At 71.2% G+C, this 115,343-nt stretch carries 96 protein-coding genes and 5 tRNA genes (1 of these 101 running past the window's edge); 24 read left to right on the top strand and 77 right to left on the bottom strand.

What is annotated here, in order from left to right:
- The 4 genes from ACFVWY_RS08290 to ACFVWY_RS08275 form a co-directional block, all read right to left on the bottom strand.
- On the bottom strand, positions 1-957 hold the 5' portion of the coding sequence (locus tag ACFVWY_RS08290; RefSeq protein ID WP_389868513.1) for a MerR family transcriptional regulator. Its footprint begins 114 nt before the window's first position; the window shows 957 of its 1,071 coding nt (coding positions 1-957); the start codon lies at positions 955-957; the stop codon falls past the left edge of the window.
- An 886-nt stretch (positions 958-1,843) separates the two neighbouring features.
- Positions 1,844-1,920: transfer RNA gene (locus tag ACFVWY_RS08285), tRNA-Ile, on the bottom strand.
- 233 nt (positions 1,921-2,153) lie between these two features.
- Positions 2,154-2,226: transfer RNA gene (locus ACFVWY_RS08280), tRNA-Asn, on the bottom strand.
- 5 nt (positions 2,227-2,231) lie between these two features.
- Positions 2,232-2,304 (bottom strand) — tRNA-Asn (locus tag ACFVWY_RS08275).
- 174 nt (positions 2,305-2,478) lie between these two features.
- Between ACFVWY_RS08275 and ACFVWY_RS08270 the strand changes: the two genes are divergently transcribed.
- From ACFVWY_RS08270 to ACFVWY_RS08255, 4 genes are all read left to right on the top strand, one after another.
- A complete protein-coding gene (locus ACFVWY_RS08270) occupies positions 2,479-2,790 on the top strand; it encodes a YtxH domain-containing protein (RefSeq protein ID WP_389868511.1) in 312 nt (103 codons plus the stop codon).
- Between the two features lie 78 nt (positions 2,791-2,868).
- A complete protein-coding gene (locus tag ACFVWY_RS08265) occupies positions 2,869-4,314 on the top strand; it encodes an FGGY family carbohydrate kinase (RefSeq protein WP_389868509.1) in 1,446 nt (481 codons plus the stop codon).
- 345 nt (positions 4,315-4,659) lie between these two features.
- Positions 4,660-6,393: an ABC transporter ATP-binding protein gene (locus tag ACFVWY_RS08260; protein ID WP_389868507.1), complete on the top strand. Its 1,734-nt coding sequence runs from the start codon at positions 4,660-4,662 to the stop codon at positions 6,391-6,393.
- A complete protein-coding gene (locus ACFVWY_RS08255; RefSeq protein WP_389868506.1) occupies positions 6,393-8,324 on the top strand; it encodes an ABC transporter ATP-binding protein in 1,932 nt (643 codons plus the stop codon). The genes ACFVWY_RS08260 and ACFVWY_RS08255 overlap by 1 nt, the downstream gene beginning before the upstream one ends.
- 73 nt (positions 8,325-8,397) lie before the next feature.
- Here the strand turns inward: ACFVWY_RS08255 and ACFVWY_RS08250 are convergent, their stop codons facing one another.
- The 4 genes from ACFVWY_RS08250 to ACFVWY_RS08235 form a co-directional block, all read right to left on the bottom strand.
- Positions 8,398-9,486, bottom strand: a complete 1,089-nt coding sequence (locus tag ACFVWY_RS08250) for an RNA polymerase sigma factor (protein ID WP_389868504.1) — start codon at positions 9,484-9,486, stop codon at positions 8,398-8,400.
- 253 nt (positions 9,487-9,739) lie between these two features.
- The gene (gene dnaG, locus ACFVWY_RS08245) at positions 9,740-11,644 is read right to left on the bottom strand and encodes a DNA primase (protein ID WP_389868502.1); all 1,905 of its coding nucleotides are present in this window, start codon (positions 11,642-11,644) and stop codon (positions 9,740-9,742) included.
- Positions 11,645-11,723: 79 nt separating this feature from the next.
- Positions 11,724-12,983, bottom strand: coding sequence for an NAD(P)/FAD-dependent oxidoreductase (locus ACFVWY_RS08240; RefSeq protein WP_389868501.1), 1,260 nt, complete (start codon positions 12,981-12,983; stop codon positions 11,724-11,726).
- Between the two features lie 208 nt (positions 12,984-13,191).
- Positions 13,192-14,484, bottom strand: coding sequence for a deoxyguanosinetriphosphate triphosphohydrolase (locus ACFVWY_RS08235; RefSeq protein ID WP_389868499.1), 1,293 nt, complete (start codon positions 14,482-14,484; stop codon positions 13,192-13,194).
- A gap of 155 nt (positions 14,485-14,639) precedes the next feature.
- Between ACFVWY_RS08235 and ACFVWY_RS08230 the strand changes: the two genes are divergently transcribed.
- Positions 14,640-15,347, top strand: a complete 708-nt coding sequence (locus ACFVWY_RS08230; RefSeq protein ID WP_389868497.1) for a vancomycin high temperature exclusion protein — start codon at positions 14,640-14,642, stop codon at positions 15,345-15,347.
- Between the two features lie 46 nt (positions 15,348-15,393).
- Here ACFVWY_RS08230 and ACFVWY_RS08225 read toward each other — a convergent pair whose 3' ends face one another.
- From ACFVWY_RS08225 to ACFVWY_RS08205, 5 genes are all read right to left on the bottom strand, one after another.
- Complete coding sequence (locus tag ACFVWY_RS08225; RefSeq protein WP_389868495.1) at positions 15,394-16,005, bottom strand: NADPH-dependent FMN reductase; 612 nt, start codon at positions 16,003-16,005, stop codon at positions 15,394-15,396.
- Positions 16,006-16,180: 175 nt separating this feature from the next.
- Positions 16,181-17,860 carry an ABC transporter family substrate-binding protein gene (locus ACFVWY_RS08220; RefSeq protein ID WP_389868493.1) on the bottom strand — a complete coding sequence of 560 codons (1,680 nt, stop codon included), beginning with the start codon at positions 17,858-17,860 and terminating at the stop codon, positions 16,181-16,183.
- Positions 17,861-17,936: 76 nt separating this feature from the next.
- The gene (locus ACFVWY_RS08215) at positions 17,937-20,018 is read right to left on the bottom strand and encodes a dipeptide ABC transporter ATP-binding protein (RefSeq protein WP_389868491.1); all 2,082 of its coding nucleotides are present in this window, start codon (positions 20,016-20,018) and stop codon (positions 17,937-17,939) included.
- Positions 20,015-20,962 (bottom strand): ABC transporter permease, encoded by a 948-nt coding sequence (locus ACFVWY_RS08210; RefSeq protein WP_389868489.1) that lies wholly within the window; start codon positions 20,960-20,962, stop codon positions 20,015-20,017. Before ACFVWY_RS08210 ends, ACFVWY_RS08215 begins: the two co-directional genes overlap by 4 nt.
- Position 20,963: 1 nt before the next feature.
- Positions 20,964-21,947 (bottom strand): ABC transporter permease, encoded by a 984-nt coding sequence (locus tag ACFVWY_RS08205; protein WP_389868487.1) that lies wholly within the window; start codon positions 21,945-21,947, stop codon positions 20,964-20,966.
- 599 nt (positions 21,948-22,546) lie between these two features.
- On the opposite strand from ACFVWY_RS08205, the gene ACFVWY_RS08200 reads away from it, so the two are divergent.
- Both ACFVWY_RS08200 and ACFVWY_RS08195 read left to right on the top strand, forming a co-directional pair.
- On the top strand, positions 22,547-23,287 hold the full coding sequence (locus tag ACFVWY_RS08200; RefSeq protein ID WP_389868485.1) for a hypothetical protein: 741 nt from the start codon (positions 22,547-22,549) through the stop codon (positions 23,285-23,287).
- A gap of 98 nt (positions 23,288-23,385) precedes the next feature.
- Positions 23,386-24,009 (top strand): class F sortase, encoded by a 624-nt coding sequence (locus ACFVWY_RS08195; protein ID WP_389868483.1) that lies wholly within the window; start codon positions 23,386-23,388, stop codon positions 24,007-24,009.
- A 33-nt stretch (positions 24,010-24,042) separates the two neighbouring features.
- On the opposite strand, the gene ACFVWY_RS08190 is transcribed toward ACFVWY_RS08195, so the two are convergent.
- A complete protein-coding gene (locus ACFVWY_RS08190) occupies positions 24,043-24,831 on the bottom strand; it encodes a sulfite exporter TauE/SafE family protein (RefSeq protein WP_389868481.1) in 789 nt (262 codons plus the stop codon).
- Between the two features lie 120 nt (positions 24,832-24,951).
- Here ACFVWY_RS08190 and ACFVWY_RS08185 point away from each other — a divergent pair, with 120 nt between their 5' ends.
- Positions 24,952-25,884, top strand: coding sequence for an oxidoreductase (locus tag ACFVWY_RS08185; RefSeq protein WP_389868479.1), 933 nt, complete (start codon positions 24,952-24,954; stop codon positions 25,882-25,884).
- 10 nt (positions 25,885-25,894) lie between these two features.
- Here the strand turns inward: ACFVWY_RS08185 and ACFVWY_RS08180 are convergent, their stop codons facing one another.
- The 4 genes from ACFVWY_RS08180 to dusB form a co-directional block, all read right to left on the bottom strand.
- Positions 25,895-26,314 (bottom strand): VOC family protein, encoded by a 420-nt coding sequence (locus ACFVWY_RS08180; RefSeq protein WP_389868477.1) that lies wholly within the window; start codon positions 26,312-26,314, stop codon positions 25,895-25,897.
- 119 nt (positions 26,315-26,433) lie between these two features.
- Complete coding sequence (locus ACFVWY_RS08175) at positions 26,434-27,408, bottom strand: transcriptional regulator (protein WP_389868476.1); 975 nt, start codon at positions 27,406-27,408, stop codon at positions 26,434-26,436.
- Between the two features lie 486 nt (positions 27,409-27,894).
- Positions 27,895-30,642 (bottom strand): pyruvate, phosphate dikinase, encoded by a 2,748-nt coding sequence (gene ppdK, locus ACFVWY_RS08170; RefSeq protein ID WP_389868475.1) that lies wholly within the window; start codon positions 30,640-30,642, stop codon positions 27,895-27,897.
- Between the two features lie 714 nt (positions 30,643-31,356).
- Positions 31,357-32,505 carry a tRNA dihydrouridine synthase DusB gene (gene dusB, locus ACFVWY_RS08165; RefSeq protein WP_389868474.1) on the bottom strand — a complete coding sequence of 383 codons (1,149 nt, stop codon included), beginning with the start codon at positions 32,503-32,505 and terminating at the stop codon, positions 31,357-31,359.
- A gap of 70 nt (positions 32,506-32,575) precedes the next feature.
- Between dusB and ACFVWY_RS08160 the strand changes: the two genes are divergently transcribed.
- On the top strand, positions 32,576-34,063 hold the full coding sequence (locus ACFVWY_RS08160) for an MFS transporter (RefSeq protein ID WP_389868472.1): 1,488 nt from the start codon (positions 32,576-32,578) through the stop codon (positions 34,061-34,063).
- A gap of 523 nt (positions 34,064-34,586) precedes the next feature.
- On the opposite strand, the gene ACFVWY_RS08155 is transcribed toward ACFVWY_RS08160, so the two are convergent.
- Together ACFVWY_RS08155 and ACFVWY_RS08150 are read right to left on the bottom strand one after the other, a co-directional pair.
- Complete coding sequence (locus tag ACFVWY_RS08155) at positions 34,587-34,829, bottom strand: DUF6243 family protein (RefSeq protein ID WP_389868470.1); 243 nt, start codon at positions 34,827-34,829, stop codon at positions 34,587-34,589.
- A 253-nt stretch (positions 34,830-35,082) separates the two neighbouring features.
- A complete protein-coding gene (locus ACFVWY_RS08150; protein WP_389868469.1) occupies positions 35,083-36,465 on the bottom strand; it encodes a glycine--tRNA ligase in 1,383 nt (460 codons plus the stop codon).
- A 161-nt stretch (positions 36,466-36,626) separates the two neighbouring features.
- On the opposite strand from ACFVWY_RS08150, the gene ACFVWY_RS08145 reads away from it, so the two are divergent.
- The 4 genes from ACFVWY_RS08145 to ACFVWY_RS08130 all read left to right on the top strand — a co-directional run bounded on the left by ACFVWY_RS08145 (position 36,627) and on the right by ACFVWY_RS08130 (position 39,846).
- Positions 36,627-37,580: a metal ABC transporter substrate-binding protein gene (locus tag ACFVWY_RS08145; RefSeq protein ID WP_389868467.1), complete on the top strand. Its 954-nt coding sequence runs from the start codon at positions 36,627-36,629 to the stop codon at positions 37,578-37,580.
- 62 nt (positions 37,581-37,642) lie between these two features.
- Positions 37,643-38,425: a metal ABC transporter ATP-binding protein gene (locus tag ACFVWY_RS08140; protein WP_389868465.1), complete on the top strand. Its 783-nt coding sequence runs from the start codon at positions 37,643-37,645 to the stop codon at positions 38,423-38,425.
- A gap of 2 nt (positions 38,426-38,427) precedes the next feature.
- Positions 38,428-39,327: a metal ABC transporter permease gene (locus tag ACFVWY_RS08135; RefSeq protein WP_389868464.1), complete on the top strand. Its 900-nt coding sequence runs from the start codon at positions 38,428-38,430 to the stop codon at positions 39,325-39,327.
- 57 nt (positions 39,328-39,384) lie between these two features.
- Positions 39,385-39,846, top strand: coding sequence for a Fur family transcriptional regulator (locus tag ACFVWY_RS08130; RefSeq protein WP_389868462.1), 462 nt, complete (start codon positions 39,385-39,387; stop codon positions 39,844-39,846).
- 39 nt (positions 39,847-39,885) lie between these two features.
- Here the strand turns inward: ACFVWY_RS08130 and ACFVWY_RS08125 are convergent, their stop codons facing one another.
- From ACFVWY_RS08125 to leuA, 4 genes are all read right to left on the bottom strand, one after another.
- Positions 39,886-40,707 carry an isoprenyl transferase gene (locus ACFVWY_RS08125; RefSeq protein WP_389868461.1) on the bottom strand — a complete coding sequence of 274 codons (822 nt, stop codon included), beginning with the start codon at positions 40,705-40,707 and terminating at the stop codon, positions 39,886-39,888.
- A 36-nt stretch (positions 40,708-40,743) separates the two neighbouring features.
- Complete coding sequence (gene recO / locus ACFVWY_RS08120) at positions 40,744-41,490, bottom strand: DNA repair protein RecO (protein WP_376687187.1); 747 nt, start codon at positions 41,488-41,490, stop codon at positions 40,744-40,746.
- A gap of 47 nt (positions 41,491-41,537) precedes the next feature.
- The gene (locus ACFVWY_RS08115) at positions 41,538-42,236 is read right to left on the bottom strand and encodes a TerB family tellurite resistance protein (protein ID WP_389868459.1); all 699 of its coding nucleotides are present in this window, start codon (positions 42,234-42,236) and stop codon (positions 41,538-41,540) included.
- 204 nt (positions 42,237-42,440) lie between these two features.
- Entirely contained in the window at positions 42,441-44,216 is a 1,776-nt protein-coding gene (gene leuA, locus ACFVWY_RS08110; protein WP_389868458.1) for a 2-isopropylmalate synthase, read from the bottom strand.
- A 294-nt stretch (positions 44,217-44,510) separates the two neighbouring features.
- On the opposite strand from leuA, the gene ACFVWY_RS08105 reads away from it, so the two are divergent.
- Entirely contained in the window at positions 44,511-45,587 is a 1,077-nt protein-coding gene (locus ACFVWY_RS08105; protein WP_389868457.1) for a M4 family metallopeptidase, read from the top strand.
- Between the two features lie 39 nt (positions 45,588-45,626).
- Positions 45,627-45,893 carry a protealysin inhibitor emfourin gene (locus ACFVWY_RS08100; protein ID WP_389868455.1) on the top strand — a complete coding sequence of 89 codons (267 nt, stop codon included), beginning with the start codon at positions 45,627-45,629 and terminating at the stop codon, positions 45,891-45,893.
- 35 nt (positions 45,894-45,928) lie between these two features.
- On the opposite strand, the gene era is transcribed toward ACFVWY_RS08100, so the two are convergent.
- The 9 genes from era to ACFVWY_RS08055 form a co-directional block, all read right to left on the bottom strand.
- Positions 45,929-46,903, bottom strand: coding sequence for a GTPase Era (gene era / locus ACFVWY_RS08095; RefSeq protein ID WP_389868453.1), 975 nt, complete (start codon positions 46,901-46,903; stop codon positions 45,929-45,931).
- A 60-nt stretch (positions 46,904-46,963) separates the two neighbouring features.
- Positions 46,964-47,929, bottom strand: a complete 966-nt coding sequence (locus ACFVWY_RS08090; RefSeq protein WP_389868451.1) for a WxL protein peptidoglycan domain-containing protein — start codon at positions 47,927-47,929, stop codon at positions 46,964-46,966.
- Positions 47,930-48,021: 92 nt separating this feature from the next.
- Positions 48,022-49,398 carry a beta-xylosidase gene (locus tag ACFVWY_RS08085; RefSeq protein ID WP_389868449.1) on the bottom strand — a complete coding sequence of 459 codons (1,377 nt, stop codon included), beginning with the start codon at positions 49,396-49,398 and terminating at the stop codon, positions 48,022-48,024.
- Positions 49,399-49,557: 159 nt separating this feature from the next.
- Positions 49,558-49,911 carry a cytidine deaminase gene (locus tag ACFVWY_RS08080; protein WP_389868448.1) on the bottom strand — a complete coding sequence of 118 codons (354 nt, stop codon included), beginning with the start codon at positions 49,909-49,911 and terminating at the stop codon, positions 49,558-49,560.
- Between the two features lie 57 nt (positions 49,912-49,968).
- Positions 49,969-50,322: an MmcQ/YjbR family DNA-binding protein gene (locus ACFVWY_RS08075; RefSeq protein ID WP_389868446.1), complete on the bottom strand. Its 354-nt coding sequence runs from the start codon at positions 50,320-50,322 to the stop codon at positions 49,969-49,971.
- On the bottom strand, positions 50,319-51,602 hold the full coding sequence (locus ACFVWY_RS08070) for a hemolysin family protein (RefSeq protein WP_389868444.1): 1,284 nt from the start codon (positions 51,600-51,602) through the stop codon (positions 50,319-50,321). Before ACFVWY_RS08070 ends, ACFVWY_RS08075 begins: the two co-directional genes overlap by 4 nt.
- Complete coding sequence (gene ybeY / locus ACFVWY_RS08065; RefSeq protein ID WP_389868442.1) at positions 51,599-52,096, bottom strand: rRNA maturation RNase YbeY; 498 nt, start codon at positions 52,094-52,096, stop codon at positions 51,599-51,601. Before ybeY ends, ACFVWY_RS08070 begins: the two co-directional genes overlap by 4 nt.
- 9 nt (positions 52,097-52,105) lie before the next feature.
- Positions 52,106-53,137, bottom strand: a complete 1,032-nt coding sequence (locus tag ACFVWY_RS08060) for a PhoH family protein (RefSeq protein ID WP_389868441.1) — start codon at positions 53,135-53,137, stop codon at positions 52,106-52,108.
- Between the two features lie 146 nt (positions 53,138-53,283).
- Positions 53,284-54,390 (bottom strand): carbohydrate kinase family protein, encoded by a 1,107-nt coding sequence (locus tag ACFVWY_RS08055; protein WP_389868439.1) that lies wholly within the window; start codon positions 54,388-54,390, stop codon positions 53,284-53,286.
- A 373-nt stretch (positions 54,391-54,763) separates the two neighbouring features.
- Between ACFVWY_RS08055 and ACFVWY_RS08050 the strand changes: the two genes are divergently transcribed.
- The gene (locus tag ACFVWY_RS08050) at positions 54,764-56,119 is read left to right on the top strand and encodes an MFS transporter (RefSeq protein ID WP_389868438.1); all 1,356 of its coding nucleotides are present in this window, start codon (positions 54,764-54,766) and stop codon (positions 56,117-56,119) included.
- Here the strand turns inward: ACFVWY_RS08050 and ACFVWY_RS08045 are convergent.
- The 9 genes from ACFVWY_RS08045 to hrcA all read right to left on the bottom strand — a co-directional run bounded on the left by ACFVWY_RS08045 (position 56,083) and on the right by hrcA (position 66,559).
- Positions 56,083-57,075, bottom strand: a complete 993-nt coding sequence (locus ACFVWY_RS08045; RefSeq protein ID WP_389868436.1) for an adenosine deaminase — start codon at positions 57,073-57,075, stop codon at positions 56,083-56,085. The two genes, ACFVWY_RS08050 and ACFVWY_RS08045, sit on opposite strands and share 37 nt — an antisense overlap.
- A gap of 56 nt (positions 57,076-57,131) precedes the next feature.
- Positions 57,132-58,040: a ribonuclease Z gene (locus ACFVWY_RS08040; RefSeq protein WP_389868434.1), complete on the bottom strand. Its 909-nt coding sequence runs from the start codon at positions 58,038-58,040 to the stop codon at positions 57,132-57,134.
- Between the two features lie 15 nt (positions 58,041-58,055).
- A complete protein-coding gene (locus tag ACFVWY_RS08035; protein ID WP_389868432.1) occupies positions 58,056-58,415 on the bottom strand; it encodes a histidine triad nucleotide-binding protein in 360 nt (119 codons plus the stop codon).
- A gap of 73 nt (positions 58,416-58,488) precedes the next feature.
- Positions 58,489-61,722, bottom strand: a complete 3,234-nt coding sequence (locus ACFVWY_RS08030; protein WP_389868430.1) for a S41 family peptidase — start codon at positions 61,720-61,722, stop codon at positions 58,489-58,491.
- Between the two features lie 81 nt (positions 61,723-61,803).
- Positions 61,804-62,340, bottom strand: a complete 537-nt coding sequence (locus ACFVWY_RS08025; protein WP_389868428.1) for a hypothetical protein — start codon at positions 62,338-62,340, stop codon at positions 61,804-61,806.
- A 98-nt stretch (positions 62,341-62,438) separates the two neighbouring features.
- On the bottom strand, positions 62,439-63,185 hold the full coding sequence (locus tag ACFVWY_RS08020) for a 16S rRNA (uracil(1498)-N(3))-methyltransferase (RefSeq protein ID WP_389868426.1): 747 nt from the start codon (positions 63,183-63,185) through the stop codon (positions 62,439-62,441).
- Positions 63,182-64,255: a nitronate monooxygenase gene (locus tag ACFVWY_RS08015; RefSeq protein ID WP_389868424.1), complete on the bottom strand. Its 1,074-nt coding sequence runs from the start codon at positions 64,253-64,255 to the stop codon at positions 63,182-63,184. Before ACFVWY_RS08015 ends, ACFVWY_RS08020 begins: the two co-directional genes overlap by 4 nt.
- A 150-nt stretch (positions 64,256-64,405) precedes the next feature.
- On the bottom strand, positions 64,406-65,542 hold the full coding sequence (gene dnaJ / locus ACFVWY_RS08010) for a molecular chaperone DnaJ (RefSeq protein ID WP_356481736.1): 1,137 nt from the start codon (positions 65,540-65,542) through the stop codon (positions 64,406-64,408).
- Positions 65,543-66,559: a heat-inducible transcriptional repressor HrcA gene (hrcA, locus tag ACFVWY_RS08005; protein ID WP_351079082.1), complete on the bottom strand. Its 1,017-nt coding sequence runs from the start codon at positions 66,557-66,559 to the stop codon at positions 65,543-65,545.
- Between the two features lie 198 nt (positions 66,560-66,757).
- Here hrcA and ACFVWY_RS08000 point away from each other — a divergent pair, with 198 nt between their 5' ends.
- On the top strand, positions 66,758-67,492 hold the full coding sequence (locus ACFVWY_RS08000; protein ID WP_389868421.1) for an MBL fold metallo-hydrolase: 735 nt from the start codon (positions 66,758-66,760) through the stop codon (positions 67,490-67,492).
- A 32-nt stretch (positions 67,493-67,524) separates the two neighbouring features.
- Positions 67,525-68,343, top strand: coding sequence for a DUF3097 domain-containing protein (locus tag ACFVWY_RS07995; protein ID WP_389868419.1), 819 nt, complete (start codon positions 67,525-67,527; stop codon positions 68,341-68,343).
- Positions 68,344-68,358: 15 nt separating this feature from the next.
- Here the strand turns inward: ACFVWY_RS07995 and hemW are convergent, their stop codons facing one another.
- The 4 genes from hemW to lepA form a co-directional block, all read right to left on the bottom strand.
- Positions 68,359-69,591 (bottom strand): radical SAM family heme chaperone HemW, encoded by a 1,233-nt coding sequence (gene hemW / locus ACFVWY_RS07990; protein ID WP_389868417.1) that lies wholly within the window; start codon positions 69,589-69,591, stop codon positions 68,359-68,361.
- Between the two features lie 82 nt (positions 69,592-69,673).
- Positions 69,674-71,611 (bottom strand): SpoIIE family protein phosphatase, encoded by a 1,938-nt coding sequence (locus ACFVWY_RS07985; RefSeq protein WP_389869016.1) that lies wholly within the window; start codon positions 71,609-71,611, stop codon positions 69,674-69,676.
- Positions 71,612-71,833: 222 nt separating this feature from the next.
- Positions 71,834-73,723 carry an AMP-dependent synthetase/ligase gene (locus ACFVWY_RS07980; RefSeq protein ID WP_389868415.1) on the bottom strand — a complete coding sequence of 630 codons (1,890 nt, stop codon included), beginning with the start codon at positions 73,721-73,723 and terminating at the stop codon, positions 71,834-71,836.
- A gap of 307 nt (positions 73,724-74,030) precedes the next feature.
- A complete protein-coding gene (gene lepA, locus ACFVWY_RS07975; RefSeq protein WP_389868413.1) occupies positions 74,031-75,905 on the bottom strand; it encodes a translation elongation factor 4 in 1,875 nt (624 codons plus the stop codon).
- A gap of 216 nt (positions 75,906-76,121) precedes the next feature.
- Here lepA and rpsT point away from each other — a divergent pair, with 216 nt between their 5' ends.
- Positions 76,122-76,388, top strand: a complete 267-nt coding sequence (gene rpsT / locus ACFVWY_RS07970; RefSeq protein ID WP_335936930.1) for a 30S ribosomal protein S20 — start codon at positions 76,122-76,124, stop codon at positions 76,386-76,388.
- A 574-nt stretch (positions 76,389-76,962) separates the two neighbouring features.
- Here rpsT and holA read toward each other — a convergent pair.
- Positions 76,963-77,949 carry a DNA polymerase III subunit delta gene (holA, locus tag ACFVWY_RS07965; protein WP_389868411.1) on the bottom strand — a complete coding sequence of 329 codons (987 nt, stop codon included), beginning with the start codon at positions 77,947-77,949 and terminating at the stop codon, positions 76,963-76,965.
- An 82-nt stretch (positions 77,950-78,031) separates the two neighbouring features.
- Here holA and ACFVWY_RS07960 point away from each other — a divergent pair, with 82 nt between their 5' ends.
- Positions 78,032-78,277: a hypothetical protein gene (locus ACFVWY_RS07960; RefSeq protein WP_389868409.1), complete on the top strand. Its 246-nt coding sequence runs from the start codon at positions 78,032-78,034 to the stop codon at positions 78,275-78,277.
- Positions 78,278-78,308: 31 nt separating this feature from the next.
- Here ACFVWY_RS07960 and ACFVWY_RS07955 read toward each other — a convergent pair whose 3' ends face one another.
- The 15 genes from ACFVWY_RS07955 to ACFVWY_RS07885 form a co-directional block, all read right to left on the bottom strand.
- Entirely contained in the window at positions 78,309-79,190 is an 882-nt protein-coding gene (locus ACFVWY_RS07955) for a YceI family protein (RefSeq protein ID WP_389868407.1), read from the bottom strand.
- A 146-nt stretch (positions 79,191-79,336) separates the two neighbouring features.
- Complete coding sequence (locus ACFVWY_RS07950; RefSeq protein ID WP_389868405.1) at positions 79,337-81,886, bottom strand: ComEC/Rec2 family competence protein; 2,550 nt, start codon at positions 81,884-81,886, stop codon at positions 79,337-79,339.
- A complete protein-coding gene (locus ACFVWY_RS07945; protein WP_389868403.1) occupies positions 81,883-82,578 on the bottom strand; it encodes a ComEA family DNA-binding protein in 696 nt (231 codons plus the stop codon). The genes ACFVWY_RS07950 and ACFVWY_RS07945 overlap by 4 nt, the downstream gene beginning before the upstream one ends.
- 568 nt (positions 82,579-83,146) lie before the next feature.
- Positions 83,147-83,992: a DegV family protein gene (locus ACFVWY_RS07940; RefSeq protein WP_389868401.1), complete on the bottom strand. Its 846-nt coding sequence runs from the start codon at positions 83,990-83,992 to the stop codon at positions 83,147-83,149.
- Positions 83,993-84,121: 129 nt separating this feature from the next.
- Positions 84,122-84,853 carry a hypothetical protein gene (locus tag ACFVWY_RS07935; protein ID WP_389868399.1) on the bottom strand — a complete coding sequence of 244 codons (732 nt, stop codon included), beginning with the start codon at positions 84,851-84,853 and terminating at the stop codon, positions 84,122-84,124.
- A 165-nt stretch (positions 84,854-85,018) separates the two neighbouring features.
- Positions 85,019-87,892 (bottom strand): leucine--tRNA ligase, encoded by a 2,874-nt coding sequence (gene leuS, locus ACFVWY_RS07930; RefSeq protein WP_389868397.1) that lies wholly within the window; start codon positions 87,890-87,892, stop codon positions 85,019-85,021.
- 279 nt (positions 87,893-88,171) lie between these two features.
- Positions 88,172-88,244: transfer RNA gene (locus tag ACFVWY_RS07925), tRNA-Ala, on the bottom strand.
- Between the two features lie 141 nt (positions 88,245-88,385).
- Entirely contained in the window at positions 88,386-88,619 is a 234-nt protein-coding gene (locus tag ACFVWY_RS07920) for a hypothetical protein (protein WP_093897076.1), read from the bottom strand.
- 336 nt (positions 88,620-88,955) lie between these two features.
- Positions 88,956-89,028 (bottom strand) — tRNA-Ala (locus tag ACFVWY_RS07915).
- 159 nt (positions 89,029-89,187) lie between these two features.
- Positions 89,188-89,841 carry a histidine phosphatase family protein gene (locus tag ACFVWY_RS07910; protein ID WP_389869014.1) on the bottom strand — a complete coding sequence of 218 codons (654 nt, stop codon included), beginning with the start codon at positions 89,839-89,841 and terminating at the stop codon, positions 89,188-89,190.
- A complete protein-coding gene (gene rsfS / locus ACFVWY_RS07905; protein ID WP_389868394.1) occupies positions 89,838-90,269 on the bottom strand; it encodes a ribosome silencing factor in 432 nt (143 codons plus the stop codon). Before rsfS ends, ACFVWY_RS07910 begins: the two co-directional genes overlap by 4 nt.
- A gap of 114 nt (positions 90,270-90,383) precedes the next feature.
- Positions 90,384-92,105 carry an LCP family protein gene (locus ACFVWY_RS07900; RefSeq protein WP_389868392.1) on the bottom strand — a complete coding sequence of 574 codons (1,722 nt, stop codon included), beginning with the start codon at positions 92,103-92,105 and terminating at the stop codon, positions 90,384-90,386.
- A 19-nt stretch (positions 92,106-92,124) separates the two neighbouring features.
- Positions 92,125-92,742: a nicotinate-nucleotide adenylyltransferase gene (nadD, locus tag ACFVWY_RS07895; RefSeq protein ID WP_329821052.1), complete on the bottom strand. Its 618-nt coding sequence runs from the start codon at positions 92,740-92,742 to the stop codon at positions 92,125-92,127.
- 39 nt (positions 92,743-92,781) lie between these two features.
- On the bottom strand, positions 92,782-92,946 hold the full coding sequence (locus tag ACFVWY_RS07890) for a hypothetical protein (RefSeq protein ID WP_352275268.1): 165 nt from the start codon (positions 92,944-92,946) through the stop codon (positions 92,782-92,784).
- A gap of 84 nt (positions 92,947-93,030) precedes the next feature.
- Positions 93,031-93,183, bottom strand: a complete 153-nt coding sequence (locus ACFVWY_RS07885; protein WP_389868390.1) for a hypothetical protein — start codon at positions 93,181-93,183, stop codon at positions 93,031-93,033.
- 111 nt (positions 93,184-93,294) lie between these two features.
- On the opposite strand from ACFVWY_RS07885, the gene ACFVWY_RS07880 reads away from it, so the two are divergent.
- A complete protein-coding gene (locus ACFVWY_RS07880; protein ID WP_389868388.1) occupies positions 93,295-94,434 on the top strand; it encodes a M48 family metallopeptidase in 1,140 nt (379 codons plus the stop codon).
- Here the strand turns inward: ACFVWY_RS07880 and ACFVWY_RS07875 are convergent.
- The 5 genes from ACFVWY_RS07875 to proB form a co-directional block, all read right to left on the bottom strand.
- A complete protein-coding gene (locus tag ACFVWY_RS07875; RefSeq protein ID WP_389868386.1) occupies positions 94,421-95,485 on the bottom strand; it encodes a hypothetical protein in 1,065 nt (354 codons plus the stop codon). The two genes, ACFVWY_RS07880 and ACFVWY_RS07875, sit on opposite strands and share 14 nt — an antisense overlap.
- Positions 95,486-95,768: 283 nt before the next feature.
- Positions 95,769-96,368, bottom strand: a complete 600-nt coding sequence (locus ACFVWY_RS07870; RefSeq protein WP_389868384.1) for a hypothetical protein — start codon at positions 96,366-96,368, stop codon at positions 95,769-95,771.
- Between the two features lie 67 nt (positions 96,369-96,435).
- Positions 96,436-97,719: a glutamate-5-semialdehyde dehydrogenase gene (locus tag ACFVWY_RS07865; protein ID WP_389868382.1), complete on the bottom strand. Its 1,284-nt coding sequence runs from the start codon at positions 97,717-97,719 to the stop codon at positions 96,436-96,438.
- Positions 97,720-97,802: 83 nt separating this feature from the next.
- The gene (locus ACFVWY_RS07860; protein ID WP_389868380.1) at positions 97,803-98,303 is read right to left on the bottom strand and encodes a hypothetical protein; all 501 of its coding nucleotides are present in this window, start codon (positions 98,301-98,303) and stop codon (positions 97,803-97,805) included.
- A 143-nt stretch (positions 98,304-98,446) separates the two neighbouring features.
- Positions 98,447-99,532 carry a glutamate 5-kinase gene (gene proB, locus ACFVWY_RS07855; RefSeq protein WP_389869012.1) on the bottom strand — a complete coding sequence of 362 codons (1,086 nt, stop codon included), beginning with the start codon at positions 99,530-99,532 and terminating at the stop codon, positions 98,447-98,449.
- A gap of 511 nt (positions 99,533-100,043) precedes the next feature.
- Here proB and ACFVWY_RS07850 point away from each other — a divergent pair.
- Together ACFVWY_RS07850 and ACFVWY_RS07845 are read left to right on the top strand one after the other, a co-directional pair.
- Entirely contained in the window at positions 100,044-102,080 is a 2,037-nt protein-coding gene (locus tag ACFVWY_RS07850) for a glycosyltransferase family 2 protein (RefSeq protein ID WP_389868379.1), read from the top strand.
- Positions 102,081-102,142: 62 nt separating this feature from the next.
- Positions 102,143-102,742, top strand: a complete 600-nt coding sequence (locus ACFVWY_RS07845) for a dTDP-4-dehydrorhamnose 3,5-epimerase family protein (RefSeq protein WP_389868377.1) — start codon at positions 102,143-102,145, stop codon at positions 102,740-102,742.
- Positions 102,743-102,812: 70 nt separating this feature from the next.
- Here the strand turns inward: ACFVWY_RS07845 and ACFVWY_RS07840 are convergent, their stop codons facing one another.
- From ACFVWY_RS07840 to rplU, 10 genes are all read right to left on the bottom strand, one after another.
- Complete coding sequence (locus tag ACFVWY_RS07840; protein ID WP_389868375.1) at positions 102,813-103,607, bottom strand: class I SAM-dependent methyltransferase; 795 nt, start codon at positions 103,605-103,607, stop codon at positions 102,813-102,815.
- Between the two features lie 135 nt (positions 103,608-103,742).
- Positions 103,743-104,591 carry a dTDP-4-dehydrorhamnose reductase gene (rfbD, locus tag ACFVWY_RS07835; RefSeq protein WP_389869009.1) on the bottom strand — a complete coding sequence of 283 codons (849 nt, stop codon included), beginning with the start codon at positions 104,589-104,591 and terminating at the stop codon, positions 103,743-103,745.
- Between the two features lie 32 nt (positions 104,592-104,623).
- The gene (gene rfbB / locus ACFVWY_RS07830; protein WP_389868374.1) at positions 104,624-105,610 is read right to left on the bottom strand and encodes a dTDP-glucose 4,6-dehydratase; all 987 of its coding nucleotides are present in this window, start codon (positions 105,608-105,610) and stop codon (positions 104,624-104,626) included.
- Positions 105,607-106,677, bottom strand: coding sequence for a glucose-1-phosphate thymidylyltransferase (locus ACFVWY_RS07825; RefSeq protein ID WP_389868372.1), 1,071 nt, complete (start codon positions 106,675-106,677; stop codon positions 105,607-105,609). Before ACFVWY_RS07825 ends, rfbB begins: the two co-directional genes overlap by 4 nt.
- Before the next feature lie 135 nt (positions 106,678-106,812).
- Entirely contained in the window at positions 106,813-108,027 is a 1,215-nt protein-coding gene (locus tag ACFVWY_RS07820) for a glycosyltransferase family 2 protein (protein ID WP_389869006.1), read from the bottom strand.
- Positions 108,028-108,184: 157 nt separating this feature from the next.
- Positions 108,185-110,233 carry a hypothetical protein gene (locus ACFVWY_RS07815; protein WP_389868370.1) on the bottom strand — a complete coding sequence of 683 codons (2,049 nt, stop codon included), beginning with the start codon at positions 110,231-110,233 and terminating at the stop codon, positions 108,185-108,187.
- A 134-nt stretch (positions 110,234-110,367) separates the two neighbouring features.
- Positions 110,368-111,867, bottom strand: a complete 1,500-nt coding sequence (locus ACFVWY_RS07810; RefSeq protein WP_389868368.1) for a D-ribitol-5-phosphate cytidylyltransferase — start codon at positions 111,865-111,867, stop codon at positions 110,368-110,370.
- Between the two features lie 293 nt (positions 111,868-112,160).
- Complete coding sequence (gene obgE / locus ACFVWY_RS07805) at positions 112,161-113,597, bottom strand: GTPase ObgE (RefSeq protein ID WP_389868366.1); 1,437 nt, start codon at positions 113,595-113,597, stop codon at positions 112,161-112,163.
- Positions 113,598-113,777: 180 nt separating this feature from the next.
- Positions 113,778-114,035: a 50S ribosomal protein L27 gene (rpmA, locus tag ACFVWY_RS07800; RefSeq protein WP_018103204.1), complete on the bottom strand. Its 258-nt coding sequence runs from the start codon at positions 114,033-114,035 to the stop codon at positions 113,778-113,780.
- Between the two features lie 14 nt (positions 114,036-114,049).
- Positions 114,050-114,370, bottom strand: coding sequence for a 50S ribosomal protein L21 (rplU, locus tag ACFVWY_RS07795; RefSeq protein ID WP_042812502.1), 321 nt, complete (start codon positions 114,368-114,370; stop codon positions 114,050-114,052).
- A 283-nt stretch (positions 114,371-114,653) separates the two neighbouring features.
- Between rplU and ACFVWY_RS07790 the strand changes: the two genes are divergently transcribed.
- Positions 114,654-115,268, top strand: coding sequence for an acyltransferase (locus ACFVWY_RS07790; protein WP_389868364.1), 615 nt, complete (start codon positions 114,654-114,656; stop codon positions 115,266-115,268).
- Positions 115,269-115,343: the final 75 nt, after the last annotated feature.

The raw sequence follows: 115,343 nt of genomic DNA, 5'->3' as shown, positions 1-115,343 counted from the left end.
ACCGATCGCCGTGCTCACGGCGGGGTAGAGCGTGGTCAGCTCGAACCAGATCTGGAGGGCCCGGCCCGCCGCGGTAGCCGGGAGCGGGGTGTCGGGGTGTCCGTCGTCCGCTGACATGACACTCACTCCGTGGTCAGCGACATGCAGCCCGATGTGCTCGCCGGGGTGCTCTTCCAGGGCTCGCAGGAGCAGATCCTTCGAGACGGTCGCGCGAGTCGTGACCTCGCCCAGTGACGCGAGCATCAGCCGGTAGTCGGGAAACTCCTCGGGCAGCAACCGGCAGTGCCGGTCCTCCCGGTCAGCCACGCGGAACCAGATCCCGTGCGAGACCGCTTCCAGTCGCACCAGCGGGCTGCTGCGGCTCGCCGCGACCGCAGCCCGCAGCTCGTCGCCATTGACCGTGCCGGCCCACGTCTGGCTCGGCGGCTCAGTCGGCACCAGGGTTCGGGTGGAGAGCCGGTACCGGTCCGTCGCGGTCAGGGAAACCGCCTCATGACCTGCCTCGATGCGCAGACCGGCGAGTGCTGGCATCCCGGGCTCATACGCGGCCGCGGTCAGGACCTGCTCGACCGCATCCGCCAGCACGGGCCCCTTCACCACCGCGATGGGGAGACCTGGCGCATTGCCGAACGCGGACTTGATGACAGCAGCCTTCTGCTGCACGGCCGCCGCGTTCCCCACGACCTTGGCCACATGCTCATCGAGTAGCCGGGAAGCCTCGTCGGCCCCGGAACCGAGTACCGCCTCGACAGCGGCCAGGGGCATAGCGAGCTCGCGAAGCTGACGCAGCGCGGTCGCCCGGTCCAACTGGTCGGTGCCGTAGTAGCGGTAGCCCGAGACCGGGTCGACCTCGGCAGGGGGCAGCAGCCCGGAGTCGGCATAGAACCGCAACGCGCTGGAGGTCAGACCACTGCGTTGGGCGAAGGCCCCGATCGGCATCAGCTCATCATCTGGCACCGCGCCATCATCAAGCTTCAACCAGCTCGAAGGTCAACACCGACGAGCAGCGTCACCAGCCTCATGGCCCGCGTCAGCCAGCCACCAAAATATCACCATGCGTAACACCATGGTCACAGTCTTTGACCGCCTATGACAACCGCGCTTCTTCGCATCGCTCGGCGGCTTCCTCCGTGCACTCCGGTGCCGACACCGGACCGCTACCGCCGTCGCCGCCGCCACCACATCGATCACCGTCGCGAGCACCGCGGCTGCCCACTACGCGCACACGAGCAATGCCGTGACAGCGCGCCCGGCCAGGCGCGCTGTGGCGGCAACCGCTCCTGACTCCAGCGGCGACAGCACCCTGAACCATCCGAACTACGGAAGAGAACCCGGCCGGCAAAGGAAGCGCCGCGGAAGAATCCGGCGCACATCCGAGCCTGACGTGCTGGCCCCTCTCGCGCAGAGGACGGGCGACCCCATCTCCGCGAACTCCGAAGACGAGCGCTCTGCCAGCATCTCCATGCCGGGCGAACCTGCTGATGCTCCCGCACCCACCGCGCCCAACTCGCCGCCTCCGCCTGGCCAGTCGCCGTCCACGACGCCCAGGCCGCCCACCCCAACCACGAAGCCCGCGTCACCGGCAAGCTCACCCACACTCACGGCCCCGCTGAAGCCTGACACCTGTGACGGCCTGGGAATCAGCCTCTCGCCACTCCTGGAACCCTGCTCCCCCAAGGCGCACAACCCGCTGTTCGACAGCCGATCCACCCCCGCTCCGACGCCTCAGACGCTTCGGGCGAGCAACGGGCGAGCCAGCGATCACGGGAGACGCAGAAAGGCCCCCGCCGACACGGAGGCCTTTGCCTTCTCCCAGGTCAGAACGATTCTGCCTGGGTACTTCTGGTGGGGCGGGTGGGACTCGAACCCACGGCCGACGGATTATGAGTCCGCTGCTCTAACCGGCTGAGCTACCGCCCCTTTTCGGCGTGGCGCGTACATGTGTGCGCGCCGTCTGCCGCAGCATAGCCGGTCATACGATCTCCCGCTCCGGGTGGTCGGCTTCGCATGACCATGAAGACCTCGCCGTGCTCCGCGTGGTTCCGGACGGAGCGAAGTACATGCGAAAGAGTCACACGCATCCCCTCCGTACCACCGTGGCGGCCGTGTGCGGGCATAGGAAAAAGGACCCCGTAGGGTCCTCTTCCGATCTGCTCCCCCGACTGGACTCGAACCAGTAACCCTCCGGTTAACAGCCGAATGCTCTGCCAATTGAGCTACAGGGGATCGCGCTCCCCCGACTGGACTCGAACCAGTAACCTGCCGGTTAACAGCCGGCTGCTCTGCCAATTGAGCTACAGGGGATTGCTGCGTGTGCACCGAACCCGCCCCTCCTGGCTGCTGCCGGGCGGCGCGTGCTCGCTGCGACACATACATTAGCGCAAGCAGGGGGGTGCTTTGCCAATCGGTATCCCCCGGGGTGATCTCCGGTGCCCGCAGACGCGCGGGCAGCACACGTCACAAGGAAGGGTGGCACCCATGCGGTACCGGCTCACGTTCATCGCCGGACTGGCCCTCGGATACGTGATCGGGACACGGGCCGGGCGGGAGCGCTACGAGCAGCTGAAGGACTCCGCGCGCCGGATCGCCCGGAACCCGGCCGTCCGCAACACCGCCGAATCCGCCGCCCAGAGCGGCCGCGACCTGGCCGGAAAGGCGTACCAGGCGGTGAGTGAGAAGGTCGGCGAGAAGGTCGGCGACAAGGTGCCCGCCTCGGTGGCCTCCCGGCTGCGCCCGCGCCGGGACCGCAACGGGAACGGGGAGGACGACTGGGGCACCAGCAATACGTAGACGCGCCCCCGGAGGGTGTCTCGCCCCTGCCGCGCCACGGGTACGGAAAAGCTCCCGCGGTGCGGCAGAATCTTGCGCATGGGCATAGTCGCCGGTCTGGACAGTTCTTCCGCCTTCACACACATCGTCGTCTGCGACGCGGACACGGGCGCCGTGCTGCGCCAGGGGTTCGCCGCGCATCCCGTCGAGGCGAAGGCCACCGAGGTGGACCCGCAGGCCTGGCTGCTCTCGCTCGGCGAGGCCGCCAGCGGCGGGCTGCTCGAAGGGGTGGAGGCCATCGGCGTCTCCGCCCAGCAGCACGGCCTGGTGCCCCTGGACCATCAGGGCAGCCCCGTCCATCCGGCGCTGCTCGGCAACGACAAGCGGGCACAGGCCGCGGCGGCCGACCTGATCGACGGGCTCGGCGGGCGACAGGCCTGGGCCGAGGCGGTCGGCTCGGTGCCGCAGGCCGCACAGCCGGTGGCGAAGCTGCGCTGGATGGCGCGGAGCGAGCCGGAGGCGGCCCGGCGGGTGGCCACGGTGCTCCAGCCGCACGACTGGCTGGTGTGGCAGCTGCTCGGGCGCCCCTCCCGGCGGACCACCGACCGGGGCGCCGCGTCCGGTACCGGCTACTGGTCGGCGCACACCGGGACCTACCGCCCCGATCTGGTGGAGCTCGCGCTCGGGCACCAGGCCGCGCTGCCCGAGGTGCTCGGCCCCTCTGACGCGGCCGGTACGACACCCGAGGGGCTGCTGATCTCCGCGGGGACGGGCGAGACGATGGCTGCGGCGCTCGGGCTCGGGGTCGGGCCTGGTGACGCGGTGGTGTCGCTGGGGGCCTCGGGCTCGGTCATGGCGGTGCACCGGGAGGCACTCTCCGACCCGACCGGGATGATCACCTCGTTCGCCGACGCGACCGGGCAGCACCTGCCGGTGGTGCACACCTCCAACGCGGTGCGGGCGCTGCGCGGCAGTGCCGAGATGCTCGGTGTCGAGGACCTCGACGAGCTCTCCGCGCTGGCGCTGAAATCCACGCCGGGCGCGTCCGGGCTGGTGCTGCTGCCGTACCTGGAGGGCGAGCGGACGCCGCGGCTGCCGCACGCCGCCGGGACGCTGTGCGGGCTGCGGCGCGAGTCGATGAAGCCGGAGCACCTGGCGCGGGCCGCCTTCGAGGGGATGCTCTGCTCGCTGGCCGACGCGCTCGACGTGCTGCGCGGCCGGGGCGTGGAGGTCCGGCGGGTGTTCCTGCTGGGGGCGGCGGCGGCGCTGCACGCCGTGCAGACGATCGCCCCGGCGCTCCTGGGGACGCAGGTGGTCGTTCCGCAGCCCGCGGAGTACGCGGCGCTGGGCGCGGCCCGGCAGGCGGCCTGGGCGCTGGGGGTCTCGCGGGGCACCGCCGATCCGCTCGTCCCCCCGGCCTGGCAGGGGGCCGCCGCGCAGGTGCTGGAGCCGGGTGAGGAACTGGCGGTCGGGAAGGCGGTGCGCCAGCAGTACGCGGCGACGCGGGACCAGATCCATCCGGGGGCGTTCGACCCCGCGAACTAGGGTCTTTCGTTTGGATCAGGCTGGATCAGGGAGCGGGGGCTGGTGCGTGCAGCTGCAAGGCGGAGGAAGGAGCCGACGCGGAGCGTCGGTGACTGACGACAACGCGGCAGATGTGCGCACCAGCCCCCGCGAGCCCGGCATGATCCAAACGAGAGGCCCTAGGGCGGAGACGGCCTGAGCAGCGGGTCCGTGCGGCAGGGCCGGGTACACCGGCGGGGCGACTCCCTCCACTTGTGTACTCGGTCTGTTTTTTGACCTGGTCTTGAGTAAAATCGGTCGCGGCCTCCGTCACCGGTGCCGGAAAATGGATGAACTCCCGACCTCTGCCGACTCCGAGAGACACGCGTGCTCATAAAACTCCTGCGGGCCCATCTCGGTCCGTACAGAAAGCCGATCGCGCTGCTGGTCATCCTGCAGCTGCTCCAGACCTGCGCCAGCCTCTATCTGCCCACCCTGAACGCCGACATCATCGACAACGGTGTCGTGAAGGGTGACACGAACTACATCCTCGAGTTCGGCGGCATCATGATCGCCGTCAGCATCGGCCAGGTGGTCTGCAACATGGGGGCCGTCTTCTACGGCGCCCGTACCGCTTCCGCGCTCGGCCGCGACGTCCGGGCGGCGGTCTTCGACCGGGTGCAGTCGTTCTCGGCGCGTGAGGTCGGGCGCTTCGGAGCGCCTTCGCTGATCACCCGTACCACCAACGACGTCCAGCAGGTACAGATGCTGGTGCTGATGACGTTCACGCTGATGGTGTCGGCGCCGATCATGTGTGTCGGCGGCATCATCATGGCGCTCGGCCAGGACGTGCCGCTGTCGGCGGTGCTGCTGGCGGTGGTGCCGGTGCTCGGCATCGCGGTGAGCCTGATCGTGAAGCGGATGCGTCCGCTGTTCCGCACGATGCAGGAGCGGCTCGACACGGTGAACCGGGTGCTGCGCGAGCAGATCACCGGAAACCGCGTCATCCGCGCCTTCGTCCGGGACTCCTACGAGGAGGAGCGCTTCCGCGGCTCCAACACCGAGCTGACCGATGTGGCGCTGTCCACGGGCCGGCTGATGGCGCTGATGTTCCCGACCGTGATGACGGTGGTCAACGTCTCGTCGATCGCCGTGCTCTGGCTCGGTGCCCACCGCATCGACAACGGCGGCATGGAGATCGGCGCGCTGACCGCCTTCCTCGCCTATCTGATGCAGATCGTCATGTCGGTGATGATGGCCACCTTCATGTTCATGATGGTGCCGCGTGCCGAGGTGTGCGCCGAGCGCATCCAGGAGGTCCTGGAGACCGAGTCCAGCGTGGTTCCGCCGGTCAAGCCGGTCCACGAGCTGAGCGCCCGCGGTCATCTGGAGGTGCGCGGCGCGGACTTCCGGTACCCCGGCGCCGAGGAGCCGGTGCTGCGGGCCGTGGATCTGGTGGCCCGCCCCGGCGAGACCACCGCGATCATCGGTTCGACCGGCAGCGGGAAGTCGACGCTGCTCGGCCTCGTACCCCGCCTGTTCGACGTGACGGACGGCCAGGTGCTGGTCGACGGGACGGACGTGCGGACGGTGGACCCGGCGCTGCTGGCGCGGACCGTGAGCCTCGTACCGCAGAAGCCGTACCTGTTCTCCGGGACGGTGGCGACGAACCTGCGCTACGGGAACCCGGACGCGACCGACGAGGAGCTGTGGCACGCGCTGGAGGTCGCGCAGGCCAAGGAGTTCGTCGCGGCGCTGGAGCACGGCCTGGACGCGCCGATCGCCCAGGGCGGCACCAATGTCTCGGGCGGGCAGCGGCAGCGGCTGGCGATCGCCCGGACGCTGGTGCAGCGGCCGGAGATCTACCTCTTCGACGACTCGTTCTCCGCGCTCGACTACGCCACCGACGCCGCGCTGCGCGGCGCGCTGACGCGGGAGACGTCCGAGGCGACCGTGGTGATCGTGGCCCAGCGGGTCTCCACCATCCGGGACGCGGACCGCATCCTGGTGCTCGACGAGGGCCGGGTCGTGGGCTCCGGCACCCACCACGAGCTGATGGACGGCAACGAAACATACCGGGAGATCGTGCTCTCCCAGCTGACGGAAGCGGAGGCCGCGTAATGGCCGGGCCTGGCGGACGCATGATGGCGGGCGGGGCGCCGACCGACCGGTCCATGGACTTCAAGGGGTCCTCGAAGCGGCTGCTGAAGCGCTTCGCGACGGAGAAGACCTCGCTGTACGTGATGCTGGTGACCTGCGCGCTGAGCGTCGCCCTGTCGGTGGTCGGGCCGAAGATCCTCGGCCGGGCGACCGACCTGATCTTCGCCGGGGTCATCGGCCGCGAGATGCCCGCGGGGGCGACCAAGGAGCAGGCCGTCACGGGTCTGCGCGAGGGCAACAGCAAGCTGGCCGACATGCTCGCCGGGGTGGACTTCGTCCCTGGTCACGGCATCGACTTCGCGGCGGTGGGCGATGTCCTGCTGGTGGCGCTGGCGGTGTACGTCGGCGCCGGTCTGCTGATGCTGGTGGCGACGCGGCTGTCGATCCGGATCATCAACGAGGTCATCTTCCAGCTGCGCGAGGACATCCAGACGAAGCTGTCGCGGCTGCCGCTGTCGTACTTCGACCAGGCCAAGCGCGGCGAGGTGCTCAGCCGGGCGACGAACGACATCGACAACATCTCGCAGACGATGCAGCAGACGATGGGCCAGCTCATCAACTCCCTGCTGACCATCGTCGGCGTGCTGATCATGATGTTCTGGGTCTCGCCGCTGCTGGCGGTCGTCGCGCTGGTGACGGTGCCGCTGTCGGCGGTCGTGGCGGCGAAGGTCGGCAAGCGCTCGCAGCCGCAGTTCGTGCAGCAGTGGCAGGTGACGGGCAAGCTCAACGCCCACATCGAGGAGATGTACACCGGGCACGCCCTGGTCAAGGTCTTCGGCCGTCAGGCGGAGTCCGCGAAGGACTTCGCCGAGCAGAACGAGGCGCTGTACGAGGCCGGGTTCAGGGCGCAGTTCAACAGCGGGATCATGCAGCCGCTGATGATGTTCGTCTCCAACCTGAACTACGTGCTGATCGCCGTCGTGGGTGGTCTGCGGGTCGCCTCGGGTGCGCTGTCGATCGGTGACGTACAGGCGTTCATCCAGTACTCGCGGCAGTTCTCGATGCCGCTGACCCAGGTCGCCTCGATGGCGAACCTGGTGCAGTCGGGGGTCGCCTCGGCCGAGCGGATCTTCGATCTGCTGGACGCCGAGGAGCAGGGTGCCGACCCGTCGCCCGAGGAGCGCGAGCGGCCCGGGGAACTGCGGGGCAGCGTCTCGCTGGAGAAGGTGTCGTTCCGCTACGAGCCGGAGAAGCCGCTCATCGAGAGCCTGTCGCTGAACGTCGAGCCCGGCCACACGGTCGCGATCGTCGGCCCGACCGGCGCGGGGAAGACCACGCTGGTCAATCTGCTGATGCGGTTCTACGAGGTGACGGGCGGCCGGATCACGCTGGACGGCGTCGACGTGGCGAGGATGTCGCGCGACGAGCTGCGGCAGGGCATCGGCATGGTCCTCCAGGACACCTGGCTGTTCGGCGGCTCGATCGCGGACAACATCGCGTACGGGGCCTCCCGCGAGGTCACCCGCGAGGAGATCGAGGAGGCGGCGCGGGCGGCCCACGCCGACCGGTTCATCCGGACGCTGCCGGACGGCTACGACACCGTGATCGACGACGAGGGCTCCGGGGTCAGCGCGGGCGAGAAGCAACTGATCACCATCGCGCGGGCGTTCCTGTCCGACCCGGTGATCCTGGTCCTCGACGAGGCGACCAGCTCCGTCGACACCCGTACGGAGGTGCTGATCCAGAAGGCGATGGCGCGGCTGGCCCACGGCCGCACCAGCTTCGTGATCGCGCACCGGCTCTCCACCATCCGGGACGCCGACGTCATCCTGGTGATGGAGAACGGCTCGATCGTCGAGCAGGGTACGCACGACGAGCTGCTGGCGGCCGAGGGCGCGTACGCCCGGCTGTACTCGGCGCAGTTCGCCCAGGCGGTCGCCGAGGTCGACTAGCCACACCGCCCGCCGGAGTCCGGGGCCCGTTCCGCCGTGGTGGCGGGGCGGGCCCCGGGCGTGTCCGGAGTCGTCAGTCGAGGTAGCCGCGGAGCTGGTCGGCGAAGGCGTGGTCGCGGAGTTTGCCGAGGGTCTTGGACTCGATCTGGCGGATGCGTTCGCGGGTCACGCCGAAGATCCGGCCGATCTCCTCCAGAGTGCGGGGCCGCCCGTCGTCCAGTCCGTAGCGCAGCTGGACCACCTTGCGTTCGCGTTCACCCAGGGTGGAGAGCACCGCCTCCAGGTGTTCGCGCAGCAGCAGGAACGCGGCGGACTCGGCCGGGGACGCGGCGTCGCCGTCCTCGATGAGGTCGCCGAGGGCGACGTCGTCCTCCTCTCCGACCGGGGCGTGCAGCGAGATCGGCTCCCGGGAGAGGACGAGGATCTCGCCGACCCGTTCCGGCGTGAGGTCGAGCTGGTCGGCGACCTCCTCGGGGGTCGGCTCGTAGCCGCGTTCCTGGAGCATCCGGCGCTGTACGCGTACGACGCGGTTGATCAGCTCGACCACGTGGACCGGAACCCGGATGGTCCGCGCCTGGTCGGCGAGGGCGCGGGACATGGCCTGCCGGATCCACCAGGTCGCGTACGTCGAGAACTTGTAGCCCCGGGCGTAGTCGAACTTCTCCACGGCCCTGATCAGCCCGAGATTGCCCTCCTGGACCAGGTCGAGCATGGTCAGCCCGCGGCCCACGTAGCGTTTGGCGACGGAGACGACGAGCCGGAGGTTGGCCTCGATGAGGCGGCGCTTGGCCGTGCGCCCCATGACCACCAGCCGGTCCAGGTCGACGGCGAGCCGGGTGTCCGGGTCGGGGGCGCTCGCGAGCCGTTCCTCGGCGAAGAGCCCGGCCTCGACCCGGCGGGCCAGCTCCACCTCGTCCTCGGCGCTGAGCAGGGGAATCCGGCCGATCTCCCGCAGGTACTGGCGGAAGAGGTCGGAGGACGGACCGGCGGTTTCCGGCCTGCTCCCGCGCCGGGGCCGCCCGGCGGCCCCGGACTCCTCACGCGGCTCCGGCGGCTCGGGTGCCTCCGGCGGCTCCACCGCCGTCTCCGGATGGCGCACGGCCCGGTTCTGCGCGGGAACGGCCGAGACGTGCTCGGTCTTGGTCAGGGTCCGGGTCTGCACGGGGGCGACCTCCAGGTGATCGCTGCCGGACCGCGGGAAGCAAGGCGCACCGCTTGGTGGGCCGTCCGCGCTCCGATGTCTCAGGCACCGCCACCAGTGTGGGGGAAGACGCATCGCCGCCACGAGGGGCGTGCGGCGACTTTCTGAGTCCGTACCGTGACCGGCCGGTTACGCGGGGGCGCCCGAAAGCGCGGGGCCCGCGGCCATCGCGCCTGCGTGAAAGGCTTCCGCTCTCTGGCGCCTGCGACGGCGGTCAGAGCGCGGCGGCCCCGTGGCTGCGCAGGGACTGGGCGTACTGCTGGAGGACCCAGACCTCGTTCTGCGCGGCGGCCAGGTGGTCGGGGGCGACGTTGCTGCCGAGGCGGGCGAGGCTGCCCTGGACGTCGCCGATGCGGCGGTCGACGGCGCGCAGCCGGACCTGGACGAGCTGGATGCCCGCGTAGGTCTCGTCGATGGACTTGCCGCGGAACACCTCGACGGCGAGCTCGGTGACCAGGCTGCGCACGGAGTCGTCGGGGGCCACGTCCAGCACGGCGGCCAGGTATTCGCGGGCCTCGGCCAGGCCGCGCTCCGCGCCGCCCGCCTCCTCGATGCACCGGCGCACCGCCGCGTAGGGCGGGGCGGTGAACTCGTCCTCGCCGTAGGCGTCGAAGGCCGGGGAGACCAGCTCGGGGCGCTGGAGGGCGAGCTTCAGCAGCTCCCGCTCGGTGTGGAAGACGGGGCTGCGGAGGTGGAGCGCGGGCCCGGCGGGGCCCCGGGGTGCCGGTGGGGCGGATTGCTGCTCGCGACGGTCCGGGGCGCGGCCTCGGTCGCCCCGCTCCCCGCGGTCGCGGGCCCAGCGGGCGAACTGGGCGACGCGGTGGACGACGAACTCCTGGTCGAGGATGCCGACGAGACCGGCGAGCTGGACGGCGACCTCCCGCTGGACGCTCTGCGTCTTGATCTTGGCGACGACGGGTGCCGCCTCGTCGAGCGCGGCGGCCCGGCCGGCCGGGGTCTCCAGGTCGTACCGGGCGACGATCTGGCGCAGCGCGAACTCGAAGAGCGGGGTCCGGGGCTCGACCAGCTCGCGGACCGCCTCCTCGCCCTTGACCAGGCGCAGGTCGCAGGGGTCCATGCCGTCCGGGGCGATCGCGATGTACGTCTCCGCGGCGAACTTCTGGTCGTCCTCGAAGGCGCGGAGGGCGGCCTTCTGGCCAGCCGCGTCGCCGTCGAAGGTGAAGATCACCCGGGCGCTGCCGTTGTCCATCAGGAGGCGGCGCAGGATCTTGATGTGGTCGCCGCCGAAGGCGGTGCCGCAGGTGGCGATGGCGGTGGTGATCCCGGCGAGGTGGCAGGCCATGACGTCGGTGTAGCCCTCGACGACCACGGCCCGGCTGGCCTTCGCGATGTCCTTCTTCGCGAGGTCGATGCCGTACAGCACCTGGGACTTCTTGTAGATCACGGTCTCGGGGGTGTTCAGGTACTTGGGACCGTTGTCGTCCTCGCGGAGCTTGCGGGCGCCGAAGCCGACGATGTCGCCGGAGGTGTCGCTGATGGGCCACATCAGCCGGCCGCGGAAGCGGTCGATGGGACCGCGGCGGCCGTCCTGGGAGAGGCCGGAGGTGATCAGCTCCTTGTCACTGAAGCCCTTGCCGCGCAGATAGCGGGTGAGGTGGTCCCAGCCCGCCGGGCTGTAGCCGACACCGAAGTGGGCGGCGGCGGCCTGGTCGAAGCCGCGCTCGGCGAGGAACTTCCGGCCGATCTCGGCCTCGGGCCCGTCCAGCTGCTGGCTGTAGAACTGGGCGGCGGCCTTGTGCGCCTCGACCAGCCGGATGCGCTCGCCGCGCTGGTGGGAGGGGTTGTAGCCGCCCTCCTCGTACCGCAGGGTGATGCCCGCCTTGGCGGCGAGGCGCTCGACCGTCTCGGAGAAGGAGAGATGGTCGATCTTCATCACGAAGGCGATCGTGTCGCCGCCCTCCTGGCAGCCGAAGCAGTGGAAGAGCCCCTTGCTCGGACTGACCTGGAAGGACGGTGATTTCTCGTCGTGGAAGGGGCAGAGGCCCTTGAGGTTGCCACCGCCCGCGTTGCGCAGCTGGAGGTACTCGGAAACGACGGCGTCGATCGGGACCGCGTCCCGTACCGCCTTCACGTCGTCGTCATTGATCCTGCCTGCCACGTGTGAATTCTACGGGTGGGGTACGACAAGCAGGACCGCCCGCCGTGCCCCGCGCGCGTACGGGCCCGCCGGGTGCGGCTCAGCCCAGGGATTCCAGCGGTACGGACGGGTCTCCCAGGGCCTCCGGGTCCAGGGGGCGGCCGGACCGGATCAGCCCCTGCACGGTCTCGGTGACGTCCCACACATTGACGTTCATCCCGGCCAGCACCTTCTGGTCCTTCAGCCAGAAGGCGATGAACTCCCGCTTGCCCGCGTCGCCCCGGATCACCACCTGGTCGTAGCTGCCGGGCGGCGCCCAGCCGGAGTACTCAAGGCCGAGGTCGTACTGGTCGGAGAAGAAGTACGGCACCCGGTCGTAGGAGACCTCCTGGCCGAGCATGGCGCGGGCCGCGGCCGGGCCGCTGTTCAGCGCGTTGGCCCAGTGCTCCACCCGCAGCCGGGTGCCGATCAGCGGATGGGCCACGTTGGCGACGTCCCCGGCGGCGAAGATGTGCGGGTCGCTGGTGCGCAGCGAGGCGTCCACGGCGATGCCGCCGCCGTCCGCGCGCGGGGCCATGGCCAGCCCGGCGGTCTCGGCCAGCGCGGTACGGGGGGCGGCGCCGATCGCGGCGAGCACGTCGTGGGCGGGGTGCTCCTCGCCGTCGTCGGTGCGGACGGCGAGGACCAGGCCGTCCTGGCCGATGATCTCGGTGAGGCGGACGCCGAAGTGGAAGCGGACCCCGTGATCGCTGTGGAGGTCGGTGAAGAGCTGGCCGAGTTCGGGGCCGAGGACCCGGTGCAGCGGGGTCGGTTCGGGCTCCATGACCGTGACCTCGGCGCCGTATCCGCGTGCCGCCGCCGCGACCTCCAGGCCGATCCACCCGGCCCCGGCGATCACCAGGTGTCCGTTGTCGCGGCCCAGTGATGCCAGTACGTTGCGCAGCCGGTCGGCGTGGGCGAGGCGGCGCAGGTGGTGGACGCCCGCCAGGTCCGTGCCGGGGATCGGCAGGCGGCGCGGCTCGGCCCCGGTGGCGAGCAGCAGCTTGTCGTAGTGGACGACGGTGCCGTCGCCCAGCCCGACGGCGTGGGCCTTGCGGTCGAGGGAGGTGACCGGCTGGCCCAGGTGCAGTTCGATCTCGGCGCCCGCGTACCAGGCGGGCTCGTGGACGAAGACACCGCCGCGGTCCTCCTTGCCCGCCAGGTAGCCCTTGGAGAGCGGGGGCCGTTCGTAGGGATGGTCGCGTTCGTCGCCGAGCAGGATCACCCGGCCGCTGAATCCCTCCGTCCGGAGTGTCTCGGCCGCCTTGGCCCCGGCCAGTCCTCCTCCGACGATGACGAACGTCTGGTGTGCGTCGACCACGTGATGCCTCCTCGGTGCTTGCTGCGCTCCGCCGCCACCTGCGAGCGTCCCGCACGCGGCGTGATGGCGGAAGAGGTGTACCCGGCCACCAGTCTGCTGGGCGCGGCCCGCCGGACGGGGCACGGCACGCGAGCCCGGCCCGATCCGGCCTGATCCGGCCTGATCCGGCCCGATCCAGCCCGATCCGGCCCGATCCGGACAGAAGACCCTAGGCGAGGGCGGCGTGCAGGGAGAGGGCGGAGGCGTCGGTCAGGGAGGCGATCTGGTCGACCAGGACGCGTTTGCGGGCCGTGTCGTCGCGGGCGGCGTCGAACAGGGCGCGGAACTGCGGCTCCAGCCCTTCGGGGGCGCGGGCGGTCAGGGCGGCGGCGAGTTCGGCGATGACGATCCGCTGCTCGGCGCGGATCGCCTCCTGCTCGGCGCGGCGCATCACGTACCGGTCGGCGACCGCCTTGAGCACCGCGCACTCCAGCCGGGCCTCGCGGGGGACGACCAGACCGGCGGAGTAGCGGCCGAGGCGGCCGGTCCCGTACGCCTGGCGGGTGCCGCGCTCGGCGGCGAGACAGAACCGGCCGATCAGCTGGCTGGTGGCGTCCTTCAGCCGGGCCTGGGCGACGGCCGTCCCGTCGTAGCCGCGCGGCCACCACTCCTGGGCGGTGAGCCGGTCCAGTGCCGCGGCGAGCTCGGCGGGGTCGGTGTCGGCCGGTACGTAGCGGCCGACGGCGACCGTCCAGATCCCGTCGCGCTCGGGTACGGCGCAGAGCCGGTCGGGGTCGATGTGCCCGGCGTGCAGCCCGTCCTCGAAGTCGTGCACGGAGTAGGCGACATCGTCGGACCAGTCCATGACCTGGGCCTCGAAGCAGGTGCGGTGCCCGGGGGTGCCCGTGCGGGCCCAGGTGAAGACCGGGAGGTCGTCCTCGTACACCCCGAATTTCGGGGAGCCGGGGTCGGTGGGGTGTCCGCCGCGCGGCCAGGGGTACTTGGTGGCGGCGTCCAGGGCGGCACGGGTCAGGTTGAGGCCGACGCTGACCGGCTGGCCGGTGCGGGTGTCGGGGACGAAGCGTTTCGGCTCGATCCGGGTCAGCAGGCGCAGCGACTGGGCGTTGCCCTCGAAGCCCCCGCAGTCGGAGGCGAAGTCGTTGAGGGCCTGCTCCCCGTTGTGCCCGAAGGGCGGGTGGCCCAGGTCGTGCGCGAGGCAGGCCGTCTCGACCAGGTCGGGGTCGCAGCCGAGCGCCGCGCCGAGTTCACGGCCGACCTGGGCGCATTCGAGGGAGTGGGTGAGCCGGGTGCGCGGGCTGGCGTCCCAGGACCGGCCGCGGGTGCCCGGGGCGAGCACCTGGGTCTTTCCGGCGAGCCGTCGCAGCGCGGCGGAGTGCAGCACCCGGGCGCGGTCACGCTGGAACGCGGTGCGGCCCGGCCGCTTGTCCGGCTCGGTGTCCCAGCGCTCGGTGTCCGCCGTGCCGTAGGGGGACGTGCTGTGGGTGCCGTGCGTACCGTCCATGGTCCCGACAGTAGACGGCCGTGCCGACAGCCACGCTCCGGGCGCTCCGCCGCCGTGCGGCGGCGTACTCGTCCGCCGGTCCGCGAACCCTTTCCACCTGTTGATCGTCTGATCAATGGGAACGGCACGGTACGGCAGGCGATGAGGGGGTTCGTATGCGGGTGACATGGCCGAGGCGGGGGTGGCTCGGACGGCTGCGGCCGAGGTGGCCGCGGACGCGGCGCGGGCAGCGGCGGGCCGTGCAGGGGGTGATGGCCGCGTGTGTGCTCGGGCTGGCGCCCGTGACCTGGACGTACGCGGCCGCCGACGCCCGGGTCGGGACGGCGGCGGACGCGCCCGCGCGCCAGGTGGCGGTGGTGTTCGGGGCCGGTCTGTGGGAGGGCAGGCCGACCCCGTACCTCGCCAACCGGCTGAACACCGCCGCCCGGCTGTACCGGGACGGGAAGGTGCGGGTCGTGCTGGTGACCGGGGACAACAGCCGCGAGGAGTACGACGAGCCGGACGCCATGCGCACCTACCTCAGGGAGCACGGGGTGCCGGACCGGCGCATCGTGAGTGACTTCGCCGGTTTCGACACCTGGGACTCCTGTGTGCGGGCCAAGAAGATCTTCGGGGTCGACCGCGCGGTGCTGGTGAGCCAGGGCTTCCACATACGCCGGGCGGTCGCCCTGTGCCGGAGCGCCGGGATCGACTCCTACGGGGTCGGGGTGGACGCGGTGCACGACGCGACCTGGTACTACGGCGGGACGCGGGAGGTGTTCGCGGCGGGGAAGGCTGCGCTGGACGCGCTCTTCAGGCCCGATCCGCACTTCCTGGGTCCGCGGGAGACCGGGATCGTGGAGGCGCTGGCGGCGCCCGAGTAGGGCCCCTGGGCCCCGGATCCGGCCGCTGCGCCCCGGGGCTGCGGGGTCAGCCGCTGTAGGGGCGCGCCGCCCTGGCCTCGCGCAGGGCCCGCCCCCACCAGAGCAGCTGGTCGAGCAGCACCTTGGCCGCCGCGTCGCAGCCCTCCGGGTCGCGGTGCCTGCCCTGCTCGTCGAAGAGGGCGCCCGCGTTGTGGAAGGAGACGGTCTCGCGGATGCCGACGGCGTGCTGCTCCGCGAAGACCTGCCGCAGGTGCTCCACGGCGCGCAGTCCGCCGGAGACCCCGCCGTACGAGACGAAGCCGACGGGCTTGGCCTGCCATTCGTCGCGGTACCAGTCGATGAGGTTCTTCAGCGGGGCCGGGTAGGAGTGGTTGTACTCGGGCGTGACGACGACGAAGGCGTCGGCCTCCGCCAGCCGGGGCGCGAGGGCGCCGAGCCGGGCCTGCGCGCCGGGTCCGGGCCGGAAGGAGAGGGCGGTCGGGAGGTCGGCCTCCGCGACGTCGATCAGATCGGTCACGATGCCGGGGTGGGCTTCGGTGTGGGCGAGCAGCCAGTCGGCGATGACGGGCGCGAACCGGCCCTCGCGGTTGCTGGCGAGGATGACCGCGACCTTCAGGGGTGCGGTGGCGGGGGTCGTGGGTGCGGTGGTGAGGTCCATATGACGAGGTTCGTTCATCAACCTCGGTTGAGGTCAAGCCCGTTCACGGACACGCTCCCGGACTCCTCCCGGCCCCGCCCGCAGGCGCCCCCGCACGCACCGCGCCCCGGTGCGGCCGGACGGCGGCACCGGGGCGGGAACGCGGGAACGCTGCTGCGCGCGTACGCGGGCGGGGTTACTTCTCCCAGCCGACCGTCTCGGGGAGCGGGCTGTAGAAGATGGTGGCGCCGACGTTGGCCAGGCCCTTCTTCACGCTGTACGTCGACGGGCCGCTGAACAGCGGGAGGAAGGCGTGCTGCTGAAGCGCCTCGCGCTCGACCTCGTTGGCGGCCGCGGCCTGCTGGTCGAGGTCGGCGATGTCGAGGACGTCGCGGATCTTCTTGTCCAGGTCCGGGTTTCCGGCGCCGGTGATGTTGGAGTCACGGTCGGAGCAGTAGAAGTCGCACAGGTAGCGGGCACCGAACGGGTCCATGGAGCGGTTCCCGGACAGGAAGAGGTCGAACCTGCGCTCGCTGATGACCTTCGCGAAGTCCGCCTCGTCGGCCTTCTTGATGACCAGTTCGACGCCGATCGGCTTGAGCATCGCGGCGAAGGCACCGGCGACGGCCTTGTCCAGCGGGTCCTCGCCGACCATGGTGTAGCCGATCGACAGCTTCTTGCCGTCCTTGGCGCGGATGCCGTCGGAGCCGGGCTTCCAGCCGGCCCCGTCGAGCGTCTTCTTCGCCTCGTCCGGCGCGTAGGCCAGCACCTTCGAGACGTTGTCCTCGTAGCCCTTCTGGAAGCTGTACAGCACGGCCGAGCCGGGCAGCGGCTCCTTGTAGTCGAGCCCCTGGAACTGGATCCTGGCGATCTGGGAGCGGTCGATGCCCTGCTGGATGGCCTTGCGGACGGCCGTGTCGGCGAGGTTCGCGGACTTGGTGTTGAAGTAGAGCGCGTACTCGAAGGGACTGCCGCCGCTGCGGATCTCCGTGCCCTTCAGCCCCTTGACCTGCTTGAGGCTCTCGGCGTCGACGGCCGAGGTGTAGTCGAGCTGGCCGTTCTTGAAGGCGTTGACCGCGGCGGTGGACTCCAGGTTGACGTAGACGCGCTTGTCGAGCTTGCCCTTCTTGCCCCACCACTTCGCGTTGCGGACGAAGGTGATGCCGCCGGAGTGGGTGTTCCACTCGCCGACGGTGTACGGGCCCGCGCCCCACTCCGGGTGGGCCTTCTTGACGTACGCCTTGTTGAAGTTGGCGACGGTGGCCGCCTTGGGGTGCAGGAAGGTGCTGAACAGGGTCGACCAGGCGGAGTTGACGCCCTTGAACGTGATGACGGCCTGCTTGGCGTTCTCGCCCCTGGTCACCGAGGTGATCTGGCTGTAGCCGTCGGTGGTGGAGGCGTCGAACGCCTTGTCCGAGCCGTTGTTGGCCTTCCAGGTGGCCTCGATCGCGGTCCAGTCGATCGGGGTGCCGTCGTTGAAGGCCGCCTTCTCGTTGATGGTCAGGACGACCTTCTGGCTGCCGCCCTCGACGGAGACCTTCACATCGCTGTAGTAGTCCGGGTTGTACTGCACCTCGCCGGTGGGCGAGTAGGTGATCGCGTCGGCGTTGTACCAGGACCAGACCCGGGACGCGGTCAGGGTGGCGTTGACGTTGAACGGGTTGCCCTGGTCGTCGAAGGTCCCGGCGGTGGTGTACGTGCCGCCGTCCCTGACCTTGTCGTACGGGACCGGGTTGTAGTCGGTCACGGACGAGGCGGCCTTGGGGGCGCCCTTGTCCCCGCCGCCCCCGTCCTTCCCGGACGGGGCGTCGCACGCGGTGGCGGCGACGGAGACGGCGGCGACGAGGGCGAGGGGCAGGGCCAGTCTTGCGCGCATGGCGGAAGGGCTCCTTACTGGTTCGGTGACAGGAGGGGGCGTGTCCGTGGGGTGAGCGGGACGTACGCGAGCGGGCTCAGACGGCGTGGCAGGCGTACCGGTGACCGGGACGGACGGCCACCGCCGTGGGTTCGGGGCGCTCCGTGCGGCAGCGGGCGCGCACGTCCTCGTCGGCGAGGCGGTACAGCGGGCAGCGGTCGACGAAGACGCAGCCCGCGGGCGGGCGGGTGGCGCTGGGCTGCTCGCCCTGGAGCACGATGCGTTCGCGGGCGCGTTCCCGCCGCGGGTCGGGGACCGGGATCGCCGACAGCAGCGCCCGGGTGTAGGGGTGCCTGGGGTCGGAGAAGATCGCCTCGGTCTCCCCGGTCTCGACGATGTGTCCCAGGTACATCACCGCGATCCGGTCGGAGATGTGGCGGACCACGGCCAGGTCGTGGGCGACCACCAGGTAGGCGAGGCCGAGTTCGCGTTTGAGCCGGGCCAGCAGGTTGATCACTCCGGCCTGCACCGATACGTCCAGCGCCGACAGCGGCTCGTCGAGCGCGAGCAGTTTCGGCTCGGTGGCCAGGGCCCTGGCGATGCCGATCCGCTGGCGCTGTCCGCCGGAGAGCGCGGCCGGGAAGCGACCGCTCACCGTGGCGTCCAGGCCGACCAGCGTGAGGAGTTCGCGGACCCGGGCGTCGATGGCCCCGCGGTCCCTCCCGGCGGCCCGGAGCGGTTCGGCGAGCAGCTGGAAGACGGGCAGCCGCGGGTTCAGGGCGCCGAGCGGGTCCTGCATGACGATCTGGACGTCCTGCCGCAGCTCCCGTATCCGGGCGGCGGATTCGACCGTGCCGATGTCGGTGCCGGAGACCTCGATCCGGCCGCTCTCGGGCCGCTTCAGCCGGAGGACCTCCAGGAGGGTGGTGGTCTTGCCGCTCCCCGACTCGCCGACCAGTCCCAGGGTTTCCCCGGCGCGCAGCTCGAAGCTCACCCGGCTGACGGCGTGCAGGGTGCCGACCCGGCGCTTGAGGAGGGCGCCCTTGGTGACCGGGAAGGTCTTGACCAGGTCCTCGACCCGGAGCACCACCTCCCCGGTGGCCGTCCCGCCGGGTCCGCCGGGCAGCGCGTCCGGTACGTGGTCCCCGGCGGGGTCCAGGGTTCCGGCGGCGATCTCGCCGGCGCGCAGGCAGGCCGCGTGTCCGTGCCCGGTGATCTCGCGCAGGGCGGGTTCGCCGTCCCGGCAGGCGTCCTGGACGACGGCGCAGCGGCTCGCGAAGGGGCAGCCCGCCGGGAGGCCGACGAGTGCGGGCGGTTCTCCGCCGATCGGGACCAGGGGCCGGTGGACACCGCTGTCCACGGTGGGGACGGCGGCGAGCAGCCGGGCGGTGTAGGGCATCGCGGGGCGGCGGAACAGCTCGTCGACACCGGCCCGTTCCACGATCCGGCCCGCGTACATCACGGCGACGTCGTCGGTGTGACCGGCCACCACACCGAGGTCGTGGGTGATGAGGACGAGTCCGGCGCCGGTCTCCCGCTGGGCGAGCCGCAGCACGTCGAGGATCTGCGCCTGCACGGTGACGTCGAGGGCGGTGGTGGGTTCGTCCGCGACGAGCACCGAGGGCCGGTTGGCGATCGCCATCGCGATGACGACGCGCTGGCGCATGCCGCCGGAGAACTCGTGCGGGAAGGACTTGGCCCGGCCCCGGGGGTCGGGGATGCCGACGAGGTCGAGGAGTTCGACGGCCTGCTCCCAGGCGGCCTGCTTCGTGAGGTCCTGGTGGACGCGCAGGGCGTCGGAGAGCAGCCGGCCCACGGAGAAGATCGGGGTGAGCGCGGACAGCGGGTCCTGGAAGACCATGCCGATGGAGTTGCCGCGGATCGCGGAGATCTCCCTGTCGCCGAGGCCGACCAGGTCGCGGCCGCCGAGCAGCACCTGTCCGCTCACCTCGGCGGAGGGCGGCAGCAGGCCCATCACGGCCATCGCGGTGGCCGACTTGCCGGAGCCGGACTCGCCGACGATGCCGAGGGTCCGGCCGGGCAGCAGGTCGAAGCCGACGCCGCGCACGGCCTCGACGGGCCCGGCCTCCGAGGGGAAGGTGACGCGCAGGTCCCGTACCGAGAGCACCGGCTCGGCGGCGACGGGGTCCTGGGCCTCGGCCAGGGTCGTGAGGGTCATCGTCGGCCTCCTGCCGCACCGGTCACGGACGTGGGGTCGAGGGCGTCGCGCAGCCCGTCGCCGACGAAGGTCATCGACACGGTGAGCAGCACGACCAGCCCGGCGGGGAAGGCGAAGAGCCACGGGGCGCTCGTGATGGTGCCCGCGCCGTCGGCCAGCATCGTGCCGAGGGAGACGTCCGGGGTCTGGACGCCGAAGCCGAGGAAGGACAGGGCGGTCTCGCTGAGCACGGTCGCGACGACGCCGAGCGTCAGGTTGACGATCAGCAGCGAGCCGAGGTTGGGGATGATGTGGCGCAGGATGATGCGCGGTGCGCTGACCCCCATGAACTCGGCGGCCGTGACGTAGTCCCGTTCCCGCAGCGAGGTCGAGACGGACCAGATGACCCGCGCGGTCGACATCCAGCCGAACACGGTGAGGACGACGATGAGGACCCGCCAGTCCCCGGCGAGCCGGTGGGAGACCAGGGCGAGGATCAGGAACGAGGGGACGACCAGCAGGAAGTGGATGACGGCGAGGGTCGCCTTCTCCACCCGGCCGCCGAAGTACGCGGCGCTGGAGCCGATGACCGCGGCGACGACGATGGTCAGCACGGAGACGCTCACCGCGATCGCCAGGGAGCGCTGGAGCCCGTGCACGGCGGAGGCGTAGACATCGTTGCCGCCCTGGTTGGTGCCGAACCAGTGGGTGGCGCTCGGCGGCTGAGTGAGCGCGGCGAAGTCGGCGTCGGAGTACGTGTACGGGGTGAGCAGCCCGCCGAAGGCGCTGAACAGCACCAGCAGCAGGAAGATCACGACACCGGCGACGGCGAGCCGGTTGCGCAGGAAGCGCCGCAGGTAGAGACGGCCGAGACCGAGGTGGGGCGTGTCCTTCGCCGCGGGCCGCGGGGTGTCGGCCGTCGGCACGCCGGCGTTCGGGACGTCGGCGTTCATGTCTGTCGCCACGTCAGTTCACCCTCACTCGGGGGTCGAGGAAGACGGTGGCGACATCCGCGAGGATCGCGCCGATCGCAGTGAGGACGGCGGCGAAGGCCGCCGTCGCGACCGTGCCGTGTACGTCGTTCTTGCTGATGGTCTGGATGAAGTAGCGGCCCATCCCGTTCCAGCCGAAGACCGTCTCGGTGATGACGGCGCCGGTGAACATGGCCGGGATGCTGAACGCCACGGAGGTCGCGGTGGGGATGAGCGCGGCGCGCAGGGCGTGCCTGCGGATCGCCTGGGACCGGGTCAGTCCGGTGGCCTGGGCGGTACGGACGAAGTCCGCGTTGATCGTGTCGAGCAGCAGGGAACGCTGCGTCAGGTGGTAGCCGACGTAGCCCATGAGCGTCAGGCTCACGGTCGGCAGGATCAGGTGCAGCAACCGGTCGCCGACCGTCGCGAACACCCCTTCCACGCCTGGGGAGTTCTCCCCGGCGACGTAGAGGAAGCCCAACCCGGCGTGCTGGTTCAGCCAGATGGCCGCGAAGACCACCGCGAGCGCGGCGACGGCGGTCGGGATGTTGAACACCGCGATGGACACCGCCTGTGCGATCCGGTCGGCCCAGCCGTACTGCCGCGAGGCGGTGTACACGGCCAGCCCGACGCCGATGACCACGGACAGGACGGTCGCGATGATGACCAGCTCCCCGCTGATCAGGGCCCGGTAGCCGATCTCGCCGTTGACGGAGACACCGGTGGGCGACCTGCCCCAGTCGAAGTGGAGGACCACCGAGGTGAGCCAGTCCCACCAGCGGTGCAGCAGCGGCTCCTGCGAGCTCAGGTTGTACGGCGCGAGCGCCCGGTCGATCTGCTCCTCGGTACGGACCGGGCGCAGCTCCCTGAAGTTCGACCGCGGGTCCAGGAACCAACTGGCCAGGAAGTAGGTGGCGTTGGTGGCGACCACAATCATCAGGAGCCAGCCGGCCGCCTTGCGGATCACATAGCGGACCACGCGCGCCACCTCCTCCCCGCGCGCGGAAGGCGCATCTCGGGGATGCCGGGTCGAAGGCGCGTGTACATCTGCGGCGTGGACTTTCTACGGACGGATCAGGGGCACGAACGTGCGAGCGCCAGCCTGGCGTGCGCCCGCGCGCAAGCACCACCGTTTCGCCGCCCCCGCCATGAGATCTACACACTGCCGAAGCATTCGGTCGCCGTGCGTGACGGAACACCTGGGGCCGGGCACACTCCGGCGCGGATCCGCCCCCGCCGGGCCCAGGGGGGCGGGCTCGGCGGGGGCGGCGGCCGGGGGCGGCCTGTCGAACCGTCCCGTGGGGGGTGAGGAGCGTGTTCCCGGCACCCGCCCGACCATGCATGTGACCTGCGCCACATCGCCCGCATCGTGCGTCACCCGATCGGCACCGGGCGCCGAAGAGGCGGCCCCACCTCCTTCGATCACCGCCCTGACCTGCACGATCACACCGCGGCAAGGAGGGCGCGCCGGTCCGTACGGGTGAAAGCTGACTTGGTGTCAGCAGGCATGCACGGCGTGTCGCCCGTTAGCTCGTGGTCAGGACACACCACCTCGTGACCATCGCCGGAGGAACCCTCATGCGCCCTGTCCGCATAGTGACCGGTGCCGCAACCGCGGTCACCATAGCCGCGCTCGGCCTCCTCACCGCCGGACCGGCCGCGCACGCGGACGGCCCCGGCGCACCGCGGACCGGCCCGTCCCAGGCCGTGTCGCGTACCGACGACAGCCCTCCGGACGACGAATCCGGGGGCGGCGGGGACGAGCTGTTCCCGCTGGACGTCTTCTCCGGGCGCCAGGCGCCCTCGCTGCTCGACGCGGCGAGCGGGGGCGGTGTCCTCTCCGGCTTCGGCGACGCTTCCGGGGACGGCGGCGAAGAGGGAGGCGGCGACGGCGACCGGAGCGGGGACCGCGGCGGTGACCGGGGGGACTCCTCCGGTCGCGGCGACACCTCGTCGGGGTACGGCAGCGGCCCGGACGGGCGTGAGCCCCAGGGCGGCCGGGACTCCTCGCACAAGGAGTCCTCCGGCCGGGGTTCCCCGGACGGGCAGGAGGGCTGGAGCCCGTCCGGCAACGGCGACAGGGAGGAACCGGGCCGGAACGACAGCGGCTCGGGCGGGCGCGAGACCCCGGGCCGTGAGGACGCGCCGTCCGGGCATCGCCCCACCGGCCCCACCGGGCATGTCGGAACCGGTGTCGGCGGCAGTGTCCACTCCGACACCACCCAGATCGCGGCGGGCGCCGGCGTACTCGCCGTGGCCGCCGTCGGCGGAGCCTGGCTCCTGCGTCGCCGGGCGAGCGGCACGCAGGGAGCCGGCTGACGGAGCCGGATTCACGTCTCCGTACCGCCCGGTTTCCGTCCCGGTGGCCACGTGCCACCGGGACGGGACCGTTCCCTACCGCCGACCGGAGGACGACCGTGTCCCAGAAGGCCAAGGGCTGGCTGCTCGTCATCGCGGCGCTGGCCGGTGTCTGGCTGATCCGCAACGGCGTCGGCACCCAGCTGGTCCCGCCCGGCCCCACCGCCGCCCAGGCCTTCGCCGACGGCCCCGTACCGCAGCCGGGCTCCCCGCTGGCCGCCCCGCTGAAACCGTCCGCCCCCGTCCGCCTGCGCATCCCGGGCATCCGGGTGGACGCCCCGGTCATGCGGCTCGGCCTCGGGCCCGGCGGCAGACTCGACGTACCCCCGGCCGGGAACCGCAATGTCGTCGGCTGGTACCGCGACGGCACGCCCCCGGGCTCCGAGGGCAGCGCCATCATGGCCGGTCATGTGGACAACGCGGAGGGCCGCTCGGTCTTCTACGACCTGGGCGCCCTGCGCAAGGGCAGCACGGTCGAGGTGGTCCGCCAGGACGGCCGCACCGCCGTCTTCTCGCTCGACGCGGTCGAGGTCTACGAGAACGACGCCTTCCCCGACAAGCGGGTGTACGGCGCCGCGCCCTTCGCCTCACTGCGGCTGATCACCTGCGGCGGCGGCTTCTCGAAAGCGACGGGCTACCAGGGCAACGTGGTGGCGTACGCGCATCTGACCGCCGTCCGGTGAACCGGGCGGGAACCTCGCCGCGGCGCCTGCCGCTCAGGCCGTCCACTGGTCGAAGGCCAGCTTCGCGACCAGCGAGAACACCACGACCAGCAGCACACCGCGGACGAAGCCGCTGCCGCGGCTGAGCGCCATCCGCGCCCCGACGACCGCGCCCGCCAGGTTGAACACCGCCATCAGCGCCGCCAGCTGCCACAGCACGCTGCCCTGGTAGGCGAACATGGCCAGCGCACCGGCGTTGGTGCAGACGTTCACGATCTTGGCGGTGGCGGAGGCCGTCACCAGGTCCAGATGGAGCACCGCGGTCAGCGCCAGCACCAGAAACGTCCCGGTGCCGGGGCCGAACAGACCGTCGTAGAAACCGATGCCACCGCCGACCAGCACGATCGCGGTCACTGTGCGGGCCCGGGTGACCTGCTTGCGCGTTCCGTCGCCGGTCTCCTTGCCGAAGGAGGGCCGCAGCATCACGAACGCCGCGACGGCCAGCAGCACGACCATGATCACCGGCCGGAGCACCTCGCTGCTGAGCCCGGCGGCGAAGAACGCCCCGGCCATCGAGCCGGCCAGCGCGGCGAGCCCGATCCGCAGCCCGGTCGCCAGCCGCACCGGCGCCCTGCGCACATACGCCACGGCGGCGCCGGAGGTGCCGACAATCGCGACCGCCTTGTTCGTCCCCAGCACGTGCGCGGCCGGGACGTGCGGCAGCCCCAGCAGCAGCGCGGGCAGCAGCAGCAGTCCGCCCCCTCCCACCACCGCGTCGATCCAGCCAGCCGCGGCCGCGGCGATACACAGGATGACCAGGGTGGTGATGGCTATGTCGGGCATGATCGCGACCCTAGGGACGCGATCCCCGCCCCGTCCATTGCATTGAGCCAAAACTGAGCTTCCCGGGCTGGGCCGAACGGGCCCTCCTGGGCCGGTCTCCGCGGCCGTACGCTGGGGCGCATGACCCACGGCTGGAACGCGAACGACATCCCGGACCAGAGCGGCCGCACGGCCGTGATCACCGGGGCCAACAGCGGAATCGGCCTGAACACCGCACGGGAACTGGCCCGGCACGGTGCGCGGGTGCTGCTGGCCTGCCGCGACGAGGCCCGCGGCCGGGCGGCCGAGAGCCTCCTTCGCAAGGCGGTGACCGGCGCGGACGTGGCGTTCGTACCGCTCGATCTGGCCGATCTGCGTTCGGTGAGGGACTTCGCCGCCACGCACGCCCCCGACCGGATCGATCTGCTGATCAACAACGCGGGCGTGATGGCCCTGCCGTACGGGACGACGGCGGACGGCTTCGAGCGGCAGTTCGGCGTGAACCACCTGGGGCACTTCGCCCTGACCGGGCTGCTGCTCCCCCGGCTCCTCGCCGCCCCCGAAGCCCGGGTGGTGACCGTCTCCAGCGGACTGCACGCACTGGCCGACCTCGACATGGGCGATCTCAACAGCGAGCGGAACTACCGCCGCTGGATCGCCTACGGCCGCTCGAAGACCGCCAATCTGCTCTTCGTCCACGAGCTGGCGCGGCGGCTCACCCGGGCAGGTTCCCGGCTGGTGGCCGCCGCCGCGCACCCGGGATACGCGGCGACCAACCTTCAGTCCGCCGCCGCCCGGATGGAGAACCGCCGGGCGGCCGAGCGGTTCTTCGAGCTGGGCAACCGGATCGTCGCCCAGCCCGCCTCGGCCGGTGCGCTGCCCTCGCTGTACGCGGCCACCGCGCCCGGCGTACGCCCCGACTCGTTCACCGGGCCGGGACCGCTGGGCTGGCGCGGCGCCCCGGCCCCGTCCTGGCGGGCCGGCCGTACCCGCGACGATGTGCGCAGCGAGCGGCTCTGGGTGGCGTCCGAGCAGCTCACCGGCGTGACGTACCCGGAGCTGGGTCCGGCCTGACCGGCCGCGCTCAGCTGTCCTGGGCCCCGCCCTCGATGACGGCCGGGTCCATCCACGTGGCCTCCCAGATGTGGCCGTCGGGGTCCTGGAAGGAGCGGCCGTACATGTGCCCGAAGTCCATCGGGTCGTTGGCGGGCGAACCACCGGCGGCGAGGGCGGCGTCAGCCATCTCGTCCACCTTCTGACGGCTCTCGACGGCGAGCGCGAGGATGGCCTCGGTGTGCGTCGAGGAGTCGGCGATCTCCTTCTTGGTGAACTGCTTGAAACGCGGCTCGGTCAGCAGCATCACGAAGATGGTCTCGCTGAGGACGACACAGGCGGTGTTGTCGTCGGTGAACTGCGGGTTGCTGGAGAAGCCCAGCTTGCCGAAGAAGTTCTTGGACGTCTCCAGGTCCTTGACCGGCAGGTTGACGAAGATCATCTGAGGCATGGCCGCTTCGCTCTCTCGTTGTCCGAACGTGTACGACAGGTAGACGGCGGGGCCTCGGAGAACTCATCGCCCGTCTCGAAAAAACTTTCGCCGAATCCGGACAGGCCCGCCACCGGGGCTCAGGACAGGGCGAGCGGCGCACCGCCCCGGAGCAACGAGCCGCCCAGCGGCGTCAGAGTGTGCAGGACCGAACCGCCGTGCCGCAGGGTGTGGATCAGCCCCGCCTCCCGGAGCACACAGGCGTGCTGGCTCGCCGAGGCGAGGGAGACCCCGGCCCGCAGCGCGAGCTCGCTGGTCGTGCAGCCGTTCCCTATGGCGCGCAGGACCGTGGAGCGGGTGTTGCCGAGGAGCCGGCCGAGCCAGGGGCCCGGCTCGGCGAACACCGGGGCGCGGGAGTGGGTGACCGGGTAGACGAGCACCGGCGGGAGCTCCGGGTCGCGGTAGACGACGGCGGTGACGCGGCAGAAGAAGGACGGCTGGAGCAACAGCCCCCGCCCGCCGAGCCGGACGTCGCGGTCGACGGGGTAGTCCGCCTCCAGCACCGGGGCCCGCCAGCGGATCATGGGCGGGAGGGAGGCGAGCAGTTCGTCCGCCCCGCCGTCCAGGAGGGCGCGGCCGCGGACCGCCCGGTCGGCCTCGACACTGGCCCGGATGTGCGGCCAGTACGGCTCGACGGCCGCGCGGTGGTAGCGGCGCAGGGCGTCGGCGATCCGGCCGAGCGGTTCGGCGCGGACGTCCGGTAAGCGGGCCGTGTCGCGGCGTTCGGCGCCGAGCAGGGCCAGCTCGGCGAGGACCCGGCCGGGCGGGGTGGCGCGCAGGGCCTCCATTCCGGCGTCGATGCCGTACGGCTCGCCGCTTTCCTGAGAAGGCGTCAGAAAATCCGGGAAATAGCCGCGGGTCGGAATCACGGCGGACAGCAGACGTGCTTCACCATTCAACCGGGCACGGGTTTCCGTACGCCATTTCCCGAACACCGCGGAACCGCGCCGGTCCCTCAGCCGGTGGAAACTCAGCGCGGTTTCCCACAGCGGGTCCGGCCGGGCGGCCATCCGGACCTTGGACAGGTCCACCCCGGACATATGGATACGCAGCACCTGTCCCCCACTTGTTGCACCTGCAATTGCCCCCATCCCAGGGTAGGTGATCCGTAACAGCACGTCACCACGGGGTTTCAGCCACAGGTGAAACGCCTCGCCCCGAGCCGCCGTCACCCGAAAAGCTGTACGACGTCGGGCACGAATCCGACGCCACCGGAAGGGCGAGCGAAGGCCGTGGGGGGTTTCGCGTGCTCGGCGGCGGTGGACGACGGTGCGGCACCGTTCCCGACGGGGTAACCCGGGGCGTGGCTCGTGGATGGGGATCCAGGGGCCGCGCCCCGGTCCGTTTTCACTCCCTTCTTTGCGTATTAAACGGGGGAGCCTGACTTCTTAACGAAGAAAAAGAACAATGTCGAACACGCGTTTTGCCCAGGACAAAACGAGACGGCGGCGCCCCCGCACAGGGCGCCGCCGTCTCCGGGCGATGGATCAGAGTGTTCTGTACCGGGGCAGTGGATGGCCCCGGTCAGCGGACGCACCGCGTCAGCGGCTGTCGCTTCCGGTGGAGCCCGCCGCCGCGCGCCCCGCTTCGAGCCGGGCTACGGGGATGCGGAACGGGGAGCAGGACACGTAGTCCAGCCCCGCCTCGTGGAAGAAGTGCACCGACTCCGGGTCACCACCGTGCTCACCGCAGACACCGAGCTTCAGGTCCGGGCGGGTGGCCCGGCCTGCCGCGACCGCGCTGCGGACCAGCGAACCGACGCCGTCCTTGTCGATCGTCTCGAACGGCGACACCCCGAAGATGCCCTTCTCCAGGTACGCGGTGAAGAAGGAGGCCTCCACGTCGTCGCGGGAGAAGCCCCACACCGTCTGGGTCAGGTCGTTGGTGCCGAAGGAGAAGAACTGCGCGGCCTCGGCGATCTGGCCGGCGGTCAGCGCGGCACGCGGCAGCTCGATCATCGTGCCGATGGTCAGCTTCAGCCGGGTGCCGGTGGCGGCCTCGACCTCGGCGATGACCCGGTCGGCCTCCTCGCGGACGATCTCCAGCTCCTGGACCGTTCCGACGAGCGGGATCATGATCTCGGCGCGCGGGTCGCCCTTGGCGTTCTTCCGCTCGGCCGCGGCCTCGGCGATCGCCTGTACCTGCATGGCGAACAGGCCCGGGATGACCAGACCGAGCCGGACCCCGCGCAGACCCAGCATCGGGTTCTGCTCGTGCAGCTTGTGCACGGCCTGGAGCAGGCGCAGATCGTTCTCGTTCGCGTCCTTGCGGGACTCGGCGAGCGCGACCCGCACCGACAGCTCGGTGATGTCGGGCAGGAACTCGTGCAGCGGCGGGTCGAGCAGCCGCACGGTGACGGGCAGCCCGTCCATCGCCTCGAACAGCTCTATGAAGTCGGCCTTCTGGAGCGGGAGCAGCTCCTCCAGCGCGGTCTCGCGCTCGGCGTCGGTGTCCGCGAGGATCAGCTTCTCGACCATCGAGCGGCGCTCGCCGAGGAACATGTGCTCGGTGCGGCACAGCCCGATGCCCTGGGCGCCGAAGCGGCGGGCCCGCAGCGCGTCCTCGGCGCTGTCGGCGTTGGCCCGCACCCGCAGCCGGCGCACCCGGTCCGCGTACGCCATGATGCGGTGCACGGCGGCGACCAGCTCGTCGGCGTCGTCGGCACCGGCGTGCATCCGGCCCTCGAAGTACTCGACGACCGGGGACGGCACGACGGGGACCTCACCGAGGTACACCTTGCCGGTGGAGCCGTCGATGGAGACGACGTCGCCCTCCTCGATGACCCGGCCGCCCACCGCCATGCGGCGGCGCTTGGTGTCGACCTCCAGCTCCTCGGCACCGCAGACACAGGTCTTGCCCATGCCGCGGGCCACGACGGCGGCGTGCGAGGTCTTGCCGCCGCGCGAGGTCAGGATGCCCTCGGCCGCGATCATGCCGTCGAGGTCGTCGGGATTGGTCTCGCGGCGGATCAGGATGACCTTCTCGCCGGAGCGGGACCACTTGACCGCGGTGTACGAGTCGAAGACCGCCTTGCCGACCGCCGCGCCCGGCGAGGCGGCGATGCCCCGGCCCAGCAGCTCCGTCTTCGCGTCGTCGTCGAAGCGCGGGAACATCAGCTGCGCCAGCTGCGCCCCGTTGACCCGCTGGAGCGCCTCGGCCTCGTCGATCAGGCCCTGGTCGACGAGCTGGGTGGCGATCCGGAAGGCCGCACCGGCGGTGCGCTTGCCGACCCGGGTCTGCAGCATCCACAGCTGGCCGCTCTCGATGGTGAACTCGATGTCGCACAGGTCCTTGTAGTGCGTTTCGAGGGTCTCCATGATCTGCATCAGCTGGTCGTACGACTTCTTGTCGATCGACTCCAGCTCGGCGAGCGGCACCGTGTTGCGGATACCGGCCACGACGTCCTCGCCCTGCGCGTTCTGCAGGTAGTCGCCGTACACGCCCTGGTGGCCGCTGGCCGGGTCACGGGTGAAGGCGACGCCCGTACCGGAGTCGGGGCCGAGGTTGCCGAAGACCATCGAGCAGACGTTGACGGCGGTGCCCAGGTCGCCCGGGATGCGCTCCTGGCGGCGGTAGAGCTTGGCCCGGTCGGTGTTCCACGAGTCGAAGACGGCCTTGATGGCCAGGTCCATCTGCTCGCGCGGGTCCTGCGGGAACGCGCGCCCGGCGTCCCGCGCGACGATCTCCTTGAACCGCTCGACCAGCTTCCTCAGGTCGGAGGCGTCGAGGTCGACGTCGACGGTGATGCCCTTGGCCTCCTTCGCCGCCTCCAGCGCTTCCTCGAAGAGGTCGCCGTCGACACCGAGGACGGTCTTGCCGAACATCTGGATGAGGCGCCGGTAGGAGTCCCACGCGAAGCGCTCGTCACCGGCCTGTGCGGCGAGACCGACGACGGATTCGTCGGAGAGGCCGATGTTGAGGACCGTGTCCATCATGCCGGGCATCGAGAACTTGGCCCCGGAGCGGACCGAGACCAGCAGCGGGTCGTCGGCCTGGCCGAGCTTCTTGCCCATCCGCGATTCGAGGGCGTCGAGGTGCGCGCTGACCTCGGCACGCAGCTCCCTCGGCTCCTGGCCGCTCTCCAGGTAGACCTTGCACGCCTCGGTGGTGATGGTGAATCCCGGAGGGACGGGAAGCCCGAGGTTGGTCATCTCGGCGAGGTTCGCGCCCTTGCCGCCGAGGAGGTCCTTCAGATCCTTGTTGCCCTCGGTGAAGTCATAAACGAACTTCTCGCCCTCGGACCCCCGGGACTCCGGGTTGGTGACGTGGGGATCTTTGATTTCCGACACGGGTCTCGACTCCTCGAGGACGCGGTGGCTGCCCTGACGGCGAGGAACATACCCAGATCGAAGGTTTCTGGGTACGTCCACTGACGCGTCACCAGGTCTCAACCACCCATCCGCCAGCGGATCGAAAGTGACACGATCAACCGCCCCAGAGGCAGAATTCGTTCACTTCTTGAACGCATAATCACCCTGCGCCACTCATATTCCCCATTTTGATCACACTCCGCCACGCAAGCGTCGATCGATCAAAAGAGAGGCCACTGGCACCGAGTGCCACCATTTGAGAAGTCAAACCCCAAAAAACGTGCTCATCTGAGCGCAAGAGCTCTCAGGGTGGCGAGAATCACTCTACGACCGCCGCTCAGATGTCACCATTCGGACGCCTGATCGGCGACCGTCCGTCATCAGGACATCACGGACGGGGCTTCACGGCGACTGGAAGCGGTGCGCGAAGACCGCTACTCGCCCGTTCCGGACATCGCTCACCCCGGCATGCGTCGAATCCGGCGGAATATTGCGCTCACATGAGCATGCAACGAGAAGAGGCACGCGGTGCCGGGTGGCGCCACGTGCCTCGAAGGCCCGGGAAGACCTGGGAGGGGGCCGGAAAGCCCCGCGCGGAACAGGGGGCCGGGGGGGGGAGCCCAGGGAGGGCCCGGGAGGAGCCGGAAAGCCCCGGGGAAGGGCTGGAGGGGGGCCGGGAGGGGCTGGACGGCCTCAGCCGCCCGAGGTGTCCAGCTCCGCGTCCGGGCTCACGCCCGCGCAGTCGTACGGGTCCTTCAGCCAGCCGTCCGGCAGCACGACCCGGTTGTTGCCCGAGGTCCGCCCGCGCGGCCCGTCCGCGCCGTCCGGCCACGGCTGGTCCAGGTCCAGCTGCGCCAGCTGCCCGGCCAGCTCCTCCAGCGAGGAGGTGACCGCGAGCCGCTTGCGCATCTCGGAGCCGACCGAGAAGCCCTTGAGGTACCAGGCGACGTGCTTGCGGAAGTCGATCACGCCGCGCGCCTCGTCGCCGATCCACTCCCCCAGCAGCGTCGCGTGCCGCACCATCGCCCCGGCCACCGTCCGCAGCCCCGGCGCCTGACGCGTGCCCGTGCCCTCGAAGGCGTTCACCAGGTCGCCGAAGAGCCACGGGCGGCCCAGGCAGCCCCGGCCCACGACCACACCGTCACAGCCGGTCTCCCGCATCATCCGCAGCGCGTCGTCCGCACACCAGATGTCGCCGTTGCCGAGAACGGGAATCTCCGGGACGTGCTCCTTGAGGCGGGCGATGGCGTCCCAGTCGGCGGTGCCGCCGTAGTGCTGGGCGGCCGTCCGGCCGTGCAGGGCGACGGCCGTGACGCCCTCCTCGACCGCGATCCGGCCCGCGTCCAGATAGGTCATGTGGTCGTCGTCGATGCCCTTGCGCATCTTGATCGTGACCGGCAGCGCGCCCGCCTGCGAGACCGCCTGCTGAAGGATCGCCCGCAGCAGCGGCCGCTTGTACGGGAGCGCCGAGCCGCCGCCCTTGCGCGTCACCTTCGGCACCGGGCAGCCGAAGTTCAGGTCGATGTGATCGGCGAGGTTCTCGTCGACGATCATCCGGACGGCCTTGCCGACGGTGACCGGGTCCACTCCGTACAGCTGGATCGAGCGCGGAGTCTCGCTCGCGTCGAAATGGATCAGCTGCATGGTCTTCTCGTTGCGCTCGACCAGCGCCCGCGTGGTGATCATCTCGCTGACGAACAGCCCCTTGCCGCCGGAGAACTCCCGGCACAGGGTGCGGAACGGGGCGTTGGTGATCCCGGCCATGGGGGCGAGCACCACCGGCGGCTGCACCAGGTGCGGGCCGATCCGGAGCTGCGGAAGCGAGGGAGCGAGCGTGGTCATTGCTCCATTGTCGCGTACCGGGCAGACCACTCCGGCGGCGGAGTTCGTTAGTTAACCGTACTATCCATGTATGCCTGAGCTCAGTCCCCGCCGTCGGCAGTTGGTACTGGCGATCTGCTGCATGAGTCTGCTGATCGTCAGCCTCGACAACACCGTCCTCAACGTCGCCCTCCCCTCCATGCAGAAGGAGCTGCACGCCACGGTCGCCGGCATGCAGTGGACGATCGACGCCTACACCCTGGTCCTGGCCTCGCTGCTGATGCTCGCGGGCTCCACCGCCGACCGGATCGGCCGCCGGAGGGTCTTCAAGGCCGGCCTGGTCCTCTTCACCCTCGGCTCGCTGCTGTGCTCCGTGGCGCCGAACCTGGAGTCTCTGGTGGCGTTCCGGATGGTGCAGGCGGTGGGCGGTTCGATGCTCAACCCCGTCGCGATGTCGATCATCACCAACACCTTCACCGACCCACGCGAGCGGGCCCGCGCCATCGGGGTGTGGGGCGGCGTGGTCGGCATATCGATGGCGGCGGGCCCGGTGGTCGGCGGTCTGCTGGTGGACTCGGTCGGCTGGCGGTCCATCTTCTGGATCAATCTGCCGGTCGGCCTCGCCGCGCTCCTGCTCACCTGGGCCTACGTCCCCGAGTCCCGCGCCCCGAAGCCGCGCCGCCCCGACCCGGTGGGCCAGCTGCTGGTGATCGGACTGCTCGGCTCGCTGACGTACGCGATCATCGAAGCCCCCTCCTCGGGCTGGACCTCGCCGCGCATCCTGCTGTTCGCCGCGCTCGCCCTGGGCTCGCTGGCCGGTCTGCTGGCGTACGAGTCCCGGCGCAGCGAGCCCTTGATCGATCTGCGCTTCTTCCGCAGCGCGCCGTTCAGCGGCGCCACTGTCATCGCGGTCTGCGCCTTCGCCGCGCTGAGCGGGTTCCTCTTCCTGAACACCCTGTACCTCCAGAACGTACGCGGGCTGAGCGCGCTGCACGCCGGTCTGTACATGCTGCCGATGGCGGCCCTGACCTTCGTCTGCGCCCCGCTGTCCGGACGGCTGGTCGGCAACCGGGGCCCGCGCCTGCCGCTGCTCGTGGCGGGCGTGGCCATGACGGCGTGCGGGCTGCTGTTCGCGGTGTTCGAGGCGGAGACCGACACCGTGCTGCTCTTCACCGGGTACGTCTTCTTCGGCCTCGGCTTCGGCATGGTGAACGCGCCGATCACCAACACCGCCGTCTCCGGGATGCCCCGCGCCCAGGCCGGGGTGGCGGCCGCGGTCGCCTCGACCAGCCGCCAGATCGGCGGCACCCTCGGGGTCGCCGTGATCGGCGCGGTGCTGGCGTCCGGGGTGGCGGGCACCGGCTCACCGCGCGGCGCGGCGTACGCGACGGCCTTCGTGGACGCGAGCAAGCCCGCCTGGTGGATCATCGGCGGCTGCGGCCTGGCCGTCCTCCTCGTGGGCGCCCTGACCAGCGGCCGATGGGCCCAGGAGACGGCGCTGCGGACGGCGAAGCGTCTGGAGGAACGGTCGGCCGCCCCGTCCGGCGCCCGCACCTCGGCGGACTCCCGGACCTCCTGACGGCCACCGCGGCGCAGGAACACCGGACCGCGCCGCGCCGGGCGCAGGCACCGCGTCTCCGGCCCGCCCCTCGCCGATACGGGAGCAACCGTCTTCCGCACCAAGGCCGTTGCCGTGGCGCGGAACGAAGGCTCGCCGGGAGGGACGCGGCAGGGAGACGCGCGCACGGCCTTCCCGCCCCGCGCACTCCACCGCACCGCCTCCGGACCGATCCCGCCGTACGACGGCTCCGTGAGCGAGGGGAACCGTCCCTCGCACGACCGGCGGAGGTCCTCGGCCACAGCGGGAGCCAGCTCCCCCGGACCGAGATCGCGGATTCCATGCCGCCCGAGGACCTGCGCCCCGGCTGGACCCGCTCTTCGAGGCGGGCGACCACGTCCAGCGGCTGCCGGACCGCCCCGGCCCGTTCCTGGCCACCGGTGCCGCACGGCGCATCGCCCAGAAAGCGCCGGACAGGGCCGTGGGCCCGGATCACGGGGTGATCCGGGCCCACGGTCGTACCTACAGGTGGCGGTGCGGGGTGTCAGCTCTGCGCGTCGTCCTCCGCCGTGGAGGCCGGGGACGCCGCGCCGTCCAGGGCCTCGGCGGCCTCCGGCGTGGCGGGGTTCTGAGCACGCTCGCGCATCCGGCGCAGCAGCTCCTGCTTCTGGTCGGCCGCCGCCCTGAGGTCGGCGTCGCGCGCCGCCCCGGTGCCCTGCTGCCCGGTCCGGGACAGCTTCTTGCGCTGTCCGCCCACGCCGAGCAGATTGTTACGGCTCTTGGCCACGGTGTTCTCCCGTTCGTTGTGCGAGGTGAGGCCGCCTTACGACATGCGGTCCGGGCGACCGTGATCGGTCCGGTGGGCGGCGGGTGCTCCGACCCGCCGCGCGCTCACTCGTAGATCTGGAAGAACGCATACATGCCGGAACCGTACCGTCTCCGGCACGCCCCACGCACCGGATTTCCGTCAGGCCGGTCCTACGCCGAAGCCCCCGGCCCGCCCGGTGGTTTCCGGGGACCGGGGGCTTCGGCGTGCGGCTTCAGCAGCCCAGCAGACGGGCGCCGAGGTAGCCCTGGATCTGGTCCAGGGAGACGCGCTCCTGCTTCATCGTGTCGCGCTCACGCACGGTCACCGCGTTGTCGTCGAGGGTGTCGAAGTCGACGGTGACGCAGAACGGCGTACCGATCTCGTCCTGGCGGCGGTAGCGGCGGCCGATGGCGCCCGCGTCGTCGAACTCGATGTTCCAGTTCTTCCGGAGGTCGGCCGCGAGGCCCTTGGCCTTCGGCGACAGCTGCGGGTTGCGGGACAGCGGCAGCACGGCGACCTTGACCGGCGCGATGCGCGGGTCGAGACGCATCACGGTGCGCTTCTCCATGACGCCCTTGGCGTTGGGCGCCTCGTCCTCGACGTAGGCGTCGAGCAGGAAGGCGAGCATCGCCCGGCCGACACCGGCCGCGGGCTCGATGACGTACGGGGTCCAGCGCTCGCCGGCCTCCTGGTCGAAGAACGACAGGTCCGTGCCGGAGGCGGCGGAGTGGGCCTTGAGGTCGTAGTCCGTACGGTTGGCGACGCCCTCCAGCTCACCCCACTCGCTGCCGCCGAAGCGGAAGCGGTACTCGATGTCGGCGGTGCGCTTGGAGTAGTGGGAGAGCTTCTCCTTCGGGTGCTCGTACCAGCGCATGTTCTCCTCGCGCAGGCCGAGGTCGGTGTACCAGTTCCAGCGCTGGTCCATCCAGTACTGCTGCCACTCCTCGTCCTCGCCCGGCTTGACGAAGAACTCCATCTCCATCTGCTCGAACTCGCGGGTCCGGAAGATGAAGTTGCCCGGGGTGATCTCGTTGCGGAACGACTTGCCCATCTGGGCGATGCCGAACGGGGGCTTCTTGCGGGAGGTCTGCTGCACCTGGCCGAAGTTGGTGAAGATGCCCTGGGCGGTCTCGGGGCGCAGGTACGCGACCGAGCCGGAGTCCTGGGTCGGGCCGAGGTGGGTGGAGAGCAGACCGGAGAACTGCTTGGGCTCGGTGAACGTGCCCTTGTTCCCGCAGTTGGGGCAGTTGAGGTCGGCCAGGCCGCCCGCGGGGCCGTGGCCGTGCTTCTCCTCGTACGCCTCCTCCAGGTGGTCCGCGCGGAAGCGCTTGTGGCAGGAGGTGCACTCGGTCAGGGGGTCGGTGAACGTGGCGACGTGGCCGGAGGCGACCCAGACCTCGGAGGCGAGGATGACCGACGAGTCGATACCGACCACGTCCTCGCGGGAGGTGACCATGTAGCGCCACCACTGGCGCTTGAGGTTCTCCTTCATCTCGACACCCAGCGGCCCGTAGTCCCAGGCGGCTCGCTGACCACCGTAGATCTCACTACAGGGATAGACGAAGCCTCGGCGCTTGCTCAGGCTGACGATGGAGTCGATCTTGTCGGCGGCCACGGTGCTCTCTTCTACGACGGCGTGCTGCTACATGCTGCTGCGCCCTTCAGATTACCGGCGGGCACGCCCTGTCGAACAAATCGGGACCGGACCAGCCCGTCGCGCGGTCATCTCTTCATCCTTGTTGACAATCGTTTCCATCTTTGTTGAAAATGACTGTCATGAACGTCAGCCGCCTCATGCCCACCGCCGCCATCGCCGCGGCGGCCGCGCTCGGCCTCACCGCACTCACCGCCTGCTCCACGGCGGACACCGCGGACCGCACGAACGGCGACGGGCTGGATGTGGTGGCCTCGTTCTATCCGATGCAGTTCCTGGCCGAACGGATCGGCGGCACGCACGTCTCCGTCACCACCCTCACCAAGCCCGGCCAGGAGCCGCACGACCTGGAGCTCAGCCCGCGGCAGATCGGCGGGCTCACCGACGCCGGGCTCGTCCTCTACCTCAAGGGCATCCAGCCGGCCGTGGACGACGCCGTCGAGCTGTCCGGCGCCCGGCACGCCCTCGACGCCTCACAGCTCACCACGCTGGAGGACCACGGCACCGAGGTCGGCGCCGAGGAGCACGGCCACGAGCACCACGGCGGCGCGGCCGGGGCGGACCCCCACGTCTGGCTGGACCCGGTCCGGTACGCCGAGATCGCCAAGGGCGTCGGCAAGAGCCTGGAGAAGGCCGACCCCGGCCACGCCGCGGACTACCGGAAGAACACCACCGCCCTGGTCGCCCAGCTCGACGAGCTGAACACCGCGTTCGAGAACGGCCTGCGCACCACCGCGACCAGGACGTTCATCACCACCCACTCCGCCTTCGGCTACCTCGCCGAGCGCTACGGCCTCACCCAGGAGGGCATCGCGGGCGTCGACCCGGAGGCCGACCCCAGCCCCGCCCGGATCAGCGAGATCCACGCCATCGCGAAGAAGGACAAGGCCACCACCGTGTTCTTCGAGACGCTCGCCAGCGACCGGACCGCGAAGACCCTCGCCCAGGACACCGGCCTGCGCACCGACGTCCTGGACCCGCTCGAAGGGATCACCAAGCAGTCCAAGGGCACGGACTACCTCGAAGTGATGCGGTCCAACCTCGCCGCGCTGCAGAAGGCGCTCGGCGCGAAATGAGCCCCACGGCCTCCGCCCCCGCCCGTCCCCCCGTCCCCACCCCCGCAGCACCGGAGGCACTCATGCCCGAGACCGGGAGCACCACGCCCGAACCCGTCATAGCCCTGCGCGGCGCCTCGGCCACCCTGGGCGCCCGCCGGGTGCTGCGCGGCATCGACTTCACCGTCCACCGGGGCGAGGTCGCCGCCCTCCTCGGCGCCAACGGCTCGGGCAAGTCCACCGCGGTGCGCTCCGTCATCGGCCAGGTCCCGCTCACCGACGGCTCCGTCGAACTGTTCGGCACCCCGCTGCGCCGCTTCCGGCAGTGGGCGCGGGTCGGCTACGTACCCCAGCGCACCACGGCGTCCGGCGGCGTCCCCGCCACCATCCGCGAGGTCGTCACCTCCGGGCGGCTGTCCCGTGCGCGGCTGGGGCTGCTGCGCCGGGCCGACCGGACCGCCGTCGACCGGGCCATCGAGCTGGTCGGCCTCGCCGACCGGGCCGGGGATCCGGTGGACGCGCTCTCCGGCGGACAGCACCAGCGCGTGCTGATCGCCCGCGCGCTGGCCGCCGAGCCGGAGCTGCTGATCATGGACGAGCCGATGGCCGGGGTCGACCTGGCCAGCCAGGAGATCCTCGCCTCGACCCTGCGCGAGCAGGTCACGGCCGGTGCCACGGTGCTGCTCGTGCTGCACGAACTGGGCCCGCTGGAACCGCTGATCGACCGCGCGATCGTGCTGCGCGACGGCTGCGTGCTGCACGACGGACCGCCCCCGAAGGCGCTGGGCCAGCACGCCCTGCCCGGCCACGACCACGTACACCCCCACGCGGCCTCCGAGCCCGCCCGGACGGGACTGCTGAGCTGACCATGGAATTCCTGAACCCTCCCTTCATGCAGCGGGCCCTGCTCGCCGCCGTACTCGTCGGTGTCATCGCCCCCGCCGTCGGCGTCTACCTCGTCCAGCGCCGCCAGGCCCTGATGGGCGACGGCATCGGCCACATCGCGATGACCGGCGTCGGCCTCGGCTTCCTGCTCTCCACCAGCCCGGTCTGGATGGCCACGGCGGTCGCGGTGGCCGGTGCCGTCGTCATGGAGCTGATCCGCTGGTACGGCCGCACCCGCGGCGACATCGCGCTGGCCATGCTGTTCTACGGCGGCATGGCGGGCGGAGTGCTGCTGATCAACCTCTCCGACACCGGCTCCACCGCCAACCTCACCTCGTATCTCTTCGGCTCCCTGTCGACGGTCTCCACCAGCGACCTCACCTCGATCTGCCTGCTGGCCGCCTTCGTGCTGCTGGTGACGCTGGGCCTGCGCCGTCAGCTCTTCGCGGTCAGCCAGGACGAGGAGTTCGCGCGGGTCACCGGACTGCCGGTGCGTGCGCTGAACCTGCTGGTCGCCGTGACCGCGGCGGTGACCGTGACGGTCGCCATGCGGGTCGTCGGGCTGCTGCTGGTCAGCGCCCTGATGGTGGTGCCGGTCGCCGCCGCGCAGCAGATCGCCCGCTCCTTCCGGGTGACGTTCGTGCTCTCGGTCGTCATCGGTACGGCGGTGACCCTGGCCGGCACCGTCACCTCCTACTACCAGGACGTACCGCCCGGCGCCACGATCGTGCTGCTGGCCATCGCGGTCTTCATCGGCCTGACGCTGCTGGCCGCCCCGCTGGCCCGGCGCCGCGCGCGCCGCGGCGAGGCGGACACCGGTGGATGCACCCTGGAAGTACCGGCCACCCGCCCCGCCGGGGACGATCTCGCGGTTCGGCCCTGACGCCGGGCCGGGCTGGCACAATGGCCCGACAGGTACGGGCGACACGAGGAGGCTGCTGTGGCGACGGCGCCGATCAGTGGAACGAACGCGGCCCCGGTGCGCGGCCGGTCGACCCGCCAGCGGGCGGCGGTGGCCGCGGCGCTCGACGAGGTGGATGAGTTCCGCAGCGCCCAGGAGCTGCACGACGTACTCAAACACCGCGGCGACTCGGTCGGGCTGACCACCGTCTACCGCACGCTCCAGTCCCTGGCCGACGCGGGCGAGGTGGACGTGCTGCGCACCACGGAGGGCGAGTCCGTGTACCGCCGCTGCTCGACCGGGGATCACCACCACCACCTGGTCTGCCGCCTGTGCGGCAAGGCCGTGGAGGTCGAGGGCCCGGCGGTGGAGCAGTGGGCGGAGACCATCGCCGCCCAGCACGGCTACGTCAACGTGGCGCACACCGTGGAGATCTTCGGCACCTGCGCGGAATGCGCGGACAAGAAGGACAAGAAGGAACAGACGGCCGGGACGCGATGAGCGGAGGAGGCCCGGGGCGGTGCCCCGGGCCTCCCGCCTTCACTTCGCGGACTGCTGGCCCGCCTCCATCGCCCCGCCGAAGCGCCGGTCCCGCTGGGCGTACTCCAGGCAGGCCCGCCACAGGTCACGGCGGTCGAAGTCCGGCCAGAGCACGTCCTGGAAGACCATCTCGGCGTAGGCGCTCTGCCAGATCAGGTAGTTCGAGGTGCGCTGCTCCCCACTGGGGCGGACGAAGAGGTCGACGTCCGGCATGTCGGGGTAGTAGATGTACTTCGCGAAGGTCTTCTCGTTGACCTTGGACGGGTCCAGCTTCCCGGCCGCGACGTCCTGCGCGATGCGCTGAGCGGCGTCGGCGATCTCGGCCCGGCCGCCGTAGTTGACGCAGAAGTACAGCGTCATCTTGTCGTTGCCCTTGGTCTGCTCCTGGGCGACCTGGAGCTCCTGGACCACGGACTTCCACAGCTTCGGCATCCGGCCCACCCAGCGGATGCGGATGCCCAGCTCGTCCATCTCGTCGCGGCGGCGGCGGATCACGTCCCGGTTGAAGTTCATCAGGAACTTCACCTCTTCCGGGGACCGCTTCCAGTTCTCCGTCGAGAACGCGTACAGCGAGAGGTTCTTGACGCCCATCTCGATGCAGCCCTTGAGCACGTCCATGACGACGCCCTCGCCGACCTTGTGGCCCTCGGTGCGCGGCAGTCCGCGCTCCTTGGCCCAGCGGCCGTTTCCGTCCATCACGACGGCGACGTGCCTGGGCACCAGCTCGCTGGGGATCCTGGGGGGTGTGGCGCCGGACGGATGCGGCTCCGGGGTCTTGTAGTCACGCTTGTTACGGCCGCCGAGCATCCCGCGTACTGCCATGAAACTGTCCCGCTCCCTGTGCCTGATCCGCCTGTGTCACTTCTCTACATACCGCAGTGAGCGCAGCCCGCGCTCCAGATGCCAGTGCAGATACGCGGACACCAGCCCGCTCCCCTCCCTGACATGACGCGCCTCGCACGCGTCCGCCGTCTCCCAGTCGCCGCTGAGCAGCGCGCTGAGCAGGGTGACGGCCTCAGCCGAGGGTACGACGCTGCCGGGCACCCGGCAGTCGCCGCACACCACACCGCCCGCCGCGACGGAGAAGAACCGATTCGGCCCCGGCATTCCGCACCGGGCGCAGTCCTCGAAGCTGGGGGCGTAGCCGTTGACGGCGAGCGAGCGCAGCAGGAACGCGTCGAGGATGAGGTGCGGCTCGTGCTCGCCGCGGGCCAGGGTGCGCAGCCCGCCGACGAGCAGCAGGTACTGCTGGACCGCGGGCTCGCCCTCGTGGTCGGTGAACCGCTCGGCGGTCTCCAGCATCGCGGTGCCCGCGGTGTAGCGGGCGTAGTCGGTGACGATGCCGCCGCCGTACGGAGCGATCGTCTCGCTCTGGGTGCACAGCGGCAGCCCGCGGCCGATCAGCTCGCTGCCCCGGGCGAAGAACTGCACGTCGACGTGGGAGAACGGTTCGAGCCGCGCGCCGAACTTGGACTTGGTGCGCCGCACCCCGCGGGCGACGGCGCGCACCCGGCCGTGGCCGCGGGTCAGGATCGTGATGATCCGGTCGGCCTCGCCCAGCTTCTGCGTGCGCAGCACCACGCCGTCGTCCCGGAACAAGCTCATGCGTCCATTGTCCGGTACGGGGACGGCGTCCCGGGCCGCCGGGGCGTTCAGGAAGGGGTGCGCGCGGCCTCGGCGAGCAGCCGGGCGGTGTCCTGGGCGCAGATCTGGAGGGCGGTGCCGACGATGCCCAGCACCTCACGCTCGGCCGGTCCGTACGGGCCGTCGGCGAGCGCGATCCGGGCGCCCTGGAGCAGGACCGCCTCGCGTCCGGCGGGGGCGAGGTGCGGGGCGAGCGGCTCCAGTGCCTCGTGGAGTTCGATGGCGAGGGCCGCGCCGCACGCCTCGGCGGCCGGGTCGGGGCCGTGCCCGGTGTCGGCGGCGAGGACCTCGACGACGGTACGCAGCTGCTCCTCGGTGCAGTCGTCGAACCCGGCGCCGCGCACGGTGGCGGTGGCGGCCTCCAGCACGGGGCGGGAGGTGGTGCCGCCCGCCACCAGGACGCCGAGCGTCACGGTGTGGACGGCGTCCCGGAGCATCGTGGAGAGGCGGATGGTGGTGGGATGGTCGAGCGCGTCGGTGCCGAAGTGATCCCGGCAGGCGGCGCATTCGACGACCGGGCCCGCGGTGCCGCGGCCCAGCATCGGCACGCCGAGCACCGCGAAGCGGCGACGGCCTGTGAGGCGGCGGTAGTTCCGGTCGCCTCCGCAGCCGGGGCAGAAGAACTCCCCGTCGCCGACCGGATCCCAGACGGTGCGGATGCCGCAGATACGCAGCTTCCTGGCGCGTTGTCCCAGGGCTGACCGCACGTCGCACACCTCCGTAACTCCCCCGTAGCCCTCAGGGCACGGGAGGTGCCCCCTCCGGCAACATTGCCGCGTGGACGTGATGTTAACCACAGTCGTGAGGCGGCGTCAGTACCTCGCCCGTCACAACCGCCGCCGAGATGGCCGAACCCCGCCCCCCTGGTGCGGGGGACGGGGTCGCGGAGGTGCGTCCCGCGGGCTCCGGGGTCAGCGGCTGGCGCGGTTGACGGCGGAGACGACGGCCTTGAGCGAGGCCCGCGTGGTGTTGGCGTCGATGCCGATGCCCCACAGGACCATTCCGTCGATGGCGCACTCGATGTACGAGGCGGCCTGGGAGCTGGCACCCTCGCTCATGGTGTGCTCGGTGTAGTCCAGCAGCCGGGCGTCGATGCCGATGGCCTGCAGCGCTTCGAAGAACGCGGAGATCGGGCCGTTGCCGGTGCCGCTCAGCACGGTGTCGGCGCCGTCCACGGTCGCCTCGACGGTGATCGTGTCCCGGCCGTCGGAGCCGGTCGTGGTCTGGCCGGTGCGCAGCTGTACGCGGCCCCAGGCGTTGTCCGGGTTGGGCAGGTACTCGTCGCGGAACACGGACCAGATCTGCGTCGGCGTGACCTCGCCGCCCTCGGCGTCGGTCTTGGCCTGAATGATCCGGGAGAACTCGATCTGCATCCGGCGCGGCAGGTCCAGCTTGTGGTCGTTCTTCAGGACATAGGCGATCCCGCCCTTGCCGGACTGCGAGTTGACCCGGATGACGGCCTCGTAGCTGCGGCCGACGTCCTTCGGGTCGATCGGCAGGTACGGCACCGCCCACTCGATGTCGTCGACCGTCCGGCCCTGGGCCGCCGCGTCGGCCCCCATGGCGTCGAAGCCCTTCTTGATGGCGTCCTGGTGGGAGCCGGAGAAGGCGGTGTAGACCAGGTCGCCCGCGTAGGGGTGGCGCGGGTGGACCTCCATCTGGTTGCAGTACTCGCTGGTGCGGCGGATCTCGTCGATCTGCGAGAAGTCGATCTGCGGGTCGACCCCCTGCGAGAACAGGTTCATGCCCAGGGTGACCAGGTCGACGTTGCCGGTGCGCTCGCCCTGGCCGAACAGGCAGCCCTCGACCCGGTCGGCCCCGGCCATCAGGGCCAGTTCGGCGGCGGCGACGGCGGTGCCGCGGTCGTTGTGCGGGTGGACGGAGAGGCAGACGTGCTCGCGGCGGGTCAGGTTGCGCGACATCCACTCGAACCGGTCCGCGTGCGTGGAGGGCGTCGAGCGCTCCACGGTGGCGGGCAGGTTGAGGATGATCTCGCGGCCCTCCTCGGGCTGCCAGACGTCACAGACCGCCTCGCAGACCTCCAGGGCGAAGTCCAGCTCGGTATCGGTGAAGATCTCCGGGCTGTACTGGTAGCCGAAGGCCGTCTCCGGGCCCAGCAGCTTCTCCGCGTACTCCATGACCAGCCGGGTGCCGTCCACGGCGATCTGCTTGATGTCGTCCCTGGAGCCGCGGAAGACGACCCGCCGGAAGGTCGGCGCGGTGGCGTTGTAGAGGTGGACGGTGGCGCGGCGGGCGCCGATCAGCGACTCCACGGTCCGCTCGATCAGGTCCTCGCGGGCCTGCGTCAGGACGGAGATCGTCACGTCCTCGGGGATCGCGCCCTCTTCGATGATGGAGCGGACGAACGCGAAGTCGGTGTCGCCGGAGGACGGGAAGCCGACCTCGATCTCCTTGTAACCCATGCGCACGAGCAGGTCGAACATCTCGCGCTTGCGGGCCGGCGACATCGGGTCGATCAGGGCCTGGTTGCCGTCGCGCAGGTCGGTGGAGAGCCAGCGGGGGGCCGCGGTGATCCGGTGGTCCGGCCAGGTGCGGTCGGGGATGTCGACCGCGTCGTAACCGCGGTACTTGTGGGTCGGCATCCCGGACGGCTTCTGCAGACGCGTCGCGTTGGTGAGCGGCGTCGGGCGGCCGGCAGTGATCCTGTCGGGGTTTGCGTCGGTCATGACGTACGGCTCCTCGGGGTCCAGCGGTGGGACGGCCGACTGTGTCGCTGCAGCACCAGACTCCGCGGGGAGGGGGTCGGCCTACGACTACAGGCCCTCGCCGCGGCAGCTAAGGAGAAGCAGCCCGAAACGCATGATGCGACGAGACTAGCCGAGAGGCGCCTGATGCGTCCGTCCCGTATCAGTATGCGGGACCGGGGCCGGGAAACGCCCAGCCGTGACCGATCACTCCATTTCGTCAATCCTCGTCGCAATGGGTGACATCGCGGTTACGCGGCTGTCACAGTCGGCGCTATGCAGCCTCAGTCACCGCACGGGTTCCACCCCGTCTTCTGCACGATCGTGCCGCCCCACGTTCTCGACAAGCTCTCCCAGTCCGAGAACCCCGATCTCGCCGGGCCGTCCCGTCGCACCCTGGAGGGCGACGCGGCCCGCCGCACCCGGCGCCAGATGTCCACGCTGGTCACCGTGGTGCCCGCCCGCCGGGACGGTGCGGAGGAGTCCGACCAGCCCGACCGGACGATCTACGACTGCCGTCACGGCACCCAGCTCCCCGGCACCAAGGTCCGCGCCGAGGGCCAGGAGCCGACCCAGGACGCGAGCGTCAACCGCGCGTACGCCGGACTCGGCGCCACCTTCGAACTGTTGCTCACGGCGTACGGACGCCGTTCGATCGACGGCAACGGGCTGCCGCTGATCGGTTCGGTGCACTACGACGAGAAGTACAACAACGCCTTCTTCGACGGCGAGCAGATGGTCTTCGGCGACGGGGACGGGGTGGTCTTCCTGGACTTCACCGTCGCGATCGACGTGATCGGCCACGAGCTGGCCCACGGCCTGACCCAGTACACCGCCAACCTGAGCTACTACGGCCAGTCCGGCGCGCTCAACGAGTCGGTGTCCGACGTCTTCGGCACCCTGGTCAAGCAGTACACCCTGGGCCAGACCTCCGACCAGGCCGACTGGCTGATCGGCGCCGGCCTGCTGGCCCCCGACGTCCAGGGCGTGGCGCTGCGCTCGATGAAGGCCCCGGGCACGGCGTACGACGACGACGTCCTCGGCAAGGACCCGCAGCCCGCCTCGATGGACGACTACGTCCGGACCAGCCAGGACAACGGCGGGGTGCACATCAACTCCGGCATTCCGAACCGCGCGTTCTACCTGCTGGCGACGGCGCTCGGCGGCCATGCGTGGGAGCGGGCCGGTCAGCTCTGGTTCGATGTGCTCACAGGTGGTCAACTGGCTGTGGACGCCGAGTTCTCGGACTTCGCCCGGCTGACGGTCGAGGCCGCCCGCAGCCGCTTCGGTGAGGGCGACGAGGTCGAGGCCGTCCTGAAGGCGTGGTCGGAAGTGGGTGTGCCGACCTCGTAGAACGCTCCCAGTCAGCCCGCCCGGCCCGGAGGTCGTCGCATGCGTATTCAGGTCAGCAGGAGCGGCGGCTTCGCCGGTATCGCACGCGAGCGCGAGATCGACACCGCCGGGCGGGACGACGGGCCGGAGTGGGAGGAGCTGGCCGCGTCGGCGCTCGACGGGGGCCACGAGGCGCCGCCCGAGGGGGTGCCGGACGGCTTCCGCTACCGGATCACGATCGGGGGCCGCACGGTGCACTGCGCGGACCCGAAGCTGACCGACGCCCAGCGGGCCCTGATCTCACGCGTCCTGAAGGAGGGCGCGTGAGACCGGGCACGTCCCGGGTGTGAGTGCCGCCCGGCTCAGAAGCCGAGCTTGCGCAGCTGCTTGGGGTCGCGCTGCCAGTCCTTGGCGACCTTCACGTGCAGGTCCAGGAAGACCGGAGTGCCGAGCAGCGCCTCGATGTGCTTGCGGGACTTCGTGCCGACGTCCTTCAGCCGCTTGCCCTTGGGGCCGATGATGATGCCCTTCTGGCTGGGGCGCTCGATGTAGACGTTGGCGTGGATGTCGAGCAGCGGCTTGTCGGCTGGACGGTCCTCGCGCGGCAGCATCTCCTCGACGACGACCGCGATGGAGTGCGGCAGCTCGTCCCGTACGCCTTCGAGCGCGGCCTCGCGGATCAGTTCCGCGACCATGACCATCTCGGGCTCGTCGGTGAGGTCGCCCTCCGGGTAGAGCGGCGGGCTCTCGGGGAGCAGCGGGACGATCAGGTCGCCCAGCAGGCCGACCTGCTTGTCGCCGACCGCGGAGACCGGGACGATCTCCGCCCACTCGAAGCCGAGCTCCTCGGCGAGGCGGGACACGGCGATCAGCTGCTCGGCGAGCTGCTTGGAGTCGACCAGGTCGGTCTTGGTGATGATGGCGAGCTTCGGGGTCTTCTTGATGCCCGCGAGCTCCTTGACGATGTACTTGTCGCCGGGGCCGAGCTTCTGGTCGGCGGGCAGGCAGAAGCCGATGACGTCGACCTCGGCCCAGGTGGTCCGCACGATGTCGTTGAGCCGCTCGCCGAGCAGGGTGCGCGGCTTGTGGAGGCCGGGCGTGTCGACCAGGATCAGCTGGGCGTCCTCGCGGTGCACGATGCCGCGCACGGTGTGCCGGGTGGTCTGCGGCCGGTTGGAGGTGATCGCCACCTTCTGGCCGACCAGAGCGTTCGTGAGGGTGGACTTGCCCGCGTTGGGGCGGCCCACGAAACAGGCGAAACCGGCCCGGTGGGGGGCTGTGCCCGGGGCCTGCCGCGCGGCGGCGTCTGTGTCAGGTCGAACGCTCATGGCGCCCATTGTCCCCGATCCCGGCGGCCCCGCCGTACCGAGGGCCCGGCGGGGCCGGTCGGTGCCGGGTCAGACGGCACGGCTCCGGGCGCGGCGGGCCCGTACCCACAGCGCCGTGCCCCCGCCGACGGCCACCAGCAGGACCCCTGCCATCAGCCAGGGCAGCGCGAAGTAGGAGGCGGTGGCGGACTCCCGGGTCCGGCGGGCGCTCGCGGTGATCCGGACCTCGCCCCATTCCAGCTGCGGCGCGTCGGCCCACTGCTCGGTCAGCCGGACCTGCTGGCGGGGCAGCAGCTCGGAGGGGACGCGCTTCAGGTCGCGGGCGAGCAGGGTACGGCCGAAGAGTCCCTCGGCCTTGAGCGCGACCCTGGGGCTGAGGGTGACGTTGCCCCGGTTGCGGAGCGTGTACGAGATGACGGCCCGGCTCCTGCCGGTGCCGGGAACCAGCGGCTGGGTGTGCTCGATCCGGATGTCGTCCACGGAGAGCGCGGGCACGGTCGGCCCGTTCACCCGCAGGTAGATCCGGGCGCCGACGGCCCGCTGGATGCCGACGGCGACGGACCCGTCACCGGCCGGGTCGACCCGCTCGTCGAGCGCGACCAGTGCGCCGGGGTGGTCGCCGGGTTCGGCGCCCTCGGGGACGGTGATGGTGAGCGGGACGTGCACCGAACCGCGCGGGGGCACGGTGACCCGTTCGCGGTCGGTCCTGGCCCAGGCGCCGACCGAGCGCTGCCGCTCGTCCCGGCCGCGTACGGCGAAGCCGCCGTCACGCGCGGTGTTGTAGGCGTCGGCGGCGTAGAGCCGGTAGGTCTGCGGCCGGTCGGTCCGGTTGGTGACGGTGACCTTGTCGTGGAGCGTGGCTCCGGGGTCGGCCGACAGGTAGAAGTACGGGCGCTGGCCGGTCCGGGAGGCGGCCGGATAGACCGACCAGCTGCCGTTGTCCGCGGCCTGGGCAGGGGGCGTCCCGGCCGGCAGGAGGAGCCCGGTCAGCAGGACACCGGTCAGCAGGAGCAGGCGGATGTGGATGCGGCGCACGGTGCGAAACCCCCGGGTGGTGGTCGGGACGGAACGCGTCGGCGGTCCGGGCGGGTGCGCGCCCGGACCGCCGGCTGCTGGGGAGCGCTCGGTCACGTGAGGGTGAGGGTGAGCACGCCGGAGTACGCGCCGGGGGCGGTGTACGCCGGTACGTTCAGCGCGAGCCGGGCGTCGACGGTGAACTCGCCGCCGGTCACGGTGCCGTTCGGGGCGGACGCCAGGGTGGCGCCCGCGCTTCCGACCGGCCCCGCGGAGCCCGCCTGGCAGGTGCTCGGGCTGCCGGCCTTCGTCGCGCAGGCCGGGGTCCAGCTGAGCGCCGACGCACCGACCGTCGCTCCGCCGGGGCCCTGGAAGTCGGTGACCTTTCCGGTCAGGGACCAGCCCGCGGGGCCGCCGCGGTAGTCCTCGACCGTGACCGTCCGCAGGGAACCCCGGGAGGCGCCGCCGCGGCCGAAGTCGACCGCCGACATCTCGACGGTGTCCCCGTCCTGGATCATGGAGAGGGTGCCCGCCCGGACGGATGTCTTCAGCTTCTGGCTGCCGTCCGGGATTCCGCCGCCACCGGTGACGGTGTAGGCCTGGGGGCCCGCCCCCTTCGCCGGATCCCAGCCGCCGCCCTCGTACGCGACGATCCCGGTGGTCGCCGGGTCGGTGACGGTGAGCCGCCCGCCGAAGCCGCCGGAGCCGTCCGCCGTGACGGTGGCCGTGTCGGCGGTCTGCCGGTCACCGGCCCGGCCCGCCAGGGTGACCGCCGCTCCCGGGGTGAACTTCGAGCCGGTGACGGCGACCGCCTCGCCCGACGGGCCGGAGGCGGCCCCGAGCTGGATGGCGCGCTCGTTGACCTGGCCGCCCTCGTCCGTCGCGATGATCGTCTCGGAGACGGGGGCGGGCGGGTCGGTCACCGTGCAGGGGGTGTCCAGCTCCATGATGTAGCTGGTGTGGATGTTGTAGTCACCGGGCGAGAGCGTGATCTGCCCGGGGGCCGTGACCGTGAAGGTGCCGGTCATCGAGAACGACGGGAAGGCTCCCTTGCCGGGCACCGGGTCGTTCTTCTTCGGGCCCGCGACCGTGACGCTCGCGCTCTGCGCGCCACCGACGGTGACCTTGCCGGTCGGCGTCATGATGTCGGCGGGCAGCGCCAGGTCGACCGGGTTGCTCGCGGCGGCCTCGATCACGGTGTACGTGACCGTGACCGTCTCGCCGACCTTCGGGGCGGCGTTGTCGACCGTGATCTCCGCCCGCGTCGTCCCGTCGATCGGCGGGATGCCCGCGATGGCGGGCGGGATGCAGTGGGTGGGGAAGTCCACCGGGACCGAGGCGGTCGCCAGGGCCTGCGCGGGGCCCGCGAGGACCCCTCCCCCGGCGACGACCAGCGCGCCGACGCCCAGCGCGGCGGCCCAGCGACGGCGTGCGGGGTGTCTTCGGGCGCCGGATCTTCGTGTGCTGACTCTGCGGACGGTCGAACGCATGAAGCCCCCTCCTGCGGATGCGGCGCAGCGGCTCTTCCACGCCGGCGGGGGCCCATTGACGGCTCCGCCCCCGAAGAAGTCAATGGGGACGGAACACATTCACTGATGGTCCATCAGATACTGTCAAGATCCGTACACCCGTGCGGATCTTGGCCGGGGTCAGCCAGCCGTGACGCTGACGCGCAGGACGCCGTCCGGCCCGGCGAGCAGGACGGGGGTGTCCGGGCCGCCCAGGTCGCGTACGGCGGCGCGGTCCTCCTCGGACGGGGTCTGCGCCTCCGAGACGACCGCGGCCGCCTCCAGCGAGGTGGCGCCGCTGGCCACGGCCATCGCCACGGCGGTCCGGAGCGCGCTGAGCCTCAGCGACTCCAGCCGTACGGTGCCCGCGACGTAGGTGCGCCCGGTCTCGTCCCGTACGGCAGCGCCCTCCGGCACACCGTTGCGGGCGCGGGCGCTGCGCGCCAGCGTGACGATCTTGCGGTCCTCGGGGCCGAGGTCGGTGCTCTCAGTCATGTGCCGAGCATACGAACCAGCCCCGCCCCCGCGCACCAGGCCCCGCGGCTGGCTGGGCTACGGGCGGTCGAGCCGGAGCCGGTCCGCCCGGGGCAGCCCGGCGACGACCAGGTCGTAGGAGTCCTCGACCAGCTCGCGGAGCACACGGTCGGGCACGCCGGAGACCGTCACCGTGTTCCAGTGCCGCTTGTTCATGTGCCAGCCGGGCACCACCGCGTCGTACTTCTCCCGCAGCCGCACCGCCTCGTCCGGGTCGCACTTCAGGTTCACCGTCACCGGGCGGGCGGCCAGGGCGCTGAACGCGAACATCTTGCCGAGCACCTTGAACACGGAGGTCTCGGGCCCGAACGGGAACTCCTCGACGCTCGCGTTGAACTCCAGGCAGAACGCCCTCAGCTTCTCCGGGGTCACTCGTCCTCCTCGGGCTCCGGCTCCACCAGCACCGTGACGATCTTGTTGCGGCGGCCGGCCGGGGACTCCGCGGTCAGCCGCAGGCGGCGCCCGTCCGGCAGGCCGACCACGGACGAGGCACCGGCGATCGGCACCCGCCCCAGCGCCTTGGCCAGCAGCCCGCCGACGGTCTCCACGTCCTCGTCGTCGTACTCGTCGAAGCCGAACAGCTCCCCGAGGTCACCGATGTCCAGCCGCGCGGTCACCCGGAAGCGGTCGTCCCCGAGCTCCTGGACGGGCGGGAGTTCGCGGTCGTACTCGTCGGTGATCTCACCGACGATCTCCTCCAGGATGTCCTCGATGGTGACGATGCCCGCCGTGCCGCCGTACTCGTCGATCACGACGGCGACGTGGCTGCGCTCCTGCTGCATCTCGCGCAGCAGGTCACCGGCGTTCTTGGTGTCGGGCACGAAGGACGCGGGACGCATCGCGGTGGAGACCGGGTCGGCCTCGGACTCGCGGTTGATGTGGCTCTTGCGGACGAGGTCCTTGAGGTAGACGACGCCGACGATGTCGTCCTCGTTCTCCCCGGTCACGGGGATGCGGGAGAAGCCGGAGCGCAGGGCCAGGGTCAGCGCCTGCCGGATCGTCTTGTACCGCTCGATGCAGACCAGGTCCGTACGCGGCACCATGACCTCGCGTACGAGGGTGTCGCCGAGCTCGAAGACGGAGTGCACCATGCGGCGCTCCTCGTCCTCGATCAGCGACTCCGCCTCGGCGAGGTCGACCATCGCGCGCAGCTCGGCCTCGCTGGCGAACGGCCCCTTGCGGAAGCCCTTGCCGGGGGTCAGCGCGTTGCCGATGAGGATCAGCAGCTGCGGGATCGGGCCCATGACCCTGGCCAGCGGCAGCAGGACGTACGCCGCGGCGGTGGCGGTGTTCAGCGGGTGCTGGCGGCCGATGGTGCGGGGCGAGACGCCGATGGCGACGTACGAGACGAGCACCATCACGCCCATGGCGACGGCCAGCGCCTGCCAGGTCTCCGGGAACTCCTTCAGGCAGGCGTACGTGACGAGCACCCCGGCCGACATCTCGCACGCGACCCTGACCAGCAGGGCGACGTTGAGATAGCGGGTCGGGTCCGCCGCGACCTGCTCCAGCCTGGCGCTGCCGCGCCGGCCGGAGCGGACCGCCTCGGCGGCCCGGAAGCTGGAGACCCGGGCGATGCCCGCCTCCGCGCAGGCCGCCAGCCAGCCGACGACGACCAGCAGCACGGCACCCAGGACGAGGGGAACGCTCACGAGACGGTGGGTGCGGGCGAGGGGCCTTCCAGGCCCCGCTCGGCACGCCAGCCGTCGACGATCGCGGCCTGGAGACCGAACATCTCCGCCTTCTCGTCCGGCTCCTCGTGGTCGTAGCCCAGGAGGTGCAGCACCCCGTGGACGGTGAGGAGCTGAAGCTCCTCGTCCATGGAGTGCTGGGTCTCCGCCTCGTCGCCCTGCCTCTTGGCGACCTCCGGGCAGAGCACGATGTCACCGAGGAGCCCCTGCGGGGGCTCCTCGTCGTCCTTCGACGGCGGACGCAGCTCGTCCATCGGGAAGGACATGACATCGGTCGGACCGGGAAGGTCCATCCACTGGATGTGGAGCTGCTCCATGGCGTCGGTGTCCACCACGATCACCGAGAGCTCGGACAGCGGGTGGATCCGCATCCGCGCGAGGGCGTAGCGGGCGATGTCGAGGATCGCCTGCTCGTCGACCTCGGTTCCGGACTCGTTGTTGACATCGATCGACATGGTGCGCTGCTACTGCTTCCCGTTGTGGCGGTCTCGGCTGTCGTACTTCTCGTACGCGTCGACGATACGGCCGACGAGCTTGTGCCGGACGACATCCTGGGAGGTGAGCCTGGAGAAGTGGACGTCCTCCACCCCGTCCAGGATCTCCTGGACCTGGCGCAGGCCGCTCTTGGTGCCGTTCGGCAGGTCGACCTGGGTGATGTCACCGGTGATGACGATCTTCGAGTCGAAGCCGAGCCGGGTCAGGAACATCTTCATCTGCTCGGCGCTGGTGTTCTGCGCCTCGTCGAGGATGATGAACGCGTCGTTGAGCGTACGCCCGCGCATGTAGGCCAGCGGGGCGACCTCGATCGTGCCCGCCGCCATGAGGCGCGGGATCGAGTCGGGGTCGAGCATGTCGTGCAGTGCGTCGTAGAGGGGGCGCAGGTACGGGTCGATCTTCTCGTAGAGCGTGCCGGGCAGGAAGCCGAGCCGCTCACCGGCCTCGACCGCGGGGCGGGTGAGGATGATCCGGTTGACCTGCTTGGACTGGAGGGCCTGGACGGCCTTGGCCATGGCGAGGTAGGTCTTGCCGGTGCCCGCGGGGCCGATGCCGAAGACGATCGTGTGCTTGTCGATCGCGTCGACGTACCGCTTCTGGTTGAGCGTCTTGGGGCGGATCGTGCGACCGCGGCTGGAGAGGATGTTCTGCGTGAGCACCTCGGCGGGGGTCTCCTCGCCGTCCCCCTCACCGCGCTCCGCCGCCCTGAGCATGGCGATCGAGCGTTCCACTGCGTCCTCCGTCATCGGCTGACCGGTGCGGAGCACCAGCATCATCTCGTCGAACAGGCGCTGGACCAGGGCGACTTCCGCCGCTTCCCCGACAGCGCTGATCTCGTTTCCCCGGACGTGGATGTCGGCCGCCGGGAAGGCCTTCTCGATCACGCGCAACAAGGCGTCACCCGAGCCCAGGACGGTCACCATCGGATGGCTGGCCGGAACGGTGAAGTGGGCTCGCGCCTGCCTCGGCGCAGGGGTCTGGGCTGTGGGTGTCTGAGTCATGGGCCGGCTCTGTGGCCTGCGCATACCTCCCGTTGCAAGGTTCTCGCCGATCGACAACCTCTCGGATTACCAAGCCTACGACCCCGCACCGGCAACACCGAGGGCTTTTTCGCACAGGCTGGCGAACGGGGCCGGCGGGCCCGGGGTCAGGCGGGGTGCCGGAAGCCGATCGTCGGGACCGCGCGGCGCAGCGGCCAGGGCCGGGCCGCGGCGGGCAGCAGTTCCTCCAGGAAGGCGTACCGGCGCAGCGCGGCCGGGTCCTGGTCGGCGAAGGTGCCCACCCGCTGCCACCAGGCGGCGATCTCCTCCCAGCCGGGAGCCGAGAGCGAGCCGCCGAACTCCTGGACGGAGAGGGCGGCGGTGAGTCCGGCGAAGGCCAGCCGGTCGGCCAGCGGCCAGTCCGCCAGGGTGCCGGTGACGAATCCGGCGACGAAGACGTCCCCGGCGCCGGTGGGATCGAGCGCCTCGACCTCGATCGCGGGCACCTCGGCGCTCTCCCCGCTCGCCGAGTCCACCGCGTACGCGCCCTCCGGACCGAGGGTGACCACGGCGAGCGGCACCCGTTCGGCCAGGGCGTGGGCGGCTGCGCGCGGGCAGTCGGTGCGGGTGTAGCGCATCGCCTCCTCGGCGTTGGGCAGGAAGGCCTGGCAGTGCCGCAGATCGGCGAGGGCGTCCAGGTCCCAGCGGCCGGTCTCGTCCCAGCCGACGTCGGCGAAGATCCGGGCACCGTTGCGGGCCGCGGTGGCGACCCAGGGTTCGCTGCGGCCGGGGGCGAGCGAGGCGACGGCGGCGCGGGCCCGGGGCGGGCAGCAGGGGAAGCCCGGACCGCCGTCGGGGACGGCCGGGCCGGGGGCCTCGTGACCGTGCGAGACCATGGTCCGCTCGCCCTCGTACGCCATCGAGACGGTCACCGGCGAGTGCCAGCCGGGGACCGTGTGCGACATCGAGAGGTCGATGCCCTCGCCCTGCTCCAGGGCGTCCCAGCAGTACTCGCCGTAGTGGTCGTCCCCGAAGGCCGCGGCCAGTGAGGTGTGCAGGCCGAGCCGGGCCAGGGCGGTCGCCATGTTGGCCACGCCGCCGGGGCTGGAGCCCATGCCGCGCGCCCAGGACTCGGTACCCCGCACCGGGGCGCTGTCCAGACCGGTGAAGATGATGTCCAGGAAGACCGTGCCGGTGAGGAAGACGTCGCAGTCCGGGTCCTGCGGGGCGCGCAGTCCGTCGAGTGGGTCGATGCCTGGAACGTCCGCGCTCACCTTGCACTCCCGGTCGTGGTGGATCCGGCCAGTGTGCCCGATCGGGCGGCGTGAGCGGAGGGCGCGCGCCGGTGGCCGTGCGAGCCGGTCTCGGCACCTCGCACCACAGCGTGGACCCGCGCAAACCTTCGCGACTACCCGCGCACTCGGAGCGTAAACACACATGTGACCCAGATCACCCTAGGCCACCTTTCGGCGGACTGTCCACGGTTGCAACAATTAGCCCGCGAGCCCCTTCGGCGACGGTTGCCGACGAGTGGCACGAATTCTCCGCGTTTCCCGTTTTCCCCGTGTTTCCCGTGTTTCCCGTGTTTCCCGCAGTGCCCTCCCCCTTGCCTTTCTGCCGTATCCCGGCATGTCTTCAGGAACGCCCATGTCCTCGCGCCCGCGCGCCGCGTGGCCCCTGGTCGCCGTGTTCACCGCCGGTTACCTCGCCTCCTATCTGCTCCCCACCATCGTCGGGCGGCTCTCCGTCCATCTCGGCCTCAGTACGGCCCAGTCCGGTCTGGTCGGCAGCGCCCTGCTGCTGAGTTCGGCGAGCGCCGGATTCACGCTGGCGGGCCGCGTCGAGAGGTACGGGCCGCGGCGTCCGGCCCGGATCGGACTGCTGCTGGCGATGGCCGGGTACGGCTGCGCCTCGCTGGCCGGGTCGGTGCCGCTGGTCGTGGCGGGCGCGGTGGTCGGCGGGCTCGGCTCGGGTACGGCGACCGCGGTGGCCGCGTCGGGCATCGCCGCCCAGCGCGACCCCCACCGGACCTCCTCGCTCGGGCTGCTCAGCGTCTCCGCGACGGCGGGCGCCCTTTATCTGACGATCCCGCACCTCGGGGGCGGCCACCGGCTGCCGTTCGCCTCGATCGCCCTGGTCGCGCTGCTCGTCTGGCCCGCCACCGCGCGGCTCGGCGGCCCCGCGCCCGCCACCCCCGGCGCCCCGGCCATCGGCCGGCTGCCGCACCGCAGGTCAGGGCTGGTACTCGCGGGCGGGATGCTCGTGTGGTCCATGGCGCAGAACGCGCTGTGGGGCGTCAGCGGCCGGATCGGGGTGGCACAGGCCGGGCTCTCCGAGGTCGTCATCGGCGCGGTGTTCGCCCTCGCGCTCGGCGCCGGGCTGCTCGGGGTGATGGGGGCCGGACTGCTGGGGGCACGGCTGGGCCGGGCGGTGCCGATCGGACTGGGCACCGTGGTCATCGCGGTGAGCATCGTGCTCAGCTCCTCGGCCGGGAGCCTCGGCTCGTTCGCGACCGGCGAGATCCTGTGGAACACCGTGTACCCGGTGGTCCTGTCGTACCTGATCGGGCTGGCCGCCTCGCTGGACGTACGCGGACGCTGGGCGGTTCTCGCGGGCTCCGCGTCGTCCGTCGGGGTGGCCTGCGGTCCGGTGCTCGGCAGTGTGCTCTCCGAGCTGGCCGGATACCCGGTGATGGGGCTGGTCCTGGGCGCGGCCACCCTGCTGGTCGCGGCCCCGTTCACGGCCGTCGCCCTGCACACCGGCGGACGGCCGCTGGTGCCGGGATCGGTACGCCGCCGGGGCGGCGCACCGGCCGCGCTGCTGGCCGTCACCACCGGGGCGGTGCCCGGGGCCGTACCGAAGCTGGGCGCGCCCGAGCAGGCCGTCACGGAGATCAGCCTGCCGGTGCGGCGCAGGCGGCCGGTGCGGGGCGCGTTCCGCACGGCCGGTCCGGCGGGCGGTGCCGGTCAGTCGAACGCGTACGCCTCGACCTCGGACAGGTAGCGCGCCCGGCGCTCCTCGTCGTGGTCGAGGAAGGCCGCCTCGAAGGAGTTGCGGGCCAGTGTGCGCAGCTGCTCGCGGTCCAGGCCGAGCGCCTCGTGGACGGCGTGGAAGGTGTCGCCGACGTAGCCCCCGAAGTAGGCGGGGTCGTCGGAGTTCACCGTGCACAGGAGCCCGGCGGCCATCATCTCGCGCAGCGGGTGCTCCTCCAGGACGTCGATGGCGCGCAGCCGCACGTTGGACAGCGGGCACAGGGTGAGCGGCACCCGCTCGGCGGCCAGCCGCTCCACCAGCTCCGGGTCCTCCATGCAGCGCAGCCCGTGGTCGATCCGCTCGGCACCGAGGACGTCCAGCGCCTCACGGATGTACGCGGGCGGGCCCTCCTCCCCGGCGTGGGCGACCCGGCGCAGCCCGAGCGCGGCAGCCGCCTCGAACACCTCGCGGAACTTGGCGGGCGGGTGGCCGACCTCCGCGGAGTCCAGGCCGACCGCGCTGATCCGGTGCAGGTGCGGCTTGGCCGCCTCCAGGGTTTCCCGCGCTGATTCGGCGGACTGGTCACGCAGGAAGCACATGATCAGCTGGGTGGAGATGCCGTGCTTCTCCTCGCTGCGCTCCAGCGCCCGGCCGAGCCCTTCGACGACGGTGCCGATCGGGACACCGCGGGCGGTGTGCGCCTGCGGGTCGAAGAAGATCTCCGCGTGCCGCACGCCCTGGGCGGCGGCGCGGGCGAGATAGGCGTCGGCGAGCTCCTCGAAGTCCTGCTCGGTGCGGAGCACCGCCATCAGCGCGTAGTAGAGGTCCAGGAAGCTCTGGAGGTCGTCGAAGAGGTAAGCGGTGCGGAGCTCCTCGGTGTCCGCGTACGGCAGGCGTACGCCGTTGCGCGCGGCGAGGGCGAAGGCCAGCTCGGGTTCGAGGGTGCCTTCGATGTGGAGGTGGAGCTCTGCCTTGGGGAGATGCACGGGGATTCACGCTCACAGACGATGGTGCTGATGCGGTGCTGGTGTGGTGGGTGGGTTCAGAGGTGCCGGGTGGGCACGGGGATCCTGGCGAGGTCCTGGGCGACGGTCAGTTCGCCCTCGAACCCGGCCGCGCGGGCCTGGGCCCCGAAGACGGCGGGGTCGGCGTAGCGCTGCGAGAAGTGGGTCAGCACCAGGTGCCGTACGCCCGCGTCCCGGGCCACCCGGCCCGCCTGCCCGGCGGTCAGATGGCCGTGGTCGGCCGCGAGCCGTTCGTCCTCGTCGAGGAAGGTCGACTCGATGACCAGCAGGTCGCAGCCCTCGGCGAGCGCGTGCACGCCGTCGCAGAGCCTGGTGTCCATGATGAACGCGAACCGCTGGCCCCGCCTGCGCTCGGAGACGTCGTCGAGGGTGACGCCGCCGAGGGCGCCCTCGCGCTGGATGCGGCCGACGTCCGGCCCCCTGACGCCGTGCTCGGCGAGCTTCTCCGGCAGCATCCGGCGCCCGTCGGGTTCGACGAGCCGGTAGCCGTACGACTCGACGGGGTGCGAGAGGCGGTGGGTGCTGAGCGTGTACGCGCCGGTGGTGGCGAGCACCCCGTCGGCGGCGACGGGGGCCTCGGCCAGCTCGACGGACTCGCGGTAGGCGGTGGCGTACCGCAGCCGTTCGAAGAAGTGCTGCCCGCTCGCCGGGTAGTGCGCGGTGACCGGGTGCGGGACCTGGTCGAGGTTGATCCGCTGGATCACCCCGGCCAGGCCCAGCGAGTGGTCGCCGTGGAAGTGCGTGACACAGATCCGGTTGATGTCGTGCGCGGCGACACCGGCCCGCAGCATCTGGCGCTGGGTGCCCTCACCGGGGTCGAAGAGGATGCCCTCGCCGTCCCAGCGCAGCAGATAGCCGTTGTGGTTGCGGTGCCGGGTCGGGACCTGGCTGGCAGTGCCGAGGACCACGAGTTCGCGTTGGGACACGGTGCGGTGGCCTGCCTAACCGGGGGGCCACTGGAGACCGCGGCCGCCCAGGACGTGGGCGTGCGCGTGGAAGACGGTCTGGCCGGCTCCGGCACCGGTGTTGAGGACGATCCGGTATCCGGTGTCCACGATCTTCTCGTCGGCGGCGACCTGACCGGCCTCGCGCAGCACGTCGGCGGCGACCGAGGGCTCGGCGGCGGCGAGCGAGGCGGCGTCCGGGTGGTGGAGGCGCGGAATGACCAGGACGTGGACCGGGGCCTGCGGGTTGATGTCCCGGAAGGCGACGGTGGTCTCGGTCTCGCGGACGATGGTTGCCGGGACCTCACCTGAGACGATCTTGCAGAACAGGCAGTCGGGCTGCGGTTCTCCCGCCATGGGACTGGCTCCTCGGTAGCTGGTGATCGTTGTACGGCATGGTAGCGGGGCGCCCGGCCCCGCCACCCCGTGCCTATGCCCCGGGCGGCTCGGGTGCCCGGCGGGCCGGGGTCCGGGTCAGCGCTTCGAGCGCGACGCGGATCGCCTCGTCCAGCTGCGGGTCACGGCCCGCCACGTGGTCCTGCGGGGTGACGACGACCTCGACGTCGGGATCGACCCCGTAGTTCTCCACGCCCCAGCCCTCCCCCTCGAACCAGAACGCGTACTTGGGCTGGGTGACCCCGGTCCCATCCACCAGCCGGTAGCGGCTGTCGATCCCGATCACGCCTCCCCAGGTGCGCGTACCGACGACGGGACCGATGCCCAGCGCCTTGATCGCGGCGGTCACGATGTCGCCGTCCGAGCCGGAGAACTCGTCGGCCACCGCGACCACCGGGCCGCGCGGCGCGTCCTGCGGGTAGCTGTGCGGGCGCATGCCGCGCGGAACGTCCCAGCCGATCACCCGGCGGGCGAGCTTCTCCACGACGAGCTGCGAGGTGTGGCCGCCGCTGTTCTCCCGGATGTCCACCACCAGCCCCTCGCGGGCCATCTCGACCCGCAGGTCACGGTGGATCTGCGCCCAGCCCGCGCCGTTCATGTCGGGGACGTGGAGATAGCCGAGGCGTCCGCCGGAGCGCCCGTGCACATGGGCCCGCCGGCCAGCGACCCAGTCGTGGTAGCGCAGCGCCTCCTCGTCGGCGACCGGTACGACGACGACAGGGCGGGGCTCCCCGCCGTCCACCGGGGCGACGGTCAGCTCGACCGGGCGGCCCGCCGAGCCGGTGAGCAGCGGGGCGGGCCCGGTCACCGGGTCGACCGGGGTGCCGTCGACGGCCAGGACCGTGTCCCCGGCCCGTACCGCCACGCCCGGCGCGGCGAGCGGCGAGCGGGCCTCGGGGTCCGAGCTCTCCGAGGGGAGGATCCGGTCGATGCGCCAATTTCCCTCGCCGGTACGGGAGAGGTCGGCGCCGAGCAGTCCCTGCCGGGCCGATTCGTCGCACCAGCCAGCGGCCGGACGGACGTAGGCGTGCGAGGTACCCAGCTCGCCCTGGACCTCCCACAGCAGGTCCACCAGGTCGTCGTGGGTGGCGACCCGGGCCAGCACCGGGCGGTAGCGGTCCAGGACGCCGTTCCAGTCGGCGCCGCCCATGTCGGCGCGCCAGAAGTTGTCCCGCATGATGCGGCCCGCCTCGTCGTACATCTGGCGCCATTCCGCGGCCGGTTCGAGGACGCGCCGGACGCGCGAGAGGTCGACGGTGATCCCGCCGTCGCTGCCGCCGTCCTCGTCGTCGGCCGGGACATGGCTGTCGGACGGTACGACACGCAGCGCGCCGCGGGTCCGCAGCACGAGCCGCCTGCCGTCCGCGGTGACCTCGAAGTCCCGTACGTCCGAGGCGAGTTCCTCGCTGCGCAGCTTCTCCAGGTCGTACCGCTCCAGGGTGGTGTCGGGGCGGCCGGAGTCGGGGGTGGCGGCGCTGGTGCCGAGCACCCCGGTCGTCGGGTGGTTCAGCCAGAGCAGCCCGTCCCTCGCCGCGCGGAGCGTGGAGTACCCGGCGGCCCGGACGGGCAGCGGCACGATCCGGTCGGCGAGCCCTTCGAGGTCGATCCGGGTGATGGGCAGTGCGGTCGGGTTGTCCTGGTCGCTCTCGCCGCCGCTCTTCTCCTTCTCGACGGGAAGGCCGTGGCGCTGCGGTCCGAACGGGGAGGGGGTCGTGGCGGCGAGCGTCAGCAGGTGCGGGCGGCAGGTGGCGAGGAACGCCAGGTCGAAGACGTGGCTGTCGTAGACCGGGTCGAAGGAGCGCTCGGAGAGGAAGGCGAGGTGCTTGCCGTCGGTGGTGAACGCGGGCGAGAAGTCCCGGAAGCGCAGCGGGGTGGCCTCGGCGACCGACAGGTCGGTGAGGTGGGCGAGCTTGAGCTGGCTGAGCGGGCGGGGCCCGGGGTGGGACCAGGCGAGCCAGGTGGAGTCGGGCGAGAAGACGAGCCCGGAGACGTCACCGTGCTCCGCGCGGTCCAGTTCGTGGACCTCGCCGCTCTCCCGTTCGACGATCAGGACCCGCCCGTCGTGCGCGGCGACGGCGAACCGGCTGCCGTCGGGGGCCGCGGCCAGGTCGAGGACCCGGCCGAGCCGCCCCGCCGCGAGCCGGTGCGGCGCGGTGCCGGGCGCGGTGCCGGTGGACGGGGCGCACTCCAGGGCGTCGTCGCCCTCGGCGTCGGTGACCCAGACGACGTGCGGGTCGCCCTCGGCCTGGAAGGCGCGGGCCAGCCGGGCGCGTACGCCGGGCTCGGCGGCGAGTACGCGGGCCGGGCCGCCCCGGTGGGTGACCCAGTGGACGGCGCCGCGCGTCACCACGGCGCTGCCGCGGCCGGTGCGGTCCGGGGAGACGGATTCGACGTAGCTGTCGGCGTGCACGGGGAACGGCTGGAGGTCGGTGCGCTGGCCGCCGAGCCGGATGTCCAGGCGGCGGGGCGCGGTGCCCGTCAGGTCGTCGAGCAGCAGGAGTTCACCGGCCGAGGCATAGGCGACGCGGGTGCCGTCGGTGCTCGCGTGGCGGGCGTAGAAGCCGTCGAGGCCGGTGTGGCGGCGCAGGTCGGAGCCGTCGGGGAGGGAGGAGTAGACGGCGCCGACGCCTTCGTGGTCGGAGAGGAAGGCGACGCGTGCGCCGACCCACATCGGGCATTCGATGTTCCCGTCGAGCCCCTCGTGGAGCCGGACGAACCGGGCCGGGCCGTCCGCCGGGGGTTCCTGCTCGATCCACAGCTTGCCCGCCGCGCCGCCCCGGTAGCGCTTCCAGGCGGCGGCCTCGCGCCCCATGGTGGCCGAGAGCAGCAGGGCCCGGCCGCCGGGCCCGTGGGCGAGCGAGCCGAGCAGCCCGTACGGGAGGGTCCGCGCCGGGCCGCCGTCGACCGGGACGGCGCTGGCCCAGGTGCGCTGGGCCGACGCCTGTCCCTGGGCGCTGACGACGAGCACCTCGCCGCCGGACGTCCAGCCGTGGACGGCGGTCCGGCTGTCGCCCCAGTACGTGAGCCGGGTGGCGGGGCCGCCGTCGGCCGCCGCGAGGTGCACCTCCGGCGCCCCGTCCCGGGTCGACGTCCAGGCGACCCTGGTCCCGTCCGGCGATATCCGCGGCTGGCCGACCGGCCTGTTGTCGGCGCTGACGCGCCAGGCGCGACCGCCGTCCAGCGGCGCCAGCCAGACATCGTCCTCGGCGGTGAAGGCGATCACGTCGCCGTGGACATGGGGATAGCGGAGGTAGGCAGGCTGCGTCACACGGATCACCCTAGGGCGCGGCCGTGTCCTCCGTAACCGGGTTGGCCGGAGTCCGGCAGGGGGCCGGACTCCGGTCCGAACTCATTTGCCCAGGGGGGTTTCGGTCACGGTCACGGTGACGGTGACGGTGGGCCGGAAGCCGTTCCCGCCCGCGGCCGGCGTGATCGGGGTGATCACGGAAGTCGGGGGCGGGGCGTCGCAGTTGCCGAGCACCTCGGCCCGGAAGACGGACCGCCCGCCCGTGCGGGCGGTCAGATCACCCCGTACACACCGTCCGCCGAGCTCCTGCGTCACCTTGCCGGAGAGCGTGATGGCCTCACCGCCGCCGGTCCGTCCCGTGCAGTCCACGTTCGCGCTGCGGGGTACGGACGCGGCGGGCGAGGCGCCCCAGGCGCGGGCGCCGTCGACCCCGGCGGAGCAGCTCAGCCACCGCACGTCCACCCCCTTGTTCTCCAGTGCGCCGGTGCCGACCCGGTCGGTGGTCACGGCGATGGACGCCGAGTTCAGACCACCCGTGGGCTCGCAGGCGGCGGTGCCCAGGACCGCCGCGACCGCGAGAGCGGACGCGGCCGGAACACGTCGGCCTCGCCCCTGAATCCATGCCCTTGTTGTCCCCATACGGGCAGCTTCCCACCGATCGCCAGCCACGAGGTAGACGGCGTGCGGGCGCGCCGAAATTGGCGCCGGAGCGCACACCCGGGCCTGGAGGAGCGCTCTTACGACCAGCGGCCGGTGCGCCCCATCAGCAGGGCCGTCGCCGCCGTGCCCGCGGTGGAGGTGCGCAGTACGCTCGCGCCGAGTCGGCAGGTCCGGGCGCCCGCGGCGGCGAAGACCGCGAGTTCCTCCGGCGACACCCCGCCCTCGGGTCCGACGACCAGCACGATCCCGCCCCGGGCGGGGAGTTCGACGGTGGCCAGGGGCTCACTGCTGTGCTCCCGGTCCTCGTGCAGGACGGCCCCGAACTCCGCCCCGGCCAGCAGCGCCGCGACCTGCTTGGTCGTCATCGCGTCGGCCACCTCGGGAAAGCGCACCCGGCGGGACTGCTTGCCCGCCTCCCGTGCCGTACCGCGCCATTTCGACAGGGCCTTGAGACCGCGGTCGCCCTTCCACTGGGTGATGCAGCGGGCCGCCTGCCAGGGCACGATCGCGTCGACGCCGGTCTCCGTCATGGTCTCCACGGCGAGCTCGCCCCGGTCCCCCTTGGGCAGGGCCTGGACGACGGTGATGCGCGGGGCGGGCTCCGGCTCCTCCCGGACCGGGGCCAGTTCGGCGAGGACCAGGCGGTCCTTGCCCTCGGCGGCCGATACGACGCCCTCCGTCCAGCGGCCCCGCCCGTCGGTGAGCACGACGGCCTCGCCCCGGCGCAGCCGCTTCACCGACACGGCGTGCCGCCCCTCGGGCCCTTCCAGGACGAACCCAGGCCCCTCGGGGACCTGATCGACGACGAAGACGGGTGCGGTCACTTCGAACTCCCTGTGCTCACTGCCGTACGCGCGGCGTCCAGTTCCCGGGCGAGCTGCCCGACCAGCCGGGCGGCCGGCAGCTCGCGTGCCATCCGGTGGCCCTGCCCGGCCCACAGCGCCATGCCCTGCGCGTCCCCGGCCTTCGCCGCCGCCCGGCGCAGCCCGGCGGTCAGGTAGTGGACCTGCGGATAGGCGGCGGGGGCGTACGGGCCGTGCTCGCGCATGAAGCGGTTGACCAGGCCGCGGGCCGGGCGGCCGGAGAACGCCCGGGTCAGGGCGGTCCGTACGAACAGCGGGTTGGTCAGCGCCTGCTTGTGCAGCACGCTCGCCCCGGACTCGGGACAGACGAGGAAGGCCGTGCCGAGCTGCGCCGCGTCGGCGCCCGCGGCGAGCACCGCGGCGATCTGCGCGCCGCGCATCAGTCCGCCCGTGGCGACGATCGGGATCTGCACGGTCTCGCGGACCTGGGACACCAGGGAGAGCAGCCCGATCCCGGAGCCGTCGGCCTGCGGGTCGTCGCGGTGGGTGGACTGGTGGCCGCCCGCCTCGACGCCCTGGACACAGACCGCGTCGGCGCCCGCCCACTGGGCGGCCTGGGCCTCCTCGGGCGTGGTGACCGTCACGACGGTGTACGTGCCGACCCCGGCGAAGGCGTCGAGGGTGTCACGCGTGGGGCAGCCGAAGGTGAACGAGACCGCCGGGACCGGGTCGTCCAGCAGGATGGCCAGCTTGGCGTCGTAGCCGTCGTCCCCGTCGACGTCCGTGCTGCCGAGCGGGGTCTCGTACCAGGCGGCCTCGCCCGCGAGCTGGTGCCGGTACACCTCGACGGCGCTCGGATCGGCGAGACCGGGCTGCGGCATGAAGAGGTTGACGCCGAAGGGCCGGGCGGTCAGCCCGCGCAGCTGTTTGATCTCGTTGTACATCCCGTCCGCCGTCTTGTACCCGGCGGCGAGGAAGCCGAGCCCGCCCGCGTCGGAGACGGCCGCGACGAGCTCCGGGCAGGAAGCGCCGCCCGCCATCGGGGCCTGCACGATCGGATACCGGCAGAGATCGGTCAATGCGGATGACATGAGCGCATCGTGTCACGTCCGGCCCTGGCCGGGACTCCCGGGACGTGGCCACCCCGCGCACCCGCCCGGACCGCCCCGCGCGCGGACGCCGGACGGTCCCCGTGGCGGGGACCGTCCGGCGTCCGGATCTCGCGGTACGGCGGGGCCGGGTCAGCGGCCGTTGAAGGCGTCCTTCAGCCGGGAGAACAGCCCCTGCTGGCCGGGCTGGAACTGACCGGTGGGCCGCTCCTCGCCCCGCATCTTCGCCAGGTCCCGCAGCAGCCGCTCCTGCTCCGGGTCCAGCTTCGTCGGGGTCATCACCTCGACGTGCACGATCAGGTCACCGCGCCCGCCGCCGCGCAGATGCGTGATGCCGCGGCCGTGCAGCGGGACGGACTGGCCGGACTGGGTGCCGGGCCGGATGTCGACCTCCTCCAGGCCGTCGAGCGTCTCCAGCGGCACCTTGGTGCCGAGCGCGCCCGCCGTCATCGGGATCGTGACCGTGCAGTGCAGGTCGTCGCCCCGGCGCTGGAACACCGCGTGCGACAGCTCGTGGATCTCCACGTACAGATCGCCGGCCGGGCCGCCGCCGGGGCCGACCTCACCCTCGCCCGCGAGCTGGATGCGGGTGCCGTTGTCGACACCGGCGGGGATCTTCACCGTGAGCGTGCGCCGCGAGCGGATGCGGCCGTCACCGGCGCACTCCGGGCACGGGGTCGGCACGACCGTACCGAAGCCCTGGCACTGCGGGCAGGGCCGCGAGGTCATGACCTGGCCCAGGAAGGACCGGGTGACCTGCGAGACCTCGCCTCGGCCACGGCACATGTCACAGGTCTGGGCCGAGGTGCCGGGCGCCGCGCCCTCGCCGCTGCACGTGGTGCAGACGACGGCCGTGTCGACCTGGATGTCCTTGGTGGTGCCGAACGCCGCCTCGGCGAGGTCGATCTCCAGCCGGATCATCGCGTCCTGACCGCGCCGGGTGCGCGAACGGGGTCCGCGCTGCGACGACGTACCGAAGAACGCGTCCATGATGTCGGAGAAGTTGCCGAAGCCGCCCTGTCCGAAACCGCCCGCGCCACCGCCGCCGGAGGCGGACAGCGGGTCGCCGCCGAGGTCGTAGACCTGCTTCTTCTGCGGGTCCGACAGCACCTCGTAGGCGGCGTTGATCTCCTTGAACCGCTCCTGGGTCTTCGGATCGGGGTTCACATCCGGGTGCAGCTCACGGGCGAGCCGCCGGAATGCCTTCTTGATCTCGTCCTGCGATGCGTCGCGGCGTACGCCGAGTACGGCGTAGTAGTCCGTGGCCACTTACGACTCCGCCAGGATCTGTCCGACGTAACGTGCCACTGCGCGTACCGCTCCCATCGTTCCGGGGTAGTCCATGCGGGTCGGTCCGACCACGCCGAGTTTGGCGACTGCCTCGTCGCCCGAACCGTAGCCGACCGCGACGACGGACGTGGAGTTGAGCCCTTCGTGGGCGTTCTCGTGCCCGATGCGTACGGTCATGCCCGAGTCCTTGGCCTCGCCGAGCAGCTTCAGCAGCACGACCTGCTCCTCCAGCGCCTCCAGCACCGGCCGGATCATCACGGGGAAGTCGTGCCCGAAGCGCGTGAGGTTGGAGGTGCCGCCGATCATCAGCCGCTCCTCCGTCTCCTCGACGAGGGTTTCGAGCAGGGTGGAGAGCACCGTGGACACGGTGCCCCGGTCCTCGCTCTCGAAGGATTCCGGCAGATCCTGCACCAGCTGCGGAACATCCGTGAACCGGCGTCCGACGACCCGGCTGTTGAGCCGGGCCCGCAGGTCGGCGAGAGAGGTCTCGCCGAACGGCGCGGGGCAGTCGATCATGCGCTGTTCGACCCGGCCGGTGTCCGTGATGAGCACGAGCATCAGCCGGGCGGACGCCAGCGACAGCAGCTCCACGTGCCGCACCGTCGACCGGGTCAGCGAGGGGTACTGCACGATGGCGACCTGCCGGGTCAGCTGCGCGAGCAGCCGTACGGTGCGGCCCACCACGTCGTCGAGGTCGACCGCTCCGTCGAGGAAATTGTGGATCGCGCGGCGCTCCGGCGACGAGAGGGGCTTGACCCCCGCGAGCCGGTCGACGAAGAGCCGGTAGCCCTTGTCCGTCGGGATGCGTCCGGCACTGGTGTGGGGCTGGGCGATGAAGCCCTCGTCCTCCAGCACGGCCATGTCGTTGCGGACGGTCGCCGGGGAGACCCCCAGCTTGTGCCGCTCGGTGAGCGCCTTGGAGCCGACCGGCTCCTCCGTACCGACATAGTCCTGGACGATGGCGCGGAGCACTTCGAGTCTGCGTTCACTGAGCATCGCGCACACCTCCAGCTGTGTTTCCTCGGTGGTTCTCGGGCCGTTCCTGTGCCTCTGCCCAGGAATCCTCCTGGCACTCTGTCATCCCGAGTGCCAGCAATCCCCCGCCAGTGTACGGCGGCCGAGTGGGGGCCTAGCAAGGGCGACCGGCCAGGCCGTCACGAGACCCCGCAGGTGTTTTGCCGGTAGCGTCGCGGTATGGACGCCTCTTGGGAAGAGTTCGGGTGGGAGCGCGTCGGTCCCGGAGTGGGCCGCCGGCGCCTTCCCGGGTGGGACGCGACGGTCGCGCTGGTGGCCGGGGCGGACGGGGCGCTGCTCTTCGACACCGGCTCGACGCTCCGCGAGGGCGCCGAGGTGCGGAGGCAGGCCGAGGCGCTGCTGGGCCGCAGGGTGACGCATATCGCACTCAGCCACCCGCACTTCGACCATGTGTTCGGTACCGCCGCGTTCTCCGGTGCCGAGGTGTACGGGGCGGCCGGTCTGGCGGAGTTCCTGAGGAAGGACGGGGCCGCGGGGCTGCGCGCCTCGGCGGTGCGCCACGGGGTGGCGGAGCGTGACGCGGCGGAGGCGGCCGACGCGCTGGTGGTGCCGAAGCACCAGGTGTGCGGCGAGTGGACGATCGGCCTGGGCGGCGGGCGCGAGGTGGTGCTGGCCGACGTCGGCCCCGCGCACAGCGGTCACGACCTGGTGGCGGTCGTCCCCGGTTCGTCCGGCTCCCCCGCGGTCGTGCTCTGCGGCGACCTGGTGGAGGAGTCCGGCGAGCCGCAGGCGGGCGAGGACGCGCATCCGGCCCGCTGGCCGGCGGCGCTGGACCGGCTGCTGGCGCTGGGCGGCGGGGACGCGGTGTACGTGCCGGGGCACGGGGCCCTGGTGGACGCCGCCTTCGTACGGGAACAGCGACGGCGACTGGCCGGACTCTTCGGCGTGTCGTGACCCCGGGGCGCCCGCCGTCCTATCGTCGTCCGATGCGCAGCTACCAGCCGGACCTGACTCCGCCATGGAAGAGGTCCGCCCCCGTTCCCGAGGTCCCCGCCGAGCCCGATCTGGTGGTGGAGGAGGTCTCCACCGGATTCTGCGGTGCGGTGATCCGGTGCGAGAAGACGGCCCAGGGCCCGACGGTGACCCTGGAGGACCGCTTCGGCAGGCACCGGGTGTTCCCGATGGAGCCGCGCGGCTTCCTGCTGGAGGGCACGGTGGTCACCCTCGTCCGCCCCGTGGCCGCCGCCCCGGCGCCTCCGGCCCGGACGGCCTCGGGGTCGGTCGCGGTCCCCGGGGCGCGGGCCCGGGTCGCGCGGGCGGGCCGGATCTATGTGGAGGGGCGGCACGACGCGGAGCTGGTGGAGCGGGTCTGGGGCGACGACCTCAGGATCGAGGGCGTGGTCGTCGAGTACCTGGAGGGCATCGACGACCTGCCGGGCATCGTGCGCGCCTTCTCCCCCGGCCCGGACGCCCGGCTGGGCGTGCTGGTCGACCATCTGGTGCCCGGCTCCAAGGAGTCGCGGATCGCCGGGCAGGTGCCGGACGCGGACGTGCTGGTGGTCGGGCACCCGTACATCGACGTGTGGGAGGCGGTGAAGCCGTCCTCGGTGGGCATCCCGGCGTGGCCGGTGGTGCCGCGCGGGCAGGACTGGAAGACCGGGGTGTGCCGCGCGCTGGGCTGGCCGCAGAACACCGGAGCGGCCTGGCAGCGCATCCTGTCCTCGGTCCGCTCCTACCGGGACCTGGAGCCGTCGCTGCTGGGCTCGGTGGAGCACCTGATCGACTTCGTCACGGCGCCGGAGTAGCCGGCTCGCGGGCCGTCAGTCGACCAGGTCCCGGACCACCGCGTCCGCCAGGAGCCGGCCGCGCAGGGTGAGCACCGCCCTCCCCCGCTCGTACGGGGCGGGCTCCAGCAGGCCGTCGGCCAGGGCGCGGCGGGAGGCCGCGAGGCCGTCCTGGGCCAGCAGCGACAGCGGGCAGCCGTCGGCGAGCCGGAGCTCCAGGAGGATACGTTCGACCCGCCGGTCCTCGGCGGAGAGGACCTCCCGGCCCGCGCCCGGCGAGCGCCCCTCGGCGAGGGCCTGGGCGTACGCGCCGGGGTGCTTCACGTTCCACCAGCGCACCCCGCCGACGTGGCTGTGCGCCCCGGGTCCGGCGCCCCACCAGTCGGCGCCGCGCCAGTACAGCTCGTTGTGCAGGCACCGGCCCTCGGGCGTGCGGGCCCAGTTCGACACCTCGTACCAGGAGAAGCCCGCCGCGGCCATCGCCTCCTCGGCGATCAGGTAGCGGTCGGCGTGGACGTCGTCGTCGGTCATCGGGACCTCGCCGCGGCGGATGCGGCGGGCCAGCTGGGTGCCCTCCTCGACGATCAGGGCGTACGCCGAGACATGGTCCGGCCCGGCGCCGATCGCCGCGTCCAGCGAGGCCCGCCAGTCGTCGTCCGACTCGCCGGGGGTGCCGTAGATCAGGTCGAGGTTGACGTGCGCGAAGCCCGCCTGCCGGGCCTCGGCGACACAGGCCTCGGGGCGCCCCGGCGTATGCGTACGGTCCAGGACCCTCAGGACGTGCTGCCGGGCGCTCTGCATCCCGAAGGAGATCCGGTTGAAGCCGCCCTCGCGCAGTTCGGCGAGGTAGGCCGGGCCGACCGATTCCGGGTTGGCCTCGGTGGTGATCTCGGCGTCGTCCGCCAGCCCGAACTCCTCGCGGATCGCGGCCAGCATCCGGACCAGGTCGGCCGCGGCGAGCAGGGTCGGGGTGCCGCCGCCGACGAAGACCGTGCGGACCGGGCGCGGGTCGTCACCGAGGACCCTGCGGGCCTGGCGGACCTCGCCGATCAGGTGGGCGGCGTAGTTGTCCCGGGAGGCCAGGGCGCCGCCGGAGCCGCGCAGCTCGGTCGCGGTGTAGGTGTTGAAGTCGCAGTAGCCGCAGCGGGTCGCGCAGTAGGGCACGTGCAGGTAGAAGCCGAGCGGCCGGTCGGCGGCGCCTTCCAGGGCGTGGCGGGGCAGCGCCCCGTCGTCGGGCACGGGTTCACCATCGGGCAGTACGGAAGGCATACCGTCCATTGTCGCTCGCCGCCGGGGAACTCCCGGCCACGTCCCCGTCTCCCCGCCCCCTTCCCGTATCCGGGCGACAGACTCAGCCGGCCTGGAGCACCAGCAGCGCCAGGTCGTCGTCGGGCGGCCGTTCGGCGAATTCGTGGACCGCCCGCTTGATCCGGTCCGCGATGCCGTCCGCCGACAGTCCGGCGCACTCGGCCAGCGCCTGGGCCAGCCCGTCCCCGTCGTCGAACATCAGCGTCCCGGAGCGCCGCTCGGTCACCCCGTCGGTGACGCACAGCAGACTGTCACCGGGCGCCAGCTCGAAGCTCTGGCTCTCGTAGGCGACGTCGTCGAAGATCCCGAGCAGTATCTGGGGGTCGGCCGCCGGGCGCACCTCGCCGTCGGGCCGCAGCAGCAGGGGCAGCGGATGTCCGGCGCTGGCCAGGGTGCAGCGCACGCCGCCGTCGGGCAGGGGCACGAGTTCGCCGTACAGCAGGGACAGGAAGCGGGACTGGCCGGTGTCCGCGGTCTGCTGGCCTCCTGCGGCGGCCACCATGAGCGCGGCGGCCTCGGCGGCCTCCATCGCGTCGTCGAGCAGGAGCCGGTTGAGCCGGTCCAGGACCTCGCCGACGCCGAAGCCCTCCCGGGCCAGCAGCCGCAGCCAGGGCCGGGCGAGGCCGGTCACGACGGCGGCCTCGGGGCCGCTGCCCTGCACGTCGCCGAGGACGAAGCACCAGCGGTCGCCGGGGCAGGGGAAGATGTCGTAGAAATCACCGCCGACCACCCCGTCGTCGCTGGGCTCGTACACCAGCGAACTGGAGACGCCGGGTATGTCGGCGACCTTGCCGGGCAGCAGGGCGCGCTGGAGGATGCGGCTGATGGTGGCCTGGCGGGTGTACTCGCGGGCAGCGCCGACGGCGAGGCCGACCCGGCGCACGAAGTCCTCGATGAGCGCGGTCACCTCGTCGGGGACACGGGCGAGCCCTTCCCGGCCCAGGAGCACGGCGCCCAGCGTCCGGGTGCCGGAGGTGATCCGGTAGGCGAGTGCGGACACGGCGGGCCCGTCACCCCGCTCCCCTTCCCCGGCTTCCTCCTCCTCGCCGCCGGGCCAGGGCATGGAGACGGGGCCGGTGCCGACCCTCTCGGGCAGCCGGATCGGGTCCTGCTCCAGCAGGGCGCGCAGCCCGCCGGTCTCGGTCTCGTCCCGGTGCCAGACGCTGGCGAGCCGGGGGACGGCCGAGGGGCCGCCGTTCTCCGGTTCCAGCCAGATCGCGCACCAGTCCGCGAGCCTGGGTACCAGTAATTGCCCGGAGAGCGCGGCGACGATGTCCTCGTCGAGCTGCCCGGCCAGCAGGTCGGAGGCCTCGGCGAGGAAGGAGAGGGCGCCCCGGCCCGCCCAGTCGGCGTCGTCGCGCAGGGCGCGCCGGGCGGAGGGGGCGAGCAGTTCGGCCTCGCGCAGCCTCTGCGGGAAGCCGGGGTCGGCGGCGGCTTCCGGGAAGGGGTTCCAGTCGTCCACCGGGAGGCGGGCCCAGACGGTCTTGAGGCCGGTGCGGTAGGTGATGCCCCAGCGTTCGGCGAGGGTGCCGACGAGCTGGAGACCGCGGCCGTACTCGGCGGGCTCGTCGGGGCCGACGGCGCGGGTGCCCTCCGCCGCGTCGGCCGCGCTTCCGGCCTCCGGGCGGTCGCTGCGCACCGCACGGGCCGGATGGTGGTCGGAGACCTCCAGCAGCAGGGCCGCGACCTCGTCGTCGTCGGCCTCCTCCAGCTGGACGACCAGTTCCACGGTGGTCCCGGCGTGCACGACCGCGTTGGTCACCAGTTCACTGACGACGACCTCCGCGTCCTCCGCCACGCGCCCGCTGAAGCCCACGGCCGCCGGGAGCCCGAGCCCGGCCCACTCGTCCAGCGCGGCCCGGACGAACCGGCGGGCGGCGGAGGGGGCGAGGAGGTTGCCGGGCAGGGACGTGTGGGCGGCCGGCCGCGTGTCCGCGCGGTCTGCGGGATTTCCGGGACGCTGAACGATGTCCCGCTGCAAGGGAATGGACCCCACGGTGCAGCTCCTGACCTGTCTCGCTCTGTCTGTTCTCGTTGCTGTCTGTCGGTTCTCGTCGGGCGGCGTGGGCGACACCGACAGACTGACAGATGGACCATGCCCATAAGCAGCGAGTTGCCGAAGTGGGCGGAGAAAATGAGCGGGAAGGAAAAGGAGCGGCCGCGAGCCGTCAGGACTCGCGGCCACTCCGGCGGGGCGTGGGGCCTACGCCTCGCGGGATCCCGCGTACATCCCGTCGATGAGGTCCTTGTACGCGCGCTCGACGACGGGCCGCTTCAGCTTGAGGCTGGGCGTCAGCTCGCCGTGCTCGATGTCGAGGTCGCGGGGCAGCAGCCGGAACTTCTTGATGGTCTGCCAGCGCTGCAGGCCCCCGTTGAGCCGCTTCACGTAGCCCTCGATGAGCGCGACGGTCTGCGGGGCGGCCACCACCTCGGCGTACGGCCTCCCGCCCAGGCCGTTCTCGGCGGCCCAGCCGAGGAGCGTCGGCTCGTCGAGCGCGATCAGCGCGGTGCAGAAATTGCGGTCGGCGCCGTGCACCAGGATGTTGGAGACGAACGGGCAGACCGCCTTGAACTGCCCCTCGACCTCCGCCGGGGCGATGTACTTGCCGCCGGACGTCTTGATGAGGTCCTTCTTGCGGTCGGTGATCCGGAGGTAGCCGTCCACGGACAGCTCGCCGATGTCGCCGGTGTGGAACCAGCCGTCCGGCTCCAGCGTCTCGGTGGTCTTCTCCGGCTGCCCGTGGTAGCCCTCCATGATCCCGGGGCCGCGCAGCAGGATCTCGCCGTCGTCGGCGATCCGTACCTCGGTTCCGGGGAGCGGCTTGCCGACGGTGCCGGTGCGGTAGGCCTCGCCCGGGTTGACGAAGGAGGCGGCGCTGGACTCGGTGAGCCCGTAGCCCTCCAGGATGTGGATGCCCGCACCCGAGAAGAAGAGGCCGATGTCCGGGGCGAGCGCGGCGGAGCCGGAGATGCAGGCCCGCAGCCGGCCGCCGAAGGCTTCCCGGATCTTGGAGAAGACCAGGGCGTCGGCGACCTTGTGCTTGGCGCCGAGCGCGAAGGGGACGGAGGCCGTGCCGGTGCGCCGGAAGTTGTCCTGCGAGACCGTGGCGTACTCCCGGGCGACGCCTGCCGCCCACTGGAAGATCTTGTACTTGGCCCCGCCCCCGGCCCGCGCCTTGGCGGCGACGCCGTTGTACACCTTCTCGAAGATGCGGGGCACGGCCGCCATGTACGTCGGCTGGACGACCGGCAGGTTCTCGATGATCTTGTCGACCCGGCCGTCGACGGCGGTGACGTGGCCGACCTCGATCTGGCCGGAGGTGAGGACCTTGCCGAAGACGTGGGCGAGCGGCAGCCAGAGGTACTGGACGTCCTCGGAGGTGATGAGCCCGGTGGAGACGGTGGCCTTGGCCATGTACGACCAGTTGTCGTGCGGCAGGCGCACTCCCTTGGGGCGGCCGGTGGTGCCCGAGGTGTAGATCAGGGTGGCCAGCTGCCCGGGGGTGATGGCGGCCACCCGCTCCTTGATCGCCTCGGGGTGCTCCGCGAGGTACGCGGTGCCGCGGGCCTCCAGGCCGTCGAGGGTGAGCACCCAGCCCTCGGGGTCGCCCTCGGCGGCTTCGGCGCCCTCGGGGTCGATGACGACGACATGGGCGAGCTCGGGCAGCTCGGCGCGGCGCTCGCGGGCCTTGGCCAGCTGCCCGGCGTCCTCGGCGATCAGCACCCGGCTCCCGGAGTCGGAGAGGATGAACGCCGACTCCTCCGCGTTGGTCGACGGGTAGACCGTGGTGGTGGCGGCACCCGCGCACATCACACCGAGGTCGGCGAGGATCCACTCCACGCGGGTGCCGGAGGCGAGCGCGACGCGCTCCTCCGGCTGGATGCCCAGGGCGATGAGCCCGGCCGCGACGGCGTAGACCCGCTCGGCGGCCTGCGCCCAGCTCAGCGACTTCCACTCATCGGGCCCCTGGCCGGCGGCCGAGGGGACCGGGTAGCGGTAGGCCTCCCCGTCCGGAGTGGCCGCCACGCGGTCGATGAAGAGGTTCGCCACGGAGGGCGGTCGGTTCTCGATCAAGGTCAGTGTGTCGCTCACGACGTCCTCCGGGCCTGCGGCAGTGCTTCACGACCGGCTGCTGTTTGCTGCTGACTGCTGATGTTCCTGCTTCTTCGTCCTGCTTCGCTTCGTTTCCCCGCGTACGGCCGTCCGGCGGTCCGCTGGTCCGGCGGCACCCGGTCCCGCTTGCTTAACTGGCGAGTAACTACGAGGCCGTGATCAGGGTAGAGCGCCCGGGTCCGCCGCGTAAGAGGCAAGGGGCCGCCGCTTCATAACGAACGGGCCCCCGCGCCGCAGGGTGCTGCGGCGCGGGGGCCCGTCCGGACGGCCTCACGGCGGGGCGGGGCTACTTCTTGCCCTTGCTCTCCCCGCCGGACTCGTCCGTGGACAGCACGGCGATGAAGGCCTCCTGGGGGACCTCCACGTTGCCGACCATCTTCATCCGCTTCTTGCCTTCCTTCTGCTTCTCCAGCAGCTTCCGCTTACGGGAGATGTCACCGCCGTAGCACTTGGCGAGGACGTCCTTGCGGATGGCCCGGACCGTCTCACGGGCGATGACCCGGGAACCGATCGCAGCCTGGATCGGCACCTCGAAGTTCTGCCGCGGGATCAGCTCGCGCAGCTTGGCGACCAGCCGCACGCCGTACGCGTACGCCTTGTCCTTGTGCGTGACGGCGGAGAACGCGTCGACCTTGTCGCCGTGCAGCAGGATGTCGACCTTGACGAGCTGGGCGGTCTGCTCACCGGTGGGCTCGTAGTCGAGCGAGGCGTAGCCCCGGGTCTTGGACTTCAGCTGGTCGAAGAAGTCGAAGACGATCTCGGCGAGCGGCAGGGTGTAGCGGATCTCGACCCGGTCCTCGGAGAGGTAGTCCATGCCGAGCAGGGTGCCGCGCCGCTGCTGGCAGAGCTCCATGATCGCGCCGATGAACTCGCTGGGGGCCAGGACCGTGGCGCGCACGACGGGCTCGTGCACCTTGTCGATCTTGCCCTCGGGGAACTCGCTCGGGTTGGTGACGGTGTGCTCGGTGCCGTCCTCCATGTCGACGCGGTAGACCACGTTGGGGGCGGTGGCGATGAGTTCGAGGCCGAACTCGCGCTCCAGCCGCTCGCGGATCACGTCGAGGTGGAGCAGGCCGAGGAAGCCGACGCGGAAGCCGAAGCCGAGGGCCGCGGAGGTCTCCGGCTCGTACACCAGGGCGGCGTCGTTGAGCTGGAGCTTGTCGAGCGCCTCGCGCAGGTCCGGGTAGTCCGAGCCGTCCAGCGGGTAGAGCCCGGAGAAGACCATCGGCTTGGGGTCCTTGTAGCCGCCCAGCGCCTCGGTCGCGCCCTTGTTCAGGGAGGTGATCGTGTCACCGACCTTGGACTGCCGGACGTCCTTCACCCCGGTGATGATGTAGCCGACCTCGCCCACGCCGAGGCCGTCGGCCGGGGTCATCTCCGGGGAGGAGACCCCGATCTCCAGCAGCTCGTGGGTGGCGCCGGTGGACATCATCCGGATGCGCTCGCGCTTGTTGAGCTGTCCGTCCACGACCCGGACGTAGGTGACGACGCCGCGGTACGAGTCGTAGACCGAGTCGAAGATCATCGCGCGGGCCGGGGCGTCCGCCACGCCGACCGGGGCCGGAACGTCCCTGACCACCCGGTCGAGCAGCGCGTCCACGCCGATGCCGGTCTTCGCGGAGACCTTGAGCACGTCCTCCGGCTGGCAGCCGATGAGGTTGGCCAGCTCCTCGGAGAACTTCTCCGGCTGCGCGGCCGGCAGGTCGATCTTGTTGAGCACCGGGACGATGGTGAGGTCGTTCTCCATCGCCAGGTAGAGGTTGGCGAGCGTCTGGGCCTCGATGCCCTGGGCCGCGTCGACCAGCAGGACCGTGCCCTCGCAGGCGGCGAGCGAGCGTGAGACCTCGTAGGTGAAGTCCACGTGGCCCGGGGTGTCGATCATGTTGAGGACATGGGTGCGGCCCTGCCCCTCGCCCGTGTCGGGCGTCCAGGGCAGACGGACCGCCTGGGACTTGATGGTGATGCCGCGCTCGCGCTCGATATCCATACGGTCGAGGTACTGAGCACGCATCTGCCGCTGGTCGACCACCCCGGTCAGCTGGAGCATCCGGTCGGCAAGGGTCGACTTGCCGTGGTCGATGTGCGCGATGATGCAGAAGTTGCGGATCAGCGCCGGGTCGGTACGGCTCGGCTCGGGCACGTGGGTAGGGGTCGCGGGCACGCAGGGTCCTGATTCTTGAGACGCCGAACGCCGTGTCTCGGGTCGATGTCGGGTCGGTCGGATCGATACGTAGCCTCCATCGTCCCATGGTTGCCGGGCGGAGACCGGTTTGGGCCGGTCGGAGCGGGGCTGGTAACGTTGACAGCTGTGTCTCGCGACTCTCTCGGGCCGTGGGGCGCACATCGAAGACCCAACGAACCTGAAAAGGCTCTTTTCGTGGCGAACATCAAGTCCCAGATCAAGCGGAACAAGACGAACGAGAAGGCGCGCCTGCGCAACAAGGCCGTCAAGTCCTCGCTCAAGACCGCTATCCGCAAGGCCCGCGAGGCCGTCGCCGCCGGTGACGTCGAGAAGGCCACCGTGGCCACCCGCGACGCTTCCCGTGCGCTCGACAAGGCCGTCTCGAAGGGTGTCATCCACAAGAACGCCGCCGCCAACAAGAAGTCGGCGCTGGCCTCCAAGGTTGCCTCCCTCCAGGGCTGAGCATTCTGATGTGATCGCCGGGAAGGACCCAGCGGGCCCTCTCTCCCGCTCCTGACCGGCACCCCGCGCCGCACACCGAACCTGCGTTCGCCACGCGGGTGCGGCGCACCACAAGCGTGAACCGAAGGCCCCGGCCTCCGCCCTCCCCCAGGGCGGCGCCGGGGCCTTCGGCGTACAGGCCCCGCGGCTGGACCCGCGCTTAGGGTCTTTCGTTTGGATCAGGCTGGATCAGGGAGCGGGGGCTGGTGCGTGCAGCTGCAAGGCGGAGGAAGAAGCCGACGCGGAGCGTCGGTGACTGACGACAACGCGGCAGATGTGCGCACCAGCCCCCGCGAGCCCGGCATGATCCAAACGAGAGGCCCTAGGTGCGAGGACCTGCCTGCACACTGCCGCCCGCCGTGCGACGCCCGGCACGCACGCTCGCCGCGTCGTCGAACTCGTCCCCGTACGCCCGGTACGAGGACGATCCCTGCCCTGCCCTCCCCTGCCCGCCCGCACGCGCCGGACACCTCACGCACCGGACACCAGGGGCCCCGGCCTCCGGCCGGACGACGGCACGGTGAGGTCGGGGCCCCTAGCGGCCCGACCGTGCGGCCCTGGCGACGGCGACCACGGCCTTCTCCAGCGCGTACTCCGGGTCGTCGCCGCCGCCCTTGACTCCGGCGTCCGCGTCCGCGACCGCGCGCAGTGCGACGGCCACCCCGTCCGGCGTCCAGCCGCGCATCTGCTGCCGCACCCGGTCGATCTTCCAGGGCGGCATGCCCAGCTCACGGGCGAGGTCGGCGGGGCGTCCGCCACGGGCCGAGGACAGCTTGCCGATCGCCCGCACGCCCTGGGCCAGCGCGCTGGTGATCAGTACGGGCGCCACTCCCGTCGACAACGACCAGCGCAGCGCCTCCAGCGCCTCGGCGGCCCGTCCCTCCACCGCGCGGTCGGCGACCGTGAAGCTCGACGCCTCGGCGCGGCCCGTGTAGTAACGGGCGACGACCGCTTCGTCGATCGTGCCCTCGACGTCCGCGACGAGCTGTGAGACCGCGCTCGCCAGCTCCCGCAGATCGCTCCCGATGGAGTCGACCAGCGCCTGGCACGCCTCGGGTGTGGCCGAACGGCCCAGCGCCCGGAACTCCGACCGCACGAACGACAGCCGTTCGGCCGGCTTGGTGGTCTTCGGGCAGGCGACCTCCCGCGCCCCGGCCTTGCGCGCCGCGTCCAGCAGCCCCTTCCCCTTGGCACCGCCCGCGTGCAGCAGGACCAGGGTGATCTCCTCGACCGGATCGCCCAGGTACGCCTTGACGTCCTTGACCGAGTCGGCGGAGAGGTCCTGCGCGCCGCGCACGATCACCACCTTGCGCTCGGCGAAGAGCGAGGGGCTCGTCAGCTCGGCGAGGGTGCCGGGCTGGAGCTGGTCGGACGTGAGGTCGCGGACATCCGTGTCGGGGTCGGAGGCGCGGGCCGCCGCCACCACCTGCTGCACCGCGCGGTCCAGGAGCAGGTCCTCCTGGCCCACGGCGAGCGTGAGGGGAGCGAGCGGGTCGTCGGTGGAACTCTTTCTGGTGGCCATCGCCGTCCAGCATCCCACGCACCGCCGACAGCGGCCCCGGGCTCCCTCCCGCCCCGGCTCCCCGGTACGGGAGAATGGGCCGGTGAGCGATGTGAGACATGTGCTGGTGCTGCCCGATCGCGATGCGGCGGAGGAGGTGGCCGAGGAGCTGGGTCAGCGCTTCGGGATCGCCGAGGAGCCCCAGTTGGTGCGCGATGCGCTGGCCGGCGAGGACGATGCCGAGGACGCCCAGTGGCTGGTGGTCGTGGAGGACCCCTCGGCACGGCTGGAGGCCTCCGTGCTCGACGCCTTCGCGGCGGAGTACGAGGGGTGGCTCGAAACGCCGTAGGGCCGCCCCGGGGCTCCGGGGCCCTCCCGGTTCAGCTCTTGGGGACGATCTGGATGTCCAGGTCGATGGCGATGCTGGAGCCGATGGCCGCGATGCCCCGGGCCAGCATGGTCTGCCAGGTCAGGGTGAAGTCCTCGCGGTGCAGCTCCGTGGTGGCCCGGCAGGCGGCGCGGGTCTCGCCCTCCAGCCCGCTGCCGAGGCCGAGGTACTGGCTGTCCAGGGTGACCGTCCGGCTGACGCCGTGCAGAGTGAGAGCGCCGGTCACGCCCCAGCGGGTGCCGCCCCGGTGGACGAAGCGTTCGCTGTAGAACTCCATCGTGGGATAGCGCCCGACGTCGAGGAAGTCGCTGGAGCGCAGGTGGTCGTCGCGCATCTGGACGTTCGTGTCGATCGACGCGGCGTCGATGATCACGTGCATGGCCGAGTCCTCCATGCGGTCGGCGATCCGCACGGCCCCCGCGAAGGTGTTGAAGCGGCCGTGGATGCGCGCGAGGCCGATATGCCGGGCGGTGAAGCCGATCTGCGAGTGCGTCGGCTCGACCACCCATTCGCCCGGGGCGGGAAGCTGCGGGGGCACGGACATCTGCAGGGTCACATCGCCGAGGTCGGCGTGACCTCCCTCGGTCACCGTGGCCGATCCGTGGAACGGGGTGAAGCCCTCGGCCGTGACGACCAGCCGGTACTCGCCCGCCGGGACGGTGGCCAGCACGCTGCCGAACGGGTCCGTCTCACCGCTGAAGATCTTGTGACCGGCCCTGTCCATGACCGCGAACTCAGCCATCGGAACGACCTCGTTGACGGGGTCGAGCACACGGCAGCTGAGCAGCCCGGCGGTACGCGGCACCTTGAGCCCGGCCAGGACATTGCCCTGTGCCGGTCCCGTCGCTCGGTTCTTCAGCCAACGCCCGAACATCTTCCACCTCTCCCCAGGGTCGATTCGCCTGGGGCCCGGCGGCTGAACCTCCTGTCGGAGCAGCGACCCACGGACGACCATGCATTCGACCACTATTGCGATGTTCGAGGCAAATGAAGCGACTGGTCATGACTTGGATCGAGCCATCACCAAAGCCCTGAATCACCCGCTGCCTGCAGCCCGGTTCCCGCCCCCGATACGGCGATCGCCCCCTCGGTGTCCGTACGCAGCACCACGGCCCCACCCGCCCGGAGCGCGTCGACGGTGCGTGCGGCCGGATGACCGTACGGGTTGTCCCGGCCCACGCTCACCAGGGCGAGTCTCGGGCGCGCGGCGCGCAGCAGGGCGGGGTCCTGGTGGGCCGAGCCGTGGTGGGGGACCTTGAGCACGTCCACCCGTGACAGCGCCGGGTATCTGCGCAACAGCCCTTGCTGGGCGGGCGGTTCGAGGTCTCCCAGAAGCAGCAGGGTCAGCCCGCCGGTCCGGACGTACAGGGCGACGCTGGCGTCGTTCGGCTCCCGGGGTACGGGTCCGGCAGCGGCATCCGCCCAGCCGCCGCCGGACCCCGCCGTACTGGCGGGCCAGAGAACCCGCCAGTCGAGCGCCCCGATCCTGCGGCGCTCCTCCGCGACGGCCCGGACCAGCGGCACGTGTGCCACGGCCGCCGTTCTGCGTACGAAAGCTGCCTGCTCCGGCGGTTCGTCCAGGCTCGTCGTCTCGATCGCGCCCACCGCCCGGCCCCGCAGCACGCCGGGCAGCCCGCGCACGTGATCGGCGTGGAAGTGCGTGAGGACCAGGAGCGGCACCTCGCTGACGCCGAGTTCGTTCAGGCACCGGTCCACGAGCGACGGATCGGGCCCGGCGTCCACGACCACCCCCGAGCCCTCCCCCGAGGCCAGCACCAACGCGTCCCCCTGGCCCACGTCGCACATCGCGAACGCCCAGTCGGGCGGCGGCCATCCGGTCAGTGCCCGGGTGAGCGGCACCGGGCGCAGCACCGCGAGGACCAGGAGCAGCGCTGCCGCCGAACAGACCCAGGGGTGACGGACGAGGCGCCGGGCCAGGAGCGCCAGCAGCAGGGTCAGGGCAGCGAGCAGCACCGCCCCGGCGCCGCCGTCCGGCCAGTCGATCCCCGCGCCGGGCAGGGCCGCCCCGGTGCGGGCCACGGTGGCGATCCACCCGGCCGGCCACCCCGCGACCCGGGCGAGCAGCTCCGCCACCGGCATGGCCACCGGCGCCACCGCCAGCGCGGCGAACCCGAGGACCGTGGCCGGTGCCACCGCGAACTCGGCCAGGAGGTTGCACGGGATCGCCACCAGACTGACCCGGGAGGCGAGAAGCACGACGACCGGAGCGCACACCGCCTGCGCGGCGGCCGCCGCGGCCAGCGCCTCCGCGAGCCGGGGCGGAACCCGGCGCCGCCGCAGCGCACCGCTCCACACCGGGGCGATGGTCAGGAGGGCTCCGGTGGCCAGCACCGAGAGGACGAAGCCATAGCTGCGCGCCATCCACGGGTCGTGGAGCACCAGCAGCAGAACGGCGGCGGCCAGCGCGGGAATCAGTGATCTGCGGCGCCCGGTGCCGATGGCGAGCAGGGTGATCAGTCCGCAGGCCGCGGCCCGCAGCACGCTCGGCTCGGGTCGGCAGACCAGCACGAAGGCCAGGGTGAGCCCGCCGCCGAACAGTGCCGTCAGCCGGAGCGGAATCCCCAGCCGGGGTGCCAGTCCACGGCGTTCGGCACGGATCGCCATGCCCGGCGGCCCGATGAGGAGGACGAGCAGGATCGCCAGATTGGCGCCCGAGACCGCCATCAGGTGGGTGAGGTCGGTGGCCTTGAACGCTTCGTGCAGTTCGGGACCGACCCGTGAGGTGTCGCCGACCACCAGGCCCGGCAGCAGGGCCCGCGCGTCGGGAGCGAGCCGCTCGGTCGCCTGTCGCAGACCGCCCCGCAGCGCGCCCGCCGTCCGCTGGAGGAGGGACGGCGGGCCGATGACGCGGGGCGGCCCCTTGCCCTCGGCCCGCAGTACGGCGGCACTGCGCTCGCCCCCGTGCAGCGGTGGGGCCAGCCGGCCGCCGACCCGCAGGCGGGTGGACGGGAGCAACCGCTGCCACCGCTGCGCCGATGCACCGGGCTTCACGATCAGCAGCACCGGCGTGCTCAGCCCGATGGCCGTACCGTCAGGTCCGGTCAGCCGGGTCACCTCGGCGTCCACCAGAAGCGATACGGGCATGCCGCGGTCGCCGTGCGTCCGGGGCAGGGTCCGCCGGGCGTCGGACGTCACCGTCACCTCCGCCTCGACCCGCTCGAACCGCTGGGCCAGCAGGTGGACCGGCCCTTCCCGTACGTCGGCGCTGCGCAGCCCGGCAGAGGTGGCCCCGGCCGCCGCGCAGAGCAGCGCCGCGGCGGTGGCGGTCGCGGTCGCCACGTCCCGAGGGCGCCGGGAGCCCGCGGAGGGCCCCTGCGGCGCTGCGCGGCTCGTCCGGGCTCCCGACAGGGCCAGGAGCACCAGGGCCGCCCCCACGCAGAGGACCACACCCATGACGGTCCACCGCCCCGGCGCGCTCAGGGCCAGCGCGGCCCCGCCCCAGGCCGCCAGGGCCGGTGGAACCAGCCGGAGATCAGCCGGGCCCTCCCGGTGCGGCTCGGAGACGCCGAGCCGGCTGTCCGACGCCGCGTGGACGTCCCCGCCGCTCACGGCCCCACCAGCGGCCGGAGGTCGGCGAACCTGCGGTCGCCGATTCCATTGACCTCGCGCAGTTCGTCGACGGACCGGAAACCACCGTGCTGTGCGCGATAGTCCACGATGTGCTGGGCGAGGACCGGGCCGACCCCGGGCAGCGTCTCCAGTTGCCCGGCGGTCGCGGTGTTGAGGCTGACCGGCTGGGCCGGAGGGCTCCCGCCGCCACCCGCACCGCCGCCACCCGTCCCGGTTCCGCCCGCACCGCCGGGCGCCGGGGCTCCCGGCACGGCGCCCACCACGATCTGCTCTCCGTCGACGAGCACCCGCGCCCGGTTGAGGCTGGTGAGGTCGGTGCCCTCCCGGACGCCGCCCGCCGCGCGCAACGCGTCGGTGACCCTCGCCCCGGACGGCAGACGCCGGACGCCGGGCCTGCGCACCTTGCCCCCCACATCGACGACCACGTGCCCTCCCGGCCCCGCCGCGGGCCCGGGTCCGTTCGACGGCTCCGCAGCCCCGGGGCCCTCGGCCGCCGGGGGCGGTGTCCGTACGCGCGCCGCCTCGGTGACCGGGTCGGGCGCACGCACGGAGTGGGGGCGCGCGGACCAGAAGTGCGCCGCGGCGAAGGCTCCGGACGCGACCAGGACCACGGCCAGCGCCGCCAGCGTCCGGGGCTCCAGGCCGCACCTGAGCCGCAGCCAGACCGGCACGCGCTCCCACAGCGCGGGAACCAGCCTCTCCCACCGCCCGCCGGGAGCCGTACGGGAAGCAGCGACGGGCGCGGAGGCAGACGCGGGCCCGGACGCAGCAGCGGAAGACGTGGATTCGGACGCAGTAGCGGAAACGGAGGCAACGGGCACATCCCCGCCCCGATCCTGTTCCGGGCCCGGACCTTGGCCCGGACCAGGATCAGGACCCAGCCCCGGGCCGCGCGTCGGATCCGAGCTCGGCACCAGCCGCGCGGGCCTCCCGCCATACGCACCCGCCATCAGGGCGTCCGCCCGGCGGCGCGAGGCCGCGGCCAGCGCGTCCGTACCCTCGCGAGCCCGCAGCCGACGGCCGGGCCCGCTGCGCACACGGACGTCCGAGACCGGGGCGCGGCCGGGACCGCTGCCGCTGCTTGCACGATTGCTTGCGCGTTGTGTTCCGAGAGCCATGCCTCACGACGTTAGGCACATCCGCCCGAACCCGCCGACCAGCAATAATTCCCGTGGAAAACCTCGCAGTTGTGGATAACTCGACCACTCCTGTGAGTGACGTGCGAGACGCCGACAGGACTCAGCGCGGCGAGACCACTGCCCCGAGCAGGCCCGGTCCGGTGTGCGCGCCGATCACCGCGCCCACCTCGCTCACATGCAGGTCGACCAGCCCCGGCACCCGCTCGCACAGCCGCTCCGCGAGCCGCTCGGCCCGCTCGGGCGCCGCCAGGTGGTGCACGGCGATGTCCACCCGCCCGCTGCCCGCCCGGTCCGCGACGATCTCCTCCAGCCTGGCGATCGCCTTCGAGGCCGTCCGCACCTTCTCCAGCAGCTCGATGCGGCCGCCGTCGAGCTGGAGCAACGGCTTCACGGCGAGCGCCGACCCCAGCAGCGCCTGCGCCGCGCCGATCCGGCCACCACGGCGCAGGTAGTCCAGCGTGTCGACGTAGAAGTACGCGGAGGTGTCCGCGGCCCGCTTCTCCGCGGCGGCGACCGCCTCGTCGAGGCTCCCGGCCGTCTCCACCGTCTCCGCCGCGGCCAGGGCGCAGAACCCGAGCGCCATCGCGACCATTCCGGTGTCCACCACGCGGACCGGAACCGGCGCGTCCTTCGCCGCCAGCACGGCGGCGTCGTACGTACCCGAGATCTCCGCCGAGAGGTGCAGCGACACGATGCCGACGGCTCCGGCCTCCGCGGCGGCCCGGTACGTGGCGGCGAACATCTCCGGGCTCGGCCGGGAGGTGGTCACCGGCCGACGCTTCTGGAGGGCCACCGCCAGCGAACGGGCCGAGACCTCGGTACCGTCCTCCAGAGCCTGATCACCGAGGACGACGGTCAGCGGCACCGCGGTGATGCCGTGCCGCTCCATCGTCTCGGGCGGCAGGTAGGCCGTGGAATCGGTGACGATCGCGACATGGCGGGACATGAGCGGGAGGTTACCTGGCCAGTCCGTGTCCTGGCAGTCCGACCCCGACCGAATGATCTCCGCTGACCGCTTCGGATCGCTTCCTGTCACCGAGGGTCGCCGAACGTCCCAGGTGGGTCGTCGTAGGTCTCAGTTCGTCGTTTCGGGCCGGGCCTTCTTCTGCCATGGGTACGCGGTCTGCGGACGCGGATCCGGAGCCGTGATCGCGCGAGCCGGACCGTCGGCCACCGGGCCGTTCTCCGGCTCCGGCCCCTGCTCCGGCCCGTTCGCGGCCTCCTGCCGGGGGCGGCTCCCACCCGGGGCCGGTGTGTCCGTCTCCACCGTCCAGTGCCGGAGCGCCCCCGCCTCCAGGTCGATCTGCGCGTTCAACGCGTCGAGATCGTCGTCCGTGAACCTCTGGGCCCGGTCGCGCGCGGCCCATCGCAGCGCGTCCGCCGACTGCGTGATCTGCTCCGTACGCTGTTTCAGAGTCGGCAGCAGCGAGGCGACCGTCCCCCGGTCGGGGTCGCGCTCCAGCTTGTTCAGCTCCTCGTCCAGCTGCCGCCCGTGCACGCTCAGCCGCTCGAAGAGGCCCAGCGACTCCGCGAGCGAGGCGTCCTCGGCGACTCCCTGCCGCAGGGCGTCCTGCGTGGCCCGCATGGAGGTGCGCAGGGAGAGACGCAGCCGCGCCAGCTCCCCGCCCACGCCGGCCTGGCCGTAGCTCTTGGCCCGCAGGGTGGTCTCCTCGACCGTGCGCCGGGCCTGCGTGATCGTACGGTCCACACTGCGCTTCGCCGCGCCGATCGCCTTGACGCCCGCGTACACGCCCAGGACCACGAACGCGATAAAGAGCAACCCCAGAATCAGGATCGCGGCTACCATGAGCGCCCCTCGGATGTCGTTTCGGCTGCCGGTGCAGGCTCTTCCACCGTAAACGGAAAAGGCGGGTTGGGGGTTCCTTCGAAACCCCCAACCTGCCCGTAGGGGAAGGCCCCCACATCACCGCGCGGGCGGTGCGGCGCCTCGCTCGCGCGAGGCGCCGCGTCCTCACGCCGGGACGATGTTGACCAGCTTCGGCGCCCGCACAATCACCTTGCGGATGCCCGCGCCGCCCAGGGCCGCGACCACGGCGGGGTCAGCCAGGGCCAGGGCCTCCAGCTCCGCGTCCGTGATCGACGGGGAGATCTCCAGACGGGCCTTGACCTTGCCCTTGACCTGCACCACACAGGTCACGGTCTCGTCCACCACGTACGCCGGGTCGGCGACCGGGAAGTCCCCGTGCACCACCGACTCGGTGTGGCCCAGCCGGTGCCACAGCTCCTCGGCGATGTGCGGCGCCAGCGGTGCCACCAGCAGAACCAGCGAGTCGGCGACCGACCGGGACAGCGGGCCTCCCGCCTTGGTCAGGTGGTTGTTCAGCTCGGTGACCTTGGCGATCGCCGTGTTGAAACGCATCCCGGCCATGTCCTGGCCGACGCCGTCGATCGCCTTGTGCAGCGCGCGCAGCGTCTCCTCGTCCGGCTCCGCGTCGACGACGGTGACCGCGCCGGTCTCCTCGTCGACGACATTGCGCCACAGGCGCTGCAGCAGCCGGTACTGACCGACGACGGCGCGCGTGTCCCACGGCCGCGACACGTCCAGCGGGCCCATCGCCATCTCGTACAGGCGCAGCGTGTCCGCCCCGTACTCGGCGCAGATCTCGTCCGGCGTGACGGCGTTCTTCAGGGACTTGCCCATCTTGCCCAGGACACGGCTGACCTTCTCGCCCTGGTAGTAGAACGCCCCGTCGCGCTCCTCGACCTCGGCAGCCGGGACCGCGATGCCGCGGCTGTCCCGGTAGACGAACGCCTGGATCATGCCCTGGTTGTACAGCTTGTGGAACGGCTCGACGGACGAGATGTGCCCCAGGTCGTGCAGCACCTTGGACCAGAAGCGGGCGTACAGCAGGTGCAGCACGGCGTGCTCGGCACCGCCGACGTACAGGTCGACGCCTCCGGTCGGCTGCCCCTCGCGCGGCCCCATCCAGTACTGCTCGATCGCCGGGTCGACCAGCTCCCGGTCGTTGTTCGGGTCCAGGTAGCGCAGCTCGTACCAGCAGGAACCGGCCCAGTTGGGCATGGTGTTGGTCTCGCGGCGGTACTTCTTCGGACCGTTGCCGTCGCCCAGGTCCAGGGTGACGTTGACCCAGTCGGCGTTCCGGGACAGCGGCGTCTCGGGCTGGGTGTCCGCGTCGTCCGGGTCGAAGGTGCGCGGCGAGTAGTCGTCGACCTCCGGCAGTTTCAGGGGCAGCATCGACTCGGGCAGCGGGTGGGCGACGCCGTCCTCGTCGTAGACGATCGGGAAGGGCTCGCCCCAGTAGCGCTGACGGCTGAACAGCCAGTCCCGCAGCCGGAAGTTGACGGTGCCCCTGCCGACGCCGTGCTCCGTCAGCCACGCGGTGATCCGCGCCTTGGCGTCGACGACGCCCAGGCCGTCCAGCGAGATCTCGTCATTGGCGGAGTTGACCAGCTTCGCGTCGTACGACCCGAAGGCGTCGTCCCACGTCGAGGGGTCGGTACCGCGGTCGTCCGACGGCTCGACGACACAGCGCATCGGCAGCTCGAAGGCGCGCGCGAAGGCGAAGTCGCGCGCGTCGTGCGCCGGTACGGCCATGATCGCGCCGGTGCCGTAGCCCATCAGGACGTAGTCGGCGATGAACACGGGCACCTTCTCGCCGCTGACCGGGTTGGTCGCGTACGCGCCGGTGAAGACGCCGGTCTTGTCCTTGGCCTCGGCCTGCCGCTCCACATCGGACTTGGCGGCGGCCAGCTTGCGGTAGGCGGCGACGGCCTCGGCCGGGGTGGCGTACCCCCCGGTCCACACGGCGTGGGTGCCTTCGGGCCAGGCCGCCGGAGTGATCCGCTCGACCAGCTCGTGCTCGGGCGCCAGCACCATGTAGGTGGCACCGAACAGGGTGTCCTGGCGCGTGGTGAAGACGGTGATGCTGTCGGCACCGTCGACCGGGAAGTCGACGCGCGCGCCTTCGGAGCGGCCGATCCAGTTACGCTGCTGCAGCTTGATGGCCTCGGGCCAGTCCAGACCGTCCAGGTCGTTCAGCAGCCGGTCGGCGTAGGCCGTGATGCGCATGTTCCACTGGCGCAGCTTCGCCTTGAACACGGGGAAGTTGCCGCGCTCGGAACGCCCGTCGGCCGTCACCTCTTCATTGGCCAGCACGGTGCCCAGGCCGGGCGACCAGTTGACCGGCGCGTCGGAGGCGTACGCCAGGCGGTACTCGCCCAGGATGTCCGCGCGCTCGACGGCGCTCAGGGCGCTCCAGTCACGGCCGTCCGGAGTGGGGCGCGCACCGCTCTCGAACTGCGCGACCAGTTCGGCGATCGGGCGGGCCCGGTCGGCCTCGGTGTCGTACCAGGAGTTGAAGATCTGCAGGAAGATCCACTGGGTCCACTTGTAGTAGTCCGCCTCGATCGTGGCGAACGAGCGGCGCTTGTCGTGGCCCAGACCCAGCCGACGCAGCTGGGCCGTCATGTTCTCGATGTTGGCCTCGGTGGAGACCCGCGGGTGCGTGCCCGTCTGCACCGCGTACTGCTCGGCGGGCAGGCCGAAGGCGTCGAAGCCCAGGGTGTGCAGCACGTTGTGGCCGGTCATCCGCTGGTAGCGGGCGAAGACATCGGTGGCGATGTAGCCCAGCGGGTGGCCGACGTGCAGACCCGCACCCGAGGGGTACGGGAACATGTCCATGATGAACTTCTTCGGCTTGGCGGCCAGCTCCGGATCGCCCGCCAGGTCGCCGCTCGGGTTCGGCGCCTCGTACGTGCCCTCGGCGTCCCAGAAGTCCTGCCAGCGTGCCTCGATGTCGGCGGCCATCGCCGCCGTGTAGCGGTGCGGCGCGGCCGTCTCGGCTGCGGAATTCGTCTCGCTCATGATCCTCAAAGCTCCATCGATCGACATCTGCCGACGCCATGTCCATGGACACGCGTCTCCGGAAACGAAAAATCCCCTCGCACAGGAGGGGACGCCGCGCTGATTCCGACCAGGCATTCTCACCGGTCGGGACTGATCAGCGCGGCTCGCTAAGCAGAAGGCGTACGGCACGCATGGCGTCAGGGTACCGCACGGCACCGGAATCGGTCCGGGTGGTCGCGCAGGAACAACAAAGGAAGCGAGCCACTCGCAATGAGTGACTCGCTTCCTCTTTCACTGTGGAGCTAAGGAGAATTGAACTCCTGACCTCCTGCATGCCATGCAGGCGCTCTACCAACTGAGCTATAGCCCCTTGTTGTGCTCCGCCCGGCTTCCCTGGCGACATCGAGAACATTACCGGGGACACGCCCGGTCCACCAAATCGATTCCCCAAGGTGACGATTTGCCCGTTTTCGCCGTACCGCTCCGGCAGTCGGCAGGGCCCTGGGCGGGGTCAGGCGGTGGCGAAGGAGTAGAAGCGCTTGAGCGTGCAGTGCTCCTCCAGCAGCCGACCGTAGATCGGCTCCCCCTCCAGCTCCCGGTAGGTCTCGATCGGGTCGCCCTTTATGACCAGCGCCCGCGCGCACTCCTCGCACCAGTACTGGTACTCCGGATTGATCGGGTCCATGTCCCTGACGATGGGCGTACCGCTGCCGCACCAGTCACACTTCCGCCTGTGCGCACCCATGGATCAGCTCCGGCCGGGGAATGCGGCAACGGCGAACGCGGGAACAAGGAGCAGGTCCGGGAACTCGTGACCGCTCGCAGGCATCGCGCGCCCCCTCCCGTTCGGTCCGTCGCCCCCTCCGGCGTTCCGATTCTGCCATGACCCCGCAAGAGGGGAAGCCCGTCGTGGTCCGGGCCGTCCGGCGGCACCGCACGAGGCCCGTCGCAGCGGCCGGAGGGCCGTGACCGGAGGGCCGCGAATCGGGCGGAGGAGGGAACGGCGCAGAGGGCCGGGGCAGGCGGAAAGGTCCTGAAATGCAGAAGATCCCGCCCCCTGTCGGGGACGGGATCTTGGCTGTGGAGCTAAGGAGAATTGAACTCCTGACCTCCTGCATGCCATGCAGGCGCTCTACCAACTGAGCTATAGCCCCGTCATTCGCGGTGTTTCTCTGCGCTCCCGCGCTGCGAACAAGAAGAACTTTAGCCTGTGACCTGCCAGAAAGTGAAATCCGGCCGGAGCGACCCGGCCTCCCGGCCGGACAGGGTCCGGCCAGGTCCGGCCGGGTACGGGCGGGTACGGGCGGAGGGCCTCAGGTGTCGTCGCCGAGCACCGGCTCGGGCAGCGTGCCCGCGTTGTGCTCCAGCAGGCGCCAGCCCCGCGCGCCCTCCCCCAGGACCGACCAGCAGCAGTTCGAGAGACCGCCGAGCCCTTCCCAGTGGTGCGCCTCCAGGCCCAGGAGGCGGCCGATGGTGGTGCGGATGGTGCCGCCGTGGCTGACGACGACCAGCGTGCCGTTCCGCGGCAGCTTGTCGGCATGGCCGAGCACGACCGGGGCGGCCCGGTCGGCGACCTCGGTCTCCAGCTCGCCGCCCCCGCGGCGCACCGGCTCGCCCCGCTTCCACGCGGCGTACTCGCCGCCGTACCGCGCGACGATCTCCTCATGGGTGAGGCCCTGCCAGGCGCCCGCGTACGTCTCCCGCAGGCTCGCGTCATGTGCGACTCCGAGGCCGGTGAGCACGGCGAGCTGGGCCGCCGTGTCCGCCGCCCGCTGGAGGTCGGAAGCGACGATCGCGTCCGGCTTCAGCGAGGCGAGCAGTCGGGCGGCCCGGCGGGCCTGCCCGACTCCGGTCTCGGTGAGCGCGATGTCCGTGGATCCCTGGAACCTGTGCTCCAGGTTCCAGGCCGTCTGGCCGTGACGCCAGAGAACGATCCTGCGGCCTCTGCCGCTTCCGCTGCTGTTCAGCTCTGCTCACCTTCCGTGCCGCCGGTGAGCCGGGCGTGCTCATCGGCCTTGCCGCGGGTCTTGACGGCGTCCTCGGGAAGCGCGATCTCGGGGCAGTCCTTCCAGAGGCGCTCCAGCGCGTAGAAGACCCGTTCCTCGCTGTGCTGGACGTGGATGACGATGTCGACGTAGTCGAGGAGGATCCACCGCGCGTCGCGGTCGCCCTCGCGGCGCACCGGCTTGGCGCCCAGCTCCTTCTGGAGCCGCTCCTCGATCTCGTCGACGATCGACTTGACCTGGCGGTCGTTGGGGGCCGAGGCCAGCAGGAAGGCGTCCGTGATCGACAGCACGTCGCTGACGTCGTACGCGATGATGTCGTGCGCGAGCCGGTCGGCGGCGGCCTGGGCGGCGGCGTTGATGAGCTCGATGGAGCGGTCCGTGGCGGTCACATGCAGGCTTTCGTCGGCGGGCAGATCAACCTCTAGGGTCTCACGGACCGCCGACAGCCCACGCAGTGACGGCCGGCCGCCCGGATCCATGTGGTCCGGACGGCCGGGTCCGGCTCACTTGATCTTGTAGTCCTGGCCCAGCAGTACGGACACGTCCGCGTTGGCGGCGGGCTTGCCCTGCTTCACCGCGTCGTCCGGGAGGCCCAGAGTCGCGGCGACCTGTGCCGCCTTCTCCTTGTCCGCCGCGGTCCGGTAGACGACCTCGGACCGGGACACGGCCGCGGACGTGCCGCCGCTGACGAAGGTGTATCCGCCGTTGATCAGCTTGACCCGGGCGGAGCCCAGTCCTGCCTCGTCCCCGGTGGCGTTCTTGACGCCGACCCGCACGGCCGCGTCCGCGGCAGGGGCCTTGACGGTGCCGCCCAGGATGTCCTTGACGACGTTCTCGGTGGCCTCGTCGGTCAGCGATCCGTCGGCCTGCACCGGCAGCAGGGTCGTCTTGTAGTCGCCGACCTTGGCGTGCTGGGCGAGCTTCGCCAGTGAGGCCCCCAGGTCCTTCTCGGGGAGGGACGGGTCGAGGATCTGCGCCAGCGTCTGCACCGTGACCGTGGCGGTCTTCGGGTCGTCCGAGACCTTCCGCAGCACGCCGCGCAGGACCGCCCCGAACCGCGTGAGCTGCTTGGCCTCGTCCTCGTCCGGCCCGCGGTAGGTGGCGTAGGCGACGGCCATCTGGCCGCTCAGGGTCTGGGCCTCGCCCTTCTTCACGAGCGGGGAGGCGCCCTTCTTGGTGTCCGGCACATCGGTGTCGGTGTCGACCTCGATGTTGCCGACCAGGTCGACCAGGGTCTCCAGGTACGGGGTGTCGAGCCGCCACGTACCCGTGATGTCGGTACCGAGGAGCGTGCCGATGGACTCGCGGGTGCCGGTGGTGCCGTCGGCGTCGACGGACTTGCCGAGGGTCGTGGCGACGCCGTCCTCGTCGGCCACCGCGAGCGAGTTGGGGAGCAGGACCGTGGTGCCCTGCTTGGTCGTCACATTGTCAACGAGCAGCGCCGTGGAGGTGCCGCCCTTCTTGGTGTTGTGCAGGTGGACGACGATGACGTCCCGCTTCTGCGGGCCCGTCGAAGCTGTGCTGTCCTTGTCCGAGTCGGACAGGCCCGGGATCATTCCGGCGGACCAGAGGTAGCCGATCCCCCCGACCACGACCAGGGCCACCACGACTATGAGCGCGACCATGCGGTTGCGGCCGCGGCGCCGGGCCTCCTCGCGCCGCTCACTGCGGCTCTCGGTGAACTTCAGCCAGTCGATGACGTCTTCGGAGTCCTCGTCGGGCTCCTCGATGAAGGAGAACTGCCCGGTGCGGTGGTCGCGGTCGGCCCGGCGCTGCCCGGGGACGGCCGGGTCCGGGTCCGGCTCCGCGCCGGTTCCGGTCGTGGGCCCGGCGTCCGGCGGGACCGGGGCGGAGGGGGGCGGGGGCGGCTGGGCGGCGGCCTGCTGCGGGACGTTCCACTGCTGCGTGGTGTCGACCGCGGCGGGCTGTCCGCCGGTGTCGTAGCCGTAGTTGTCGTACCCGCCGTACCCCGGCTGCGGCTGCTGCTGCCCGTACGGGTCGTACGCCTGCGGCTGCGCGGGCTGGGGCTGCTGGGGCTGGGCGTACGGGTCGTAGCCGTAGCCCTGATCGGCCTGCTGCGGCTGCTGCGGCTGGGCGTACGGATCGTATGGCTGCGGCTGCTGCACGTGCTGCGGCTGCTGGTACACCGGCTGCCCGTACTCGTCGTAGCCGACGATCTGCGGCTGCTGATAGTACGGATCGTACGGATTCTGTCGGTCGTTCACCGGTGCCCCTCTGCGTCGCTCATTCGCCGCGGTACAGCTGGCGCTTGTCGATGTAGCGGACCACACCGTCCGGCACCAGGTACCAGACCGGATCCCCCTGCGCGACCCTCTCACGGCAGTCCGTGGACGAGATCGCCAGCGCGGGAACCTCCACCAGGGAGACCCCGCCCTCCGGAAGTCCGGCATCCGTGAGTACGTGTCCCGGCCGCGTCACGCCGATGAAGTGGGAGAGGGAGAACAGTTCGTCCGCGTCCCGCCAGGTGAGGATCTGGGAGAGCGCGTCGGCGCCGGTGATGAAGAAGAGGTCCGCGTCGCCGTGGATCGCGCGCAGGTCCCGCAGCGTATCGATGGTGTACGTGGGACCGCTGCGGTCAATGTCGCTCCGGCTGACCGAGAACTGCGGGTTGGACGCGGTCGCGATGACCGTCATCAGATAGCGGTCCTCGGCCGGGGAGACATGCTTGTGGCTCTTCTGCCACGGCTGCCCGGTCGGGACGAAGATCACCTCGTCGAGGTGGAACTGGGCGGCCACTTCGCTGGCCGCCACCAGGTGTCCATGATGAATCGGGTCAAACGTCCCGCCCATCACGCCGAGTCGGCGCTTTCTGCGGCCGGTAGGCACTTCCTGCTCTCCCATGCGTGCAGAGCCTACTGGCACAGCTGTACGCCTTTTGCCTCAGCGGTCGCGGTTGAAGCGAGTGGTGATCCACAGCAGGAGCAACAGCGCGACGAACGCGCCGCCCCCGGTGAGAAGCGGGTTGAGGCTTTCGTGGTTGCCACCGTGCTCGCCGCCCTCGGAGGCGAGGGTGACCAGCTGGTGCGCGGTGCTCGTGAGGCTCATCTTCAGCAGGACCTATCGATCGGGAGTCGGAAGGAAGACGTCGCGCACATCGTATGCGTGCACCCCGGGCACGCTCACGCCGACTCAGTCGTTGTCGTCGTTGTTGCGGTATCCGCGCAGCAGGAGCCAGGCGAGCAGCACGGCTCCGACGAGCGAGGCGAGCAGCACGATACGAAGCGTGCTGCCGGGCCCCTGCTCTCCGGAAGCGGCGGCGAGCAGAGCAACGGTGTGCGGCATGTCGGGCGTCTCCTCAGTTATCCACAGCCCCCCGCACACCGTAGCCCCAGCACCTACGCTGGGCTGTGTCAGGGGGGCGAGCGACATCGTGTACGAACAGGGGGCCTATTCATGACCGAACGCAGCCACGAGAGCCACGAGAACGTACCGAGCAGGCAGCGCCGCCGATTCCCGGGCATCTCATCCCGGGCCTACGAACACCCGGCGGACCGCTCGGCCCTGGTGGCTCTGCGCAAGCTGAGCGGCTTCGACACCGTGTTCAAGACGCTGAGCGGTCTGCTGCCCGAGCGCAGCCTGCGACTGCTCTTCCTCTCCGACTCCGTCCGGGTGAGCGACGCCCAGTTCGCCCATCTCAACGACATGCTTCGGGACGCCTGTTACATCCTGGACCTGGAGAAGGTCCCGCCGATGTACGTCAACCAGGACCCGCAGCCCAACGCCATGTGCATCGGCCTCGACGAGCCGATCATCGTGGTGACGACAGGGCTGGTGGAACTGCTCGACGAGGAGGAGATGCGGGCCGTCATCGGCCACGAGGTGGGACACGCGCTCTCCGGCCACGCGGTGTACCGGACGATCCTCCTCTTCCTGACCAGTATCGCGGTGAAGGTCGCCTGGATTCCGCTGGGCAACGTCGCGATCATGGCGATCGTGACGGCGCTGCGCGAGTGGTTCCGCAAGTCCGAGCTGTCGGCGGACCGGGCCGGGCTGCTCGTCGGCCAGGACCTTCACGCGTCGATGCGCGGCCTGATGAAGATCGCCGGCGGCAACCACCTGCACGAGATGAACGTGGATGCCTTCCTCGCCCAGGCCGACGAGTACGAGAAGGGCGGGGATCTGCGCGACTCAGTGCTCAAGATCCTCAACCTGCTGCCCCGCTCGCACCCCTTCACCACGGTGCGCGCGGCCGAGCTGAAGAAGTGGTCCGAGACCCGCGACTACCAGCGGATCATGGACGGTCACTACCCGCGGCGTGACGAGGACAAGGACACCTCGGTGACCGATTCCTTCCGCGAGTCCGCGGCCCATTACGCGGACACGGTGCGCTCCAGCAAGGACCCGCTGATCAAGCTGGTCGGTGACATAGCCGGGGGCGCCGGTGACCTGGGCGGCAAGCTCCGCGACAAGTTCACCGGCCAGGGCAGGGGTCCGGCGGGCAAGGGCGGCGGCGCCAGCGGACCGGCGGACTCGGCCCGCCCCCAGGAGCCGGGGGACGCGGAGGGACCGGAGGCCGGGCCTAGCGGGAGCTGAACGACAGGGTGCCGCAGAGCGCCGCCGCGGACCGGCCCGTGGCGTACGGGTCGGTGCCCGCGGGGCCGCGGAGCTCGGCCTGCTGCCCGGCGAGCAGGGGGCGCAGCGCGCCGGTGGTGTCCGCCGGGCAGGCCTGCGGTCCGGCCTGGACGTAGCTGGTACGCACCTCCAGCCGGTGCAGCCGCAGGTCCTCCTGGTCGAGGCGGAAGGTCAGCTCGCGCCGTACGGTGAAGAGGGATGCCTCGCCTGCCCGTTGGGGGTCCGTGGTGACCGGGCGCAGGGTGTAGGTGAAGGTGTGGTCCGAGGTCACCTGCAGGGTGCTGGCTCCCTCCTCCCGGTAATCCAGCGTGCCCCGGACCTTGACGTCCGGGGCGGCCAGCGCCACCTTCGCCGGGTCGAACCGCACCAGCCAGCCGGCCGCCGCGTGCTGTCCGTCGTCCTGAGGCCGGTCCATGCTCCGCTCGAACTGAACGGTCTGGTCCGGGTCCAGCAGCATCTCCACCGGGCGCACCGCGACGCCGGTGAGTACGTCGGGATCGAGCGAGGAGGCGACCAGATAGTCCTTGACGGTGGTCAGGGCGGCCGTCACCTGGGTCTCGGAGAAGTTGTCCGTCCGGCTGACCGGCGGCAGATCGATGCCTTCGGCACCTGTCTCGAAGTGGGCGGCGGGGCTCCGGGCGAGCAGAGTGGCGGGGGCGCCGCCCGGCACCGTGCCCCGGGGGGACAAGGGGATCACGGTCGACCTCAGCGGTTCGGCCGGTCGGGCGGTGGGGGCCTGGTAGGGGCGGCTCAGGCCCATGAAGACGGCCGTGCCGAAAGCCAGCGTGATCAGGAGGATCAGCACGACGGCGGCCCTGGGGCCGGTACGCCAGCGCCGGGTCGGCAGGCTGCGTACGGCGGGTGCGTGGTCCTCCATGCGTTCCTGGGCGGAGAACTCCCGCAGCCGGGCGGCGCGCACGAACGACTCGTCGAAGACGAGTGAGCGGTACTCGTCCTCGCCGCCGCCCGCCGGGTTCCCGGGCCCTTCCGGTGGTTCTCCGCGGTCTGCCATGACTTCTCCCGACTCCACGTCACCGACCGGGGCCGAAACGCTTCGCTCCGCCTCGGCCGAGCGGCCTCGGACAGGGCCTGCCCGTCATGAACTCACATGACGTCGCACGACTGCGCATATAGCGGACGAGTGAGAAGCCCCCTCGGCGAGAGGGGTCACACATTCAGGGTAGGTCGATTGGGACTGGGGTAAACGTCCGGCCGCGGGAGAAACGCGGGGAAACGCGGGGAACCATGGAGAACGGCCGGGAAGGGACGCGGCCCGGGGCTGCGGAGGGGGAGGGTCAGCCGGTGTGCGGGGTCGCGGACACCGTGGGACGCGGGTAGTCCGGCGAAGCCTGCGGAGCGGTGCCGGGGGCGGCGCCCGGGGCGGTGTCCACGCCCGTCGTGGCGGGCGGCGGGGCGGGGTCCTGACGGCTGCCCGAGCTGTTGCGGTAGACCGCGCCGAAGGCCAGGGCGACCATCCCGATGCCCATCAGCACGGCGAGCAGCCAGGCCACCGGCCGATGCCAGCGCGCCGCTCCCCGGTAGGGCCGCAGACCTCCGCCGTGCCGCCCGTAGGGGCCGTGGTGGTACGCGTCGCCGTCCAGGTCCGGGGGGTCGTCGTAGGCGCTCCGGCGGGCGTGCGCGCCGGAGCCGTACACCTCGTCGTGGGCATCCTCGTCCAGCGGGCCGCCGCGCGTCGCCGCACGGGCGGCCTCCGCATCGGCGCGGGCCTGGGCGGCCGCCAGCAGCCGCTCGACGGCGGTCGGCTCATGGATCTCGGCGGCCTGTACGAAGTCCTCGTCGAACACCACGGAGGCGAAGTCCTCGTCCGCGCCCCCGCGGTCGTCGTCGGGCTCCCAGCCGTCCGGGAACGGCCTGCCCCCCACGTCGTCCGGCACGCCTCCAGACTAGCCCCGCCGGGTGGTTCTGGGCAGGGAGCGCGCGACATTCACCGGGCCCGGAGCGTCACCGCACGTGCCCGTCGCCGGTGACGATGTACTTGGTCGAGGTCAGCTCCGGCAGCCCCATCGGGCCCCTGGCGTGCAGCTTCTGGGTGGAGATGCCGATCTCGGCGCCGAAGCCGAACTGGCTGCCGTCGGTGAAGCGGGTGGACGCGTTCACCGCCACCGTCGTGGAGTCCACCAGTTGGGTGAAGCGGCGGGCCGCGGCCTGGGAGGTGGTCACGATCGCCTCGGTGTGGCCGGAGGACCAGAGCCGGATGTGCGCGACGGCCGCGTCCAGCGAGTCGACGACGGCCGCGGCGATGTCGTACGAGAGGTACTCGGTCTCCCAGTCCTCCGGCGTCGCCTCCACCACCGTGGCCTTGGAGCCCCCGGCGTGGGCACGGACCCGCGCGTCACCGTGGACGGTCACGCCCGCGTCGGCCAGCGCGTCCAGGGCGCGGGGCAGGAACCGCGCGGCGATGTCCTGGTGGACCAGGAGCGTCTCGGCGGCGTTGCAGACGCTCGGGCGCTGCGCCTTGGAGTTGACCAGGATGTCCACGGCCATGTCGAGGTCGGCCTCGGCGTCCACGTAGACGTGGCAGTTTCCGGTGCCGGTCTCGATGACCGGCACGGTGGACTCCTCGACCACGGTGCGGATCAGAGAGGCGCCGCCGCGCGGGATGAGGACGTCGACAAGGCCGCGGGCGCGCATCAGGTCCCGTACCGAATCGCGGCTCTCGCCCGGCACCAGCTGCACCGCGTCGGCCGGGAGCCCGGAGCCGCCGACGGCGTCGCGCAGCACGCGGACGAGCGCGGCGTTGGAGGAGTACGCGGAGGACGAGCCGCGCAGCAGGACGGCGTTCCCCGACTTCAGGCAGAGGGCGGCGGCGTCGACCGTCACATTGGGCCGGGCCTCGTAGATGATCCCGACCACGCCGAGCGGCACCCGGACCTGCCGGAGGTCGATGCCGTTGGGCAGGGTCGAGCCGCGGACGACCTCGCCGACCGGGTCCGGCAGCGCCGCCACGTGGCGCACGTCGGCGGCGATGGCGCGGACGCGCTCCGGGGTGAGGGTGAGCCGGTCGATGATCGACTCGCTGGTGCCGGTCTCGCGGGCTCGGGCGACGTCCTCGGCGTTGGCCTCGACGATCTCGCCGGTCCGCACCTCCAGCGCGTCCGCGATCGCCATCAGCGCGTCGTCCTTCGCCGCGCGCGGCAGTGGCGCGATGTCCGCGGCGGCGGAACGGGCCCGGTAGGCGGCCTGGGCGACCGGGGACATGTTGTCGTACGGCGAGAGCGTGGTCATGCCCGCAGGGTAGTGCGCACACTGCGGGCATCCGGCACTTATCCCGTGATGCGAGACAACTCCCCTGCCGGTGGCCGCGGCGCTCAGTACGGGTGCACTCCGACCGGGGCTGCCGGGGGCGGCCCGTATCCCTCGGCGAGGCGCTGATGGTAGGTCTCGCGGTCGATGACCTCCAGGCCGACGATCTTCCAGGGTGGCAGCCTGGCCGTGGAGCGGTGTTCGCCCCACAGCCGCAGGGCGACGGCCGCCGCGTCGTGCAGGTCCCGGGCCTCCTCCCAGTAGCGGATCTCCGCGTGGTCGTCGGCATACCTGCTGGTCAGCAGGAAGGGATGGTCGTGCGCGAGCTGTTCGAGGCCGCGTCTGATCTCCTTCAGCGGTGTGGCGGCCCCCGAGACACTGAGCGTGATGTGCCACAGCTTCGACGGGACGCGTTCCTCCCGTGCCGTCGGCCCGGACTCGGTGGCCCGGTCGTCGTCGCCTCGGTCCGTCGACCGGCTTCTGTCGAAGTCGGCGCCTGCTCCGACGCTGGTCAGGGCACGGCCACCCGTTCCTCGGGGCGGCGCCCCCGGGCGCGCTCGTCTCACCGGCGGCCTCCTGTGAATGCGTTTGCTGTGCTGTACCCCGCTGTTTCCCCACTACAGAGTTGACCAGTCCGCGGCGGGAAATGGGGCGGTTTTCGTGAAGGTCTCCGCCCCGAGGCTGGACTTTCAGCCGTTTCAGGGGTCGGTCAGGGGTGGAGAACGACCAGATCGTCCCTGTGTACGACCTCGCGTTCGTAGGCCGGGCCGAGTTCCCGCGCCAGGTCGCGGGTGGAGCGGCCGAGCAGCTGGGGGATCTCCTTGGCGTCGAAGTTGACGAGCCCGCGGGCCACCGGGCGGCCTTCGAGGTCGCGCAGCTCCACGGGGTCGCCAGCGGTGAACTCGCCCTCGACCGAGGCGATTCCGGCGGGCAGCAGCGAGCTGTGGCGTTCGACGACCGCGGTCACGGCCCCGTCGTCCAGGGTCAGCGAGCCCCGCGGGGTGGAGGCGTGGGCGAGCCAGAGCAGCCGGTCCGCCGAGCGTCGTCCGGTGCGGTGGAAGTACGTACCGGTGTCGCGGCCCGCCAGGGCGTCGGCGGCCCGGCTGGCCGAGGTGAGGACGACGGGAACCCCTGCGGCCGTGGCGATCCGGGCGGCCTCGACCTTGGTGACCATGCCGCCGGTACCGAGGCCCGCCTTGCCGGCGCTGCCGATGGTGACGCCGGCCAGGTCTTCGGGGCCGGTCACCTCGGCGATGCGCGAGGTTCCCGGGGTGCTGGGGTCGCCGTCGTAGAGGCCGTCCACGTCGGAGAGGAGGACCAGCAGGTCGGCGCGGACGAGGTGGGCGACGAGCGCGGCGAGCCGGTCGTTGTCGCCGAACCGGATCTCGTCCGTGGCCACGGTGTCGTTCTCGTTGACGACCGGGAGCGCGCCCATGGCCAGGAGCTGGTCGAGGGTGCGGTAGGCGTTGCGGTAGTGGGCGCGGCGGCTGGTGTCGTTGCTGGTGAGCAGCACCTGGCCGACGCGCACGCCGTACCGGGCGAAGGAGGCCGTGTAGCGGGCCACGAGCAGCCCCTGGCCCACGCTGGCGGCGGCCTGCTGTCTGGCCAGGTCCCTGGGGCGGCGCAGCAGGCCGAGCGGGGCGAGCCCGGCCGCGATGGCACCGCTGGAGACCAGTACGACCTCGCGTTCCCCGCCGCTGCGCACCTTGGCCAGCACGTCGACGAGCGCATCGACCCGGTCGGCGTCGAGGCCGCCCGCCGCGGTGGTGAGGGAGGAGGAACCGACCTTGACCACGATCCTGCGGGCTTCCGTGACGCCCTGCCTTGCCCCTGACACGTCCATCCCCAATGATTTCGGCCGCTCCGGCCCCCGCAATCTACGCGAGAGGCGGCGGGGACGCTCGGGCGTTCCGCTCCCTGGACCGGACGGGTGCGGCCACCGCGCCTCTCGTCACCGGCCCGGATCTCCCCGGACCCGGAAAAGCGGATTAACCCTCTCCGTTTCGCTGTCCCACCAGCCCGGCGACCCGGCCACCCATTCGCCCGCTTGTTCACTTGTCCGCTTGTTCGCTCATCCAGCAATTGCGAAGGAATGGTGAATAAGAAATACCCTCTCTTCACCCAGTCGAACACCCCGCCACCTTTGGCCAAATATCAACTGTCCGTACATGCAACCATTGGGGCACCCCGACCATCTAACAGCCGATAGGGTGCACCGCGGGCAGCGCGCCATGCCCGTTTTCCAGCGGCATGGAACCCGTATCGGGTGCCGCCAGAGGGACTTCTACAGACATGGGACAGCAGCAATGCCAGTCAAAGTAAGTGTCGTCATTCCTGTGTACAACCCGGGCGAGTACATCGATCCCTGCATCGACTCGCTGCTGCGGCAGACCCTCCCGGCAGGAGAGTTCGAAGTCCTCTTCGTCAACGACGGCTCGACGGACGACACCCGCGAGCGACTGGAGAAGCTGGCCGGGGAGCACCCTCATTTCCGTGTCATCACCATCCCCAATTCCGGCTGGCCGGGGAAGCCCCGGAACGTCGGCGTGGGCGAGGCCCGGGGCGAGTACATCCAGTTCGTCGACCAGGACGACCACCTCGCCCCGGACGCCCTGCGGCGGCTGTACGAGATGGGGCGGCGCAACGGCTCCGACATCGTCATCGGCAAGGTGGCCAGCAACTTCCGCGGCGTCCCGCACGGGGTGTTCAAGCAGAACCGCGAGAAATGCACGCTGCGTGACGCACCGCTGTACGACAGCCTCACCCCGCACAAGATGTTCCGCACGGAGTTCCTCCGGAAGAACGGCATCGCCTACCCCGAGGGGAAACGCCGCCTGGAGGACCAGCTCTACATGATGGAGGCCTACTTCCCGGCGGAAGTCGTCTCCATCCTGGGTGACTACACCTGCTACTTCTACTCGCGCCGCGACGACGGCAAGAACGCGGGTTCCGCCAGGATCGTCCCGGCCGCCTACTACGGAAACCTCCGCGAGGTCCTGGACGTGGTGGTGGCCAACACCGAGCCGGGCGAGTTCCGTGACCTGCTGCTGCGCCGCTTCTACCGGGTCGAGATGCTCAGCAGGCTCAGCGAACCCGCGGTGGTCAAATACCAGCCCGGCTTCTTCGGCGAGATGTGCGACGCGATCAGGCCGCTGGCCCTCGAATTCATGGGCGACGGGGTGCACGACGGGCTCGGCCCGCTGCTGCGGCTCCGCTCCACCCTGCTGCGCGCGGACGACCGGGAGGGGCTGCTGCGGATCGCCCGGTTCGCCGGGTCCGTCAAGGCCGCCGCCCGCCTGGAGGAGTTCGCCTGGCAGCCCGACGGCAGTGCCACCGTCACCGTGACCGCCCGCCTGGTCCGGGGCGAGGACGAGGCACCGGTCAAGCTGCTGCGCCGGGACGGCCGCTACTTCCTGCACCCGGACAACGAGGGCGCCCAGGCAGCCGGGGACGACCCCGTCGACGTCACCGAGGACCTCGGCGGCTTCTCCGCCGAGATGTCCCTGCGCAACCGGGAGACGGCCGTCGAGTGGCCCTGCCCCGCGACGTTCACCCGGCGGTTCGAGGACCTCGGCAACGGAGCCTGCGAAGTGGTGCTGCACGGCAGCGGACGGCTCTCCCCGGACGCGGTCAAGGGCCGCGGCCGGCTCGCGCGCGGCTTCTGGGACGCCTGGGTGCCGCTGCGCGGGCTGGGCCTGGTCCGCAAGGCCCGGCTCGGCGCCGACCGCGCCCCGGAAGTGGACGCCGCCTGCCTGCCCGCCTCGCTGGGCTCACCGGCCCGTGCCGTCATCCCGTACTTCACCGACCCGTTCGGCAATCTCACGCTCGATGTCGCCCGGCGCAGCAAGACGCTCGCGGCGTACCTGGCCGACCGGCCCGTGATGCGCGCCCCCGGCCGCCGGACCGAACTCCGGCTGGACCTGCTCACCACCGCGGCGACCGCCTCCTGCGACGTCCAGCTGGTCCTGAGCCCGGCGTCCGGGTCCGGTGCGGTGCACACCCTGCGCGCCGCGCTCCACCCCGCCGGGGGCCGGGCCCACATCGCCGTGCCCGCCCGCGCGCCCGGCGTGGCGGCGGGGGCCTGGAACCTCGCCGTGCGGCTGGACGGCGAGAAGAACCCCGCCCTGGCCCTCTGCGCCGTCACCCTCTCCGAAGGCGGCCGGATCGAGGTGGACCCGAAGCTGCCCGAGGTTCCAGCAGCCCTCCTGGCGGACGTCGCCGCCAAGCGCCGGAAGGCCGCCCTGCGCCGTGCGCTGCGCGCCGTCGGCGGCCCGTTCGTGCGCAGGCTCCCCCCGGAGGGCCGCAAGCGGGCACGCCGTCTGGCCGCCCGGTTCACTGGCTGAGGCCGGCCCGTACGCACTCCCGCCCCGAACAGAACAGCGACAGAACAGAAGGACGTGATCGCATGCGGCAGCTCTCCCTCGCAGGGGCCTGGGTGCATGAGCCCAAGGTCTTCCCGGACAGCCGTGGCAGCTTCCACGAGTGGTTCCGGGCCGCGGAGCTGGAGAACGCCCTCGGGCACCCGCTGCGGCTGGCGCAGGCCAACTTCTCCGTCTCCAGCCGGGGCACGCTGCGCGGTGTGCACTTCGCCGACGTACCGCCGAGCCAGGCGAAGTACGTCAAGTGCGTGCGCGGCGCGGTGCTCGACGTCATCGTGGACCTCCGGGTCGGCTCCCCCACGTACAAGCGGTGGGAGGCCGTCCGGCTCGACGACGTGGACCACCGCTCCGTCTATCTCGCCGAGGGCCTCGGCCACGCCTTCATGGCGCTGACCGACGACGCCTCGGTCGCCTACCTCTGCTCCGAGGGCTACGCGCCCGAGCGCGAGCACGGTGTCCACCCGCTCGACCCCGGGCTGGGCATCGTGTGGCCGTCGGACATCCCCCCGCTGCTGTCCGACAAGGACGCGGCGGCCCCCTCCCTGGCCGAGGCCGAGCAGAAGGGCCTGCTGCCCACGTACGAGGCCTGCCAGGAGTACTACGCGCTGCTGCGCGCCCGCGGCTGATCCCCGGGCGGCACGCCGAAGCCCCCGCGGGTCCGGACGGCGGACCCGCGGGGGCTTCGTGTGCGGCCGGTCAGCCGGTCACCCTCTCGATGCGCGTGCGCAGCGGCGCAAACGCGGAGCGCGGGCGGCGCAGATTGCGGGCGCGGTTGAGGGCCGGCCAGAAGTCGGCACGGAGCAGCGCCTCGGGCCGCACGGCGTTCTTCCGGCTCAGGACCTCCTCGGGCACGTCCTGCGGGTCGGGGACGACGTACTCCTCGATGATCTTGTCGTACGCGTTCTTGAGGGTGTCGTTCGCCGGGTCGGCGCCGAACACGACGACCACGCCGGTCGGCTCCGTGTCCACCTCGGCGACCACCAGGTCGGGGCGGTAGCGGCGGAGCACCTGTACGACCTTGTAGACGTCGCCCGTCCAGAACTTCGTGTGCCGGTCGCGGGCGGCCTCGTCGACGTCGCGCGGCAGCATGTCGTCCAGCACGATCACGCTCGACCAGCGGGAGTGCTTCTCCACATTCATGAAGTCGCGCAGGGCGTACTCGAAGAGGTGCATGCCGTCGATGAAGGACAGCTCCAGCTTTGGATCGCCGCCCAGGAGGTTGAGCGCGTCGCGGCGGGCGAGGGCGCGGAACGGGTTACGGCCGTTGCGCAGGTGCAGGAGCGGGTCCTTGCGGGCGAAGAAGTCGTCGCTCGTCGCCCTGACCAGGTGAACGTCGCAGCTGATGTCCGTCACGACCCGGAAGGCGGGGTCGACGGCGACGGAAGGCACCCGCGAGAGAGCCAGGCTTCTGCCGTCGTTGACCCCGATCTCCAGATAGTTCCGGGGGCGGTAGACGCGGTGCAGGTGACGCAGGAAGTCATGGCGGTTCACGTGGAGCAGCCCTTCGCAGAAACCAACTGGCGTGATGCCCGGCGAAGTTATCTTATGACCATCTCATGACGTAAGCGTTCGCTGATATGTAAATATGCTTTGCGCTTTCAATCGAATTGATCGATCAATTGACGATCATGAACGTTCTGTCGCGAGCAGTGCCGGAAACGCCTCCGTCAGCGCCGCCCGCCAGTCCCGTACCGGTTCGATTCCGGCCGCGGCCCAGCGGTCGTGGCCCAGCACGCTGTACGCGGGGCGGGGCGCCGGGCGCACGAAGGCCTCGCTGGTCGTGGGCCGGACACGCTCCGGGTCGGTGCCGAGCAGCCGGAAGATCTCCCGGGTGAAGCCGAACCAGGTCGTCTCGCCGCCGCTGGTGCCGTGATAGACACCGGCGGGCGCGGTGCCCGCGAGAGCCGCCTGGCCGAGCCGGACCAGCCGGTCGGCGAGATCAGCCGTCCAGGTGGGCTGGCCGCGCTGGTCGTCCACCACGTCAAGGGTCTCCTTGACGCCCTCCAGCCTGATCATCGTACGGACGAAGTTGCCGCCGCCCGCGCCGTAGAGCCAGGCGGTGCGGACCACGTAGCCGGTGTCCGGAAGGGTGCTCAGCACGGCCCGTTCACCGGCCAGCTTGGTGCGGCCGTAGGCGCTGCGCGGCCCGGTCGGGTCGTCCTCGGCGTACGGCTTCCCGGCGTCACCGGCGAAGACGTAGTCGGTGGAGACCTGGAGCAGCACGGCGCCGTGCTCGCGGCAGGCCTCGGCGAGGACCGCCGGGCCCGTGCCGTTGACGCGTAGCGCGGCCTCCTCCTGGGACTCCGCGTCGTCGACCGCGGTCCAGGCGGCGCAGTTCACCACCACGGCGGGGCGGTGCTCCTCAAAGGCCGTCCGCACCGGCTCCGGGTCCGCGATGTCCAGCGCCGCGCGGTCCGCGGCGACCGCGGTGACGTCCTCGTCGGCGAGCCGGGCCAGGACGTCCCGGCCCAGCATCCCGGCGGCGCCGGTGACCAGCCAGACGGCGCTCACAGGGCGGCCCTCTCCTTCAGCGGCTCCCACCAGGCGCGGTGGTCGCGGTACCACTGGACCGTCTCGGCGAGGCCGGTGCGGAAGTCCTTGCGGGGCTCGTAGCCCAGCTCCGCGCGGATCTTGGTGCAGTCGACCGAGTAGCGGCGGTCGTGGCCCTTGCGGTCCTCCACGTAGGTGACGCTGGTGTCCCAGTCGGCTCCGCAGGCTTCCAGCAGCAGCCCGGTCAGCTCCTTGTTGGACAGCTCGGTGCCGCCGCCGATGTTGTAGACCTCGCCGGGCCTGCCCTGGGTGCGGACCAGCTCGATGCCCTGGACGTGGTCGTCGATGTGCAGCCAGTCGCGGACGTTGGCGCCGTCGCCGTAGAGCGGGACCGTCTTGCCGTCGAGCAGGTTGGTGACGAAGAGCGGGATGACCTTCTCGGGGAAGTGGTGGTGTCCGTAGTTGTTGGAGCAGCGGGTCACCCGCACGTCGAGGCCGTGGGTGCGGTGGTACGAGAGCGCGATCAGGTCGCTGGACGCCTTGGCCGCGGAGTACGGCGAATTCGGCGCCAGCGGCTCGGTCTCGGACCAGGAGCCCTCGTCGATCGAGCCGTACACCTCGTCGGTGGAGATGTGCACGAACGTCCTGACGCCCGCCAGGTGCGCGGCGTGGATCAGGGTGTGCGTGCCCACGACATTGGTACGGACGAACTCGGCGCCCCCGTCGATCGAACGGTCCACGTGCGACTCGGCGGCGAAGTGCACCACCTGGTCGTGCTCGGCCATCAGCGTGGCGACCAGCCCCGCATCACAGATGTCGCCCTGCACGAACCGGAAGCCCGGGTGCCCGCGCACCTCGTCGAGATTGGCCGGATTGCCCGCGTAGGTCAGTTTGTCGAGCACGGTGACCGCGACATCGCCGGGCCCCTCGGGGCCGAGCACCGTACGGACGTAGTGCGAGCCGATGAAGCCGGCACCGCCGGTCACCAGGATGTGGGTGGTCATGAGGAGATCTGCACCTTGCTGTGGTCGCCGAGCACGAGTCGGTGGGCGGACGGGGAGCGGGGAGCGGGGGTCACTTCGACGTCATGGCCGATGAGCGACGCCTCGACGCGGCGGACACCGACGATGGAGGCGCCCCGCAGGACGATGGAGTACTCGATCTCGCTGTCCTCGATGCGGACGTCCTCCGAGACCGAGGTGAACGGACCCACGTACGCGCCGCTGATCACCGACCGGGCTCCGATGATCGCGGGCCCGACGATCCGGCTGGCGCTGACCCTGGCGCCCGCCTCGATCCGCACCCGGCCGATGATCTCGCTGTCCGCGTCGACCTCGGCGTCCTCGTGGGTGGGCTCGACGGTCTCCAGGACCGTCCGGTTGACCTCCAGCATGTCGGTGACGTTGCCGGTGTCCTTCCAGTAGCCGTGGATCGTGGTGGAGCGGACGTCGCGCTTCTGGTCGATCAGCCACTGGATGGCGTGGGTGATCTCCAGCTCGCCGCGCCAGGACGGTTCGATGGCGCGGACCGCCTCGTGGATCACGGGGGTGAAGAGGTAGACACCGACGAGCGCCAGATCGCTCTTGGGCTCCTTCGGCTTCTCCTCCAGCGCCACCACCCGGCCCGCGGCGTCCAGCTCCGCGACGCCGAAGGAGGTCGGGTTGGGCACCTGCGTCAGCAGGATCTGCGCATCGGGCCGGTCCGAACGGAACTCCTCCACCAGACCGGTGATCCCCCCCACGATGAAGTTGTCACCCAGGTACATGACGAAGTCGTCGTCCCCCAGGAAGTCACGGGCGATCAGCACGGCGTGGGCCAGCCCGAGCGGCTCGTCCTGGAGGATGTACGTGACCTCGATGCCGAGCGCGGATCCGTCGCCGACCGCTTCCCTGATCTCGGGAGCGGTGTCGCCCACGATGATGCCGACCTCGGTGATTCCGGCATCCGCGATCGCCTCCAGCCCGTAGAACAGCACGGGCTTGTTCGCCACGGGCACCAACTGCTTGGCCGAAGTATGCGTAATAGGGCGCAGGCGGGTGCCGGCCCCTCCGGACAGTACGAGAGCCTTCACTTGACCAGTCCCCAAGAAGATCTTTCGGTCCCGTCGCATCCGCGACGTCCGATCGATTTTACTGAGATTCGGTTTGATATCCGGAGAATCCGCCACGCTCACCCATCGGAAATGCGCACGCTTTACAAGCGGCCATTACCCCACATTCAGGCGCGCCTTCCAGCGCTTCGCGTCACGGCGCATCCTGCTGGCCACCCGCCGCGACAGCGAGACCTGGCGGACGACCACCGCCTTCGGGCGCTCGACGCGCTTGCCGTCACGCCAGTCGGGCACGGTGACCTCGTACAGGGAATCGGGCAGCGCGGCCGCCCGGTCGCGGAAGCGCGGGTACGCGAGGTAGAGCTTCCCCCCGTCGGACGAACGGACCATGTCCGGAACCTTCTTCGCCCGGACGTACTGGACCATCTCGATGAGCAGATCCGTACTGCCGTAGGCCACACAGGCGAGGCGCAGCCGCTCCGGGATCTTGATCCGCCGGGCCACGCCCGCGTGCCAGTACGTGTCCATGAGCGGACGAGCCAGTTCCATTTTGTGCCGCCGGACTTCCTCGGAATCCTTCAGCACGATGGGCCCGAACTGCTGGAGCATCCCCACCGTAAAGGGCCGGACCATCAGGAAATCACGCTTCGGCCCCGCCGGCTCAATGCGGTGAATAAGCGCCATCATGGCGCTCATCGAGTCGAAGCGCCATACATAGGTACCGCTCTTTGTGACGTGCTTCCCGTCGTCCCGGCCCACCAGGTAATAGCAGACATAATCGGCGATCACCGAAATCCCGGCACCTCGCAGATACGCCTCCATCGTGAAGAGCGCGTCCTCACCGGTCCGGAGATTCTCATCGAATCTCAGGGAGAGCCGTTCCAGGAGTTCGCGCCGGAAGAGTTTCTGCGCACTCAGGGTGTATATGACCTTGGATTTATAGACATCGACACGCTCCTTGGTGGCGCCCCACATCGACTGCGGCGCCCCCCGGTTCACGCCGACCACCTTGCCGAGCACCACGTCGGTCCCGGCCCGGTCGGCCATGTCCACCATGCGGGCCAGGGCTTCTTCGCCGAAATAGTCGTCCGCGTCCAGGAAGAAGACATAGCGGCCGCGCGCCAGACCGATCCCCACATTGCGCGGCCCGCTGGGCCCGCCGGAGTTCTCCTGTCTGACGACCCTGGTCCGCACCTTCGATCTCGCCGCGAATTCCTCCAGATACTCTCCGGTACCGTCGGTGGACCCGTCGTCGACTGCCACGATTTCGATCCGGTCGGCGCCGATCGTCTGCGCCTCCACGGATTCAAGACAACGAACGAGGTAAGGCATCGCCTCATATGCGCCGACGATCACGGTCACATCTGGAATTCCCGTCTGGTTCACATAAACAGAAGACAGTCGACCGTCTCCATCGGTTGTCCAGCACCGCGTAAAGAGATAGTGACACTCATCACAAAGGCCCGGTACAACCCTTCGCGGGTTGGACCGGGCCTTACTCGATCACGTAATGCGAATGTGCGGCTCCTCAGCCGCTCACGGGCTCCCCGAGGCTCTTGGCGACCCCGGTATTCCGGGCTTCGGACCTGGCCGCGAGCGCCGTGACCGCGTTGTCGAACTGCACGATCGAGGTGGGCTCGTCCGGGCCGAGCAGGTACCGCTTCAGCTCGCGCCGGTCGTCCGCCAGGGTGTCCGAGGCCGGATCCTCGACCGCGGCGAGCAGCTCGTCCAGCTCGGCCGCCGAGTTGGACAGGATCACCGCCGCACGCACCGCGGTGTTCTGCCGACGGAACTCCTCCGCTCCCAGCTCGGCCGAGTCCGTGACCGCGTACGGCTTGCCGCTCGCGATGAAGTCGGAGACCACACTGGAAATGTCCGAGACCATCGCGTCCGACTCGTTGAAGCAGTCGTACAACCGCATCTGGGCGCCGGTGATGACCCGGTGCTCCCACCAGCCCTGCGCACGCCAGGACGCCGCGTTCCACTCGTCCTTGAGCCGCGCCGTCTCGGCCTCGCGCGCCGGGTCGGCCAGCGAGTCACGGGACTGCTCCGCCTCGTCGCGCGCGGTGTTCGCGCCGCCGCCGGCCAGCTCGGCCAGCCGCGCCTCGATACGGACCATTTCGGCCCTCGCCGCGGCCTGCCCGCCCTTGAGCGCGGCCGCCTGCTCGGCCCAGCGGGAATCGGTGGCGCGCTCCGCGGCGGCCTTCTCGATCATCGCGGTGATGCGCTGGTGGACGGCCTTGGCCTTGGAGCTGCGGGTGCCGGTGAAGGGGTGCGGCTTGTACAGCAGCCGGATCGGCCGCTCGGCCGTCAGCAGCCGCCGGACGATGTTCTCGCCGGCCAGCAGCAGAGAGGTGTTGCCCGGGCTGTCGTCCCAGCCCTCCCAGGTGGGGGCGTACAGCACGGTCGGGATCGGGTTCTTCTGCGTACCGGACCACGGCTGGATGGTGGCCAGCTGCGGGCGGCCCACCTCCACGATGTCCTCGTCGCGCACCCCGACGTCGGCCAGCGCGTAGCGGTCGCGTCCGGCCCGGCCCGCGGTCCACACCTCGTCGTAGACCTTGCTGTAGGGGTTGACGCTGGCGATCTTGTCGCTGTCGCCGTGGCCGATGAAGACGTGCTTCATCGTCGGCACCCGGAGCAGGTGGATGTTCTTGCCGACGTTGGCCGCGTAGAGCGCGACCCGCACCGACGAGAGGTCCAGGTTCATCAGGTGCACGCCACCGGGGACGCAGAGCACCGGCACCGAGGTGGTGGCGAGCTGCGGCACGATGTTGCGCTCGCGCAGCAGGACCATCGGCCGCCCGCCGAGCTGGGCCATCGTCTCCAGCCACATGTTGACCTGGTAGGCCGACTCCTTGGACCCCGAGAAGTAGAGGACCACCGTCGGCTGGTACTCGCGCAGCCAGGTGCCGACCGCGGCCAGCGTCCGGTCCGCGGAGGGCGCGCGGTGCTTCGGGCGGATGTACGGCAGGAGCAGGAGCAGGTAGCCGAGGGCGCCGAGGAGCGTCACGGCGAATCCCGCGTAGGCGATGCCGTCCACACCGGTCTCGATCGCGATCAGCACGCCCGCTATGGCGAAGATGTCCAGGTGGAGCATCTTCTCCGCGGGGCGGTTCGTCAGCAGCAGCGGCGGGGCGTCCGGAACCCGCAGCCGCTCCAGGTCGACGTTGAGGGTGAGCACCGGCAGCTTGCGGCGCAGCCGGATCAGGGTGACGATCACGCTCTGTGGCGCCTGGAGTCCGTAGAAGAGCAGCAGGCAGGCGACCGTCACGTAGAACAGCGTCTCCTCGCCGAGTCCCATGCGGGACAGCAGCAGGATGAGCAGCAGCTGGCGGACCAGGAAGCGGATCGAAATCCCGGCCCGGACTGCGGTGAGCCGATTGACCAGGTAACTTCCGCGGTGGTGCAGATAGCGGTCCGCGAGATAGGTGGCCGCGGCAGCCGCGGCGAAGAACCAGAGATTGGGGATTATTGCCGCGAGCATTATGCACGGGAACCCCACAGCCATCAGGAGCGCGGCGGCCAGCTCCGAACCGCTGCCCACCCGAGCCAAGCGCATGGCTTTCGAAATCACGAAGTACCGCTCCCGAGGGTGCCGACTTGCTTTACGTTACGAGGGGACTGTGAAGGCAGAGCTTCACGAATTCGGACCCCTGCGGTTCGCGCGAAGCGACAGCAGGGGTCCGAATAGTCGATTGTCAAGCAGTATTACACATCGGCCTGTCGGTCCAGGACGGAGGCAAGGGCCTGCTCGAAACCGGACGCCTCGGAAGCGCCCCTGGTCGGGTCCTGCTGACGTACGTCGATGACATGACCGGTCAGCTCGGAGAGCAGGACGTCGAGGGACGTCCTGGCCACCGCTTCGGAGGAGAGCAGCGTGCCCGCGGGCTCCTGGCCGAAGGCCTTGGTGCGCATCGGGGTGGCGGTGCGCTCGGGGTTCACGCAGTTCACCCGCACACCGTCGGCCGCCCACTCGTCCGAGAGCGCCTGGGTGAGGTTCACCATGGCGGCCTTGGTCGAGGAGTACAGGCTGTACTCCGCGCGGCCCCGGGTGTAGCTGCTGGAGGTGTAGAGCAGCAGCTGGCCCTTGGTCTCGGCGAGGTACTTGTACGAGGCGCGGGCGATCTGCACGGGGGCCAGGTAGTTGACGTTGAGCGCTTCCTGGATGGTCGCGCTGTCGGTCTCGGCGAGCTTGCCGATGCGGAGCACCCCGGCGGTGTTGATGACGTAGTCGACCCGGCCGGTCTCGGCGTACGCCTTGGAGAGCGCCTCGTCGATGTGTTCCGGGTTCTCCACGTGGGTGCCGGTGGTGGAGCGGCCCAGGGCGTAGACGGTGGCGCCGTAGGACTCGGCGAGCGTCGCGATATCCGCGCCGATGCCGTACGAGCCGCCGAAGACGACCAGGGTCCTGCCGGTGAGCAGCTCGCGGTAGGCGGCGTCGTCGGCGGGCTGCGGGGCTGCCGTGGAGGCCAGCTGGAACAGCTTGTCCGCGATGAAGACGTCGACCGGCTGCGTGACCTTCATGTTGTACTCGTCGCCGGCCACGACATAGATCGGCACGTCGGGGAGGTACTTCAGCACGACCGAACAGTCGTCGGTCGCCTGGAAGTTCGGGTCGCCCGCGGCCACCTCGTACGCCCGGCGGATCGTGGACAGCTTGAAGGCCTGCGGCGTCTGGCCCCGGCGCAGCCGGGAGCGGTCCGGCACGTCGGTGATGAACTCGCCGTCACCGCCGTGGGTGCGGGTCACGATGATCGTGTCCGCGGACGGGATGGCGACATCGACCGCCTGGTAGCGGTCGAGGGCGTCGACACAGTCCTTGATGACGCGCTGCGAGAGCAGCGGGCGCACGGCGTCGTGGAACAGGACGTTGCGGTCCTCCCCCTCGGCCAGGCCCTCGCCGAGGGCCGCGATGGCGCGCTCGGTGGTCTCGTTGCGCGTGGCGCCGCCCTCGATCACCTTGACGACCTTGGCGAGTCCGGCCTTGGCGACGATCTTCTCCACGTCGGGCACGTAGCCCGGCGCCATCAGCACGATGACGTCGTCGATGGAGTCGGCCTGCTGGAAGATCGACAGCGTGTGCTCGATGACGGCCTTGCCAGCGATCTTCAGCAGCTGCTTGGGAATGGACAGACCCACGCGCTGGCCGGTGCCGCCGGCGAGCACGACTGCTGTGGTTCGGGCTTTGGCTATGTGCTGAGCAGACACAGACGACCTACCTTGCGAGGCTGGGAGACACAGCGATGGTTGCACTCTCCGTTACCGTCTCGCAAGGTGGACGACGGCCACCCCACGCTGCGCCGAAACCTTTTGTTCCCTTGCCATCAGGGCGAATACCGGAATCAGCGCCTCCCTGACGGGTGATCGACGCCACACGACTGAGCGGCGCTCCTCACCCCTGAGCAGGTTTGGTTCCCTCGGACGTGTGACATGAGGAACGCGTTCCGGCCGGTCGCCGAGGCCGTACGGGACGTACGACCGGCCGGAACGAGATGGCCGGATCAGAACGGGTTGAAGTCGTCGAACTCGCGCTGCGACTCGTCGCGCTCCGCGTCGCGCTCGCGGCGCCGCTGTGCCGCCGGGCGCGGCGCCTCGAAGCGGTGGTCCTCGCCGCGGCGGCCGAGCATCTCCGCACCGGCGGCCATCGACGGCTCCCAGTCGAAGACGACCGCGTTGTCCTCGGCGCCGATCGCGACGCCGTCGCCCGAGCGGGCACCGGCCTTCAGCAGCGCGCTCTCGACCCCGAGGCGGTTGAGCCGGTCGGCCAGGTAGCCGACGGCCTCGTCGTTGCTGAAGTCGGTCTGGCGCACCCAGCGCTCCGGCTTCTCGCCGCGCACCCGGTAGAGGCCGTCCTCCTCCTGCGTGACGGTGAAGCCCGCTTCGTCGACGGCCTTCGGGCGGATGACGATCCGGGTCGCCTCCTCCACCGGCTTGGCGGCGCGCGCCTCGGCGACGATCCCGGCGAGCGCGTAGGAGAGCTCCTTCAGCCCGGTCCGGGAGACCGCGGACACCTCGAAGACGCGGTAGCCGCGTCCTTCCAGGTCCGGCCGGATCATGTCGGCGAGGTCCTGGCCGTCCGGGATGTCGACCTTGTTGAGGACGACGACGCGGGGCCGGTCCTCCAGACCGCCGTACTGCTTCAGCTCCTCCTCGATGATGTCGAGGTCGGAGACCGGGTCGCGGTCGGACTCCAGCGTCGCGGTGTCCAGCACGTGCACCAGGACCGAGCAGCGCTCGACGTGCCGCAGGAACTCCAGGCCGAGGCCGCGGCCCTGGCTGGCCCCCGGGATCAGGCCGGGGACGTCGGCGACGGTGTAGACGGTGCTGCCCGCGGTGACCACGCCGAGGTTCGGGACCAGGGTGGTGAAGGGGTAGTCGGCGATCTTCGGCTTGGCCGCGGACAGGACGGAGATCAGCGAGGACTTGCCCGCGCTCGGGTAACCGACCAGCGCGACGTCGGCGACGGTCTTCAGCTCCAGGACGATGTCCCGGGCCTCGCCGGGCTCGCCGAGCAGCGCGAAACCGGGGGCCTTGCGCCGGGCGGAGGCCAGCGCGGCGTTGCCGAGGCCGCCGCGGCCGCCCTGACCGGCGACGAACGTGGTGCCCTGGCCGACCAGGTCGGCGAGCACCTCGCCGTTCCGGTCGAGCACGACCGTGCCGTCGGGCACCGCCAGGACCAGGTCCTGGCCGTCCTTGCCCGAGCGGTGGTCACCCGCACCCGGCTGGCCGTTGGTGGCCTTGCGGTGGGGGTGGTGGTGGTAGTCGAGAAGTGTGGTGACCGCCTGGTCGACGACCAGGGTCACATCGCCGCCACGGCCGCCGTTGCCGCCGTCCGGGCCGCCGAGCGGCTTGAACTTCTCGCGGTGTACGGAGGCACAGCCGTGGCCTCCGTTACCCGCGGCGACATGCAGTTCGACGCGGTCCACGAAGGTGGTCATGGGTGGAACCTCCAGTTACATCCGTACAGAAATATCTCACTCGTACCGTCCCGCCGCCCGCGCACCGAAGCCCGGGGGAACGGCGTTCCTCATGGGAGGAACACGCGAAAGGCGGACCCGCTTCCCGATCGGGAAGTGAGGTCCGCCTCCGCAGAAACCGCTCGACGAGCGCCGGGTTCGTCAGCCGGCGATCGGAACGATGTTCACGACCTTGCGGCCACGGTGCGTGCCGAACTCGACCGCACCGGCGGCGAGAGCGAACAGCGTGTCGTCGCCGCCACGGCCGACGCCCGTGCCCGGGTGGAAGTGGGTGCCGCGCTGGCGGACCAGGATCTCACCGGCGTTGACGGCCTGGCCGCCGAAGCGCTTCACGCCGAGCCGCTGAGCATTGGAATCGCGCCCGTTCCGGGTGGACGATGCGCCCTTCTTGTGTGCCATGTCTCCTCAGTCCCTTACTTCGCAGCCGCGGGGATACCGGTGACCTTGATCGCCGTGTACTGCTGGCGGTGACCCTGGCGACGGCGGTAGCCGGTCTTGTTCTTGTAGCGAAGGATGTCGATCTTCGCGCCCTTGTGGTGGTCCACAACCTCGGCCTGGACCTTGATGCCGGCCAGCACCCACGGGTCGCTGGTCACGGCGTCGCCGTCGACCACGAGCAGGGTCGAGAGCTCGACCGTGTCGCCAACCTTGGCCGTGGAAATCTTGTCAACCTCGACGATGTCACCGACAGCAACCTTGTGCTGACGGCCACCGCTGCGCACGATGGCGTACACGCGGATCTCTCTCTCGCTCGGAACGGAACCCCTGATGCCAGCCGCTCCCCCGGACCGGAGTCCGGAATGATCCGATTGGACGAGCGGCCTCTCCTGGCAGGCGGAGCCGCCGGGAGGAATGTGCTCAGGGGAAGGCGCGCATAGGAAACACGCCGATGGGCAAGATTACGGGGCTGTCTTCGGCGGGTCAAACCGGGCCGCTGCCGGACGCCTCGGGCGAGCGCGTATCGCGCCAGGTCGTAGGCTCGCCGCGCGAGGTCCTACTCCGAAAGGCAGACGTTCAGTGAACTACAGAGTCCAGCCCACCGCCCAGGTCGACGAGACCGCCGAGATCGGCGCCGGGAGCAGTGTCTGGGAGCTTGCCCAGATCCGCGAGCAGGCCCGGCTCGGCGAGGGCTGTGTGGTCGGACGCGGCGCCTACGTCGGTACGGGCGTCCGGATCGGCGACAACGTCAAGATCCAGAACTACGCGCTCGTGTACGAGCCCGCCGAGCTGGCCGACGGGGTCTTCATCGGCCCGTCGGTGGTCCTCACCAACGACCACAACCCGCGCTCCGTCGACCCCGACGGCAAGCAGAAGCGCGGCGGCGACTGGGAGGCCGTGGGCGTGAAGATCGCCGAGGGCGCGTCCCTGGGCGCCCGCTCGGTCGCCGTGGCCCCGGTCCGGATCGGCCGCTGGGCCATGGTCGCGGCCGGCGCGGTCGTCACCAAGGACGTCCCGGACTTCGGACTGGTGGTCGGGGTTCCGGCCCGGCGGATCGGCTGGGTCGGCCATGCCGGTGTGCGGCTGGTGGAGAGCGCGGACGAGCCGGGTGTGTGGGAGTGCCCGCAGACCGGTGCGCGGTACCACGAGGCCGACGGGGGCACGCTCACCGAGGCCGGTCCCGCGGCGTCGTAGGCGTACCGGACGCCGCTGGCGTACGCCGACGTACGGGCAGGGGCCCCGGACGGCCTGAGACGGCCGTCCGGGCCC

The sequence above is a fragment of the Streptomyces sp. NPDC058195 genome (assembly GCF_042883525.1).
Classification (GTDB): domain Bacteria; phylum Actinomycetota; class Actinomycetes; order Streptomycetales; family Streptomycetaceae; genus Streptomyces.
This window is presented reverse-complemented; position numbering and strand designations above follow the sequence as displayed.

Excerpts from the sequence above, each read along its gene's own strand:
- rfbD (WP_389869009.1), bottom strand. The coding sequence starts at position 104,591 with ATGCTGGGCCGGGACGTCCTGGCCCGGCTCGCCGACGAGGACGTCACC.
- ACFVWY_RS07935 (WP_389868399.1), bottom strand. The coding sequence starts at position 84,853 with ATGGTAGCCGCGATCCTGATTCTGGGGTTGCTCTTTATCGCGTTCGTG.
- ACFVWY_RS08160 (WP_389868472.1), top strand. The coding sequence starts at position 32,576 with ATGCCTGAGCTCAGTCCCCGCCGTCGGCAGTTGGTACTGGCGATCTGC.
- ACFVWY_RS08085 (WP_389868449.1), bottom strand. The coding sequence starts at position 49,398 with ATGCGTTCGACCGTCCGCAGAGTCAGCACACGAAGATCCGGCGCCCGA.
- ACFVWY_RS08255 (WP_389868506.1), top strand. The coding sequence starts at position 6,393 with ATGGCCGGGCCTGGCGGACGCATGATGGCGGGCGGGGCGCCGACCGAC.
- ACFVWY_RS07875 (WP_389868386.1), bottom strand. The coding sequence starts at position 95,485 with ATGGCAGACCGCGGAGAACCACCGGAAGGGCCCGGGAACCCGGCGGGC.
- ACFVWY_RS08270 (WP_389868511.1), top strand. The coding sequence starts at position 2,479 with ATGCGGTACCGGCTCACGTTCATCGCCGGACTGGCCCTCGGATACGTG.
- ACFVWY_RS08215 (WP_389868491.1), bottom strand. The coding sequence starts at position 20,018 with ATGACCCTCACGACCCTGGCCGAGGCCCAGGACCCCGTCGCCGCCGAG.
- ACFVWY_RS08080 (WP_389868448.1), bottom strand. The coding sequence starts at position 49,911 with ATGACTGAGAGCACCGACCTCGGCCCCGAGGACCGCAAGATCGTCACG.
- ACFVWY_RS08125 (WP_389868461.1), bottom strand. The coding sequence starts at position 40,707 with ATGGCAGTACGCGGGATGCTCGGCGGCCGTAACAAGCGTGACTACAAG.
- ACFVWY_RS08105 (WP_389868457.1), top strand. The coding sequence starts at position 44,511 with ATGCAGCCTCAGTCACCGCACGGGTTCCACCCCGTCTTCTGCACGATC.
- ACFVWY_RS07850 (WP_389868379.1), top strand. The coding sequence starts at position 100,044 with ATGCCAGTCAAAGTAAGTGTCGTCATTCCTGTGTACAACCCGGGCGAG.
- ACFVWY_RS07955 (WP_389868407.1), bottom strand. The coding sequence starts at position 79,190 with ATGTTCGGGCGTTGGCTGAAGAACCGAGCGACGGGACCGGCACAGGGC.
- ACFVWY_RS08220 (WP_389868493.1), bottom strand. The coding sequence starts at position 17,860 with ATGCGCGCAAGACTGGCCCTGCCCCTCGCCCTCGTCGCCGCCGTCTCC.
- hemW (WP_389868417.1), bottom strand. The coding sequence starts at position 69,591 with ATGCCTTCCGTACTGCCCGATGGTGAACCCGTGCCCGACGACGGGGCG.
- ACFVWY_RS08100 (WP_389868455.1), top strand. The coding sequence starts at position 45,627 with ATGCGTATTCAGGTCAGCAGGAGCGGCGGCTTCGCCGGTATCGCACGC.
- ACFVWY_RS07890 (WP_352275268.1), bottom strand. The coding sequence starts at position 92,946 with ATGAGCCTCACGAGCACCGCGCACCAGCTGGTCACCCTCGCCTCCGAG.
- ACFVWY_RS08050 (WP_389868438.1), top strand. The coding sequence starts at position 54,764 with ATGTCCTCGCGCCCGCGCGCCGCGTGGCCCCTGGTCGCCGTGTTCACC.
- ACFVWY_RS07940 (WP_389868401.1), bottom strand. The coding sequence starts at position 83,992 with ATGTCCCGCCATGTCGCGATCGTCACCGATTCCACGGCCTACCTGCCG.
- ACFVWY_RS08025 (WP_389868428.1), bottom strand. The coding sequence starts at position 62,340 with ATGGGGACAACAAGGGCATGGATTCAGGGGCGAGGCCGACGTGTTCCG.
- ACFVWY_RS08135 (WP_389868464.1), top strand. The coding sequence starts at position 38,428 with ATGGAATTCCTGAACCCTCCCTTCATGCAGCGGGCCCTGCTCGCCGCC.
- ACFVWY_RS08265 (WP_389868509.1), top strand. The coding sequence starts at position 2,869 with ATGGGCATAGTCGCCGGTCTGGACAGTTCTTCCGCCTTCACACACATC.
- ACFVWY_RS08035 (WP_389868432.1), bottom strand. The coding sequence starts at position 58,415 with ATGGCGGGAGAACCGCAGCCCGACTGCCTGTTCTGCAAGATCGTCTCA.
- holA (WP_389868411.1), bottom strand. The coding sequence starts at position 77,949 with ATGGCCACCAGAAAGAGTTCCACCGACGACCCGCTCGCTCCCCTCACG.
- ACFVWY_RS08200 (WP_389868485.1), top strand. The coding sequence starts at position 22,547 with ATGCGCCCTGTCCGCATAGTGACCGGTGCCGCAACCGCGGTCACCATA.
- ACFVWY_RS08225 (WP_389868495.1), bottom strand. The coding sequence starts at position 16,005 with ATGGACCTCACCACCGCACCCACGACCCCCGCCACCGCACCCCTGAAG.
- ACFVWY_RS07880 (WP_389868388.1), top strand. The coding sequence starts at position 93,295 with ATGACCGAACGCAGCCACGAGAGCCACGAGAACGTACCGAGCAGGCAG.
- hrcA (WP_351079082.1), bottom strand. The coding sequence starts at position 66,559 with ATGCTCAGTGAACGCAGACTCGAAGTGCTCCGCGCCATCGTCCAGGAC.
- era (WP_389868453.1), bottom strand. The coding sequence starts at position 46,903 with ATGGGCGCCATGAGCGTTCGACCTGACACAGACGCCGCCGCGCGGCAG.
- ACFVWY_RS08015 (WP_389868424.1), bottom strand. The coding sequence starts at position 64,255 with ATGTCATCCGCATTGACCGATCTCTGCCGGTATCCGATCGTGCAGGCC.
- ACFVWY_RS07920 (WP_093897076.1), bottom strand. The coding sequence starts at position 88,619 with ATGGGTGCGCACAGGCGGAAGTGTGACTGGTGCGGCAGCGGTACGCCC.
- ACFVWY_RS07995 (WP_389868419.1), top strand. The coding sequence starts at position 67,525 with ATGCGCAGCTACCAGCCGGACCTGACTCCGCCATGGAAGAGGTCCGCC.
- nadD (WP_329821052.1), bottom strand. The coding sequence starts at position 92,742 with ATGGGAGAGCAGGAAGTGCCTACCGGCCGCAGAAAGCGCCGACTCGGC.
- ACFVWY_RS08190 (WP_389868481.1), bottom strand. The coding sequence starts at position 24,831 with ATGCCCGACATAGCCATCACCACCCTGGTCATCCTGTGTATCGCCGCG.
- recO (WP_376687187.1), bottom strand. The coding sequence starts at position 41,490 with ATGAGCTTGTTCCGGGACGACGGCGTGGTGCTGCGCACGCAGAAGCTG.
- ACFVWY_RS08230 (WP_389868497.1), top strand. The coding sequence starts at position 14,640 with ATGCGGGTGACATGGCCGAGGCGGGGGTGGCTCGGACGGCTGCGGCCG.
- leuS (WP_389868397.1), bottom strand. The coding sequence starts at position 87,892 with ATGAGCGAGACGAATTCCGCAGCCGAGACGGCCGCGCCGCACCGCTAC.
- ACFVWY_RS07845 (WP_389868377.1), top strand. The coding sequence starts at position 102,143 with ATGCGGCAGCTCTCCCTCGCAGGGGCCTGGGTGCATGAGCCCAAGGTC.
- dusB (WP_389868474.1), bottom strand. The coding sequence starts at position 32,505 with ATGACCACGCTCGCTCCCTCGCTTCCGCAGCTCCGGATCGGCCCGCAC.
- ACFVWY_RS08180 (WP_389868477.1), bottom strand. The coding sequence starts at position 26,314 with ATGCCTCAGATGATCTTCGTCAACCTGCCGGTCAAGGACCTGGAGACG.
- ACFVWY_RS08185 (WP_389868479.1), top strand. The coding sequence starts at position 24,952 with ATGACCCACGGCTGGAACGCGAACGACATCCCGGACCAGAGCGGCCGC.
- obgE (WP_389868366.1), bottom strand. The coding sequence starts at position 113,597 with ATGACCACCTTCGTGGACCGCGTCGAACTGCATGTCGCCGCGGGTAAC.
- ACFVWY_RS08140 (WP_389868465.1), top strand. The coding sequence starts at position 37,643 with ATGCCCGAGACCGGGAGCACCACGCCCGAACCCGTCATAGCCCTGCGC.
- ACFVWY_RS08000 (WP_389868421.1), top strand. The coding sequence starts at position 66,758 with ATGGACGCCTCTTGGGAAGAGTTCGGGTGGGAGCGCGTCGGTCCCGGA.
- ACFVWY_RS08060 (WP_389868441.1), bottom strand. The coding sequence starts at position 53,137 with ATGACTCAGACACCCACAGCCCAGACCCCTGCGCCGAGGCAGGCGCGA.
- ACFVWY_RS08235 (WP_389868499.1), bottom strand. The coding sequence starts at position 14,484 with ATGGACGGTACGCACGGCACCCACAGCACGTCCCCCTACGGCACGGCG.
- ACFVWY_RS07885 (WP_389868390.1), bottom strand. The coding sequence starts at position 93,183 with ATGCCGCACACCGTTGCTCTGCTCGCCGCCGCTTCCGGAGAGCAGGGG.
- rpmA (WP_018103204.1), bottom strand. The coding sequence starts at position 114,035 with ATGGCACACAAGAAGGGCGCATCGTCCACCCGGAACGGGCGCGATTCC.
- ACFVWY_RS08145 (WP_389868467.1), top strand. The coding sequence starts at position 36,627 with ATGAACGTCAGCCGCCTCATGCCCACCGCCGCCATCGCCGCGGCGGCC.
- ACFVWY_RS07865 (WP_389868382.1), bottom strand. The coding sequence starts at position 97,719 with ATGACCACGCTCTCGCCGTACGACAACATGTCCCCGGTCGCCCAGGCC.
- leuA (WP_389868458.1), bottom strand. The coding sequence starts at position 44,216 with ATGACCGACGCAAACCCCGACAGGATCACTGCCGGCCGCCCGACGCCG.
- ybeY (WP_389868442.1), bottom strand. The coding sequence starts at position 52,096 with ATGTCGATCGATGTCAACAACGAGTCCGGAACCGAGGTCGACGAGCAG.
- rfbB (WP_389868374.1), bottom strand. The coding sequence starts at position 105,610 with ATGACCACCCACATCCTGGTGACCGGCGGTGCCGGCTTCATCGGCTCG.